Below are 115,343 nucleotides of genomic sequence, written 5' to 3'. Positions count from 1 at the left end.
ACACAAAGGGAGTAAAGCGATCGTCCGAGCAGCTCATGCGATCTGTGACAAACTGGGGTTAAAAGTGGTGGCTGAAGGCGTCGAGACAGAACAACAAAAAGCGTTCCTCATCGACTGTGGTTACCGCTACCTTCAAGGGTTCTTGTTCAGTAGGCCTATTCCCTCAAATGAAGTCGAAAGTCGATTTTTATCCGCTTGATAAATAGACAACTAAAGATTTATTTATCAATACGTTAGATCTTTGGTTGCTTAGTGAACAGCATGGTGCTGTCTTTGTTAACGCTTACGCAAGCTTACATTGCACCAACCAAGAAAGGAAACAAGATAACCTATTGTTTATTATAAACTTAAATAACATCACCCGTTAATATAGTAGTACGCACTTATACCTACTAACTGTAATGATATCAGTATTTCGTTTACCCTACGCCAACACTTGCATAAGGCTCTAAAGCTACCAATATGAGAACACAACGCGGCTTTACTATTTTGGAACTGATCACTTGTTTAGTTATTCTAGGACTGGTTTCTGCTACCGCGATGGTGAAGTTCTTAGATGTTCAAGGAAACGCACGAGCAAGTAAAATACACGACGTGGCAGGCAACCTTCGTACTGGTATAGACATGATCTACGCTAAATCAGCAATCGCGGGCGTTGAGGGTGAATGTAACTACGTGGAAAAAACTGAAATCGAAACCTACTACGTGTGCCATGGTTATCCAATCGCTTATGTCGATTCGTTAAGGCGCTTGCTTAGCATTGACCCAACGGAGCTATACGTAAACAACAAAGAAGTCGAGGATGGCAGCAATGCAGAAAGGGTCGCCGTTATCTCTTTTGATACGGAAAGTTACACCTATTCACCTATAGGGGACTTTTGTCAGGTGCTGTATCAACCAGAAAAAGAACCACAAATCGTCGTGCTTGATGGCGCATGTTAATCACCATTCACAGCTTTCCGCCTAGCCATAAAACTTGGCCTTAATCGCCATCTTTGGGTGAGTATTGTTCGCTTTATGTCAGTTCTTGTTTAGCTCATTCTTGACTCTGTCACGACTCATATTTGAGTCTCGTTCTTTTGTAAACTTTTTCCATCTTAACCAAATGAGAAAGAGAATCATGAAAAAGAACACCTTCGTTTTACCAGCCATCGTAATTTCAACGGTATGTATGTCATTGTCTGCATTCGCAAATAGCCGTGACAACTCTATCGAAGCTGGTGTGACCTTCATCGGAAATCAAGAACTGGCAAGCTTCGGCTATAGTAAAGAGTTGTCGAACAACATCGTTGTCGGTGGCGGTTTCTCATTAGGAACGGAAGCGGTAGATTTAGATGAGCCAAACTCACAAGATGCATGGGGCTTATACTCCAACATTGGCTACAAATTTGAAATCGCTGAGTTCGATATTATCCCAAAGATCGGTATTAACTATCTGAATGCAGATGTGAGATTTGACAACTCTTCATTTAACGACATCAATATCGACAATGTCTATGGCTCGGTTAACTGGCGCATGATAGGCTTAACGGTGGATTACGGTAAGATCAATGATTCTGCAATGGTGCCAACGGGTACAGGCCCTAACTCTAGCACAACACCATTTGAAGAAGACGTAGTACGCGTTACCGCAAGCTTCAATTTCTAGCCTTTAGCTTTCTACCTCTCACCAATAGAAAGCAATCGAGAGCTCCTATTAGTCACCTAATTAGGAGCTTTATTTTTAACCTTATACGGAAATCTACGTCTTTTCCCCTAGGGGGATTTATGATGGTGTTTGTTAAATAATCAAAAGCCAATTTCACTTCTAATTATAACTGACTAAAAAGTAACACTAATTGAGTCAAGTCGTTAATATATCTACGTTTAATTAGAGATCTAAGCATTTTACCAACCTAACTCATATCAAATCACAATATTCATCAACAAAATAGAGTTCAAATGCTAACCACAAATAGGTTAACTATGGAATAAAAATCACAATTAAAACAACGTATCGCTTTAGATTTAATCCTTCCAGGTAAAATAAATCAATTAGATTCTTATCCGAACAGATTAATTAGCAAACCCAACTTACAAACCTTTTTAAAATCCCACTATTGATGATTTAATTAATTTAAATTCATATTCAATAATAAAAAGTAGTATCTATATTAAATGATATTAATGTCACCTAAGTTCTTGTAATTAAATTTTATCCTGAAAAATTCTGATAAATCTGCCTCATCAATAGCCACCACAAATACTACGACCATCTACATTAGCAACTGCTTGATTTATGATTAAAACCGCTAGTATAGAAGCTTATAATTGGATAAATACCAAAACAAATGGATAAATCCCCCTTCTCTCTTGTAAAAAATCGCCTTTCATTTATAAATTCAAGTTTTGGGTGAACATCTCGATAACCTTTCATTACAGCCCAGATTCTGCGATTAGTATCAATATCTTGAGAGGAAATGGTGACATTTTAGTTATGTTATTTTGAAAGGACTCTTGGGTTGAATGACAATCTCAGCCACCACATATCAATTACACGAATATAATAACTATCGCTTAGGAGTTGAGCTATGCACTGTTCTTTCAATATAAATAACAATAATGAGAGCTTGCAACTTATTTATAATGAAGAAAAAATATACATCAAAAGAAACAGTAATAAAATATCAGAGGAAAGTCTAAATAGTAAAGAGAGTTTTGTATTTAAATATCTTGTTGAGCACTCTTCAATATCGAACCCTCAATCAGCACGAGACGTTGAAGAATCGTTTAAATTACATTTTGATGAAGAGTTTAGTTTGTACGCATTAAAAAACATTATCGCTTCGATAAGAAAGAAGTATCGAAGTTTATGTAAAAAAGCAAAGATTGATAATAATAACGAACTGATCACCAACTTATATAAGGTCGGCTACTTTATTGATTTAGATAAAAGTCCGGCAGATCGCATCAAACCTAAGCACAACATCAACCAATTCAAGCCCAGCCATATCGATGTGCTAAAGCTGATGTACCGCTCTTACCACAAAGAACTGATACGCTCTTTCATACTCATGCTGACTGTTTCTTCGTTTATCTTATTCGTTATCTACTTTTCCCAAATCTTTTACACAACGAAAATTGCCGATGAATACAGCCTCAACACTAAGCAGGTCGCAGAAGAAGTGATGAGTGATGGTTGTTACAGCGACGTTGCTGTCTACGCGCTAAGGCACTCTCTAAACTTTGACTCCGTCATCATGACAACACCAGATGGCTCATGTTACATATCCAAGAGCCGCTCCAAGTTCATAGAGCCAAACCAAGTTGATGAGTTCTACGACAGCCTAGATTTTGCTTACTCACGTTTTACGTTGCCTGAAAACGGCGTTTACCTTACCGCTCGCATTTCCAAGAACTCAATAGAAGCTCGCTATAGAAACTCATTATTGCCGCTGTTCATAGATTCAGTCTCGATACAAAAAAACGGCTATTACATTCTGAATCTCGGAGAGCAAAGCCAGCCCATTTACCAACACTCACTGCCAAGCGGTGCGACTATCACTTTTTATAGTCACAATATAATCGCATTCTGGATCGGGCTAACTTTACTGTTAACTCTAATATTTTATCGTTCTTACCTGTTGGGCTTTGTCGTTTATCTGTTTCGCTGGAAGAACACCTCCTTTGAAGAAGAGCCTATCATCAACACGGAAGACAACAGCGTCTTGTACTATGAACTGTTGTCCAGAGTACGCAATGTCGGTGTGTTAGATTTCATCAATGCCATGAGACGCACTAACCTATTGACCTTCCATACCATTTTGCTGATTGAGACGGTTAAAAACGCTAAATCAAACAATAGCCATGAGATCTATGGCGTCAACGTATGCCCGAGCGCGTTAGTGGGTACTAACTTTGCTAAAATTCAGTACCATTTAGCGGCAATGGAAGCGAACGAATTTGTTGTCGAGATCACCGAATACTCGAACATCGGGTATGGGTGTGAGGTGATTGATAACATCAAAGAAATTAAAAAGTTGGGGATTACTATCGCGCTGGATGACTTCGGTACCGGAAACAATAATATCGAAATTATTAGCGTTATTTCTCCGACGTACCTGAAGTTAGATCGCTGCTTTGTCAAAGACATTGAATCAGGAGAACATCATCAAGGAGTGTTGCTCAACATATCCGAAATTGGACGCTTATCTAACATCACTATGATTTACGAAGGTGTCGAAACTCGCCGACAGCAATACATCTTGTGTCAACTCGGCTACAACCTGCAACAAGGCTACTTGTACAGCAGACCTCAAAGCACCACGACTTGATCACCCTCTAGACATTTAACTACCTGTGAGCTCATTTATCCTGAATGACATTAGGCACGAAAAGACAATCATGCCAGAGCTCACAGGGGAAATATTGCCTACCCTAAAATCAAACAGGCAACAGCTTATCGAAGTAATCATCATGTGAACAGCCAAAATTAAATCACTTAAAATTCAGCATCTTATCTATATTTCACACCTCTACCTTCAAGCACTTCTAGTCCGTCGATAATAATTATTTCCAATAAAAACCTTGCCAATCTGGATAAAAAGGTTAGTGTTATACACATATATATCACCATGCAGTTTTAATTATGACCGAATGGAAAGACGACCAACCGATCTTTAGGCAGCTAGCTGCAAAGATCAGTGACCAAATTCTTCAAGGTGTTTGGTTAGAACAACAAGCATTGCCCTCAGTGCGTGCTGTTGCCGCCGATCTTAAAATCAACCACCTTACTGTCATGAAAAGCTATCAGTTACTGGTTGATGAAGACCTAGTCGAGAAAAAACGCGGCCAAGGTATGTATGTCGCAGAAGGGGCTCTTCAAAAATTGAAAGAGTCCGCACATCAATCATTCATCAACACACAGATCCCAGCCATCGCTGAGACGCTAGGCATCATTGATATGAGTGTCGAAGAACTCGTGAAACAGCTAGAACAACATATAAAGGACAAGTCATGAGTACTTTACTTTCAGTGAAAAACGTAACCAAAACCTATTCAAATCAAGTGGGTGTCGAGAACATCAGCTTTGAGTTAAAGCCGGGGCAAGTGCTTGGGCTGCTAGGTCACAATGGCGCAGGTAAATCGACCTTGATCAAATCACTGCTTGGTGGGCACAACTATCAAGGTGAGATTGAAGTAAATGGCTACCACCCTATCCACCAGCACGCTGAACTCATGCTGCACTTATCGTACATTTCAGATGTGAACGTATTGCCTGAGTGGATGACAGTAAAGCAACTGCTTCGATACACACAAGGCGTTCACCCAAGCTTCAACAAGCAAAAAGCAGAACAGACGTTAAGTAGCACCAACATTAAGCTATCTTCAACGATCAAACAGCTTTCTAAAGGGATGAAGGTACAGCTTCACCTTGCAATCATTATCGCGACCGACACTCAAGTGTTGATCTTAGATGAGCCAACGCTAGGTCTAGATCTGCTCTACCGCGATACTTTTTATCGCCACCTCCTAGAGTGGTTCCACGATGGCGAACGCGCGATGATCATTGCTAGCCACGAGGTTTCAGAGATTGAACACCTATTAACGGATGTACTGATTTTAAAGCAAGGCCATTGTGTACTGCAAAAGAGCATGGAAGACATCGAGAACGACTATTTCATTATCGATGTCGCAAACAACCACTCAAACGAAATCCAGAAACTCAATCCACTGACCTCACAGCCTGGGCTAGGAACCACTAAGTGGTTATTGGAAGGCCAATATAAAGCGCAAGTTGAATCATTGGGTAACATCTACAACGTTGGTCTCGCAGACCTATTCCTTGCAACACAGACGGAGAAGGCATAATGCACCCAACTTTTTATATGCTAGAAAAAGAACTGATCGAGCACAAAATTAACACTCGATTACCTCTATTTATCGCGTTATGTGGTTTCTTGCTGTTCGTTAGTTTGTTTTTCAATGGCGCAGCGCAGCATGAGTTTTTCTTCCAAATGGGAGTGAATGGTGACGTGAGCGACATCCACAGAGAGTTCGCACAAGACCTCAACTCAGTGATCTACTTTGGTGCTGGCCTTATTTCACTCATACTTTCGACGCTTTACATCCCTAAAACACTGCGTAAAGAGCGCCAAGAAGGCAGTTCGATGTTTTGGAGAAGTATGCCAGTATCCAATGCCATGACTCACGGCGTGAAGCTAGGCTTCGGTCTAGTGGTTATTCCGGCTATCTGCGCGCTATTAGTTCTATTCGCTGACTTCCTGTTTTGGGTACTGAACGTTTCAAGCGAACAACAATTGGCATTGATAGTAGAGCAGCAATCACTGTTTTATGTGCTGAGCAATTGGTTGGTGTTCTTTGGACGAATGATGTTAATTGCATTAGTTCTACTGCCATTAGCAACGGTTACTCTGGCGATTTCACAACTGGTGAACTCTCCATTGCTTGTCATTTTCATCTCAAGCTATGCGATTAAGTTTCTGTCTGTCGCCGTATTTGGATTTTATGGCATCAATGACTTCTTCTCTCTCATCGCTTCACTGCCGATGAATCTGCTCACAGCAAGCAATCCATTCAACGTGATTGCAGAAGCGCCATTTCTGTCTTTGGGTATTTATGTACTGATTGGTGTTGGCGGCTATCTGTTGAGCCTAAAGCTAAATAGAACGGACGATGTGAGCTTGAAGACGCTGTTCCAGCGATAGAGTCACTTATTCTGAGCCCTCAACGGATAACCAAATTAGATATCAAAATCTAAATCAAAGCTTCTGAGAGATCGGGAGCTTTTTTATTGGCTGCTGTTTTATTGTTAGGTGCTTTGAATTCTAACAACGGTTTTCGTGATAGAGGCAAAGATACGGATTGGTGGTTGGTTTTGGTTTTGCTTCAGAGAGCTGAGTACTGAGTGAGGTAAGGATAATCTAGGAGGTATTAATGAGCTGACATTGAATTGCATTATTGTTAATGCCTGCCAGCTCTTTGGGGGATGATTTCTTTAGTCGCCGACCAGATGAAGGTCCTTGAGAGCGCTATTGAAATCGGTTTGCTGCGTTTTACATTTGATTAAGCTGTTCAGCTTTTTTAAAGCTTTACGATTTAAAGCTTATTTCTTTGAAGCTTCTTTCGCTGTGTCTTTCCAGTATTGGATACGAACGCGATGAAGCTGTGCTCTTCTCATTTTTTTCATAAGGGATATTTCCTTTTCTTTAACTGCTCTTCATGAGCTATTTTTATTGCCAACTATTCGAATCTAACGGTGTTTGACGGCCAGATCAATGATACAAATCACAAAATATATAGAGTTTTGAGTACCATTTACATCAAAGTATGACCTAGTTATCAACTATGGCTCAATTCAATCTATTAAGCCGTTGTTCGAAATTTAGATTAGTTATCTCAGATGACAAATTCATTTCAGTATCAATACAGTTCAATGATACGTATTTAATAGACCGGACTAACACGGATTTAGTTCCCAATAATTTGCCTTTCCTGCCCCTGCCATTAACTGGCCTTTCTCGCGTAATACTTACCTCCTTCAAACCAAAGTTACACCGTAACTATAATTCCTTTTTAATTGACTATTTTTTATTCACATAAGCCTATACGACACAAACTCAAAATGGGATTATGTTTGTAACGGAAGAGCTTTTAATAGAAAAAGACAGTAATGGATAAAATCAAATGGACGTGATCATGAGTAAAGTTATTCTACAAGGGCATATTCTTGTGCCAGACAACGACCTAGAAGCCGTCACACAAGCACTGGTTGTTCATAAGGAACTCACACTCTCAGAACCCGGTTGTATCGTGTTTCGAGTCAGTCAAAGCTCACTTCAACCTAATCGTTTTGAAGTTTATGAAGAATTCACTAGCCGTGAGGCGTTTGAAGCGCACCAACAGCGAGTAAAAACTTCTGAGTGGGGTGACATTTCGAAGAACGCAACACGTCACTACCAAGTCACCGATGTTCTGACACCTAATGATTGACCCGCTAGCCAACCGTATCATCACATTGATCAAACAAGATCCCTTGCGAATACAGGTTTTAGACTGCGTCTCTAAGCTGGGTTTACCACAATGCTATATCGCCGCAGGCTTTGTGCGAAATCTCGTTTGGGACTACCTACATGGTTATGCCTCCCCGACTCCACTCAATGATATTGATGTGATCTACTTTGATCCCATTGATACCTCTTACGAATCGGCTATTCGATACGAGGTTGAGCTTCAAGAGTGGTTACCTGAACTCAACTGGCAAGTTCGCAATCAAGCCAGCATGCACACCAGAAATGGGGATGGGCCTTACCAAGGTTCATTGGATGCGATGCGTTACTGGCCAGAGAAAGAAACCGCGGTCGCCTTAAAGCAAAGCCCAACAGGAGAAATCGAGTGTATTTCCGCTTTTGGTTTAGAGAGTTTGTTTGATTTAAAGATCACACCGACCCCCAATCGCAACAAAGACGTGTTTGACCAACGAGTTCAGTCTAAGAACTGGTTAACTCATTGGCCCAAATTAACGATTGGTCACAGTTAACGATTAGCCACAGTGAGTTAAGGAGCGGCTACAGTCAACGATCGGCCAGATTCAAAATGAAAACCATTGACTAAAAGCCCAATCAGATCGAACATGCCCCACTTCTCAAATCAAACGCGCACTTCACGAACTGCTGCGCTCTCTCGTCATACTGAGTAACGACCATGAACCAACAATATATGCTGCAAGCTCTTGAAGCTTCGCGCCAAGCCCTACCCGATTGCCAACCAAACCCGCCTGTGGGTTGTGTTTTGGTGAAGAACGATAAGGTGGTGTCTGTTGGATATACGCAAAAGGTCGGTGGAAACCATGCTGAGGTTGAAGCACTGAATGGCTATGACGGCGAAACGGACGGAGAAATGGAAGGCATTACCGCTTACGTAACTTTAGAGCCATGTTCATTTGTTGGCAGAACACCCGCTTGTGCCAATACATTGGTTAAAGCAGGTGTAAAACACGTAGTAGTGGCGATGCTAGACCCAGACGCTCGCAATAATGGTCGTGGTGTGGCGATACTTGAATCGCACGGCGTGAAAGTGGATGTAGGGCTATGCCAAGCACAAGTGAGCGCTTTTCTAACCCCGTATCTTGGTAAATCCTAGGTCTTGAATAACCAGCGCTAATTCAATTTGACTCGGTAAAGCGGATTGACTGGCTTATCGACAAAATACGACCAAATATGATCGTAGACGGCATGTTGGTTGGGGAACGGCGCAAGTGCTTTCGCTTCCTCTAAATCGCACCAGCGGTACTCTGTATGTTCGTCATTCAGTTCAATCGTTTGGTTGGGCGGGCATAGCACCGCAAACACTGGGATTAGCTGAATCACATTAACGTGAGCCTCGTAAAACTGCTCCAGAAACTGCGCGTTATACAAAGCTTTCACTTTAATTTGGGTCTCTTCTTCAAACTCGCGCACGATAGCCTGCCAACCTGTTTCACCCGCTTCAATCGAGCCTGCGACATGGCACCAAAACTCGCCTTTCACACGTTTCATTAATAGCATTTTCGTTTGTCCGTCGATCTCAGAAATTGCGACACCGGATACAATCGAAGTATTGAGTGGAATCATAACGTTACCTTAGATTGAGCAAGAGGGCGGCAAGGCTACCACCCTTCGTTTGTGAAGTTGTCTTCTTTGATTAAAAACGAGAGGCCACTCATCAATTTATAAACATCAAGCGCAACTCTTGAGGTTTGTATATCTAATAACAACCTTTGTACCCAGTCATTGAGCGATTCTTATTTGAGGCGTATTTCGATAAAGAGTAGAATCGCCGCCTTGTACTGTGTTTCTTCACTTTTGTTTTTAGCGCATCAGTTTTTAGACTCTCACACAGTAGACTCACAACCATTTATCACCACGATATAAGTATTAATACGACTATGCACTCATCAAAACCAACGCACGACTCAGAAAACAGCCATACTCCTGAGCATTGCTTCACTCGTTTTCAACAGCCGATCGAGTCATATTCGTTGCCTGAGCGTTTCACATTCCCGTTCTATTATGAACCGCATCCACTGTGTGAAATCGCCTCTCATCAGCTTCAACAATATCTAGAAACGCAAACCGATTGGCAACATGACTTCGGCTTAGATTCTGACGCAGGTCGCGGCAAAATGTTTGGTGTGTTACTGGTGAAAAGCCCTGAAGGTGAGCTTGGTTACTTCTCTGCTTTCTCTGGAAAAATCGCCGACCAAAACCTACTGCCTCACTTTGTGCCACCCGTATTCGACATGTTGAGCAGCGACAGCTTTTTCCATCAAGACACGGCCGACATGATGGCTGTGAATGCGAAATTTAAAGCGCTGCAAGCAAACGCTGATTACCTTGAACTGTGCGAGCAACTGGCACAACAAAAAGCACAAGCTGAACAAGAGATTGAAGCTCAGCGTTTATTAATTATAGAAGGCCGAAAAACACGCAAAGAACAGCGTGAACAAGGTAAAGAAAACCTTGATGAGCAAGCCTTCGAACAGCTAAATAACGAGTTAAACAAGGCCAGTGTTGCCGACAAAAATCAGCAAAAATATCTCAAGCTCAACTGGGAACAGAGCCTAAACGAGTTACAAATCAAAGTTGATGTGTTCACTAATCAATTAGCTGAACTCAAAGAGCAAAGAGCACACATCTCTCATCAGCTTCAACACAAGTTGTTTTCACAATACGCTTTCCAAAATGCAGAAGGAAACGTTGAAGACCTTAACCAGATCTTTGAAAACACGCCAAACAAGATACCACCAGCAGGTTCTGGCGAGTGTGCCGCACCCAAGCTTTTGCAATACGCGTATTTAAACGGTTACACACCATTGGCACTGGCTGAATTTTGGTGGGGTCGTTCACCGAAATCGGAAATCCGTAAACACAAAAAATACTACGCCTCTTGCCAAAGTAAGTGTGTTCCGATTTTAGGCCATATGATGAAAGGCTTAGAAGTCGATCCCAACCCATTGCTAGAGAACCCAGCAGAAGGCAAAGAGCTGGATATCTTATTCCAAGACGATCACATCGTTGTGGTACACAAACCAGCAGGTTTTTTATCCGTACCGGGTAAAACCATCAAAGATTCGGCCTACACTCGTGTTCAAGAAATGCATCCCGATGTTGAAGGGCCATTTGTTATCCACCGCTTGGATATGGCGACCTCTGGCATTCTAATCTTCGCTCTCACACGACGTGCGAACAAGAGCTTGCAGAAGCAGTTCATTACTCGTGAAGTCGAGAAGCGTTACGTGGCAATGATTGAAGGCGTTCTAGCAGAAGATGAAGGCTATGTTCGACTGCCACTACGTGGAGATTTATACGATCGTCCTCGTCAGATTGTCTGCTTCGAACACGGCAAGCCTGCTGAAACTAAGTGGGAAGTGATTGAGCGAAACCAAGACACCACAAAGGTTTATCTGCACCCGAAAACGGGACGCACACACCAATTACGTGTTCACTGTTCACATGAAGAAGGGCTTAACATGCCTATCGTTGGTGACGGCTTATACGGCAACAAAGCCGACCGACTACACCTACACGCAGAAAGGCTAGCACTGCACCACCCAGTCACCAAAGAATGGATGGAGTTCCAGTTCGATGCCGAATTCTAAGCGTTAAGCCTATTTTCGGCGTTAAGACTATTTTTTGCGTTAAGCCTAGGAGATAAACCAGAGTCACAAACCATTTGTGACTCTGACTCCCTCTTTCTCCTACCCCTTTCGGATAATTCTCCAAGCTTATTGCACTACATCAAGGTTCACTTTCTTGTGACGAGTAGCATTCGCCTCTTCTTCTTTCCTTGAGGCCTTTGATATGTCATCAGCTGCTTTGAATATACAACCCAACACAACGACTTCTTCCGTGATCGCTTCGCAAGCACTAAGCTTGAAACCACTCACAGAGAAAAAGCCAGACTTAAAGTCGGCAATGCTCAATCTAATTGAAGAAGTGAAAAACGAACTCCCTCTTTACGAGTCGGAGACGTTTATCTGTGGACCGAAAGGAAACTGCTCTGGTTGCTCTAAGAAATTATTGGAGATGGTCGACAGTGAATTGATGTACTGGGAACACAGTATTTCAATCGGCCAAGGCCCTAACTTCGAAGAATTACGCCGTTTTGGTAAGCTATGCAGTAGCGTTAGACGTGGCTTAGAACGCAACGGCTTGGTAGAAAAACGCCCAAAGAAAAGATAACCAGCTAGCTCACAGCTACTACAAGCTTTCGATGAGCATTACAAACTATCTATCCGCACTACAATCTATCGATCATCATTGCAATCTAACCTAGTCACTAACAGGTTGAACTCGTTCACTATAAGAGTGATAATATTTTGTAATACAATAAGTACCAAGACAAACCATTAGAGATTTTCCGCCAAGTTCTTGAGCGAATCCATCCTTCATGTCTAGCGTGTCTTAAACCTTCTGAAAACCAACATCACATCCATTAAAAACCCTTTATTGGATAGCGGGGAATACTTTGAAGAAACCACAACCAATACTGGGTAAGACCGGTATGCTATTTTTCCTCGTCATCATCAGTGCGTTTCCTCCATTGACCATCGACTTGTATTTGCCAGCCCTTCCACAAATGGTCGAGGTGTTCAATACCGACCAATCGATGGTCAACCTAACCCTGAGCAGCTACTTCGTGACCTATGCGGTTGGCCTGTTGTTCTGGGGACCACTCAGCGAAAAGTTCGGGCGTAAGCCGATTCTACTCATTGGCATCGCGAGCTATATGGTGGCGAGCGTCTTATGTGCTATGACCAATAGCATCGAGCAGTTGATTGGTGCTCGTATATTCCAAGCCTTTGCGGGCAGTGCCATCACCGTTATCGCAACCGCCATTGTGAAAGACCTTTATGACGGCCGAGAACGTGAAAAGATCATGGCAACTATCATGTCGTTGGTGATCATCGCACCGATGGTTGCGCCTGTATTTGGTGCTTTCCTGCTGAAAATAGCGTCTTGGCGAATGATGTTCGTCACTCTCGCTATTTTTGGTGCATTCGCATCAGTACTGGCGCTTTGCTACCGAGAGACGCTTGAAAGCAAATACCAAGGCTCTATTTTCCGGTCATGGGGAAGACTGGCCGTGGTCATGAAAAACCGCTCATTCATAAAGCTGCTGGTTATTTTTTCTATCACACCAATGGCGCTAATGGGCTTTCTTGCCGCAGGTTCTTATATCTACATCAATGACTTTGGATTGACCGAACAGCAATTCAGTTACGCTTTCGCGTTCAATGCATTATGTGCCTCATTTGGGCCAACGCTTTATATGAAGTTGTCCTACCGAGTGTCGGTTCAAAAAGTGATTTCAGCGTGTTTTGCTCTACTGGCGATTGCCGGAATCTTTACGCTGACAGTCGGTGGTTTGTCACCTTGGTTCTTTATGTTTATCGCAGCACCAGCGACGCTGATGGTTATCATCATGCGAGTACCTGGCACCAACTTAATGTTGAATCAGCAAGATCAAGACACAGGTTCTGCCGTCGCATTGATTCAGTTCTTTAGCATGATTTGTGGTTCACTTGGTATGGTTTTGGTTTCAATCCGCCCAGATTCGCTAATTGACAACCTAGGCTTTATCCAATTATCGGTGGGAATCCTAGGCGGCTTGATGTGGCTGATGGTCAGAAACAAAGAGTATGTGACTAAGAAATTGAATTAGGCACATCCAAAATAGCTAAGTTTGTACTCAAACACGATTTAGGGCGTCCTCGATCGTGTTTGAGGTCTCGCCACCACTGGCTTTAGCGCATATTGGCTCCAATCACCTAAATTGGAGTTAAACTATGAAATGGACACATTTACTGTTCACATCCCTACTTTTCCTTAGTACTTCTGCCATCGCTTCCGATGTCGGATTCACTCAAGTCACCTTAACTGACGATCCTAATCGTCCGCTAAACACTGCCATTTGGTACCCCACACAAGATGCATCAGACACAACCTTGATTGGCGATAATCCTGCCTTCATCGGTACGCAAGTCATCAAAGATGGAGAGATTCAATCCGGCACTTTTCCAGTAGTACTGCTATCACACGGCTACCGAGGAAACTGGCGAAACCAAAATTGGTTGGCGACCGAACTTGCGAGTCGTGGCTACATCGTAGCGGCCACTGACCACCCGGGAACCACTTCTTTCGACCAATCTCCAGAGCAAGCAGCTAAATGGTGGGAGAGACCACAAGATATGTCACGCATTCTGGACTACTTGTTATCCGAAACACCGTGGAAGCAATTTGCTAACGCTGAAAAGGTTACCGCAATCGGACACTCTCTAGGTGGCTGGACTGTAATGCAATTAGCGGGCGCGAGATTGGATAGAGCAACGTTTGAATCAGAATGTAAGACATATAACAATCCGAGAACTTGTGGGCTTTCTGAAGAGTTAGGGCTATCCAAAGTCCAAGCTAAAGAACCAAACAATAAAGATCTTTCAGATCCAAGAATTCAACGTGTGGTCAGCCTTGATTTAGGGCTTGCTCGCAGCTTCTCAGTCGGCAGCTTAAATGACGTTACAGTGCCAACCTTAATATTGGCGGCTGGGATTGATATTGGGGAGCTACCTCAGGCATTAGAGTCTGGCTACATTGCTGAGCACATACCTCTTAATTTAAGACGCTATAAGGTCTATGAAAGCGCTACCCATTTCAGCTTCATTCAAAGCTGCAAATCTGGGGCAGTACCGATGCTTGAAGAAGAAGTGCCAGGCGATGGCATTATTTGCAAAGATGGCGTTGGTACATCACGCGACCAGCTGCATCAATTGTTCTTAAACGACATCATTAGCTTTCTGAATTGATAAACGGAAAGCAAACACACTTAATCTAACACTTTTGGCGAGCTCCGAAATTCACTCGGAGTTTGCCCAGTTATCCTTGAAAACTCGCGATTGAAATTGGACTTGGTCTGAAAGCCTGAACTAAGGAAGATATCAGTTATCGCTTCATCACTTTGCATCAGGAGAGTCTTAGCGTGCTCAATTCGATAGGCGTTAATCACCTTTGAAATATTCTGGTGGTGAGTTTGATTAACCGCAGAGGATATTTTTCGAGCTGGGATACCTAGCTTTCTCGCCACTCGATTCAGGGACAAGTCAGGATCTTTGAACACCTGATGATCCTTCATTAACGCATCAAACTTAGCGACGATCTGCATGACTTCTTCATCCACTTTTAAGCTTGTCGACGATGCCGAAGATACATCAATTGCTTCAGGATAATGGTTTGACGTTGTCAGTTCACTCTGCTGTAGGTTTTGTTCCTGAATTGGTGCCGTGCTAGTACTCACAACGACTACAGCCCCAACAATTAAGGGAATAAGAACTAGGTAACCAATAGACAGAATTAAGTCGGTGTGTTGTGCGTTAAGCAGCAAAATATCATACGAGATAATACCGTCCACGAGAGCTGAAAACAGCAAAGCAAAACCAGCAACACGTTCAGCAAGCAAAACATTCGATACATCACTCAGCCTGACGTGCTCTGGGAAGTTAAACGATGATTTCAACAACAAGCAGCCATAGCCGAGGTACAACGAGATCAACAATAGATCAATCGTTCCATCCCAAATATACGAATAAGAAAAGGAGCCAACCAGAACAACCACTGGACCTAAGCAATGCAAGAGAGACAAAGGTTTACTTCGATGAGCTCCCGCAAAGCAGATCCATGCAGCCACCGGTACACTTGCCCCTAGAACCGGTTGTAAGAAACGGAACAGTGCAATATCAAACGTCCAACGTAACCCAACAACAGTAATCATCAACGCACACAACATAATAAACCAAAACGGTTTTTGGCTTGTTTGTGGGTAACGATATCGAAGCAAAACAGCCGTGATAAATAACAACAGCGCAGCAACAAATGGCAAGGGAATGGCAAGCATCAAAATTCCATTTATGTTCGAGAAAAGATTATTTCAATATCACGTCACCTATTCCGTAAGTAAACCATTGAATCAATGCGAGTGATAAGTATTGAATATCAATCTATGGTAAATCATTCCTCAGAGAGAAATCTAGAACGAAATCTTGATGGTGTTAAGCCAATGATTTTCATGAAGACCTTACGAAAGCTATTTACGTCCTCATAGCCAACTAGGTAGCTGATCTGCTCAACCGGTTTATGAGAGCTTTCCAATAACTCGCAGGCACTTTGAATACGTACGTGTTGGATATAGTTAATCGGCGTAAAACTGGTCGCCTTGGTAAATTGACGAATAAAGGTTCTTCGAGTCATAAACGCTTCTTCAGCCAATTGATCAAGAGACAACGAAAGGTGATGGTTCTTTTGAATAAAACGCTGCACCGACACAATTTTGTCATTGCCGTGAGCATAGTTCGGCACAAAGCTCTGATAGTAACGTTGCTCTCTCAACCCCGTATCAAGCACCAAATATTTACCTAGATTACGAGTGTTGGTCGGTGTCGTGTATTTGGTCAGGATAAACAAAGCGAGATCCATCCACGACATCAAACCACCAGCGGTCATCACATCCGCATCATCAATCAAGATTTTATCGATATCGACTGCGACCTGTGGGTAAAGCTCCGTAAACTTCTTTTGCGCTTGCCAGTGAGTGGTCACGGTTCGCCCTTCTAACAAACCTGTTTTTGCCAAAATGAACACGCCCGCACAAGCTGAGCAAAGTATCGCCCCCCTTTGGTGAGACTCAATCAGGTACTCAAGCAAGGTGTCACTCGGCTCTAGATAGTAACAACCATCTAAATTTGGTGGGAGTATGATGATATCGGCGTTCGATACGCTAACACTGTCATGCGCTTGGATCTGAACGTTGAATTGAGTCTTCTCAGCAGAAGGTTCAAGAGAATTTGCCATCTGCAGAAACTCTTTCACGCCAAACACGGCACTTTGCAGAGAGCCTGGGTAGTCGATGATTTCGACCATTACTGATTTTGTCACTATTGCCATAGAGTCTGTCATTTTTGACGTGCGATAAAAACTACAGAGTATTCATAATATCCCTACACCGCAATACACCAAATACACCAAATACACCAAATACACCAAATACAAAGGTATAGAATATGAAGAACACTGCACTACTACTTATCGACTTTCAAAATGACTATTTCCCTTCATACGAAGGTGCAAAATGGGCGCTGTCTAAAACAGAGAAAGCAGCCGAAAAAGGTGCACAGTTATTATCCGCTTTCAGAGACAAGCAATTTCCTGTGGTTCATGTACGTCATGAGTTTCCGACGAATGATGCTCCTTTCTTCTTGCCAGAATCAGACGGTGCTCAAATCCACAGCAGTGTGACTCCGCTAGAAGGCGAACCTGTTATCGTAAAGCATCAAATCAATAGCTTTAGAGACACCGAACTAAACAAGGTGCTAAAAGAGCAAGGCGTTGAAAAGCTGATCATCGTTGGCGCAATGAGCCACATGTGTATCGATGCTGTAACTCGTGCAGCAACCGACTTAGGCTATGAATGCCACGTAGCGCATGACGCTTGCACAACCTTAGACATGGAGTTCAATGGTGTTACCGTGCCCGCAGCCCATGTACATGCCGCTTTCATGGCTGCACTGAGCTTTGGTTACTGCAATGTCGCAACGGCCAGTGAGCTTGAAAGTCTTCTTTAACAAGGAAGCCTAAATTTTCAGTCTGTTCATTACAAACACAAAAAAGGCTCCAATTAAGGAGCCTTCTTATCAAAGCCAGTTACGACTGAGTTTGGTCAATGACAACTAAGCGTTAGCCACTTGGCGTGCCGGGTGTTTGATAAACACAGCGACTACAGCCACGATTGCAAGTGCAAAACAGTAGTAAGAGTTAGACACGATTTCTAGAGGCGATAGGTTAAACACAGAGCCCAATAGCAATACCTGAGCACCGTAAGGCAACACGCCTTGAATCACACAAGAGAAGATATCCAACAAGCTTGCTGAGCGACGCGGAGACACATTGTTCTCTTCCGCCAATTGGCGAGCCACACTACCAGATACAATAATCGCTACCGTGTTGTTTGCAGTACATAGGTTCACCATAGATACCAAGCCAGCAATACCTAGCTCACTCGCACGGCCATTCGCTTGCTTAGAGTGTGAAGAGCCAAACGCACGAATCACACCACTTACCAAGTTAGTCAGAAACGCCAATCCACCTTGACGACGCATTAGCTCACTCAAACCACCAATCAGCATCGACAGTAAGAAAATTTCCTGCATGTTGCCGAAGCCTGCATAGATATCTTGAGCGTAATCAGTCATACCGTAGTTCTCAACAGAACCTAGGCTCACGCCACCCGCCAGTAAGATACCAATCGTGAGCACAACGAACACATTCATGCCCGATACTGCAAGAATCAAAATAGTGATGTACGGCAGTACTTTGAGCCACTCAATTGGGCCTGTTTCAGGAACCTGAGTTGCCGTGCTGTTGAAAGCAAAGATAACGATCGCGATAAGAGCAGCAGGCAGTGCAATACGGATGTTCTCTTTAAACTTATCTCTCATTTCACAGCCTTGTGAGCGTGTCGCGGCAATCGTGGTATCAGAGATAATAGAAAGGTTGTCACCAAACATCGCGCCACTTAAAACAACACCAGCCGTCAGTGGGATGCTCATGCCTGCTGAATCTGCAATGCCTAACGCAACAGGTGCAACCGCAGCGATGGTACCCATCGACGTACCCATTGCGGTCGCAATGAAAGCTGAAATTAGGAAGATACCCGGCAGGATCATGCTTGTCGGAATCGCAGATAGACCAAGATTTACCGTCGCGTCAACGCCGCCAGACGCTTTAGCCACAGCCGCAAAAGCACCCGCCAATAGGTAGATCATACACATTGCGATAATGTCTTTGTGACCGACTCCACCCAAGAATTGCTCGATAGCGCGGTTCAACTTATCTTTGCTTAGCAACAACGCCAACATCACAGCAGGCAAAGCTGCAATTGGAGCTGGAAGCTGATAGAAAGCAAAATCGACGCCTTGCAGTGACAAGTACGTACCTACGCCAATAAACAGCGCTAGGAACACGATCAGAGGGATAAGCGCAACTGCAGAAGGGGCAATTACCGCATTAGAATTTTTCGAATTGGACATGGAACATCAACGCAATAGAACAGGAAGGTGAGCAGACTAATGTCACACTTAGAGCTTGTCAACGTCTAGACGTCTAAACGCCCAATTTAATGCAAAGTAATAAGCACGCCATTGAACATCACATAATAGAAAAGGCTACTTACTAACCAAGTAAGCAGCCTTTAGATAACAGATCATGTGGGTAACAGATCAAGTAGATAACAAGCTTTATAACTTTTGCTTGAACGTCACTTGGTATTCACCAATGCCTTCGTAGTGGAAGGTTGTTGGTTTATCGAATCCCATCTCTACGACACCGCAGTAAGAACCCGTGATGATTGCTTCACCTGCTTGGAAATCTACGCCACGACGAGTCATGTAGTTAATCAGCCAGTAGATTGGGCTTGGCGGTAATGTATTTGGGTGCTTACCTGCGAATGCTTGAACTTGTTCGCCTTGCGTCACTTCAATGTTGATCTCAGCAGAAGTGAACGCTTTTTCACGGTCAATCTCTGGGCCAATGAACAGACCTTGGTTTACTAGGCCATCGGCAAGCTTTTCGTAGAACTCGGCACCACTGTCATCAGCAAAGCGAGATTGCATTAACTCAAGAGCCATATGACAAGAACCAATAGCGTCATTGATTTGCTCTTCGCTGTAACCTTCTTGGTTTGCTGGTAGGCTCTTAGCAAGCGTAAATGCTATTTCAGGCTCAACGCGTACTACGTCGTTGTCAGCAAACAGTTCGCAAACCTCGCCTTGTTGAACACTACCCGAGAAAATAGGCGCAACAATGAACTTGTCTTCAGCTAAAGGAAGCAAACACTTCCAACCACCGACCTTGTCGCTCTTGAGATCGATCATTGATGATTGGATCTTTAGCGCATCTTCCAAGTTATTCGGACGATACTGTTCGTCCAATCTTGGTGCTTTGGTTCCCGCAACGCGGCGACTTAGCAGCTCTTCAGCTGCTTGCCTAAATACATTTGTCATATAATACCACCTTTATTTTTATGACCAGTATAATATCGGATTTCTTGAAGCTTGAATAGACAATTAAACAACGAAGCAACATCGCAAATTCAGCCATTAATTTCCGCATATTCTAGACGCAAACAACTGAAACTATGTTGATTTAAGCCAGTAAATTCATTACTGGTGTTTCGGTGTGTTACTGATAATTAGGCTTTACTGCCCTTTTAACGTCTTCTTCAGATTTTGCATGAAGTTTCTGAAGTGAGGCATGAAGTCAACAAACAGAGGGTGCTTTCTATCTTGCATCATCATAGGGCCAAGTAAACGAATACTCACCCCTAGTCGCGCTGCTGATTGTTCGTCTAAGCCGCTGTCTTGTTTGATCTTCTCAACAATCGCGAACATGTTTTCTCTGTCTTCAATTTCAAACTGCATGGTTTGCAGTTCACGATCTTCTTTGATGTTCACTTCTTCGATAGTGATGCGGTAGTTGTTATGTTTGCCTGTGAATACTGTCATGTGGATCTCCTACAATACTTAAAAAGTGTGTTGGCTAGCTCTTCATGAATCGTTCGAGCTTAGGTTTAACCGTCATCGACATTACGACCATAATCGTAAGGCCAATAGGAAGCGCAGCAATAAGTCCATTAAACCATCCACTGGTAAACGCCGATGTATCCGAAAATCCAATGTTATTTGCCGCTGTTACAAATGCCATGATGGACTCCATGATAAAAGCCATAATCAATCCCACGATTAGGTTGCGAACTTTCTCGCCATAATTGGGTAATACCTTGGCGACCAACTTAGTCACCAAAGTCATCATCACCATGCCAATTGGCATCATAATCACGACAACTAGGGCTAACGAAGAGAGCCAGTTGCCGATGAATGCCTCACCGAATCCGACATTCATGTAAGTCATCACAGCCGTTAAGCTGCCGCCAACGGTTAGCATTAAGCTCATCATGACCAAAACTTTGTATAAAACGGGTGTGCCTTTTTGCTCAGGAAGAGTTGGCGTTAGTGTTGCTTGAATCGTCATATCTATTTCCTGTCTTGAATTTACGAACAATTAAGTTGATAATGTCAACTATAAATATAGTAGTTGATTTTGTCAACTACTTTCCTGAGGATCGTTTATGTCTGATAACACATCGCTAGAGTCTATCTTTCGCTTAGTGCACTCTTTGAAACGTCAAATGAGCGAGCAGATTGAGAGCTTGGACTCTGAGATCGCACCAATGAACATTCGCGTCATGAAGATCATTACCAAGAAGTCTCCATGTACGGCTATCGATATCGCACACTTCCTAAATCGCGATAAAGCACAGGTCACTCGATTGATTAACGCTTTGATCAGTCAGGAACTTGTGAAGAAATCTCCGAACCCAGAAGACAAGCGCAGCCAGTTATTGGTTCTGACCGATAAGGGTCAAGAGATCATGAGTAAGGTTTCGAATATTGATCGAGAGATGCTGCAGAGAATGACCAAAGGCATGGCCGACGATGAGTTAGAACAGTTCCGAAAAATCGCGAACAAAATGGCTAAGAATCTCGAAAGTTGCTCTAAGTAGAAGAAGCCACTCGTGTCAAAAAGCAAAAACGCCACCGAATCGTAAGACGGTGGCGTTTTGTGTATAAGCTGGGTTTGTGCAGCTTAACGGTTTAGCTATGTCTATCTGGATACAAGCTCTAATTCGATGCTAGTTTCCACCATGCTTGAACAGGTACTGGTTCTGAAATCACCAAACGCTCACCCATCACAGGGCTCACCATCTGCACATCTCGCTCTTTGCTTATCGCGAGAGCTTGTTCCATTGGGTCTTGCCAGTCGTGCATAGAAAGATCGAACGTACTGTTGTGAATTGGCATCATCACCTTACCTTGCAGGTCGATGTGTGCTTGAACGCTCTGTTCTGGGAACATATGAATATCCGCCCAAAGTGAATTGTATGCGCCCGTTTCGACCATGGTTAAATCAAACGGCCCGTAGCGCTCACCAATCTCTTTGAAGCCATTGAAGTAACCAGAGTCACCACTAAAGAATACTTTCTTATCTGAAGCCTTGATAACCCAACTCCCCCACAGTGTTTGGTCACGATCAAGTAAGCCACGACCAGAGAAGTGCTGTGTCGGCGTCAAAGTAAACTCGATATCGGCGGCTGTTGCTGATTCCCACCAGTTCAACTCAATAATCTTCGCTTTATCCACGCCCCACTTTTCCAGTAATGCGCCAACTCTGAGTGGCACCAAAAACGTACCTACTTTATCGGCTAATACCTTTACGGCACCTTTATCTAAATGGTCATAATGATCGTGGCTGATCACCACCACATCAATATCAGGCAATTCTTGCAGTGAGATTGGTGTTGGGTGGAAGCGCTTTGGCCCCATCCATTGCACTGGCGATGCGCGATCACTGAACACAGGATCGGTCATCACTAGCTTGCCATCCAGTTTCATCATCACACTGGAGTGACCTAAGCGGTAAGCAACGTCGTCTTGTTCTTCGATCAGTTGCTCGGCAGTCATAGGAATTAGAGGCAATGCAGAACGTGGCACCGGCTCATTCCTTTCCGCTGTCACATAAGCTTTCAGGATTGAAAAAATATCAGACATACCCGATTTGTATTCCAGCTCACTGTTAACAAACTTCTTCGGAAGCTTATCTAGATTATCGTTTGATTGTGAACCTGTGCTTACGATAGCGACCACGGCAAGTACTCCTAAAATCGGTAATAGATATTTTTTCATTGGTATCTCTTTAATCATTGGGTCTATCCCAACTCAAAAACTACACTGATTAGTTTACATATCAAAACCAAAAAGTAAACCAATGAGTGTAAGTTTTAATTTGCGAGACGAAAATGTATAGAACTCGGCTTCGAAAGTACTAATAAGAATGATCTTCCATACTTGTACAAATATCGTTCAACTCTCACTTCTACAATTCGTTTATTGACCAAAGAGTCAGGTTTTATTTAACATTATATTTACAAATAAACATTAGCCGTTTATAGAAGGGACTCTAAATTGCAATTTACTATACGAACTAAGGCAATATTGGCGACGATCATCGCAGCTCTCGCCATTATCAGCGTGATGGGGATTTATTCATTTCAATCGAGCCGAGCCATTTTAATTGATAGAACCTTTGAAAGAGAGCTACCTGCTTCGCTTGGCGAGGTGAGTAATGAAATCAACCTTAAGTTAGAAACCCCTATTCTTGCATCAAAGATGATGACGCTGTCTCCTTTGATGAAGCAAGCCTCACTCTCAGAGAAAAACCTCCGCGCCTATCTTGAGTCGGTCAAAAACGAATTCAATGCCATCAGTGCCTATTACGTATCAAACGAAGCAAGTACTTACTACACACACAATGGTGTTCTGAAAACTATCTCAGCTAACGAACAAAGTGACCAATGGTTCTACCGTTTCATCCAGTCAGATAAAGCGTTTGAGCTCTCTTTAGATATTGATGCCGGCACTGGAATCCCAGCGCTATTTGTCAACTATGCGGTTACTCGAAACGGCGAACGTATCGGTGTAACTGGCATCGGCTTGACCTTGGAAAGTATTACCCAATTGATCAGCAACTACAGCGTGGGTAAAAGCGGTATTGTTTTTCTGGTCGATAAACAAGGGATCATCAAGGTTCACCCTGACAAAAACCTAATTGGTCAGTCACTGAACTCTGTCGGGATTGAAAGTAGCCTGCTACTCGGTAGTCAGCAAACCATTGTTCATGAGGGTGTTGTTGACGGGCAGCCTCAAATTCTAGGCTCCAAAGCGATGCCGGGTATTGGTTGGACTCTGATTACTCAGATCCCCAAGCAAGAAGTATTGAGTGAATTAAACGGCTTCAGTCAAACCATTATCTTTATGGCTTTACTCATCGCTGCAATCTACACGCCAATCGCAGCGTGGGCGACCAACAAACTGTTGCTGCCTTTCGTTGAAGTTGCAGAACTATTGCAGCAGATAGGAAAAGGCGGTGGCGATCTAACACTTCGCTTGGATGACTCCCGTCATGATGAAATAGGCCAGATTGCGAAAGGATACAACCAATTTGTTCAATACCTTAGCGACCTGCTTAAAGACGTGTCGAATACGGGTCAGCAAATATCAGAATCCATTCAGAGCGTGGATCGAATGGCTCAATCGATGGAACAAGACATCAAACAACAAACTAGCCAAATAGAACAAGTCGCCACAGCCATTCACGAGATGGGAGCCAGCTCTGACGAAATCGCCCAAAATGCTAACGGTGCTGCCGATAGTGCGAGCAGAGCTTCAGGTGCGATAAGCATCGGTCAAAAATCGGTTACTGTCACCTCAGAAAGTATCGAACACATGAACCAACAACTCGACGACACCACGGCCATCGTTAATCAACTCGCTCAAGATGCTAACTCTATCGACACTGTACTGGATGTAATCAGCGGTGTTTCTGAACAAACGAACTTATTAGCATTGAATGCGGCAATCGAAGCCGCTCGGGCAGGAGAACAGGGCCGAGGGTTTGCGGTGGTTGCAGATGAAGTAAGAACACTCGCCTCACGAAGCCAAGCATCAACTGAAGAGATACGCGGCATCATCGAGCAACTTCAACAACGCACGCAACAAGCCGTGGCAGCGATAGAAACGAGCACAACATTAGGAACTAACTGCCGAATAGAGGCTTCCAATTCAGAGCAACAGCTATCGAGCATTTCTCATAGCATCGATGAGATGAATGCTATGAACATGCAGATCGCCTCTGCGACAGGGCAACAATCTAATGTGATCAACGAGATATCACCGCACATCTCCGGTATTTCTGAAATAGCCAGAGAGAGCGATAACATGATTGAGAAAACGGCTCAGGAGTGTCAGCACTTACGCACCAAAGCGATGCATTTAACGAATCTGGTTTCTCAGTTCAAATGTTGATCTCAAAATTTAAGTCGTCCTAGAAAAACTAGTAACCTGAATTTTTCAGCAAGACTTAAAGCTAATCAGCAGACCATACATTTTTGAAATCTGGCCACCCCCAGTTGGTGATGGCCACATTTTTCAAAATGCCTTGGAAACGCACGGTTTGTAGATGATGGAACATAGGCACTAACCAATAATCAGAAATCAACGTCGATGCAACGGGCTCCAACTCTGCCAAGTAATTCGGCAGTTCAACCGAGGCTTTATGATGATCTAAGCGCTGTTTGAGCCAATCACTGTTCATCTCACCTAGTGCCGAGTGCAAAACAGGGTCATTCATCAACCACGAGAACAGCGAAGATGGCGCATTGTCGTCTAGGTTCAAGTTACACAGCACCAAGTCTTCTTTTAAATCGCCACTTTGAGAGAGCTGCGCCAGTTCGCGAAAGCTATAAGTATTCACCTCCACTTCCACGCCATATCGCTTGAGTATGTCTGACACACAGATAGCACATCGATGCAACGCATAATAGTCGTAAACTGCAATACTCATCTTTTTCGGCAGTTGCGTCTCTTTCGCAGGCGTTCGATACAACTCCTGCCAACTTGGCAGTATGTTTTGAGCTAAAGAGACACTAAACAAACCCTTGTTACGTTCCAACTGAGACAAAATCGCTTGTGGGTTGGTCAGTTCTGAAAGGTATTTTCGCTGCTCATTATTTAGTGGGCTAGCCGCTAAGTTCTGATTGAATAGGATAAACAGACACCCATCCTCGACTCGGCTACGAAGGCCATCAGTTTCAGCCGACACCAGCTTCGCGTCGCTTTTTCCGAGTTGATGAAAACAAGACGAATCTTCATAAGGTGACACCTGCATTTGGCTGTCATCAAAGCGAGCACTGCCCGTCATCGACTCTTCGAATTGCCAAATCGTCACTTCATCCGTCAGGGAACGACACCCGTAATAATGTTCGAACGCGGCAAGTTTTATACGTTCGTTATTAGTCTCAACCACTTTAAATGGACCGGTTCCAATCACGGCATGAGACACCGAATTTAAGGGCGATGGCTCACGAGTCACTTGCGCAGCAGGTTGAATCGAATACTTAACGCCAGCCAATAAGCCCGCAAAGCCGGTGTCTGCTTTGGTCAATTGGAAGCTGATCCTTAACGGCTGTTCACTGTAAACCGAAGCAACATGGGCTAACTCTGTCTGATAGAAAGGTAGCGGTTGTAAGGCGGTAAATAACGACACGAGTTGCTTGGCGTCGACGGGTTGACCATCGTGGAAGGTTAAGCCAGGGCGCAAATAGAAAGTCCAAACTAATTTTTCAGCATCATATTCCCAATGGTGCGCCAGTTCAGACTTCAACTTGCCCTTGCCATTACAAGTGACTAAGCAACTGAACACTTGCCTGATCAAAAATCGTTCGCTACTGCGGTGAATATGATGCGGAAATAGGTCTTCAAACTTACGTTTATAGGTTAATTGAACGTGCAGCAGCCCTTCACGCATCGTCGCGCCAGAGGTTTCTTGGAGGAGAGAGCCAAATATCGCGCGGTCGTTGTCTAGAATTGAGAGTGCTTTTTCGTATTTGCCCTGCTCTATCAGTTTACTAGCAACATGTTGAGTCAATTCTTGATTGCTAAAACGTAAAGTCAGATTAGAACGTTGATTCCTGCCGACTTTTGGTTCCCACACCAACCATTCAGCCTGATGCATCTTGCCTAACAAAGTTCGTGCATGGCGCAAGCTGGTGAACAGCTTGTCTGCCACCTCAGTTAAGGTAACCGAATGTGAGAGGTTAGGCTCAAACGAATCTAGCCTTGTGTAGTAACGCATCATGTTTAGATCAGACAAATAATGAACCTTTTTAGAAAAAAACCTTCCTGATTAAGCCCATTATAAAACACATCGGCCAAAAAGTAGCGCTAAAAGACAAAAACAGGAACAACTTAGTAAAAAACCATCTGTTTATTACTTCCTATTAAATGACCATAATTAATGGGTCAACAAGGAACTTTGAGTTCCCACCAAAGCCTAATACAAGAGAAGTAATCATCATGAGAAAATACTATCTTAATAAGCTTAAAAGCACCTGTAGCAAGCTCGAAAGAGAAGCACTACGAACACTTATAGAGCTATGTAACTGGCGTTATTAGTACACTTTTAAGCACCGAGTTAACGCGAGTTGAGTACAACCTAATATGCTCCTACCCCCAATATGAGTTAGGTCTCAACTCGCTTTTCCATTCAAAACGCCCTCTAAACCCTGCTGTACCAATCACTCACGCATACGATAAATTTCTGTTATCGACTCGACAAATTTAATTCGTTTTCTTAGTTAAACGAAAAGCCTTAAGGTTCGCCCCGAAGCAAGCAAGGAGCCTCAGAAAAACTGAAAGCTCAGCTAACAACTAATTTATTTGCAGTTACCAATCAGGTATTAACTAAGGAAACGCCATGCGTATCGCAATTCTTTCTCGCAACGAAAATCTATACTCTACTTCTCGCTTAAAAGCGGCAGGAGAAGCTCGTGGTCACCAGGTCGATGTTATCGACACGCTGCACTGTGATATAGATATCGCGAGTAACAATCCGAAGATTCGCTACATGGGTGAAGAGCTACCTCAATACGATGCTGTTATTCCACGTATTGGCGCTTCCATTACCTTTTACGGCACTGCGGTTGTTCGCCAATTCGAAATGATGGGCACTTTTTGTATCAATGAGTCAGTAGCAATCAGTCGTTCTCGCGATAAACTGCGCTCACTACAATTGTTGTCTCGTAAAGGTATTGGCTTACCAAAAACAGGTTTCGCTAGCCGCCCAGACAAAATTCAAGACTTGATCAAAAACGTAGGTGGTGCGCCACTGGTTATCAAGCTTCTTGAAGGTACTCAAGGTATCGGCGTGGTTCTAGCAGAAACAAACAAAGCAGCAGAAAGCGTTATCGAAGCATTCATGGGCCTAAAAGCGAACATCTTGGTTCAAGAGTTCATTGAAGAAGCTAATGGCGCAGACATCCGTTGTTTTGTTGTGGGTAACAAGGTTATTGCAGCAATGAAACGCCAAGCTGGTGAGGGTGAATTCCGCTCTAACCTGCACCGTGGCGGTACAGCTCAACTGGTTAAACTAACCAAAGAAGAGCGCGCTACAGCGATCAATGCAGCTAAAATCATGGGTTTAAACCTATGTGGTGTCGATATTCTACAATCTAAGAATGGCCCTGTTGTAATGGAAGTGAACTCTTCTCCAGGCCTAGAAGGTATCGAGAAAGCGACAGGTAAAGATGTAGCAGACATGATTTTCGGATTCATCGAAAAAAATGCAAAACCAAACGCTAACCGTACTCGTGGCAAAGGCTGATTAAACGCCGTTTACTCATGATTGGAAAAAACATGAACAATAAAATGATCATAGGGAATACAGAAGCACTTTGCTTACCAGAGTTAGGGATAACTGGACTACATACGCGTGTTGATACAGGGGCTCAAACCTCTTCTCTACACGTAGACAATCTACTATGTGTAAAAACAGATGGTGAAAACTTCGTAGAGTTCGATCTTCACCCAGACGTTTACCACCTAGAAGAAACAGTGCGCTGCAAGGCCAAGCTGAAAACAAGTAAAAGAATCAAATCATCGAATGGTGAAGTTGAACACCGTTGTGTGATTGAAACCATGCTAAAAATTGGTGGTCAGGAATGGCCTATCGATATCACACTAAGCAACCGTCAGGATATGACTTATATGATGCTGCTTGGTCGTCAAGGCATGAGCGACAAAGTGATTGTTGACCCAGCGGGCGAATTTCTAATTTCTCACTAATTGAACTGCTCCACAGCTCAAATAGTGAGTCAACAACGCGTATTAATAAAGGCCAGTCTTTGAGACTGGCCTTAATTATTTATGGCGATTCTTTTTATCGTTAAACCCAAACCGCCAAACAGATTTAACCAAACCTTTGAGTTTAATTTTAGTTACTCGCCAATGTGTCACAGGCCTTCTTGGCGCACTCATCAACAGATGTTCAAACGCTTGCTCACTCAAATTCACTTGCCCCCCATGCGCCACCAGCAAAGTGTCGAGCTGCATGTTATAAATACGGGATACCGACTCTCGGTACTTATTGGGATGAAAAATTGGAAAAGGCGGAATCAGCTTCTTTTTGACCTCAACCATTAAGTCCGCCACATAGGCGACACTGTGTGATGGACAATAGACAGAAAGATCTCTGTCGGTATGGCCTGGCGTTTCCAGAACCAACCAATCATCAAAGCCAGGAATGCTATCACCATCCGACAGCTTATAGTCCGGCTTTAACTTCCTTGAATACCATAGATTTGCTTTAGGCTTCCCTAATCGGTTCGCCATCCAGCGTGCCAATGCCAGATCGGTCAAATGCATCAATATGCCATCGATGCCGTGATACCAATCCTTATCTCGGTTTGCTGCAACCAAATTACAATTCGTCAGCTTTCTGAGCTTGTGCGCTGCCCCTGCGTGATCGGGATGCATGTGCGTAACCACAACCGTATGTAAATCAGAAAAATCACGCATCAGCTCGGTTTCGATGAAACCCTTCAAATGCGGGATGTCAGCTCGACATGCGCCATCAAGTAACAGTAATTTGTCTGGGTACTCCACCAAGTACATATCTTGGATGTAACCTTTAATGGTATGCAGCTGCAAACCCACCCCTTGTGATAAACCAACTGGTCAGACCTATACAATAGCAAACTCACCATCAATTGTGATCATTTTGTTAAAAGCAACAATCTAAAACCAGATAGACAGCTCGAATCAAGATTTCCATTGGTATCCACTCAATTACTCAATTACTCAATTACTCAAAACCAATGTTACTCAAATCCAATTCAACTCAGAAGAATGGGAAAAAATTCCAAAGATGAACATCAATTTCATCCGATATTTTTCAGCATTATTGAATGCTCACATTACCGAAAACCTTGCTCAACAAGCCTTACGCTTTAAGCGCTCAGCACCATTTATCGTGACGACAAAACATGTGATTTGTTGACCTGAGTTATTCGGACTATATATGCGCCTCTAATTTATTGTCTGAGTGCTATACATGAACCAATTAATCGATGCTCTTTCTACCCAAGGTTACTTTGTTTGGGATGACTTCTTAACTCACGAAGAAGTAGTGGCATTGAGGGATTGCATTCCAGAGAACTGGAAAAAGGCTAGGATCGGCCGTAACGATGATGTAGCACGAGAAGCTACGATTCGTAGTGACAAAATTCAGTGGGTGCGCCGTGATATGGGCGAACCAGCATCTCTGTTTCTAGACAAAATGGAACAAATTCGTTTAGAAGCAAACCAAGCGTTCTTTTTAGGTCTGTTCGAATACGAAGCGCACTTTGCGAAATACGAAGAAGGCGACTTCTACCAGAAGCACTTAGACTGCTTCAAAGGCAACGAAAACCGCCGCCTAACCACCGTGTTCTACATGAATGACGAATGGTCTGAGGAAGATGCAGGGGAGCTCGTGGTTTACGATCTAAAAGACAACCACATCGCGACCATTCCGCCAAAGGGTGGGCGACTGTTGGTATTCTTGTCTGAACAGTTCCCACACGAGGTACTGCCGACAAACACAGAGCGATTCAGTATCGCGGGTTGGTTCCGTATTAATGGCGTGAAAGACAACCAACTGGACATCGCACACTAAGCCAGTCCAATCTCTATATTATCCAGAACCTATGTCATCGAAAGCCTCTCCATCGAGAGGCTTTTTCGTAGATGAGAATCACTAGAGGTGACAAGTCTAATCGACCGCTTTCATTAGCAGGGTCACAACACGGCTATTTGGCTTCACGATTGCTCTGGCGTAATAGAGAAAACTGATATTTAATAAATGTTTACGATGCGTCTTAAAGAAGGATTAATTATGTCGTCTATCATCGTAGGTCATCGTGGTGTGGCGGGTACTCACCCAGAAAACACCAAAGTAAGCATTGAGCAAGCCGCTAACCTTGGCTTGAAGTGGGTCGAAGTCGATATTCAAGTGACTCTCGACGACCAACTTGTCGTTTGTCACGATCACACACTAGAACGTTGTAGTGATGGTAAAGGCCGTGTTGATGAACACACCTTGGCAGAGCTGCGCCTGTTAGATTTTGGTAGCTGGAAATCAGAACAGTTCACTGGCGAAAAAATACTGACTCTCACTGAGTTGTTGAGCTTGGTTGAAGCCCATGACCTGAGTGTTAATCTGGAAATTAAAGTCGATAGCAAACACCAAGCGCCTCATGTCGTCGATCTTCTGCACTCTGAACTGATCCGCTCAACGCTGGATACCGACAGGATCTTACTTTCAAGCTTCAGTCACCAAGTCGTTGCTGAAATGGCTCACCATTTACCGAGATACCGAGTTGGCGTGATCACAGAGCAACTGACCCAAGCCGATCTAATGCTTATCAATGAGGTAAAAGCGTTCAGTTGTCACATGAACTATGAACATGTCGATCAGAACGATCTCGACACGTTAAAAGAAGCGAATATTCAAACATGGTGCTACACCGTCAATGATCCGTCTCACTTCGAATTCCTCTCAAAAGTAGACGCTGTATTCACTGATTTTCCGAATCAATTTAGCTCTATAAATTGACCGAGCGAATACCGAAAAAGCACGCCTCAAGAGACATTAAAATTAACCCCAATAAACCTGAAAATTAGGTAGCAAACACAAGTGAGTAGGAGTACATTCCGCTACTCACTTGGTTTCATTAGCTCGCTCTATTCAGACAGCTTCATTGGTTACTTAATTTATGGATCTCATTTTTAGTCCAACTTACCCAATTTTGGGTGCAATCTTCATTTTCGCCGCTATTGTTCGTGGCTTCTCAGGTTTCGGTTTCACCTTAGTGGCATTGCCATTAAGCGCGCTATTCGTCCCTGTTATCGAACTGGTTCCTGTTTTCATGTTGATCGACCTACTCGGCAATATTCAATTGCTACCTAAGGTTCGAAAGCACGTTAACTGGCGCTGGGTTTCAAAGGTGTTTATTCCTTGTTTGGCCTTCACTCCAGTCGGCTTACTCTTACTCAAATCGGTTAGCCAAGACACGATCATCTTGATCATCAGCGCTTTTATCTTTGCGTCTGCACTTATGATCTACAAAGGCTTTCAATACCGAAGTGAACCTAGATTTGCGCCTTATATTCTCGGCAGCCTTGCTGGAGTAATGAATGGCGCGGCTTCAATGTCTGGGCCTCCAGTTGGCACACATGCATTAGCAAGCCCAGTCGAACCTCACATTGCCAGAGCCGGTCTTATCGCGTTCTTTGTATTGGCTGATTCCAGTGCGTTTGTCTCGGCATCGATAGCAGGATTAGTCGACCGTGATGTGGTTTGGCTTACGATTGTACTTTTGCCAAGCAGCATGTTTGGTGGCTATGTCGGGTCTAAATTGTTCGAGAGATTTGGCGGAGAGAAATTCAAGCCAGTCACTATTGCCCTGCTGATGGTGATAGCCATATTCAGTGCAGGGCGAGTACTCGTCTAAATTGGGTAAGTGAACACCTAAACTCGGTAAGTGCAACATAATCTGGGTAAGTGAAAATCTAAACTGAACGAGTAAAAAATCTGGGGGCTACCATTCGATATGGATAGGAGTGCCCATTTTAACTAGTTCAATAAACGCATCCATATCTTGATTGGTTAAAGCAATACAACCATCCGTCCAATCAAAACTTTGAATAAAACTTGGCGAACGGCGCTCACCATTTTTGATGCCGTGGATTTTGATATTTCCTCCCGGACTCAGATCGTGTTTTTCCGCCCACTCTCTGTCGGCGGATTGTGGGTAATTGATGTGTACTGAACGATAAAAATCAGACTCTTCCATAATATAATCGAGCTTGTATTGCCCTTCTGGGGTTCGATTATCCCCTTCAAATCGCTTATGCCCTTTGGGCTGCTTACCCAAGGCTATCCGAAACTCTTGTACGACCTCATCGTCTTTAAACAAGTACATTCGACGCTTTGATTTATCGACCTTAACCAAAGTGACTACTTGAAGTAGCGGGTCTATCTCTGAAGCAATATTAGGTACGTTGTAAAACTGTTGAGATGAGCTTTGAGGTGGGCGCTTCGATGAACCTTGAGAAAGCTGAGCAACCTTATTCTTATTGTCGTTAGAATTGTCGTCAGAGCCACTTTCAAGAACGTCATCCACAACAATCACATTGTTTGAGTTCGCGCTCGTAGGAGACGTTGAGAGAGCTTGAGCGTGAGAAGGTGCTGACTCAAACACGATGGTTTCTATCGCCGTTGCATCAGAAACTATTTTATCTACTACAAGCTTCTGCGCTTGTGACTTCTGTGTTGCGAGCGGCTTTACATATTGCGGCGTATCAGTAGCAAAGGAAGTCGCTGAATAAACCAGAGAACTAGCAAAGAGTAAGTACAGTGATAAAGGTAAAAACAACCGCACTCCTAAATCCCCTCTAAGCTCATAGACATGGTTCGCGACTGAGTTTCCATTCCCAACGATTCATAGAAACTCTGAGCTTGCTGGTTAAACTCCATCACTTCCAAACGAAGCTCTATCGCTCCTCTGGCCTGCGACCATTGGTTGAATGACTTCATCAACGCCTTGCCGACACCTTGGCTTTGAATCTGATCGTTGACCACAATCGTATTCACACGCGCGACTTTATGCGGCTGAATAAAGCTCACCCCTTTGTTCTGCGTCACTTTGCCGGCAAGAAAGCCAACGACCTGTTCGTCTTGAACCGCAACAAAGAAAGAACCGAGCGGGTCTATCATCAACCCTAACCAATACTCTTCGCTGTCGCCAAGGCTTCGTGACGGTGGTGCAAACACCATAGGTGCACCAAGATGATGTTGACGGTTTATCTGCTCAGAAAGCGCTAAAATAGAGCGGATGTCAGTTACCTTTGCGGTACGGATTTGCATATCATCACCTTGTTTGAATTCCATAATACCTTAGCAAAAATGACTTACTTGTGCACCGTTGTCCTAGCCAACTCAGGTATGTTTTTGACGGCAAAAATGGATATTAGGCTGTATTTAAACGGGAATTGTTCCGCAAATCTAAGGCACATTGGCGACCTTTGAATGCTACTATCTCTGCAGAATCAATACACTAACGACTGGATACCTATATGATTAAGTTTGCTGTAATTGGAACCAATTGGATTACACAAAAGTTTGTTCAAGCTGCCCATGAAACTCAATCGATGCAACTTGCTGCGGTTTATTCACGAAACTTAGATAGCGCGGCACAGTTCGCCCAAGAATTTGACGTTGAAACGACTTATGACTCACTCGATGCATTAGCAGGTGACAGTACAATAACAGCGGTTTACATCGCATCTCCAAACTCAATGCACTGTGAGCAATCGATCTTGATGATGAAGCACGGCAAGCATGTGATTTGTGAAAAGCCTGTCGCGTCAAATATTGATGAAGCCACTCGAATGTTTGAAGTCGCAGAACAAAACGGCGTGGTGTTATTTGAAGCGTACAAATCCCAGTTTCTACCGAACTTTAAGCAAATCCAACTTGGGTTAGAAAAGATTGGTAAAGTACATAAAGCACACATCAACTACTGCCAGTATTCATCACGCTACCAAAAGTACCTCAACGGTGAAAATCCAAATACGTTCAACCCTGCCTTCTCTAACGGCTCAATGGTAGACATTGGTTTTTATTGTGTCGCCGCTTCCGTGGCACTGTTTGGCAAGCCTCAAGCAGCTCACGCTTCTGCTAAATTGCTTGATTCTGGCGTGGATGCTCATGGCTGTGCGATCTTCCAGTACCCTGAGTTCGATGCCACTCTCGCGCACTCTAAGGTCAGTGATTCCTATGCGCCTAGTGAGATCCAAGGTGAACAAGGGGCGATCATTATCGATCACATCGCTGAATGTACGGATGTTAAGATCCGCTATCGTGATGGCTCGATAGAAAACCTCACGCAACATCAAAGTGAGAACTCAATGAGTTATGAAGCGCAAGCCTTTGCCGATTGTATTCATGGCGATCAAGCAACCAAGGCTCAAACAACACAGCGCGCTTTAACCGTTTGCAAGCTAATTACAGAGATGCGTCAGCAAGTTGGTGTCGTTTACCCTGCAGACAAATAGGCACCACAAATACGCTAATGGTCTGATAACTAAGAAATAGTCATTTATACATAACCAAATTTAATCTTTACGACAAACAACTGGATTAGTTGATTAGAGAGTCATCTGTTTAAATCCGCGTTCGATATCTATCGTACTTATTTAATTTATTGAAGGTGTGTAAAGTGTTTTCAGTTGATGATCGCGTTGTAGCAACAAAAGGTGTTGAACTTGGTGAAATGGTAGTGACTGGCCTAAGCGCTGGTGGCGGCTACGTTCACGTTACAACTGTAGAAGGCGCAATGACGCTTACTTACCCAGTGCAAGATCTTAAAAAAGCATAGTTTAACCACTTTGCTCTTTTAGTAGACCATCTGCTAAAGGTAACAGAATACAGGCTTTGGCTGATCTCACTCTTCTGCATTAGAGGGGATTGCCAGAGCCTTTTTTGTACCTGCTATTTCCCAACAACCTTCCCATTAGTTTACTCATTGCAGTAAAGCCGAATCCAACAGACAATAGAATTAATAAAATAGTATTAATACCAAGTGCTTATTGTCGGTTGATGCTCACTATTTTGAATCTTAGGATTTATTGATACTTAACGTTATCGACGCTTAATGTTCGCAATACTTTCTGATACATTAGCATTAACTTATATTTATAATGACCTGAACTAAGGGAAGCTATGAAGCTTTACATTTACGACCACTGCCCCTTCTGTGCAAGAGTGGCCTACATTGCTCAATCTCTAGGCTTGAACATCGAGCTTGTTTCTGTGGATTATGATGACGCCCAAACCCTTATCGATTTGATCGGTAAAAAGATGGTGCCCGTCTTACAGAAAGACGACGGTTCTATCATGGCGGAAAGCTTGGATATCATTGCTTACTTCATGGACTTGAAATCAAGTGATGAACAACGTGTGCCATCAGAACAAGTTACTCTGTTCCAAAGCCGCGCATTCCCGCTAAGCCAACGCATTGGTCTGCCGCGTTGGTGGAAACTGGACCTTGCTGAATACCAATCAGAAGCCAGTAAAGCAGCATGGCGCGCAGCCAAAGAAACCGAAGAACTCAACTTCGACAAACTGATTGAGCAAACGCCGCAGTTCGTTGAACAGATTAATCCGCTATTGAAAGATGCCGATCTTCTACTGAACCTAGAAAATGGTGAGTCGGCACTGCCGCTTATTGACCAAGCGGTGTACTTCTCGATGTTGCGCGGTTTCTGTGTTGAACCAAGCATCACATGGCCACCAGCGCTTGAACGTTGGTTAGAGAAGCAAAGTGAAACGCTAAAGCTGTCTTTACTTCGTTAGAAAGCCACCTCAATTTCGCTAAAACGCTTTTCCTAAAAGAAGCTAGGAGCTGTGACCAGCTTTTAGCTTCTATTTCGTTCTATTTTCTATCTTAATCAATTCCAACAATACCATTCACAATTCATTCATACTGACACCCGTACGATATATGTATTCCTGTATTGTTAGAGCCTTGTATGAGCACATTAAAAACCACACTACTAATCCTATTCGTATCACTATCTATCTGGTTCATATTGCCTGTTGAGCTCGAACTAGCACGAAAAGTCCCTGCATTTTTTGCCGCAATCTCAATGTTAAGTATGGCGATGGCAATGCTCATTAGCTGTCGAACTAAATGGCTAGACCGCCTGATTGGTGGGATAGATAAGGCTTATGTTTGGCACAAGTGGCTAGGCATTTCAGGTGTACTTGGTGCTAGCTTCCACTGGTTATTGGTTCCTGGCCCCGCAGGTAATGGTATAGATCCAACCTTTGCTGATTTTGGAGAAGAAGTGGGACAGTGGGCGATGTATGGCCTCATTTTATTAGGAGCTATTAGCATGGTCCGTCAGATCCCATACCGAATTTGGTATTACACCCACATGCTAATGGGGCCGATTTTTATCATCTCGGTTTATCATACTTTCTTCTCAGACGTGCCGTTTAGCCTGACCAGCGTAACTGGTATCACTCTGCTAATGGTTTCCGCTATCGGCATTGTAAGTTGGGTCTACAAGATCATCTTTAAGAAGCGATATTTCTGCGCTTACACGGTTAGCGATATTAAACCGATAGACAACGCTGTTGAGATTACCCTCGAAGCTGAATCCAAAACAATTGATTACCAAGTAGGACAATTTGCTTACCTCGACTTTAATTTGGATAAAGTATCCCACTTCCATCCTTTTACTATTACGTCTCATCCCAGTGAGCAACAATTGAGCTTTATTATTAGAAACTTAGGCAAGCATACTCAGGCGCTACAAACGCAACTAGTCGTAGGCCAAAAGGTAACCGTTGATGGTGGTTATGGACAACTCATACGTAAAAAGAAGGCAAGTCAGCCACAAGTATGGTTAGCCGGAGGTATAGGCATCACACCTTTTATTTCTTGGATAAAGGCAACGGCTACTCCGGAGCAAGAGATTCACCTATTTTTTGTTGGCCGAGGAAAGTTTTACCGCCTAATGGTTCAAAAGGTGACGGAGATAATTGGAACTAAGAACATTCAATTACACATACAAGATAGTGAACAAGATCGCCTGTCTGCTGATGGTATTAGTGAGAAACTATCTTTGCCACTGTCGATGTATCAAGTGTTCGGTTGTGGGCCGACTCCAATGCTCAGCTCATTAAAAAAGCAACTGGTAAGTAAAGGATTAAAGCCTAGTCATTGGCACAATGAAAACTTTGTTATGAGATGATAAGACGCCAAGCAACAAGGATCGTTGTTGGTCACAAGTGGTAAACCAACAACGAGTACTTCTCGGCAGTTAGAATCAAAGCAAGCGGCGTCGCAACCCTGTACGTTCCAAGATTCGTGTCGAAATCTCTTCAACAGACAGTGACGAGGTATTGATGTATGGAATGGCTTCACGTCTGAACAAACCTTCTACCGTTTGCAGCTCATACAAACATTGAGAGTCACTTGCGTACTCACTGCCTGCTAATCGATTTTCACGGATCTCGGTCAGCCTTTCCGCATCAATCGTCAAACCAAACAGCTTATGACGATATATCTCAAATTCCGGTAGCAACCTTAAGCGAGCAATATCATCATGGATAAACGGATAGTTTGCGACGCGCAAACCAAACTGCATTGCCATGTACAAGCTCGTTGGCGTTTTACCGCTGCGAGAGACTCCCAACAAGATAATGTCTGCCTCTTCCAAGCCTTTTAAAGTAATGCCGTCGTCGTGCGCTAACGTGTATTCGATAGCAGCAATACGGTCGAAGTATTTGTCCGAGTCTTTATTGACGCTACGAGAACGCTGCAGCTTCGGCTTAGGCGCCATTTTCGTATCATCTTGCACTTTCTGCACGATACTCTCTAACACGTCATAACAATGCGCAGGCGCATCTAACAGCTTGAGTTTTATCTCCGGAATCACAATCGAGAAAAAGACCAAAGGTTCATGGCCTGTTGCTCGATATGAAATCTCGATCTCTTTCAATAAATCAGAAAGTTTGTCTTCACTTTCGACAAACGGGAAGGTTTTTTCATTAGCTTCGAATGGGAATTGACCTAGAACAACATGCCCTAAAGTCTCACATGTTATGGCCGTTCCATCAGAAACATAGAATACATCACGACTTTGGATATCAATTTGCATTTTTTATTTAATGTTTAAAATTATTTTGAGTAGGATGGGAACCATAATATATATAACGAAACCCTGCTGACTATTACGTCCCCCACAGCTTTAGAAAATAATTTACATTTTTTTAAACTGATACGTAATCGTTTGCCTTTAAATCCCTACAATGCTTGCTATGTTTCTGGAGAAATAAATGCAAAATAACACCCTATGGTTCAATGGCCTTTCCATGGAAGATGTCGACAAAGTCGGCGGTAAGAATGCTTCACTTGGCGAGATGGTTTCTAACCTAGCTAACGCTGGCGTATCAGTACCTAATGGTTTTGCTACCACATCTTATGCGTTTAATAACTTTCTTGACTACAAAGGTCTTGATGAGCGTATTCACCAACTCCTTGATGAACTTGATGTTGAAGACGTTGACGCACTGCGTAAGACAGGTGCAACGATTCGACAATGGGTTCTAGACGCACCCTTCCCAGAATCACTAGAGCAAGATATCCGTGATAACTACCGCGAACTGATTGAAGGCAACGAAGAATTGTCTGTTGCGGTTCGCTCATCGGCAACAGCTGAAGACCTTCCAGATGCTTCTTTTGCAGGCCAACAAGAAACCTTCCTTAACGTGAAAGGTATCGATGCGGTTATCGAAGCAACGAAACACGTGTTCGCTTCACTGTTTAACGATCGCGCTATCTCTTACCGAGTACACCAAGGCTTTGATCACCGTGGCATTTCACTGTCTGCGGGCATCCAGCGCATGGTTCGATCAGACAAAGCTTCTTCAGGTGTAATGTTCACTCTTGATACTGAATCAGGCTTCGACCAAGTGGTATTCATCACCTCTTCTTGGGGCCTAGGTGAAATGGTCGTGCAAGGCGCGGTGAACCCAGATGAGTTCTACGTTCATAAGCCAATGCTAGAAGCAGGCCACTACCCAGTTGTTAAAAAGACGTTTGGTTCTAAGTTGATCAAGATGATCTACTCAACCAACCAAGAGATCGGCAAGCAAGTTGATATCATCGACACAGATACTCAAGAGCGTAACGAGTTCTCATTGAACGATGAAGAGATCAAAGAATTAGCAAAACAAGCGATGATCATCGAGAAGCACTACCAACGTCCGATGGATATTGAGTGGGCAAAAGATGGCATCGACGGCAAGCTTTACATCGTTCAAGCTCGTCCTGAAACAGTATGTTCTCAAAGCGACCAAAACGTTATCGAGCGTTACGAGCTAAACAACAAGGCAGATGTCTTAGTTGAAGGCCGTGCTATCGGTCAACGTATCGGTTCAGGCCCTGTTCGCTTGGTTGATTCTCTAGACCAAATGTCACTGGTTCAAGAAGGCGACGTGCTGGTAACTGACATGACAGACCCGGACTGGGAACCTGTGATGAAGAAAGCCTCTGCGATTGTGACTAACCGTGGTGGCCGTACTTGTCACGCAGCAATCATTGCTCGTGAGCTAGGCATTCCTGCCATTGTTGGTTGTGGTACTGCAACAAGCAGCCTGAATGACGGCGACACCGTAACAGTGTCATGTTCAGAAGGCGAAACAGGCTACGTTTACAATGGCGAACTCGACTTTGAGATCAAACGTTCTGAGGTTGATGAGCTACCAATGCTGCCAACCAAAGTAATGATGAACGTGGGTAACCCAGATCGTGCCTTCGACTTCGCTCAAATCCCGAACGAAGGTGTTGGCCTTGCTCGTCTTGAATTCATCATCAACAAGATGATCGGTATTCACCCTAAAGCTCTGTTGAACTTCGATGAGCAAACGGATGAGATCAAAGCAGAAATCAACCAGCGCATTCGTGGCTACAAAGATCCTATCGATTTCTACGTAAGCAAGCTAACGGAAGGCATCGCGACTATCGCGTCTGCATTCTGGCCTAAGCGTGTGATCGTACGTATGTCTGACTTCAAGTCGAACGAGTACAGCAACCTTGTTGGCGGTAAAACGTTTGAACCACATGAAGAGAACCCAATGCTGGGCTTCCGTGGCGCATCTCGTTACATCTCTCCAGTATTTGAAGACTGTTTCGAGCTTGAAACTCAAGCGCTAAAACGTGTTCGTAACGAGATGGGACTGAAGAACGTTGAAATCATGATCCCATTCGTGCGCACTCCAAGTGAAGCGGCATCGGTTATCGACATTCTGGCTAAGTTTAACCTACGTCGCGGTGACCAAGGTCTGAAAGTCATCATGATGTGTGAGCTTCCATCGAATGCGATTTTGGCTGAGGAATTCTTGAAGTACTTCGATGGCTTCTCTATCGGTTCAAACGACATGACACAGCTGACACTTGGCCTAGACCGAGATTCAGGTGACGTTGCTCACTTATTCGATGAGCGTAACCCAGCGGTGAAAGCGATGCTGAAAATGGCCATCGATGCAGCAGCTAAAGCGGGTAAGTACGTGGGTATTTGTGGTCAAGGCCCATCTGACCATGACGACCTAGCGGAGTGGTTAATGGAGCAAGGCATCAGCTCTGTTTCACTAAACCCAGATACGGTTATCGACACGTGGTTGAAGCTTGGTAACGTTGCGAACAAGTAACGCTTAGCGCCCAAAAGTCGATTTAACAAAAAAGTAAATACTACAAAGCCAGTCACTGCGACTGGCTTTTTATTTACTGCATTTTAGGACGAGACATCGAACACTTTAGAAGTAGTATCTAACGCCTACCCAAGCTTCGGTCTGCCACTCACTTGGTATAGACAAACCGTTCACATCGATATCGCCTTTGGTGATGTCGTAACGAGTATTCAACCACCAAGTACGCGCACTGTTCATTGGTACATTCAAAGATGTTTTCAATGAGAAGTTTTGCATGTTGATATCGCTACCAGATAAATCTTGCCACTCAGGAACCAAAGAAACATAAGCGCCAGAATTACCTAAGTGTTTTGCCGTGATAAGCCCAAGTGAATATCCCGTTAAGTCGTCTTTAGACGAGCTGACACCTGATATTTCCATGCTTCCTGTCATCAGCCCAGCTCTTGGAAAGACTAGGAATCCTGCTGTGTAAGCCGGATTGATGGCAACAACACCACCGACCGAGAGCAAATCATTTTTAATGTTGGTGCGAGTATTAATATAATCTAGCGACACGCCAATTTTTGGAGTCACCTCTAGCCCCGGCTCAAAAACATGAAAATACTGGAGTCGGGAGTTACTGTAATCCGAACCAAATTTATTTGGGTCACGTTGTGTCACATCATTATCATCAACAAAGGTCGCCTCTGCGAGCAACGCAAACTGCTGACCATTGTCCATCCCACCAGAAACCTGTCCCTGAAATTGAATATCGGAGCTACCGCTGAACATCAGTGCGGATTGTGTGTACACCTTGGTTACGTCTGCAGGATCGATAACACGTTCTGATTCGGCATGCACAGGGATCGACAAACCCAAGCTCAATGGAATAATAAGGGCAAACTTTTTCATTGTATCTCTCGAAAGTAGTTTGCTTCTTCCTTGAAGCAAGAAAGTCCTTCTGTCTCAAACGGGCTGTTATTTATCAGCAAGTAATTTTGCAGCTGAACGCATCAACGCAGGGCCTTTGTTTTCACCAAAACCAGAGTGGTAAGGGTTGTTTGAGAACATCACGCCAACAAAATCACGCTCTGGGTCGATGTAAATGAATTGACCAAGGTTGCCACTTTTCGACATTGCACCGTCATTGAAGATGAAGTCGAATTGATATGCGTTGTAATCCGCTTTTTCATTGTATGCATGCAATGAACTGCTCTCCTTGCTCGTGCCGACAAAGGCTTTTGGATCGCCGCCATTGCGAATACGATCAATCACGGCTTGAGAGATAACAGGTTCATCAGCTACCGCTTTCCAGCTTGGCGTAAACAGAGTACCCCAGCGGGCCATGTCTTCGACTGTTGTAGACACCAAACCAACGGCGATCGCCATGCCATCAGGCGTTAAGTTAAATTCCATCGATTGGCGAGCGTGTACTTTCGACCAAACACGATCTTCAAACACTTGAGTCCATGTTTTGTTTTCGATGTTCTCAACCATTTTGGTTAGTACCATAGTGTTGATAGAGGCATAACGGAAATGGTCGCCCGCTTTCTCGCCATCTAGCTTCTGAGCGCCTTTAGCCACATTCATCCATGTTTCCATTTCACCGGTTTTGGCTCTTGGCGAGTTAAATGATGCAGCAAAGAAACGTACAACGTCAGAGTCTGGGTTCAGGATCGATTTAAGCGTCTCTTCGTTATCTAACGCCGTAGACATATTGAGCACCTGATGCACAGTAATGCCTTCCCAGTTGGTTCCTTTGAGTTCTGGAACATAGTGAGTAATGCCTTTCTCTGGGTCGACTTTGCCCTCTTCGACCAGCATTGCCACAACTGTACCGACGGTAGTTTTGGCCGTTGAAGCCCATACATGACTGTCTGTCGGGCTCATGCCTGGATACGCTTCGTAAACAATCTCGCCTTTATGAATCAGCATAAAGCCTTGAGTTCTAAATTGTTCATCAGCAAGGTACGCTGCCATTGTCATTTCACCCTTGCTTTCCGTCTCAACCTTCAACTTCGTAAGGCGTGGATCAAGGTTTTTAACCAGTGGCTTGTAGTCCTCATTCGGTGCAGCAAAAGCCGTTGGCATAAACTCACTCATATGCAGGTTGTAGTAAACGCTGTGGTCACCACCCATTTGCCAATGGAAGTTATTGAAGTTTTCTCGCGCTGAAGCAACAAACGAGGGAGTAAAAGATTGTTGAGCATCTTTCACGGTCAGTGTTACCTGAGCGCCTTCTACTTGAAGTGCAGCCTCTACTGGGTTTTCTGCAAAAGCCATCGATGAAATGGTAAGTGATGAAATCGTGAGTGATGAAATAATTAGAGCAAGGGGTTTAAGTTTCATGTTCTTCTCCTCATTTGGGTTGGAAGAAGTATATGAAGTTGCGCTACACTTAATTAGGTCATTTGGTGACATTTAAAGGCAGACTCATAGAACTATGAAAGCATCATCGAACACCACCAACATACTGCTCAGCTCTACCAGTAACATTGCACCGTATATTCAATATTGCCAAACACGTTCTTTAGACTGGCGTTCGGTGGCCATCGAATGTGGGTTGCCAATTGAGCTGACACACTCTAACCAGTGGCTTCCTACTCAGGATTTGGTTCGCTTTATTCATAGCTTGGAGCGTAAATTTGGTTATTCAATTGGGATTGAGGTTGGACGAAAAGCATCTCTAGAACAACTGTCGCCAGAGCTAAGTCGAAAGATCGACCAATGCACATCACTTGAGCAAGCAATCCGTTGTTTAACTGTTGAGATATCAACCTTGAGCAATCACGTCACCATGTGGACAGAAAAACGCGATGGAATGTGGTGGCTATGTCATCGCAGCTGCTATCACCCATCGACATCGGGTTTTGAGCAATCTGAGTGGTTTCGCACACTGACCGTAATTAGCTTGTGTCGTAAATTCATAGAAAGCACATGGCAACCATCACACGCTAAGCTAATCTCGGCAAACAACCGTGAGCGTAAGTTACCCAAACACTTCTTCAATTCTGATATTCAGTTTGAGCAACAATATGGCGCGATCGCCATTCCCTTGCCGGGTGACTATCGCGCAATCTCCGAACAAGACACAACCCAAGATTGGCATCAAGCTGTTGAGGTACTCATAAGCACTTACTCGACCTTGCCTTGGTTCAATATTGAATGGTTCGCTACCATGCTCGGCATGACAAAGCGAACGCTGCAACGAAATCTGAAGAGTAACGGGATCCTCTTTAAGCAGGCCAAAGAACAAGTTAGGAAGAGTAAAGCCAAGCAGTTACTCGATGAGACCGATCTTTCAGTGCAAGAGATCAGCTGGCAAGTGGGTTACAGTGATTTGAGTAACTTTAACCGCGCCTTTAAGGGTTGGACTGGCACTACAGCGCCAAGTTATCGAAATACGAGCAAAGAAACAAAAAGGTAGTTATCAAAATAAAAAGTCCGGTCAAATAACCGGACTTAATCGAAGATGTTGATATCAGTTCACTACTCTAATAAAGCTCTCGCGTTATCACCCTGCTCGTAAATATAGAGGCTGACACGAGACAGTATGGTTATCTCTTCTAAGCTGACTTGGAGCGAGTTTTGCCCTCTTCCTAGATTAGCTCTCAAGCGATCGACTAGCTGTTGAACTGCCTGCAAATCATCTCTCGCTTTAGGAACACGAGTATTCATAAAGGTGAACCACTTTTCACTCATGTTACGGCTTATCTTGGCAAGTACTTCGGTATTGGTAATGGTAAATGCCTTATCAAGATTGCCTCCGTCTCGGAGGATGTCATAAATGATGTGACCGTTCTTTTTCGCCACCATCATGTTCTTGGTATTGAGCTGCAATTCACCAATATGTCCATTAGCCATTTTTAAGAAGAACTTAATGTCTTTGTAGCCAGCGTCTGTTGCGCCACAGTTGAATTTGGCGTTGTCGCCTTGGCTGGTGCCATAGCGATCTTTCATCGCAGATTGATGGTGTTTCAGCTCGACAAACTCTTTAGTCAAAATGATCATCGCTTTGGCCACGATCATATCGTCCATACTCTCAAACACGATGGTCATGCGGGCTGCATCTTTAAGGTCGCCAATATCATAATGACGTTTTCGATTGGTGATTTTATCCAACGCACCATGAAAATCTTTTACGCCCAAATAAGCACCGGGAGGCTGTTTGAGCGTTCCGTTACACACTGAAGCGACTTGCACAGCGAACTCTCTAAGCGCCTCTTGAGCCTCGACCGTCTCCATAAACATCATGAACAGCTGCTTTTTCTTTAGCGTGGCATTCGCGACCTGATTTCGAGAACCAAAATCTAGATTGCTATTCGCCAACTTCTGACTTGATGATTCATCCAGATAGTTATGAATCTTTTCTTTCTGAGTCATGATGTCGAGAATGACCTGATCTTGCTGCTTGTTAGCGGCATTCATGTAATCGAAATTTTCGACCTTTTGTTTCAATGCTTGCAACTTCTGTTGGTAATCTTTGACGTTAACCAAACGAAAGCCCTGAGACATGATGCCTTGTTGGTTTATCTTAGCGAGTACCTTCGCCTTGTTCTTTCTAACCTGTTCTTGGCTGATCTGAATTTCTTCTGTCGTCGGCATATTTAGGTTCCCTCTCCAATATGCAGTTAAAACGGTGCTTGCTGACTCGCAATTCCTTTCCCTTTGACGATATTAGTTTATGGATTTGATAATTACATTAGCCAACAACGATAACCCTATAAAATAAATAAGGTTTGAGAGGTACTTCCATAAAGCCACAGGACAGAGTGCAACAACTACTCTGAACTCAAAGTTAGGGAATATGCCGAGATCTGTTAACAGTTATTGGTATCGGGCTGACCTTACGTTATCCTTTACGCAATTCTTCATTGAGAGGTTTGTCACTAATACAAACCTAACTTCAAGACCGATAAGAGCGTTATGAATTCTACTACCGCAACTCCCTCGCCTTCTCTTGGCCGACAACTCTATACAATGACATGGCCAATGCTGTTTGGGGTGCTTTCCCTAATGAGCTTCCAGCTTGTAGACAGTGCTTTTATTGGCCAACTGGGCGTGCTGCCGCTCGCTGTTCAAGGTTTCACGCTTCCAATACAGATGATCATCATTGGTATTCAGGTCGGGTTAGGTATCGCGACAACCGCGGTAATCGCTAGAGCCATTGGCGCGAATGAAACGCGCTACGCCAAGCAACTAGGTGGATTAGTGATTGCGATGGGCAGCGTGAGTGTTGCGCTTTTCTCCGTCATCATCTACCTATTGCGTGGGCCAATTTTACAGTTGTTGGATGCGCCACCGACGGTATTGCCAATCATTGATTCTTATTGGATCTATTGGCTAGTCAGCTCTTGGACAGGTGCGCTGCTCTACTTCTTCTACAGTGTGTGTCGTGCCAATGGTAATACCATGCTACCCGGTTCAATGATGATCGCGACCAGTATCATCAACTTGATATTGGACCCGATTTTCATCTTTACGCTCGACATGGGTATCAATGGAGCCGCCATTGCGACCATCTTAGCGTTCGGTGCGGGTATATTTTTCGTTGCTCCTAAGGTGACTAAGAAGCATTGGATGACGTTCGACTGGCACGATCTCGACATTGGTAAGAGTGTTCGCTCCATTGGTAACATTATGGGGCCTGCGATGATCAGTCAGCTGCTGCCACCTGTTTCATCCATGTTCGCCACTAAGCTGCTTGCTGGCTATGGCACTGCTGCCGTTGCAGCTTGGGCGCTGGGTTCACGTTTTGAATTCTTCTCGATTGTCGCTGTACTGGCATTAACGATGTCGATGCCTCCAATGATTGGTCGCATGTTGGGAGAGAACAACCTCGAAAACATACGTAAGCTCGTTAAGATTGCGGTGATGTTCGTATTGGGTTTCCAGTTGGTGATTGCACTGGTGACTTGGTTATTCTCTGGCGGACTAGCAAACCTAATGACCAGTGAAAGCGAAGTCTCAACGATTTTAAACTATCACCTACTGATCGTGCCTATCAGCTTAGGGCCACTGGGAATCTGTATGCTAATGGTTTCTGTCTCTAACGCATTGGGCAAATCTTACACCGCCTTGACGATTTCAGCGCTGCGCCTGTTCGCCTTCTTCTTGCCTTGCTTGTGGGTAGGTTCGCAGCTTGCAGGTATTGAAGGCATATTCTGGGGCGCAATGGTAGGTAATGTGCTTGCCGGAACCTGTGCATGGTTTATGTACCAACGCGCACTGGGGCAAGTTGAGGCTAAGCTTGCCAATTAACTAGCGAGAAAGTTATTAAATACAAAAAAGCAGCCACTTGGGCTGCTTTTTTCATAAGTCGGGTTCTCAGTAACACTCTAGACCATCAAATATTCAACCCATCAATGGTCAATTTCACTCCAGAGATAAAGAGAAACAGGTAGCACAATCGATACACCCATATTTGATTTACACGGTGTAATAACCACACTCCGAGCTCAACGCCAACAGGAGCGAGAGGCATCAGAATCAAGGCTGTCATCACATTCATCGTGTCAAACTCACCTAAGGCAGCGTAAGGAACCAGTTTGGCTAAATTGACTAAACCAAACAATACGGCCATCGTCGCTACCAAAACAACTTTGTCTAGTTTCAATGGCAACATATAAATGCTGGCTGGCCCGCCACCCGCGTGAATCGCAGTGCTAGAAAATCCACTTAACGTACTCCAAAACCACGCACTTATTTTTCCACCAGCTTTTTGTTCTTCCATACCTAATAACAAATACTGACCGCAAAATAGTAGGGAGAGAATACCAATGAGTAACTTCAGGCCTGATTCTGGTGTGATACTCAAAAACAACCCTGCTAATACAACTCCAACAACCGCCCCCGGAAGCATGTTTTTAATTACGGAGTAATCAGCATTGCGATAATGATGTTTCACCGCAAACACATCCATTACACACAATATTGGTAGTAAGATAGCAGCAGCTTGAGTAGGTGCGATGGTCATAGCCATAAGAGGTACCGCGATAATACCTAATGCACCACCTAAGCCCCCTTTTCCAATTCCATAGATCAAAACAGCAGGGATTGCAGTAACATAAAACCAAGGTTCAGTCACAATAAGCATAAGCGGTACCATTTGTTTGCAAAGGTTTTTTTAGCAACGCCATTTCTTACCATCAACCAAACCCTTTTTGATTCAAAAAGAGTCGACTGCGTTTAATATCGATTAAAGTACCATCAGAATTTCTAGGATCACGCTCTTGCTCAATGGTAATCCAGTCTGAATAACCGATTTGATTTAAAGCCAACTGTACTTCAGCATAATTGATAACGCCTTCACCGATCGGACACATTACACCTTGTGCACAAGCCTTCCAAAAACCAACCTTTGCTTTAATGACACCAGAAAAAATTGCATGGTTGATATCTTTAAAATGAACATATTCTAAGCGAGATGCGTATGCGATTAAGCTGCCCGCTGGATCCATTCCAGCGTAATACAGATGACCCGTATCCAAACAGAGCCCGACCTCTTCACTCGTCAAATCTGCCAACATTCGATCAATCTCATCGCGATATTCTATATAGCCTCCCGCATGGGGATGAACGACAGGACGAATTCCATAGTGTTTCGCGATGACAGCAATATCACGAATCGTTTGCATCATTGTGTCCCAAAGCTGGTTATCTAATCTTGGAGCTTCATCACTCAATCCAGCGCATGCACTTCGCGCATCATTAACACAATCGATCACAACCAATTTTTTGCTGCCGATACGCTGAAGCATCGAACATAAATCATGTGTTCGGCTCAATATATCTTCTTTATGTTCTAAGGAGGAAAGTGGCTCAAAAAGTGTCCCTGCACAAATCACCAAACCATTCTCTTTGGTCGCCGTGTTAACAAACTCTCCTTCTAGAGGCATGTAGCCAAACGGGCCTAGCTCTATACCTTGATATCCAGCAGCTTTGCTTTCCAAGATTACGGTATTCCATGATGGATTGTGGATGTTAGTGGCAGATTCCACGCCCCAACAACAAGGTGCGCATGCAATTAAGCTATTCATGACTATTCTCCATTCAATTCGGCGTTAATACGCAGCAATAACGCTCAAGTAATATACGCCAATTACTTGCAGCTTCATCTTGCATTTATGCAAACCGCGTTTCTACCAATGGCTATAACACCTCTTTATCAGTGCCTTTAGAATGAATTCATCAACAGAAAATAACTGCACGCTGCGTTTTGTGTATTTACGAACTCACAGCGCCTCATTGAACTGTTAATTCAGCTTTACCTTGATACAGGATATTACGATGGAACCTATCTACATTGTTGCAGCGAAACGCACACCAATCGGCAGCTTCAACGGCGCACTATCTTCAGTTTCTGCGCCCACGCTCGGCGCTGCAGCGATTAAAGGTGCAATCAGTCAATGTCATATCGACCCGACTCTTATTGATGAAGTTATAGTCGGTAATGTGCTCAGTGCTGGTATTGGCATGGGACCGGGGCGCCAAGCCGCTATTCAGGCAGGGGTTCCAGAAACGGTCCCGGCATACACACTCAATATGATCTGTGGAAGTGGAATGAAAACGGTCATGGATGCGGCAAGTCATATCAAAGCGGGAGATGCTGAGATAGTAGTTGCCTGTGGAATGGAGAGCATGTCTCAAGCCCCATTTGTACAAACGCATAAAGTTAGAAGTGGCGTTCGCATGGGAAATATTTCGTTAGAAGACAGCATCATTACCGATGGTTTAACCGATGCGTTTAATCAATATCACATGGGAATCACCGCAGAAAACATTGCAGAATCACTGTCTATTTCGCGTGAAGAACAAGATGCGTTTGCACTCAAAAGTCAGTTAAGCGCGGCAAGTGCACTGGAGACCCACGGCTTTAGAAGTGAAATAGAACCAATAGAAGTATCGTTACGTCGCAAGCAATATACCGTCGAATTTGATGAGTACCCAAAAGCCGATAGCACATCAGAAAGCCTTGCCCGTTTACGTCCAGCTTTTAAAAAAGATGGCACTGTTACCGCTGGAAATGCCTCGGGTATTAACGATGGTGCAGCCGCGATCATCTTGGCATCAAAATCAGCTGTGGAACGGTATCAACTAAAACCAATGGCTGAAATCATTAGTTACGCTCAAGCTGGTTTGTCTCCGGAAATTATGGGGTTAGGACCTGTTCCAGCTATCGCGAATGCACTAGAAAAATCTGACCTCTCACTGCAAGACATCGAGTATTTTGAGCTTAATGAAGCCTTTGCAGCTCAAGCTATCGGCGTAACAAAGCAGCTCGCTGAACAACACAATGTTGAGCAACGTTGGATCTTAGATCGCACAAACCATAATGGTGGTGCTATTGCTTTAGGTCATCCACTTGGAGCATCCGGTATCCGTATTCTTGTTAGCTTGACGTATCAACTAGAGCGAAAACAGCAAGACTATGGCTTAGCATCTTTATGTATTGGTGGAGGCATGGGTACTGCCGTGATCATCAAACGTTGTTCGTAACCAAGTACTAAACGACAAAGTAGAAAACGACCAAGTAAACAACGACTAACATGACTGCGTAAAAATTATCATCAGCAGTCATACCAAAAATTAAGTTAGACAAGGCGATAAGCCAACTCTGTATAAGGGCAAATTATGAGAAAGAAAATCACAGCCAACGAGATTGCAGAAAAATTGCATGATGGGATGACCATCATGATTGGCGGTTTTATGGCAAATGGTGCCCCTGAGGGCCTTATCGACCTACTGCTTGAACACAACATCAAAAACATCACACTAATTTCGACCGATACAGGAACTCAAGTCACAGGTTCCGGTCGACTGATTGCCGCAAAACTCGTAAAAAAACTCTACGCCTCGCACATTGGTACCAACCCAGAAACGGGAAACCAGATGAATAATCAAGAGCTAGATGTTGAACTGGTTCCACAAGGCACATTAGCCGAGCGTATTCGTGCAGGAGGGGCTGGACTTGGTGGCATTCTTACCCCAACAGGCCTTGGCACTTTGGTGGCAGAGGGTAAACAAGTGATTACCATTGATGAGAAAGACTATTTGTTAGAAAAACCTCTTCGCGCTGACCTTGCTTTTATACGCGGTTCAGTTGTCGATACCAAAGGGAATGTGTTTTACAAAAAAACCACTCAAAACTTCAATCCATTAATGGCGACCGCTGCCGACCTCGTGATTGTTGAAGCTGAAACAATTGTTCCACTTGGAGACATCGAACCAGAGTCGGTTCATACCCCTGGTCTATTTGTAGATTACGTCTATCAAAAGGAAGCGAAATAATGACGGATATTATCTGTAAACCTCAACCTACTTATGGCAATACGCCTTTGGCGAGCAAGATTACCGATAAGGCAGTTATACGTCGAAATATTGCTTGGAGAGTAGCTCAAGAACTGCATGATGGCGACGTCGTGAATTTGGGGATCGGCATGCCCTCTTTGGTTGCAAATGAAATTGACTCAGAAGTCGAGCTCATACTGCAATCTGAAAATGGGTTACTCGGTATTGATGCGATTGCTGACGACAGTAATACGGACGCCGATTTAGTCAATGCCGGCGGACAACCGATTACCGCAACCAAAGGCGCAAGCTATTTTAACAGCGCCGATTCCTTCACCATTATTCGCGGTGGTCATGTCGACGTAACGGTTCTCGGAGCACTGCAAGTCGATGAGCAAGGTAATCTTGCTAACTGGATTATCCCTGGGAAAATGGTTCCAGGTATGGGAGGCGCTATGGATCTAGTCATAGGCGCGAAAAAAGTCATCGTCTCAATGGAGCATACAGCGAAAGGTAAACACAAGCTTCTTAAAACCTGCTCTCTGCCATTAACCGCACTGAATCAAGTCGACATGGTCATCACAGAGATGGGGGTGATATCCATTCATGACTCCCAAATGATATTAACGGAGATAGCTCCAGGCTACACACCAGAAGAAGTGCAACAAGCAACAGAAGCAACCTTGATAATCCCGACACCTCTCAACATTATGCCACTTCCAAAGCATTAAGTTTTCTAAATAGTAAATCGTGTTACTGCGTTTTTATTTGTTATGGCTGCTCCACGTCATATTCGCCCATGCTGTAACAGCATGGGCTTTTTTATTGTGTTAACGGCTGCACCAAGGTTGCCGATTAAAAAGCACCGACCCTTTCGATTAATTAAACGCATCATCTAATGCAGGAACCGCGTATCTTCCTCTTTTAGTACAAAAAAGCAGTAACCTAAATGGCTACTGCTTGTTGTAAAACTACCTAAAACAATAGCTCCGATTACATCGTCGGAAAGTTAAAGCTGCTAGTATGCTCTTCCAATCGCACGCTGGCAGGCCAGCGACTCGTGACAGTTTTCATTCTTGTATAAAAACGAACCCCATCATTACCGTGCATATTTAAAGGCCCAAATATCGAACGCTTCCACCCACCAAAACTGTGAAATGCCATTGGTACAGGAAGAGGAACATTGATACCTACCATCCCAGCCAATACATCTTCTTGAAACTGACGCGCAGCCTCTCCATCTCGAGTAAAAATAGCCGTACCATTGCCATACTCGTGTCGATTAATGAGGTCTAAACCCGTTGCGTAATTAGGCACTCGCACAATCACCAACACTGGACCAAAGATTTCCTCTTTATAAATTGTCATCTCAGGAGAAACATGGTCAAACAAAGTCGGCCCTACAAAATACCCATCTTTGTGGCCTTCAACTTCAAACGAGCGTCCATCAACCAGAAGTGCAGCACCTTGCAACTCTCCCTCTGAAATATAGTCACAGATTTTTTGTTTATGAGCCGCTGAAATAACAGGGCCCATATCGTTTTCTTGTCCTTCCACGATCCCAGGGCCAACTCGCATGGACTGTATCTGCGTTTGTAATTTATCGGTTAAACGGTCGGCTGTTTCATCCCCGACAGCAACCACTACAGATAGTGCCATACAGCGTTCACCCGCAGCACCGTAAGCGGCTCCCATGATTGCTTGAGACGTCATATCTAGCTCGGCATCAGGCATCACTAAGCAGTGATTTTTTGCACCACCTAATGCTTGGCAACGCTTACCATGAGCAGAAGCCGTCGTATAGATGTACTCGGCAATCGGTGTAGAACCAACAAAGCTTACCGCTTGTACACGTTCATCGGTAAGCAATACATCCACCGCTTGTTTATCGCCATTCACCACATTGAAGACACCATTTGGTAACCCTGCTTCTTTAAGTAACAACGCCAGTTCGAGCGCCAGTGAAGGATCTTTTTCAGAAGGTTTCAAGACAAATGTATTACCCGTAGCCAGTGCTACAGGGAACATCCACATAGGAACCATTGCAGGAAAATTAAATGGAGTGATGCCAACGCATACGCCCAATGGTTGCATTAATGAATGACTATCTATGCCAGTACCAACATTCGAAGAGTGCTCCCCCTTTTGTAGGTGTGGGATACCACAAGCAAACTCAACCACTTCTAGCCCTCGAGCTAACTCCCCTATTGCATCTGAATAGACTTTCCCGTGCTCACTGGAGATCAGGCGCGCTAAACGGTCAAGATTAGCCTCCACTAAGGCTTTAAATGCAAATAGCACACGGGCTCGTTTCAATGGTGATGTTTTGGCCCAGCCCAGATGGGCCTGTTGAGCAGATTCGATCGCTTGTGCAGTTTGTTCTTTATTACTTAAAGCAACTTGCTTTGTTTGTTGGCCTGTTGCGGGGTCGAAAGTCGGAGCGACACGTTCCGTTTGATATTCGCTTATTTCACCATTGATAAAATTAAATACAGTTTTCATAACTGAGTCCTTTAGTTGGAAATGAATGAAGGTGCGGCTTCTGATTTAAGACGAGATTGTGAAGATGACTGACAAGATGTAGATAAATTGCGTTGCTGCCACGATCTAACCAAGATCGAATAGTTTGACTTGATTTGGCTAATTAGCTCCTCATCATTAATATCATTCGCAAGCCACAAACTTGATGGCAATCCAAATATTGTTCGCCCAACCGCAAAACCTTTTACCAGCGGACAATTTGCTGCAGCATTAAAGCCGGCTTGTACCTCATTTAATGGCGCATCAAGCCCAAGAATCAAAATACCTCGACAATGTGGGTCATTGTCTTGTATCAACAACTCCACTTGTTTCCAGGACAATTCAGAAAGCGGCGGTAATTTCCACCAGTCAGGTTTAACACCAATGGAATAGAATTGATTCATCAGCGTGAGATACTGCTTATCACCCAACGTCATTCCCTTAGGTAAAATAACCTCTAGCAGCAATTCGTGACCCGATTGGCAACACGCGTCATAGACTTCTTTAACTGTCTTTTCTTGTGATAGACGCAAGGCAATGCCATCGTCTGGGTGGCAAAATACTAAACACTTCACCACATGTTCTAATGGCCAAGTACGCAACTGGCTGCCGATGTCGCCATGCTCTAATTGCAAAGGTCTGGATCCTGGTTTTTCGATCGGTCGACCAATCCAAGTACCTGTCCCGGTAGCAGCATTAAGGACATGCTGACCAAAAGTACCATCACAGAGCAGACCAAACTTTCCAGCCAGACTCTCTTTTTGGCTGACATCTAACGACGCCTTATAAATTAACTGTTTCAATATGGAAATACGGTTAAAATCAGCGCCTGCATCTTTGGCCATTTGTTCAAACTGACTACGGTGATCGAATGCCAAAACACATAACTCATCCCACTGAGTTTGACGCGTCGTAACTCGGTGTAAATGGTTTAATTGACTGTCTTGATCTGGTCGTAATACATCTTGGGCACGATTTAAATAGTTATCTAACTCTTCTTTAGTAGGCATAGCTGGCGCACAACCATGGCGTGATACCACTAATGCACCACACGCGTTGGCATAAGCGCAAGCCTTCTCCCAACCTTCATCATTGAGGTAGCCTCGTAGCAGGCCAGACATAAAGGCATCACCCGCACCAAGTACGTTAAGAACATCCACTTTAACGCCTTCAACAGTTATGCCCTCGTCCAGCGAATCAGGCACATCACCAGAAAAAACAGAACTACCCAACGCACCTCGCTTACACACGAGTTCAGCCTGGCACACAGATCGAACCGACTTTAGAGCGACAACTGTATTTGTGGAGCCGCCCGCAATATGAAACTCCTCTTCGGTACCAACAATAAGATCGAAAAGGGGTAACACTTTCTGAAGTTGATGCGTCACTTCAGCAGAATCGATATAGCGAGTTTCGCCATCGCCAAGGCTAGTTAATCCCCAAAGGACGGGGCGATAATCGATATCTAATGCCGTCTTCACACCATGCTTACGAGCGTATTTTAAGGCGAGTAATACCACATCTCGGGTCTGCGGGTTTGAAAGGTGAGTACCTGTAATCGCTAAGCATCGTGCAGAAGCTATGTAAGATTCTGAAATATCGTCTACGCTGAGTGCCATGTCTGCACAATTATCACGGTAGAAAATTAATGGAAACGTCTCTTCATCTTTGATGCCTAACAATACTAAAGCCGTTAAACGATCACGATCGGTAATAAGATGGCGAGTATCAACCCCCACAGATTGCAGCTCCTCACGAACAAACCGCCCCATATGCTCATCACCAACTCGAGCAAGCATTGAGGATTTTAATCCAAGCCTTGCTGTCCCGTAAGCAACATTGCCTGATGATCCCCCTAGATACTTAGAGAACGACCCCATAGATTCTAATCGCGAGCCAATTTGTTGCCCATATAGGTCAACCGCCACTCTCCCCAGACAAATCAAATCCAGTTTTTTTTCTTCTAATTGCATATCCCATCCCTTGTAGACAAATTGGTTCGCTAATTAATTCAGCTTTCATCGCATACAGAGAGAAAACTCTGTCGCCTCTGCAAACTAAAACTCAGCTAAGAGAAATAAATCCCACTTATAGACTGCACCTGCCCTTTATATGAAATAAAAATTCCAAAATCAAACAAAAACGAAACATACAATTCATTAAAGTGATCCAGTTTACATTTAATGTTGAAACTAGACTTTAACCTCAGAAATCAAGGAAATTTCAGAAAATTTTTTTCATCAAATTTTTCATATCAACAATTTTAAAGCCTATATTTTTTTAACAATTAAAATCAATAACTTAGCGACTTTAAGAATGAGCATTTAATTTTTAACGCGATTAAAATCAATTAGTTAAACAAACCCCAATACAACATGAAACTTAACAACCACAAGATCTATGTAACAATTATAACAATTGCGCAGTATATCTAATAGCTAAACAAAAATTCTAAATATATAGTTACCCACAATAAATATGAAAAATATTTTTCATTAAAGAAGTAAGCTTAAAACGCCTATTTAAAGGTATGGAACTTGCCAAATTTCTAAGAAAAATTGAAACGTTCTTAGAGGTTCAATCACAAAATATCTTGTGATTGGCAGAAGCAGTGATAACAACAAGGAGACATAACATGTCATCGATAACCAACACATTTTCAAAATTCATACGCCGTTTTGCTCATAAAACCACTCTCTTCCAAAGCTCAACAGCAAGACGAGTAAAAACAGGATTCATTGCAATAGGCTTACTTAGTCTCGTTGCCTGTGGTGGTGAAGAGACAAAAAGTGATGTCGTCACAATAGGTGTCGCAATTCCCAACTTTGACGATACATTCCTTGTAAATATGAAAGATTCCATGACTGCATATGCTGAAAAACAAGACAACGTTGAACTCATTTTTGTCGATGCCAAAGAAGACACAGTCAAACAGCTTGGACAGGTTCAAAACTTCATTATCCAACAAGTCGACGGCATCATTTTAGTTCCAGTTAATACTGACGCGACCCAGCCAATGACGGACAAAATTCTAGACGCTGGGATTGAACTCGTTTACCTCAACCGTCGTCCTTCATACTTACCAGAAGGTGTGGCGTATGTCGGTTCTGAAGAGCTGCAATTTGGCAAAGAACAAGCTAAGTACGTCGCAGATAAAAGCGAAGGCGGCAACATTGGTATTTTGATGGGCATGATGACAATTGAAGCTGCAATTCTCCGTACTGAAGGCGTCGAAGATTACTTCCAAGACAAGTCTGATTTCAACATCATCCGCAAGCAAACCGCATTATGGCAACGCTCGCAGGCAATGGTAGTAATGGAGAACTGGATCAATTCAGGAGACAAACTCGACGTAATTATTGCCAACAATGATGATATGGCGCTAGGTGCAATTCAAGCTCTGCGTGCTGCAGGAAAACTAGATGACACGATTGTTGTAGGCGTTGATGCAACTCCTGATGGGTTAATGGCAATTGAAAATGGGGCGCTTGATGCCACTGTATTCCAAGATGGGGGTGGCCAAGCACGTGGCGCAATTGATGCGGCAATCAGTGGCATCACGAATCAACCTCGCGAGAAAATCACTTGGATCCCTGCAGAGCTTGTAACCAAAGACAACCTAGAAGAATTCAAAGCTAAGCAAGGCTAACGCCCTCTTCACTCATATGTTCTATGTACCAATCCACTAACAAGGTTGAGTACATAGAACATTTCAATCGGAGCAGTAAATATGAGTCAAGCCTTACTAGAAATGCGTGGAATCTCAAAGTCATTCCCTGGAGTGAAAGCCCTTGATAATGTGCAACTCACATTAAAAGAGGGTCGTGTCATGGCCTTAATGGGTGAAAATGGCGCAGGAAAGTCCACTCTAATGAAAGTTCTTTTTGGTATTTATCAAAGAGATGACGGCACTATTCGTTATCAAGGTCAGCCTGTGAACTTCAGTGGTGCTAAAGATGCCCTTGAAGCCGGAATATCGATGATCCATCAAGAATTGTCCCCAATACTTCACCGAAGTATTGCAGAAAACATTTGGCTAGGTAGAGAGCCGACCAAAGGACCATTCAACCTTATCGATCACGGTAAAATGTATAGCGACACCACCAAACTATTAGAAAAACTGGACCTGCAACTCGACCCTCGAACGCCCATGAGTGAGCTTACGGTAGCCACAATGCAGATGATCGAGATTTCGAAAGCCATCTCTTACCACTCTAAGGTCATCATCATGGATGAACCGACTTCAGCCCTTACCGGTAAAGAAGTAGACCACCTATTTGAGATCATTGAACTACTGAAATCTCAGGGTGTGGCCGTGGTATATATCAGCCACAAAATGGATGAGATCTTTCGTATCTGTGACGACATTACTATCTTTCGAGATGGTAACTTTATCGGCGAAAGAGAAGCGTCTTCCACTAATAACGATGAACTCGTTCACATGATGGTAGGACGTAACCTAGGCGATGTTTATCCTCCGATCACCGCCAAACCTGGAAAAGTCAGATTAGACGTCCGAAACCTCACTGTTGAGGGGCAATTCAGTGACATCAGCTTCAAACTGCATGAAGGTGAAATTCTTGGTATTGCAGGTCTTGTTGGCTCTGGTCGCACCGAATTGATTGAAACTCTGTTTGGTGTAAGACAAAAAGATGTTGGTGAAATTTGGATCAACGGCGATCAAGTAGAAATAAAAACGCCAACCGATGCCATCAATCACAAAATGGCCTTTCTAACAGAAGACCGACGCCACTCAGGGCTTTACTTGATGTTGGATATTTTCGCTAACACCTCCATCGCCCATCTTGATGCTTATCGCAATAAAGTCGTTAGCCTGCTTGATGTAAGAAAAATGCAAAAAGACTGCTCAACGCAATGTTCGACTCTCAAAGTAAAAACGCCAGGTATGTCTGAAGCCATTGATAATTTAAGTGGTGGCAACCAACAAAAAGTATTACTCGCGCGTTGGATGTTAACGAAACCAGACATTCTCTTTCTCGATGAACCAACTCGAGGCATTGATGTGGGTGCCAAATCTGAGATCTACAAATTGATGCGTCTTCTCACCGGTATGGGCAAAAGCCTTGTCATGATTTCATCTGAGTTACCTGAAGTGATTGGAATGAGTGACCGCATTCTCGTCATGCACGATGGGCAATTCAAAGGTGAACTCGACGGTCACGAAGCCTCACAGCAACAAGTCATGTCATTAGCATTCAACTAGAAACAATAAGCTAGTCCAACATATCAAGGAAAGTAGTTATGATAGCTAAACTTCTTCAAGCCACTTCGGAACAGCCGGAAACTGGCAAAAAAACACGTTTTTTATCCAAATACGCAATCTATGTCGTCTTTGTCGCTATGTGTATTGTCATGAGCATTTTGTCTCCGGTATTCCTTACCGTTGCCAATTTACTTAATGTAATGACTCAGATGGCCAGTATTGGTCTACTCGCCTTAGGTGTAACGATCATCATCATCACTCGCGGAATCGATCTGTCTTCCGGTTCAGTGCTTGCGGTAGCTGCCGTAGTCTCTGCCAGCACAGCTCAAACCCTCGATTGGGGGATGAGAATGTACCCCAACCTACCTGAGCTGCCTGTTATTGTTCCGATTTTGGTTGCATTAGGAGTTGGTGCACTCTGTGGGCTGATTAACGGCGCACTCATCGCCTATACAGGAATCCCTCCGTTCATTGCTACACTGGGCATGATGATCATCGCTCGCGGGGCTGCATTACTCTATTCCGACGGTCGCCCTATCAGTAGCCTAATCGATTCATACCAATGGATAGGACAAGGAAACATTGCGGGGATCCCCGTGCCCGTGGTGATATTCCTCGTTATGGCATTGTTCACCTATGTGCTACTCAACTACACCAGATTTGGCAAATATGCTTACGCTATCGGCGGCAACGAAACAGCGGCTTACGTATCGGGGATCAACGTCACCAAGTACAAAATTCTCGTCTACGTTTACGCTGGCCTACTAGCTGGTATTGCCGCGCTTATCTTGACGGCTCGAATCAACTCAGGTCAACCTGGCTTAGGTAACATGTATGAGCTTGATGCTATCGCTGCTGCCACTGTTGGTGGGGTATCGCACGCCGGCGGAATAGGAACAATCCAAGGCACGATCGTAGGTACCATGATTATGGGCGTCCTACAAAACGGACTCGACCTACTCAATGTATCAGCCTATTGGCAGCAAGTAGTAAAAGGCTTAGTGATTGTTGTTGCCGTCATTTTTGATATGAAACGCCAGAAGAAAAGTAAGTAGTCATAAGATAATTTACGGTCATCATGCTTAAGAACGCATATTTGATAAATAGAAGCACTTAGAAATAATGTAAGCCGTCGACAGATAGCTCACAAAAAGTTGAATGTAGGGTCCTCAAGTGAGGTTTTCCATGCCACGTAAGTTCATCACTCTCGTGGCATTTTTTTGTTTATAGCACGACTGTCGTATCGTTTTCGTCAGTATCATAGCAAATGAAATAAATGTTCCATTTAGACCCACTCAACTTCACATCACCTATTTACTCTGTAATATAGGAAACATTCGCTCCTCTTTCTCCATTAAATTTAGGATGTTGTGTTATGCATGTTGCAACGAATTTCAACGAACTAGAAAACCAAATTCGTTTAAAACACAGTACGTTAAGCAAAAGGCTACAACAAGTCGCACATTACGTACTCGAAAACTCAAACAGCATTGCCTTTGATACCGTTGCCGTGATTGCTAAAGCAGCCGATGTTCCACCTTCGACACTCATTCGCTTTGCAAATGCCTTTGGATTTAAGGGTTTCAACGAAGTAAAACAAATATTTCGACAAAATCTTGTAGAAGAAACCACCAGCTACACTCAACGCACGCGTCTAGTTAAGGCGCTTAACAATAAAAACTTGCGAGAAGAACCTGAAGACATTTTGTACGAATTTGCTCAAGCCAACTCACAAGCAATGATGCAGTTAGCGAAGTTGACCTCTCCAGAGAAGCTAAAGCAAGCAGTCGATGTTCTGGACCGTGCCGATAACATTTATCTGATTGGCCTTAGACGCTCATTTAGTGTGGCGTCATACCTCACGTATGCACTACGTCACATCGAATGTAGAGCATTCCTCATCGATGGTTTAGGCGGGATGTTTGAAGAGCAGGTCAGTATGGTTGGGCCGAACGACGTGGTTGTCTCAATTAGCTTTAACCCATATGCAGAAGAAACGATCAAGTTGTGTGAAATAGCGTCCAAAGCAGGTGCCAAGCAAATAGTGATTACCGACAACCAGGTCAGCCCACTGTCCGTATTCAGCGACGTCTTCTTTACCGTTAAAGAGGCCAGCGTCGATGCATTTCGATCACAGTCGGCTTCATTGTGCCTGGCGCAATCCTTGGCAGTATCACTTGCGTTTAAAAAAGGCAGAACACTCGATTAATTCCAAGTTCTGCCTTGATAAACTAGCAAGAAGCTAGCAAACGGATAAAGCAACAAACCTATTGACTAAAGTTTGACCGCCGCCCCCGTTTTCATGGACTCCAGAGCGGCCTCAGCAAGCACGAGAGCAAACTCACCATCTTTACCGCTGCAAAGCGGTGATGCTTCACCCGCTAGAATCTCAACAAAGTGATCCCATTCATTGATGTATGCTTGTTCGTAACGCTCTAAAAAGAAATGTTGCGGTTTCGCGCTCACACAACCACTATCCCCCCAGTGCTGCACGAGGTCCTCTTTTATATTACCCGCTTGCAGTAGGCCTTTTTCGCCATGCAGCTCAATTCGCTGATCATAGCCATAGCCAGAACGACGACTGTTTGAAATAGTGGCAATCGCGCCGGATGGAAAGTTCATGACAATTACAGCAGTATCAATATCTCCGGCTTCACCAATGGCTTGGTCAACCATACAACTACCGTGTGCCGTAATTGAAATTGGATCCTCTCCAAGAATAAAGCGCGCCATATCAAGATCGTGGATGCTCATGTCGCGAAACATACCACCAGAAGCTTTAGCGTAATGTGCCGGTGGTGGCGAAGGATCACGAGACGTTATCAGCAACGATTCTGCCTTACCGATCACACCAGCTCCTAGCTGAGTTTTTAGTTTGCGAAACTGAGGGTCAAAACGGCGATTGAAGCCAACAAGCATTGGCACCGGATATTGTTCAATCACGCCCAGGCAATCACGAACACGGCTCAATGCTAAATCGATAGGTTTTTCACATAAAATCGTCTTACCATTCTTTGCAGCTAACTCAATGAAATCAGCGTGAGTATCGGTTGCAGAACCAATACATACCCCATAAACATTAGGATCTGCCATAGCCTCTTCAATTGTTTGAATCTTTGCGTTGTACTGCCTTGCAAGTTGACTCGCTCCCTCCACATATGGATCGACAATAGAATATAAGGTTGTTCTCGGATGATTATTAATATTAACCGCGTGAACATTGCCAATGCGTCCCGCACCAAATAAAGCGATGTTAAACATATTTTCCCTCATGACGTAGAGTTACTGCCTAAATGAATAAACAGCGGTAGCTAAATACAGTCACGTATTCGTGACCCTCTTATTTCCAATTTAGATTCCATTTATTGTTACCTGAATTAGTCACTCCCGAACACGAAAATTACTAACCAAAGCAACAAAATGAAAAAATATTATCATTAAATTTACATGACTATAAACCGCAAATCTACGTATTAAAGACCAAAAAGTAGCCAAACTTAAATTAACCCAGTTAACATCACAGATAGAACACGTAACAATGGAAAATATTTATCACAAGAGAAACAATAGTGTTGACGCGATCATCTACGCCAACAACACAAGCTTTTAGGCAACTGACAAAGGATTACTTTATGCGCTATGCACTACACGGGATGTGTTCACTACACAATAATATTGTCAGCGATATACGTTTGGCCAAAGAAACAGGCTATGACGGGTTAGAAATTCATACAGAAAAATTGTGGCGATACATCAATGCTGGTTTAACAAGCCAAGCCCTAAAAACAAGGTTGAATGACGCCAACATTACGCCTTCTGCGATCGATATTATCGGTAGTGTGGAGAGTACGACCAAAGAAGCCCAAAACCAGTTGTTTAAAGACACAGAGATTCTGTGTCAGTTTGCCAAAGACATTGGTGCACCAACCATTCAATTAAACGCTTTTGAGGCGCTGACGGGCCTATCAGTTGAAGATAACATTCGCATTACTGCTCAAAACATCCGCAATATAACCGATATTGGAAAAGAGCATGGAATCCGCTTCCAATACGAAGGTGCTGCATGGACCCCCATTGCTACCTTAGAGCAATATTATCAATTACACGATGCCGTCAACCGAGATAACTTTGGTTTTGTGCTCGATACTTGGCACTTCTGGGCATGTCGCGGAGCAACACCAGAAGACATGGCAAAGATCGATAAATCGCTCATCTACAATGTTCACCTTTCCGATGGACACCGTCCTGAAGTTGGTGCGCCTTGGGTCGATGAAAAAGAACTTAGAGACTGCTTACTAGGCCAAGGAGACATTCCATTACAAGAGTGGACGTCAGCTATTCAAAGTACGGGGTATGATGGGTTCTATTCAGGAGAGTTTCTCAATGATCAACTTTGGGAAAGTGATCATTACGAGACCGCCACCAGCATGCTTTCAGGAATGAAGCGTTTGTTTTCATAACCAGAACACTCCAACAACCCTGAGCCAAAAAAAAGCTACCAATACGGTAGCTTTTTCTATGCTCGGCAGTTACTTACTTTAGGTTTTTCGCAAGCATTAAAAAAGCCGATAACTATCGGCTTTTTAGTGTTATTTAGAACATTCTGAATGTATACGCTACTTAATCTCACGACACATCAAACTCACGGCTAATGTTTGAGCTAGGTACATCGAAGAACTCAACGAGCGAAAACCCATAACTTCCCCTTCTTCCACTTCAAAACACACGTCCATCTTACTGCCATGCGCCATCATCTGGTTATCTGCGATCGCGATGATAGGAACACCTCGGTCATGAGCACACTCTATGACATTACTGGTTTCCATTGCATAAGGGGCAAAAGTCACAGTAAGCAATACGTCTTTATCGTTCATATTACGGATCATAGGGGTCAGCATCCCTCCATGGTCATCAAGTAAGACAACATTGTTATCTGACTTCATGAGAGCATACCAAAGGTAAAAGGCAACCGGATAAGCTCGGCGCATCCCTTGTATATATATCGTTTCGGCTTGATCCATCAAGCTCACGGCTCTTTCAAGCTTCTGTGGTGAAACTGATACTTGTAATTTTTCTATCGCTTCAACGTTAGCGACACCGTAATCATTAAAAATAGCAGTTGGCGATTCTGGTTGATATGTTTCTTGGTCTCTTGCTTTGCGCACTCGGTCTTTATAATCCCGAGGTCTATTTAGATATTGGTCTCTAAACAGAGCCTGCATTTGGCTAAACCCACTAAAGCCCATCGCATTTGAAAATCGACTTAATGTCGACAATGGTACATTAGCTTGTTCCGCAATGGTCGCCATAGTCTCAACGGCAACTAGCATAGGCTGGGCTAACACATAGTCCGCGACTTGCTGTAAGCGTTGACTCAAGTTGTCATAGCGTTTGACGATTAACTCTTTCAGAGAGTCTAAATCACTAGGCACATGTACAATCTCGTTAGTTTCAACTTCCATACCTAACTTCTTTCCCGTTAAATATTGGTTTATAAATCAATAATACCCCAAGCTTTAACACTTGGGGTATTAATTCTAAGATAAAAGTTCGAAGTTTCGAATAGCTTCATCTTTTACGTACGGCATTGCTTTTTGCATGAAGTAAATTCTATCAAACTTCTCTGGTTCATCATTCATATAGCCACGTAGGTTGTTACCTAAGGCCTGACGTAAGCAGGTGCCAATATTGAACTTAGAGACACGACTTTGCTTGAGTCTCGCCATATCCTCGTCTCGAATGCCACTGGCTCCATGTATCACCAATGGTATCGTCACTTCGGCAGCAATACGGTCAAGTAAGCCAAAATCAATCGTGCATGTTGGTTCGGTTAGACGGTGGACATTCCCGACAGAAATCGCAACACAATCAGCACCACTTTCGCGAGCAAATCTTGCTGCATCAGCTGGGCTGGTATCAATCGTTTTAATATGGTCACGACCTTCATCGTACGGCACAGAGCCAATCTCACCTTCGACTGAAGCACCCAATGCATGAGCGACATCAGCGACTTTACGAGTTCGAGCTATGTTCTCTTCTAGACTAAGCTGAGAACCATCGAACATTACCGAACTAAAGCCCGCTTTTAATGCTCGATATACAATGTCTTCTTCATAGGTGTGATCGAGGTGCAGACAAACTGGCACTGTACTTTTAGTCGCTAGACCTAAAAACATCGCCGCGGCCGTTTCGACCCCATAAAAATCAACGACATCTTTGTTACACGCTAAGATAACCGCTTTGTTCACTTCTTCCGCAGCCTCTACAACGGCGCGAGCATCTTCAAAGCCAAAGACATTAAAACAGGGAACTGAATAATTTGACGCCGCAGCATCAGGTAATAAATCGTTTAAATTAACCAACATAACGTTTCCCTCTTTTACTTAAACTTGGCGATCATATCCTTGATGCCAGGAATGGTTTCAACCTGATACTCATGATGAGGGTCAAAGTGCTGAATCAAAGACTTAGACGTTTTCCCTACAATGATAGTGAAGTAATACATTTCATAGCCCGGCGCAGCAACACTTGGGTGGTAACCTTTATCAATCGCAATTACTGAACCAGTGCGAACGTGATAAACAGGGCCAAAATCGTCTTCATGCTCGTATAAAAACTGGGCGCCGAAACCAAAGTCAGGATTGAAACGGAATTGATACACCTCTTCGTACAATGTCTCTTTGCTGCCATCTTCTTTGATGCGGTCTTCATCATGTTTATGCGGAGGAAAACCAGACCAACCGCCCGCACCAACCGTAAATAGCTCGCTGACAAGTAAACGACCACGTTTGTCTGCGTTACTTTGCCCAAGCACATGTTTGATTTTACGATGTGTTTTTGTATCATCTGAGCCGTATTGAACCATTTCAACTTCATCAGCACGAACGCAGAACGGTTCTAATGATGCATCAAATTTACCACCAGCAATCATTACATCTGCGCTTTCACTTACACAATCAATGGTCGCTGTATAGCCAAGCGGTACATAAACAGATTCTGGTTCACCGTCCCATACCGTGCGACGCTGACCTATATTGTCAAAGACTTGAGGCTCATCGACACCGTTACTCACTGTGATACAACACGTTCCACCAGCAAGTACAACTACAGACTCATACCCTTCAACAGTGTGAGTATGTTGCTCACTTTGGCTCAAGTGAACCTGGTTGAAATAACAAAGTGGTGTAACTTCATCGTTAACATCAACGATTGGCTGGTTTTGATTATTAAATGGGGGTATATGCTTACCCATAATCCTTTCTCCTCGTTCGTCGAGTCGTCGTTGCAACTCAACATAGTTCTTATTATTTAATTCAAAACGAATAAAAATGTCGGACCGAGATGGTTCGTAATCCAAAGCGTATTAATGACTGAACGTATTAATGACTGAGCAAATTACCGATCCGACTGACTCATTCCTTGATTTGCAAAGAAGGTTCAAGTCAAAAGCGTTACGCTCGACTCTCAATGAAATCGAGTAGTTCTTCTTTCGTTGGCATTGCTTCAGTACAGCTTTCACCACTCACATTGATTGCCGCTGCAGCGGATCCATGACGAACACCATCCTCTAGTTCACCATCATTGATAAGCGTCCAGATAAGACCGCCAGCAAACGAATCGCCAGAACCAAATGGCTTGTTCACTCTGACTCGGAAAATACCTTGTTCAAACTTATAGCCATCTTTGCAATACACTTTAGAACCAAGCTCTCCAGCCTTAATCACAACCACTTGAGTGTTTTCACGTAGAAATCGTTCTGCCGTTTGGTCATCATCTTGATTGCCAGGTGCCAGAACCGTCTCCATCATGTCGAACTCTTCACGATTGCCGATAACAATGTCAGATAGCCCCGCAGCGATTCCGTAATAAATGGACGCATCGACATCTGTGCGCCAAGAATATGGACGGTAATCCACATCAAGAATCACGATAGTGCCCGCTCTACGAGCATGTTCCATTGCAATGAGCGTAGCTTCACGGCTTGGGCTCTCTGAAAGTGCAGTACCCGTTACAACCAAAGTCTTGGAACTCGCGATGTAATCTGCGCTCACCTGTTCTGGTTTTATGGTTAAGTCTGATGCGTTGTTTCTATAAATCAGAACGGTACAGTCGCTTGGCTTCATCTCGGTAAATGCAACAGAAGTTCGAGAACCTGTGTCATCAGTCATCATTCCGTCAAGGTTGATACCCTGCTCTTGCATGTAACCTTTTACGTAGTCACCGAACGCGTCATTTGCCACGCAACCAATAAAGCCGGTTCTACCACCCAAACGACTAACTGCTACTGCGATATTTGCGGCAGAACCGCCAACGAATTTGTTAAAGCCCGAAATATCAGCCATGTCCGTATTGAATTCGCGAGCATAGAGATCAACGCCAGCTCGGCCTAATACGATGGCATCCAGCTTGCGATCTTTTGGAAGTGCAATCTTTGTCATAGTCAGTTCCTATCTGCTGTATTCAACCCAAGCAGCGTTTTGGTCCGCAGACTCCACGCACTTCTCACATAAACGAACACCTTCGATGCCCGCATCAATACCAGGGAACCAAATATCAGATAACGCTTGCTGGTCGTCACGGTCTGCCGCGTCAAACGCAAGCGCGAAACGATGATAAAGGTTTGCCCAAGACTCGAAGTAGCCTTCCGCATGACCACCACCCACGCGATTCACAGCAACGCCAGGCGCATCTTGGTGCAAGTAGCCCATACCACGCTCAAGAATACGCGATGGCTCACCTTGCACTTCTAAGCGCAGTTGGTTTGGTTGCTCATCCCACCATTCAATTGATGCTTTAGAGCCTACGATTCTGATTTTTTGTTGGTGCATAGAGCCAGCATTCACCGCAGAAGCCCAAAGTGTGCCTACTGCGCCACCTTTGAATTCCATCATTACGTGTGCATTATCTTCTAACGGTGTACGTGACTTAATAAAGCTCTGACGCATACACGCTAAACGATCGACTTCAAGGCCAGTCATCACTTCACATAAGTAAAATGCGTGCGTACCGATATCACCCAGCACATACGTTGGACCTGAAACTTCAGGGCTCACGCGCCATTTCAAGCCTGGATCGTTAAGTTCGTACTCTTCGTTATGAAAACCATGAGCAAACTGCATATTGATAACGCGGATGTCACCTAAGTCACCACGCTTTACCATTTCACGAGCTTGCTGAACCATAGGGAAACCGCTGTAGCCATACATCACGCCAATCACTCGATTGTTTTGCTCAGCGATAACTTTTAACTCTTCCGCTTCTTCTGATGTAAATGTGATAGGTTTTTCACAAACAACATGCAGGTTTGCTTCGAGTGCCGCCTTACAGATTTCATAGTGTGTAGAATTTGGCGTCGCAATAGACACGGCTTGAATACCATCTTCACGCTGTGCTTCTGCTGCAAACATCTCTTTGTAGTTCGCATAACAACGATCAGGGTCTAATCCCAAGTTGGCTCCAAAATCTCTGCAGCGCTCAGCATCTAAATCAAAAGCGCCAGCAACAAGCTTAAAAAGCCCATCTCGTTGTGCTGCGTTACGGTGTGAGTAACCAATCTGACTACCACGTCCACCACCGATCATTGCCCAGCGTAGAGGTTGTTCAAAACGACGTTCTTCATTAAACATAATCTTGCTCCGTTACCTGATACATCAACTGATTGAGTGATGTATCAGTGGTTAAAGTTATTGTGATTTTAATTTTGAATATTCTTGATTAAACACCGCGACGCTGAGCCGCACGGCCCTCTTCCCAATCAGCGACTTTTTTGGCGGTCTCTTCGTTACGTGTAACCTCAGGAAGTCCTACTTCCCACCAGCAATCACATTTCGACCATGCCGCCGGAGATACTGGGTCAATGTCCACCACGATAACGTAGGTACGGTCAGCTTCTTTCGCTCTTGCGAATGCAGCATCAAAGTCGGTAATTGAGGTCAATTTCTCGCTGATTGCACCTTGTGCTTCTGCATGTTTTGCAAAATCAACACGGGCTAACTCTCCGTCAGGGCGACGACAATCTTCTAGGAGGTTATTAAATGATTCGTTACCTGTATTATTCTGAAGCTTGTTGATAACAGCGAAGCCGCCATTGTCACAAACGACAACGATCATTTTGTGTCCAGTCAAAACAGACGAGTAGATATCTGAATTTTGAATGAGGTACGAACCATCACCAACAAGAACCACAACATCACTGTCTGGGTTGGCAATTTTCGCCCCCCAGCCACCCGCGATCTCATAACCCATGCACGAATAGCCAAAGTCGATATCAAATTTACCAATTTGGTAATTTTGCCAGTTCATAGACAGTTCAGCAGGCAATCCGCCGGCGGCAGTCAAGACTGTATCTCCCTCTTCCATACTACGGTTCAGCTTGCCAATCACTTCAGCATAAGAAGAAGTACCTTCAAGCAATTCACCGGCTTGTGGGTGAGTACGACGTTGGACTAACGCCTTCCACTCATCAGCTTCTACTTTCGCTTTTGAAGACCACTCATCACCTGATCGCCAGTCAGCCAAAAGACCAGATAGTTTCGTCATACTGGTTTTCGCATCACCAATAACTGGATGAGAGCGGTGCTTAATCGCATCAAATTTGGCCACGTTAATACTAATTAGCTGCATTTCTGGATTTTTAAATACGCTCCAAGATCCCGTAGTGAAATCTTGTAAACGTGTACCAATCGCAAGTACGACATCAGCTTCATTAGCCATATGGTTAGCAGAGTTAGAGCCCGTAACGCCGATAGGCCCAGCGTTGAGTGGATTGTCTTGCAGCATGGTTGCTCGACCAGCAATAGTTTCTACAACAGGGATGTTGTGCTTAGCTGCGAACGCGGCTAGTTCATCAGTTGCAAGCGAGTAATGCACGCCACCACCTGAAATAATCAAAGGCTTCTTCGCTTTAATTAAGATCTCTTTCGCTTCCTCTAGTACGACCATTTCCGGCTCAGGGCGACGGATACGATGACATTTCTCTTCAAAAAATATCTCAGGGAAGTCGTAAGCAATGCCTTGAACATCTTGCGGTAATCCAAGAAAAACTGGCCCGCATGTCGCAGGGTCAAGCATAGTATCTAGAGCTTGTGGAAGCGTATGCATCAATTGAGCAGGCGACAACACGCGATCCCAGTAACGAGTCAATGGTTTGAATGCGTCGTTAGAGGTCACCGATGGATCTTCAAAATTTTCTGGCTGTTGCAATACAGGATCTGGAAGACGGCTTACATAAGCATCGCCAGAGATAAGTAATAGTGGCAGACGGTTAGTATGTGCAATACCGGCTGCAGTGACCATATTGGTGGCACCAGGACCAATTGAGCTGGTCGCAATACCTATACGTTGACGCTTATTCGCTTTTGCATAAGCGATTGCAGCCGTAGCCATTGATTGCTCGTTTTGACCACGCCACGTTGGGATTTTTTCTTCGATGTTTTTCAGCTGTTGGCCAAAACATGTCACATTGCCGTGACCAAAAATGGCGAAAGCGGCACCAAATAATTGCTCTTCTTTCCCATCGACTACAATTTTCTGCGCTGCAAGATATTTAGCTAAGGCTTCAGCAACGGTTAGGCGTACAGTTTTCATCTTCTTCCTCGATCTTTCTTATACGTAATTGGCGCGTTACCTTGCCAATTACGTATTGTCCATGTGTCGACTCTAGCTTATTGTTGGGATTGCCCTTCAATAAGCCATTTTTAATTACAAGCCGTATTTGTTTGCGTAACCCGTAATGTTCTCGTAAGCCGTTTTTGCAAACGTAAGCGGATGTGCTTTCGCTGGATCTTGTTCCGCTTCTACCAATAGCCAACCTTCGTAATTACGCGCTTTAAGTGCGGCAAACACATCGTCGTAATTCACATCACCCGTACCTGGAACCGTGAATACTCCATCAAGCACGGCGTTTAAGAATGATTTGTCAGCATCACGAGCTGCGTTCATCACTTCAATACGAAGGTCTTTAAAATGCATATGACCGATACGGTGGCCCCAACGTTCAATAACATTCACAGGGTTACCACCCCCATAAGTGATGTGGCCCGTATCTAGTGTCAGATAAACTGAATCACCGGTCGCTTCCATCAAACGATTGATATCTTCTTCCGTTTCAACAATCGTTCCCACGTGATGATGGAAAGAAAGCTTGATGTCATGCTTGTTCAACAGGTAATCAGCAACAGTTGTTAATTTTTCAGCGTAAGTTTTCCACTCTTCTTCAGTCAAAATCACACGAGATGACAACGGCTTGCTGATGTCGCCATGCACAGTATTACTGACCTCACCATAAACCATCGCCTTACAACCAGCGGCTTTAAGCAACAAAATATGACCTTGCATTTCCGCAATTTCTTCTTCTGCAGTTAATGTCATCAAATTGCCGCTGAACCAACCAGATGCCAATACTAGGTTGTGATTTTTCAACAATGGAATAAGAGTTTCTGGATCTCTCGGGTATTTAGTGCCTAGCTCGGTACCAGTAAAGCCAGACTCAGACATTTCACTCAAACACGTCTCCAACGGGATCTCACCACCCAGTTCTGGCATGTCATCATTTGTCCAAGTTAAAGGGCTAATTCCGTATTGAACTTTGCTCATGGTCGTACTCCAAAATTTTTATATTTAATTGTACTTAGGCCAGTAAAATTTCAATTAGATCGGTTCATTGCATCTGATCGATATTTTGGCCAAACAGGTTTGCTTCACTGAGATTCAATATAATCCAAACCAAACCAAATGAAAAATATTTTTCATTTTGACCGATTTGTTTTTTATTTTTTAAATAATATGAAAAAAGCGAGTGTTTACGGGGGGTTCAAGAAAAGAATGGCACAGATCACAATTAATTTAAATCATTTAAAAACAACAACTTAATAAAAATAAGCCATTTGAAAAATATTTTCCACACCTTGATCAGGTTAACATTATTGACCAAAGAGACACTAATTTAATAGCCGTAGTCATTCTGAGCTATTATGATTCTCAACGTCGCTAAAATGAAAAATATTTATCAAATCTATTTATTATTATTACTAAATTCATTGGCGAGTTATTAATTCGATACTCTAACCCTACATTCATTGGGTATCGAATCATCGCCCAGCACGACCTTATTTGATGGTTAAGAGAGTGTTTGGACAATACAAAGGAGTATGTAATGTCACCTAATAATGGGACACAGTCTCACAAACATAATATCGCTTACATAGTTAGAATTTGTTGTATCGCAGCACTTGGGGGAATCTTACTCGGTTATGATACCGCGGTAATATCAGGGGCAATTGGCCCAATAAGAGAGCATTTTGGTTTAACGCCCGCTCAAACAGGCTGGGCAGTATCCAGTGTAGTCTTGGGAAGTATTATCGGTGCTGTTTCTGCAGGAACCGTTGCCCTAAAATATGGTCGTCGAAGTGCACTATTCCTATCTGCTGTGTTGTTTATCATATCCGCCATCGGTTCCGCTATCGCACCTACATTTACCATCTATGTGTTACTCAGAATCGTCGGTGGTGTGGCAGTTGGTATCGCTTGTGTAGTTTCCCCAATGTACATGTCAGAGGTTGCCCCAAAAGATTTTCGCGGTCGAGCAGTCAGTATGTTTCAACAATCCGCTGTTATAGGTCAAACTGGTGTGTTCTACGTTAACTACCTAATAGCGAAAGGGATGTCTGAAGCCTGGTTGGTTGATGTTGGATGGCGTTGGATGCTCGCTTCTGAAGTATTGCCAGCGACACTGTTCGGTTGCCTATTAATCATGATTCCTGAATCCCCACGCTGGTTAGTACTCAAGGGGCAAATAGGTAAAGCAAAAGAGACACTCTCGCGAATTTCCAACCCAGAACATGCAGACAGAGTGATCCTAGAGATACAAAAATCTTTAGTTCCAGTGAACGCATCTAAAAACAGCAAAATCAGCTTACGTTCCCCTCTTCTTTTTTCAATCCTTGTCATTGGTACATTTGTCGCGGCGGCACAGCAACTTACTGGTATCAACGTCATCATGTATTACACCCCAGAAATCTTAAAACCTATAGCTGGTGGTACTGAAAACGCGTTGTTCCAAACGACATTTGTAGGAGTGGTATTCATTCTTGGTAACGGGTTAGGTATGTACTTAATCGACAAAGTTGGTCGCCTGCCGCTCATGAAATACGGAACTCTGGGCTGTGCACTTGGGATGACTATTGTTGGATATGTGCTCTATACCGGAACGGAAGGTTATGCAGCATTGTTTGCGCTGTGTTTGTATGTTGTCGCTTACGCTACATCTTGGGGTTGTGCATGTTGGACGATGATCTCAGAAATCTTCCCTAACAGCATTCGTTCAAGAGCAATGGCTATCGCTGTGGGTGCACAATGGTTTACTGGATTTATTGTGACTCAAAGCTTCCCTATGCTTAACGAAAATCCATATCTAAAAGAAAACTTCAACGGCGCTTTCGCTTTTTGGGTGTTCGCCGCGTTGTCCCTCATCTGTATGGTTGTCGTTGTTAAGTATGTCCCTGAGACCAAAGGGGTTGCCCTCGAAGACATGGAAAAAGTCATGGCTAAAAAACTCGGGAAACAAGCTCCAAACAGAAAAACGGAAGCTGCTGCCTAATTCAAATTGAAGACAGGTCCTTATCTAAGGATAGCCTGTCTTTTCATTCACAATTTCAGGAGCCTTTGATGTTAGATAAAATGGCATTTTTTATTTACGTTGTACGCACAGGATCAATTTCTGCCGCAGCGCGCAAGCTCAACATTTCAGTATCAGCAGGTAGCCGTTGGCTTCAAGAACTTGAGCAAAGATTTGGAATGCCATTATATCGACGCAATAATCGTTTGTTAAAACCTACACCAGCAGGCCAAACTTTATTTGATCAGTTTTCGGTACTCGTCGATCAATCTGAAACTGTCATGCGCACCATGCAAGATTACCAAAAACACGATAAAGGCCATATTGATGTAATCTGCACACCAGTTTACGCCAACCATTTTTTAATGAACCACATCAGCGAGTACTTACTCACCAACCCCGAGATCACGTTTAACCTCAACATTACCCCTTGGGCACTTGATCATGCTGCCGACAGTGATATTACGATCAGCGCGAACGCATCCTATCAAGGCTATCGAGAAAAAGACTTACACCTAGTACGTCGTGAGATAATGCAAAGCCCCTTTGTCGTCGTCGCTTCTCCGGGCTATCTTGCTAGAAACAATACTCCACAACGCCCTTCTGAACTAAAAGCTCATTTATGCCTGTTTGCAACGACGCTCACCGGAAGTAATGATTGGGTGTTTACTCAGGATAATGAATGCCAGATTATTAAAATCCCTAAATCGCTGGAAGTTAATGATAGTGACCTATTACTGCAAGCCGCACTGAACGGAACTGGTATCGCTTATCTACCGCAATTTTTGGTAGAAAAGCATATCAATGACAAAACACTAGTGCCTATTTTTGAATACTATGACACCAGTATTTGGAGCCTAAATATGTACTACCAACCAGCCACAACCGCATCCGCCGTTGCTATTCATTTTAAAGATTTCTTATTGGCGAAACATTGATCATCAAAGAACTGATTACTTGAACCAATCGAAATTCTTACTTTCCATCTTATACAGAAAAAGCAGCCACTTAGGCCGCTTTTTCTGTATACGATGCTTAACGAGCATTGGATTTAAGCTTGCTCAAAGTGACTCAGAAATTCGCCACAATCTTTCTGAAACAATGGCAATGCTTCAGCCAGCTTTTCATCACCCCAATGCCACCATTCAAGGCTTTCCAGTCTCTCACCATAGCTAGGGTCATCAAATCGAGGTCGTAATACCTTGGCGGGGTTACCAACCGCAATAGAGTATGGCGGCACGTCTTTAGTCACCACACTCCCCGCACCGACTATCGAACCATTACCAATCGTGATACCCGGCAGCACAATCACTCCGTGACCAATCCACACATCGTGTCCAACCTGAACTTTGTCTTCTTCGCGCCACGAGAACACCTCATCATCCAATGACGTAGGATCTTCACCTAGCTGATACTTTCCAGGGCGATAAGTAAAGTGATGCAGCGTTGGCCGCCACCACGGATGATTACTCGGATTCAAGCGCACAGCCGCTGCAATTGATGTGAATTTACCTATTTCGGTAAACATCAGATTACAGTCGTTTTGGATATAACTGTAATCTCCAAGCAACACGTTATTTAACACGCAACGGTCTGCGATTTCAGTCCAACGCCCAAGTTCAACATTGTGTAACTTACTGCTTTCAGCAACACTAGGTTCGCTGTTTAAGGTAGGGGAAAGAGGTTGGCTCATAGGGTTATCTCCTCGCCATCGTTGAGAATTCGTAAACGTTGTGAAAAAGCGTGCGGGTGTTGTGTTGCCCAGCCGAGCATATGGTGACTGACATGAATCAAACCAAGGTTCTTCGGACGACAGGTTTCGTCGATGTCTAATATGTGGTGGAAATCGTTATGGTTTGAGTTCGATCGAACTTGAGGGTCTTCAATTGGCGGGTAGTTACAATCGGTAATCAACCAATCTACAGGAAACTTTTTCAACCAACGCTCGGTTTGCTTCGACAGCCCTACTGTATCGGTTAAATACGCTAATCGCTTTCCATCAAATTCAAAGCAATAACCAAGGCAAAGTTTAGAGTGAATGAGCGGCAATGGCGTTACGGTTATTCCCTGCCAATCAAACGACTTAAACGCTTGAGCAGGCGCTGAAAAATCCAAGATGCCCGGATGTTTATAGAGATCATCACAACCCAGCGGATCATCAGGAGAAATTACCGAGATCTTATCGCCAGCCCCCCATCGGAGATCAAACAAACTCTGAACATGATCCATGTGGTAATGAGTCAGTAAGATCTGGTCAATCGATCCTGCAGGAAACAGGCGCATCAGGTCAGGCGCATTAGCATCCAACAGCAGAAACTTGCCATTATGTTCAAGGAACGCTGATGACTTTTCTCGTCTTAAACTGGGGTTTTCAAGGGCAGAAACACACACCGAACAATCACACCCGTAAACTGGCACCATCGCGCTGTTGGCTGTGCCTAACATGGTCAACTTCATGCAACACCGCCTGCTGGTTCTGCGAGTATTTCAGCTTGCTCTTTTAACCGAGCAAACTGCGCAATGCTCTGTTCAAGCGTGCCACTGTTATCAATACACAGCGTGTTATTTAAAGCCGATGAGCCTGATGCTGAATCCACACAATAGTCCGCCGCACGTTGCAATCTAAGGGCAATCTCAGCTTCATTTTCACGACCGCGGGCTCTTAAGCGTGCTTCTAACACCTCAGGCTTAACGCTCACTACGACAGGCACTAACCGATCGCCAAACAAGTCTCTGGCTGCATCTAAATACGCACGCGATCCATTGACCACAACACTCAAACCCGCATCCATCCATTGGTGAACTTCTTGACCGATGCCGTAGCTCATACCGTGTGCCTGCCAACTCATCGCAAACATATTGCGCGAATAGCGAATAAAGAATTCATCATCACTAAGCTCGACATGGTTTTCGCCACCAGCATCGGCTGCACGTGTGATGTAACGATGGGCAACCACCAAATCTTTAACGAACTGCTCTCGTAACGCCGAGATAATCGAATCTTTACCAGCACCAGAAGGGCCAATTACGTAATAAAGCTGACCCGGTTTGTCAGCTTTTGGGGCAGCGCTCACCACCCCATTCACATCAAATGAGTAACCTTTAGACATGGATTAGAATACCTTCTTGCCTTCGCGCCATACACGGGACACCAGCTGATGACCGTCAACACGATGCGCGAGCACCAAATCCGCACGTTTACCTTCTGCAATCACACCACGGTCATGTAAGCCAAGTGCTTGTGCTGGGTTCAGCGTCGCCAATTGCACCGCTTGCGCTACATCGAGGTTGTTGCGTTCATCGTTGAACAGCGTAAACACCGCATCTAACAAGCTCACTGGATAATAATCCGAAGATAAGATATCCAACACGCCCAAAGACGCTAATTCATGCGCAGCAACGTTGCCGGAGTGCGAACCGCCACGAATCACGTTTGGTGCCCCCATCATCACCTTTAAGCCTAATTCGTGAGAGCGCTTCGCTGCTTCAACCGTGGTTGGGAACTCTGCGATGACCATGCCCAACTCTTTAGATTCGGTCACATGGGCGCTGGTTGCATCATCGTGACTTGCGGTTGGAATGTTCAAGTCACGGCACTGACGAGTAATCTCATCGCGATTCTGTTTCGACCAACGTTCTGACTGAGCCACTTGGTCTTTTTCATACACCGCCATTTCAGCATCCGTCATGTTGTACTTACCCTGATAGTAGGTACGATACTTATCTAGGTTCACAAACTGACGCTGACCTGGAGCGTGATCCATTACGGAGACTAACTGCACTTCTGGCATGTTCACGTAACGCTCAAACAAACCAACGGTAGTTGAGTGCGGTACTTCACAGCGCAAGTGGATGCGGTGCTCGGCTCGGGTTAGACCACGTTTCTGGCTCTCGGCCACGGTATTAATAAACTGATCGAGGTTCTCTTGGCGATTACCATCTCGGTAATCCCCTAGTGCAACTGCATCAAGCACCGTGGTGATGCCAGAGCCTATCAGCTGAGTGTCGTGTGCGCTCATTGCAGAAAGCGGTGGCCAATTTACCTTGGGTCTTGGCGTGAAATACTTCTCAAGGTTATCGGTATGCAGCTCAATTAAACCCGGCATCAAGAAGCCATTTTCACCATCAAAGGCACCCGGAAGTTGACTGGTCGAGTCAGACATATTGGCAATCAGGCCGTCTCGCAGTTCAACCGAACCGCGCACCACTTCATTTTCAAGCACTAGATTTACGTTGGTAATAATCATTTGCGTCAGCTCCCTTTACGCACACGCTGTAGTGAGTTGTTTTGGCGAAATGTCTTGTTGCAGCTTCACGTCATACAGACGATCAGCGACCAAGTCTCGTGTTGCTTCATCATGGAAGATACCGATGATTGCAGCGCCGCCCGCTTTTGCTTCTTCAATCAAACTTACGACCACCGCACTGTTGGTCGCATCGAGCGAAGCGGTAGGTTCATCAAGCAGTAAGATTGGGTAATCAACAATAAAACCACGCGCGATGTTCACACGTTGCTGTTCACCACCAGAAAAAGTTGCTGGTGCTAAGAGCCATAAATGCTCTGGCACGTTTAATCGAGTCAGCAGTAACTTGGCTCTCTCTTCAGCTTCTTGCGCGCAGCCACCCATTTCCAACATAGGCTGCATCACCACTTCCAGCGCACTAATACGTGGAATCACACGCAAGAACTGGCTTACCCAACCTATGGTGTGTTTACGCACGTTGATGATTTCTCGTGGCGTAGCCTTCGCAAGATCTAGCTTGCTCCCTTGATGCACAATATTAATCGAGCCAGAATCCACCAAGTAGTTGGCATACAGCGCACGTAATAGCGTTGATTTACCTGAGCCAGAGTGACCGTGCAGAACCACACACTCGCCACTGTCTACCGAGAAGTTCGCGCCTGTTAACACCGGCAGTTCAACGCCATTTTGGTTGTGCAGCACAAAGGTTTTGCTGACGTTGTTTACGGTTAGTTTGGTATTCATGTCATCGTCCTTAATTCTGCAATACAGAAGAAACCAGCAGTTGTGTGTATGGGTGTTGAGGATCATCAAGCACTTGATCGGTAAGGCCGCTTTCGACCACTTCACTGCGGCGCATCACCATGAGTCGATGTGCAAGCAAGCGAGCCACAGCAAGATCGTGAGTGACGATCACCACAGCTAGTTCAAGCTCTGTGACTAAGCGACGAAGAAGATCAAGCAACTTGGCTTGAACAGACACATCCAAACCGCCTGTAGGCTCATCCATGAAGATCAACTTAGGGTGAGTAACGAGGTTGCGTGCGATCTGCAATCTTTGTTGCATACCACCAGAAAAAGTCGTCGGCATGTCGTCCATTCGATCCGTTGGGATCTCGACATCACCTAGCCATTTCGCTGACTTTTCACGAATTTCGCCATAATTACGCTCACCCACAGCCATCAAGCGTTCACCAATGTTGCCGCCCGCTGACACTCTGCCACGCAGACCATCCATTGGGTGTTGATGCACAACGCCCCACTCCGTGCGCAATAGGTGACGACGCTGACTTTCCGCCATTTGGTACAAGTCTTCCAGTTGTGAGATTTGCTTATCCGCATCACCACGCAAGTAAATCACTTCACCGCTGTCTGGTGTTTGACGGCCAGAAAGCGACTTCAATAAGGTGCTTTTACCCGAGCCCGACTCACCCACAATGCCCAACACTTCTCCAGGGAAAAGGTCGAAAGATACGTTCTGAAAGCCCTTACCCGGCGCATAAAGCTTGGTGAGATTAGAGACAGACAACAGAGGCTGCTCTGACTGGTTCCATTCGTGTTTCATGTTCGTCACAGCGTTCATGCGTTGTTCTCCTCTTTGAGGCCTATCTCGTTATGAACGAACTGATTGCCATCAAGTTGTTGACTGCGATCTTGTTGCTCACGGCAGTAATCCGTATCTGAACAAACAAACATATGTGAGCCTTGGTCATCCATAACGACCTCATCAAGGAAGGTATCCGTTGAACCACAAATCGCACACGGCTCGTCCCACTTCTGAATCTCAAACGGGTGATCTTCAAAATCTAGGCTCTGAACCTTGGTGTAAGGAGGAACGGCATAGATACGCTTTTCACGCCCTGCGCCAAACAGTTGTAATGCGGCCATGTTGTCCATTTTTGGGTTATCGAACTTAGGGATTGGCGATGGATCCATGATGTAACGATCATTCACTCGCACTGGGTAAGCGTAAGCCGTTGATATGTCACCAGAACGAGCGATGTCTTCATACAATTTGACGTGCATGATTCCGTACTCTTGCAGCGCATGCATTTTTCGAGTTTCGGTTTCACGAGGCTCAATGAAGCGCAGTGGTTCTGGGATTGGTACTTGATACACCAAGATCTGGTCTTCTTGAAGATCGACTTCTGGGATACGGTGTCGGGTCTGAATGATGCTCGCTTCCGTGGTTTTCTCAGTCGTATTTGCACTAGCTATAGATTTGAAGAACTCACGAATCGACACCGCATTGGTAGTGTCATCAGCACCTTGGTCGATCACTTTTAGCGTGTCGGGTTGGCCGATAATTGCAGCAGTGATCTGCACACCACCGGTTCCCCATCCATAAGGCATGGGCATTTCACGGCCACCAAACGGTACTTGGTAACCCGGAATCGACACCGCTTTAAGCAAGGCACGGCGAATCATTCGCTTAGTTTGCTCGTCAAGGTAGCCATAGTTGTAACCCGTTGCACCTACTAGGCTGTGAGATGCAGCCTCCTCAGAGTTGAATGTCAGTGAAGCGTTTCCTATCGGCGCATTAAGTGTTGCTGTGTTCATGACTGACCTCCTTGTACGTCATTACCTTGTTCGTCATTACCTGGCTGAGCAATCAATTCATCGTGCTCTTTATGCATTTTTCTAAGCAGCTCTAATTCTGCTTGGAAATCGACGTAGTGAGGAAGTTTGAGGTGAGACACAAAGCCAGCGGCTTCGACATTGTCTGAGTGAGAAAGCACAAACTCCTCATCTTGAGCTGGACCGTCCACGGGCTCATCGTATTCTGCGCCTTGCAAAGAACGATCGACCAACGCCATCGACATCGCTTTACGCTCAGTCGCACCAAACGTTAAGCCGTAACCACGTGTCAGTTTGGCTTTCTGCTGTTTGTTGCCAACAAAGCCATTGATCATCTGACACTCTGTCAGTTCAATTTCACCGATGTCGATGCTAAAACCTAACTCTTCAGGCTCAATCGACAACGTCGAAAAGCCAGTACGAATCTCTCCTGCGAACGGGTGGTTACGCCCATAGCCACGTTGGGTCGAATAACTCAGTGCCAATAAGAAACCTTCATCGCCGCGCACCAAGTTCTGCAAACGTGCACTGCGGTCACATGGGTAGTTCACCGGATTCATAGTGATGTCTTCTGGTACTTGTTGGTCATCTTCTTCCGTCAACATCATGTCGAGGTTTTCAAGAATGCCCAATACCTGTGGGCAAGGTTCAGAGTCAGCCACATCTTGAGTTGGGATGTGCGGTGTTTCACCTTCGGCAAGCAGACTGAAATCTAACAAGCGATGCGTGTAATCGTAGGTTGGACCTAAGATCTGGCCTCCTGGCAGATCTTTGTAAGTTGCCGAAATACGACGCTCTATTCGCATTGAATTGGTATCAACGGGCTGAGCAGTGATCAGGCGAGGTAACGTGGTGCGATAAGCGCGTAACAAGAAAATCGCTTCAACTAAATCACCCGCCGCTTGTTTTATTGCCAATGCCGCAAGTTGTTTGTCATAAATGCCGCCTTCCGTCATCACTCGGTCTACCGACCCCGACAGCTGCTCTTGAATCTGCTCAACACTCAATTCTGGTAAATCAGGATTACCGCGACGCTTCTTCGCTTGCAGTTGATGCGCCAGACTAATGGCCTTTTCTCCACCCTTTACAGCAACGTACATGTTGTCGCCTCCACTTTGGTTGTACGAGGCAGACACAACACTTGCTGGTTCGCCACAAAGATAAAGTCGACACCTAATGGGAATTTCATCAATGAGTGACGCTCTTTGAGGTAAGCGACAAAGCCCGCCGGTAACCCACTAAAGAACGCAGCTTGTTCACTTTGAATACCAGGGCCACTCAATGACAGTTGAGTACCTGACGTTAAGCTATCCACCTCAATCACAATCGTTGTTGAGGTGTCTGGATATTCTTCGTTGCCGAGATTGAATGTCAGTTCAGACCAATCAATAGCCAGTAAATCTTGCGCTGATATAACTGCAAAAGCGGCTTGTTGAGCTTGTTCTACAATCGGTGCGCCAACGTGAAACTTGATGTTTTCAGTCACTGCGTGATCGGCCTTTAATGTCTCAGATAGCCAAATTGGCGTCGCGTTGTCGGCCATTGAAAGCAGCGTTTGAGCGGCTGCACTCATCATTGAACCAAAGCCTTCACAACGGTTTAGTCTTACGACGGTGCCGGGTTCAGACATCGCCTTGAGCAGCAATCGAAAGCACTGCTGGCTGTCATGAACTGCATCTTGAAATGCAGGAGAAATCATACTCATTGAATTCGTTCTAACCTGTTTAATTCGTTAATCTTATTCTTGAATGACACGGGACTTTTCGGTTTGCCTTCGAAGCTGTTCTTCTCTATAAAGCAAGCTTCACCACGAACCTAGTCTTCTCCGCGAATCTAATCTTCACCACGGACCATGGTAAAAAAGTCCACTTTGCTTGAAGCCACTTCTTGGCGGCGTTGGCTGTCTCGTTCATGCTTCATCGCAGCCAAAGGCTCAATAAGTCGCGTGTTGATCACCTCGGCTTGTTGTTCGTTTTGCATCAGGGCGTCGACTATTGCTGCTAGCTCTGCATGAGGCTTGCTTCGCCCCTGTAGGTAGCAGTAACCAAGTTCTCCGCTTGTTAGCTTGATTACTGCGCGAGTAATCGTGACATCCCCCATGTTGAACTGGCGGCCTGTTGAGCCCATACGCGCACGCACTTGAGCTAATCCAATCTCTGGTTGGCGAACCATGGCGTATTCCGCGTTCAGCCCTAGTGCTTCCCAGCGCGTTTTCAATTCTGAGAACTGGCTCTGCGCGAGTACTGACATCCACTTTTGTCGCTCTTTCAAAGCTGTCATTTAGTGCTCCATTACTATTTCGGTTGCGTCGGCACGAGTATTGGAACTTGAGAATTCCGCTATTACTTGAGTGCCTTTAATTACGTTGGTGGTTTTAATTTTGAGTAGCGGTGTACTGGTACTGATTTGCAATAAACGACACTCTTCATTGGTTGGAATTTTCGCGCCCACCCGAGTCTCTTTTCGCTCTAAATCAGTATCCAAACCACGCTGAATAAATTGGTGTAAAGAACCGTTGGTGAAGTTCTTGAGAATCGGCCACCACTCCAGATTCGGCAGGTAGTGGTCGATAATAGTTCTCGGTGTATCTCCTGTTTTTCGCAGGGTACGGATGTGGATGACCTTGTTTCCCTCTTCCATTTTCAAGTAGCCCGCAATCTTGGGGGATACGTTGATAAGACGAGATTGAAGTACCTCACACCTTGGCATCGCACCTTGCTCAATAAAGTTCTTGGTAAAATGCGCTCCGGAGTGAAGTCGATAGTCACTTGGCTGACGAATTACCATGTTGCCTTTCCCTTGATGACGTTGAATCAAGCCCGTTGACACCAGTTCATCGACCGCGCGACGAAGCGTGTGACGATTCACGGCAAAGCGCTCAGCCAACTTGGATTCCGGTGGTAAGTAGTCACCCGGAACAAAGCGATCTTTCACTTCCTTTTCAAGCTCTGAGGCAATATCTAAGTAAACAGGCATAAGAGTTTCCTTTTCTAAAGTTCAATCACTTATCTAGATAAGTTCAGACAAATAGACATCTAAGATGCCTAGATAAACTTCTTACGGATGATTTGAGAAACGAAATCGATAACGCTCACCGTCACGATAACAATCGACATGATTGCTGCGGTTTGTTGTAGCTGGAAACCTGAGATGGATTGCCAAAGCAACACACCAATACCGCCCGCACCAACCATACCCACAACCGTTGCCGAACGAATATTCGACTCTAAGCGGTACAGTGAATAGGAAATCCAAAGCGGCATCACCTGTGGAATCACGCCGTAAAGAATCACTTCGATAGGGTTTGCGCCTGTCGCTTTCACGCCTTCCATCGGGCCGGGTTCAATCGCTTCAATGGCTTCAGCAAATAGCTTGGCAAGCACGCCTGTCGTGTGAATGAACAGCGCCATCACACCAGCAAACGGCCCTAATCCGACAACCACCACAAACAGCATCGCAAACACCATTTCATTGATAGCGCGCAGACAGTCCATCAATCGACGGATTGGAAATGTCACCCAGCTCGGCATCAGGTTCTCAGCACTCAGAATGCCAAATGGAATCGCTAATAGAATCGATAGCACGGTTCCCCAAATGCCCACTTGAATTGTCACTAGCATTTCGCTGAGGTACACGTTGCTTTCACTGAAATCCGCGGGGAAGAAATCTTTGCCTAGCTGAACCATGTTCTCTGGGTTTTCAAAGAACATCATTGGTGCCATCTCTGCGCCTTGCCACGCCCAGCTAAGGACCAGTAGTGCTATCACAGCGATCACGCCGTTTCTAATCGACAGCTTCGATGAAGGCTCGTAACTTTGAGTTGTTGCAGTCATTGTTCTCTACTCTTTTTTGCGCCGCCCAAAGCGGCGCAGGGAATGGGATTAGCCTTTCAGCGCATCAATTTCTGTTTGCAGCTGGTCGATTTCTGCTTGGTATTGCGCCATGCGTTTGGTTCTGTCTTTCTCGCTTAGGTTGCTGTTGTTTTCAGCGTCAACCAGCTTTTTGAACGCTTCCATTTGGCGAATAGGCAGTAGTTGGTTGTTATCAGTAGCAGCAAAGCCAGACCAAGCCAGTTGATGTAGGTTTTCAAGCTGTTCAGGCTCTTCGCCGTAACTGACGAAGAAATCACGCGCCTTATGCTTCAAGTCTTCATCTAAATCTTTACGATAGGTAATCACGTCTGATGGGATAAGTTCTGACTTCCAAACTACTTTCAGCTTGCTAAACAACTCAGGGTTTTGCTCTTCGATGCGGATAAGGCTCATGGTGTGATTGGTTGCGACGTCCACTTGGTTGTTCGCGACAGCCATCACGTTGGCACCATGGCTTGCGCTTACGTTGCGGTGAAAGTCATTGGCGGAAATACCATTGCTAGCGAACGCTTCGAAATTTGGTACAAGGAAACCCGAAGTCGAATTAGGATCGCCATTACCTAATTTGAGTGTTTCGCGCTGCTCGATCACATCTTCAAGCGTGTTGATGTTGTCGTTTTTGGCATTCACAATGAGTAAGCTGTAATAACCCTGTAAGCCCTCTTCATCTATGTATCGAGCGAAGACTTCTGCGTCAGCACGATCAACAGCTTCCATCGCAGCCTTATTTCCGTAGTAAGCAAAATCGACCTTGCCAAAACGCTGAGCTTGAATGATGCCAGCGTAATCTGGTGCGAAATAAGCCTTCACTGGCATGCCTAACGCTTTACCTAGGTCATCCAGAAGAGGCCCCCAACGGCTACGCAAGTTTTGTTGTGCATCGGTCGCGATAATGCCGAAGTTGATCGAATCTTTTGCAACAGCGTGACCAGCGGTGAGTGTCGTCATCAACACGGTTGCTAAGGTGACAGCCTTCTTAATCCCTGATTTCATTGAATGAAACATCTTGATTTCCCTGATATTTAAAAAGACGCAGCGAGCACGTCGTTAGGTTGAATATGTGGCGTGTTTGTCGATTTTTTAGAACGGTATAGGTCTTCGAGTTGAGGCTGAGTCAGTTCCGCGCTCTTACCTTCGTAGAACACTTGGCCGTCTTTTAGCGCGATGATGTTTTCGCAATACTTAAGGGCGTGGTCGACTTGGTGAAGCGTGACGATGACAGGAATGCCTTCCTTCTCATTGATGTCCGTAAGCAGCTCCATCACGATGCGTGCTGATTCAGGATCAAGCGAAGCGATAGGCTCATCGGCAAAAATGATTTTGGCTTTCTGCATCAGTGCGCGTGCGATAGCGACACGTTGTTGTTGACCGCCAGATAGATTGCCAACCCGCTGACCAGCGAAATCTTCCATGCCAACTCGACGCAGAGCTTCAAGCGCTTCTTGTTGTTGCTCAACCGTAAACATCCCCGTCAGAGTGCGCCACTTCGGAGTAGAACTCAGTGCGCCAATCAATACATTGGTCATCACGGATAAGCGGTTAACGAGATTGAATTGTTGAAAGATGTAACCCGCTTGCGAACGGATATTGCGGACATTGCTGTCTGCCTTACCGTTCGCCTGCACCGTTTGACCAAGCACGTTGATTTGAGAGTCCGCACTTTTATCTCCAATGATCAGGCCACTTAAATGACGAAGCAGCGTAGATTTACCTGAACCGGATGGGCCTAGTAGCGCCGTCATCTTACGACTAGTAATCGTCAAATTGATGCCATTCAGTGCCTTGTTCGAACCGAATGTTTTGTTGACCTTCTTAACTTCAATGATGTTATTCATCGTCAATGTCCCTGTTTGATTTAAGGCCACTTTGACGTCTGATTATTAAAGTTACGTGTCGGTTTATTTACAGAAATGAAATATTTCAAACGGTCAGCCGACTTATCTAGACAAGCTTAACCGGCTGTTTTAAATACCAAAATCAGGATAGATTTGATGGGGAATATCAACTTATATACGGACGTAATTCACAGTAATTTGACAATAAAAAGCTCAATTAAAATGGCAACTCCTCAGTGTTCTCTGCTCAATAGATACACACCTCCAATAGCTGCTAAATTCACATACAAAAAAGCACCCCATAAAGGAGTGCTCAAAGTGTTTAAGTGTTAATTTCAAAGCGATGTGAATACCGCCTAGCACAATCTATGTCTGCGATAAACACGATTGAGAGCGAGCTAGATGTAACCTTGATACGATAACTATCGAGATAAAGCCAATGGTACTCGCAAAGTCTGCGACCAAGATGATCATAGTGATCACTCGTTTGGCTTTAGTTCGCAAGTTATGGATCAAAAAGGCAAAGCAAGGTTCATAAAGACAACCTGCTATTGCGATTCCCTTCAATCCCCAAAGCACATAAAACCAAACCAGTTGTTCAACCAAACTGACTAGAAACAACAGCACACCTGCAATGTCAGCCCCAGCATAATTCAGAACGACTCCAGTCGTGTATTTTGCTCCCAATGCAGAAACATCGCCGGAAAAACGTAATAGAGACAACACCAGAGCAATGTCTGACCGAGGGCTAAACCCCAAACCGCTTTGTTCATAAATCCTCACTTCTAGAAAATTCGAATAATTTAAATACAGTTATAGTAAGGGACCACCTCATATAGCCACCCTATCGTTTAAAAATGACAAATTTAAGACGTTAAGGTGAAGAGTCGACGAAGTTCGTTTGCAACTGAATTTAGAACTTATCCTAGATCATTAAAGTATTCGAAAACGTAACCTGTGGTTTTAAATATGTAAACTTTGATGGAGTTTAAGAAATTAAACCATATCGAAGATGGTTTGGTGATCTTGTTCAAATTACGCTCTTAATTTAAGTTAAATTTTCGTCATTTGTTGATGTTTTGAACGTTTTTTACGGTTTACAGAAGTTTACTGCATCTTATTCAAATACCACCAAAGGAGTAGATTTCAGTCATTGAGTTCAAAAATGTAAACCGAAATCATGAATGTAAAACAAGTTCGATTCACCGATGAAGACAGAGAATGTTTAAGCAATTACTTCCGTTTAGCGGACACAATTGCTGACTTGATTGGCCCTTACTGTGAGGTGGTCATTCACTCCTTTGAGAGCTTAGAAAACTCTGTCGTGAAGATCGTCAATGGTCATCACACAGGTCGTGAAATCGGCTCTCCTATCACAGACTTAGGTTTACGTATGTGGAGTAAATTCGAGAAAACCGGCGAAGTTTCTCCAAAGAGTTATTTTACCAATGCAGCAGACGGCTCCCTACTTAAATCAACAACCTGTGTACTAGCCGGACCACAGCAAAAGCCGATTGGCATGTTGTGTATCAACATGAACTTATCCTTCCCATTCCCAGAAATCGTTAAGACATTGATGCCAACGTGCAATGTGTCTCAAACACTAGTCAGTGAGACTTTCAGCAAAAGTGCCAACGACGTGATTCAACAAGCACTGACCGCTGCAATAAAAGAAGTGGAACAAGACGAAACGATTTCCTGCAAAAGTCGTAACAAAGCCATCATTCGTTGTTTGTTTGATAACGGCGTATTTGAGCTAAAAGAGACGACGACACAAGTATCAGAACAACTTGGGATCAGCCGTCAGGCGGTTTACAAGTTTATCCGCGAATTTAAATCAGAATAAAACCAATAATTTAGGAGTTACATCGTGAAACAGATCATTGCCACTGAACAAGCACCTGCAGCTATCGGCCCTTACTCACAAGGTACGTCTTACGGCGACATGGTTTATACATCAGGCCAATTACCTCTCGTACCAGAAACCATGCAGTTTGTTGAGGGCGACATCAAAGAGCAGGCACGTCAGTCTCTAGAAAACTTAAAAGCTGTATTAGAAGCGAGTAATGCGGGACTGGACACTGTGCTTAAGACAACCTGCTTCCTATCAGACATGGAGAACTTCGTAGCCTTTAACGAAGTGTACACAGAAGTGTTTGGTACAGAGAACACACCTGCTCGCTCTTGTGTTGAAGCAGCAAGATTACCAAAAGACGCGTTGGTTGAAGTTGAAGCCATCGCATACAAAAAATAACCGACTTAGTTATTAATGGGTATCATAGGAGATTCTCATGAGCGTTTCATTTATTGGATTAAGCATACTGTTCTTTGGGTTCTACGCACTGCTGTCGAACTTCAAAAAGCAAAAGAAAAGTTTTAACTTCCGCGTACTGAGTGCGCTTGCTGCTGGCTTACTGTTCGGTGGCGCTATTCAACTTGTTTTCGGTGTCGGTAACGTTGCGACATCTGGCTTTGCTGAACTGATTTCAGTGTTCGGTAAAGGCTACATCAAACTTCTACAAATGATCGTTATCCCGCTCGTATTCGTGGCGATGATCTCTTCGATCATGAACGTTGAAGGCGGCGGCGCGTTATCTCGTATCGCACCAAAAATCATCGGTATTCTACTTTTCACTTGTGCAATCTCAGCAGCCGTTGGTATCGCAAGTATTTACCTATTTGGTATCGATGCGAACGCACTAGTAAGTACAATCGGCACAAACAGTGCTATTGAAGCTCGTGGTGATTCACTGGTAGCAACACAAGATGCAATGGCGAGCAGTGGTCTGTCTGGTATGGCTCTGTCTATCATTCCAACCAACATCTTCGACATGCTAACGGGCTCAGAGCGTACTTCTACACTATCAACTGTACTGTTCGGTATGTTCCTAGGCTACTGTATCCTTCAAGTTAAGAATCGTAAGCCTGAGAAAGTGCAAAACTTCGTTGATTTCATCAACTCTGCAAAAGAAGTGGTGCTTTCAATGGTTCGTGAAATCCTGAAGCTAACGCCTTACGGTGTATTCGCTCTAATGACCACGTTCATGATGACGAATGACCTATTCGCACTGACTGAAATGGGCCGCTTCCTTCTAGCAAGCTACGTAGCAATTGGCGTGATGTTCGGCATCCACTTCGTGATGGTGTCAATGTTCGGTCTATCCCCTGCTAAGTTCATGAAGAAAATCTGGCCAGTATTAGTATTTGGCTTCGGTTCTCGTTCGAGCATGGCGGCTATCCCACTAAACGTTGAAACACAAACTCAACGCCTAGGTGTCGACGAAGAAACAGCAAACATGTCAGCGACATTCGGTACCAGTATCGGTCAGAACGGTTGTGCGGGCATCTACCCTGCAATGCTAGCAATCATGGCGGCACAAGTGATGGGCATGCCAGTTGACCTAGGCTTCATCATACAACTGATAGCTGTTATCGCGATTGCTTCATTCGGTATCGCAGGTGTTGGTGGCGGTGCAACGTTCGCAGCGGTAGCTGTACTGACTATCATGGGTCTAGACATCACAGTAGTCGCGATTTTAGTGTCTATCGAAGCGCTAATTGACATGGCTCGTACAGCGCTGAACATCTCAGGCTCTATGTTGTCTGGTGTTCTTACAGCGAAGAAGAATGGCTCATTGAATACTGAACAGTACGACGCTGACGTTACAGCGACAGTATCAAAAGAAGCAGCAGTATAATTCTCAAACTTAATTAAGAGCACTCCACATGAGTGCTCTTCTGTTTTTCCTGAGTTCAGGTTATTTAGGTAGTAAATATGAAAGTTGTTGTTATAGGCGGTAGCGCCGCTGGTATGAGTTTCGCAGCAAAGTACAAACGTAATCAACCATCAGACGAAGTCATCGTTTTAGATAAGCGTAGCTACATCTCTTTTGGTGCATGTGGTCTACCCTACTTTGCAGGCGGCATGTTTGATGACACCGAACGGATGATCTCCCGAACACCAGGTCAAGCCATAAAATCAGGCTTAGATGTACGTGTAGAAACAGAAATGGTGTCATTCGACCGCACTGAAAAGCAAATTACGGTACGTCACCAAAATGAAGAAAGCGTCATTGATTACGATATGTTGGTCATTGCAACAGGTGCGCGACCAATCGTTCCACCATTCGGTGAATTCAATCCAGAACACGTATACACACTAACAAGCATGGAAGACGGCTTGGCGGTTAAAGAAGCGCTAAAAGATGTTAACAAGCAGCGTGTGTGTGTTATTGGGGCTGGTTTTATCGGCCTGGAAGTATTCGATGCGGCGCACGGCTTAGACAAACACGTGACGATCATCGAACGTGAACAACACATCATGAGCCGTCAGTTCAGCCCAGAAATCATTGAAGTAGTCGAAGGTGCGATTCGTGAATCAGGTGCAGAGCTAAAAAAGGGTGCAGCGTGTCTGCAATTCGCGATGCGGAGCAAGGCGGTTACATCGTAGAAACCGATAACGGCAATATAGAAGCGGATGTCGTTATCTTATCACTCGGTTTCAAATCAAACACGGAAGCATTCGAATTACCAAAAGCTCAAAATGGCGCGTTGTTGGTGAATGAATATGGTGCCACTGAAGACGCTTACATCCATGCTGTAGGTGACTGTGCCGTTGTCCATCATATGGCACTAGGCAAACCTGTTTATGTTCCTCTAGCAACCACAGCCAATAAGCAAGCGCGTATGATGGCAGACAAGCTAGCAGGTAAAGATACCTACATGTCGGGTTTCTTGGGGTCGTCTTGTTTGAAAGTACTCGATTACGAATTGGCGTGTACTGGCTTATCTGAACTTCTTGCTAAAGAACATAGCTTAGAGGTGAAAGTATCAACCATTTCAGATAAGAACCAAACCGATTACTACCCAGGTCAAGAAGACATCAAAGTTAAATTGGTTTATCACCCAGAGACAAACGTTCTACTTGGTGGTGAGATTGTAGGTAAGAAAGGAGCCGTTGGTCGCATTAACGCGCTCGCTGTCGCTATCACCGCGAAGATGACCACTCAACAGCTTGGTTACATGGATTTCTGTTATGCCCCGCCATTCGCAAGAACTTGGGATGCATTGAACGTTGCTGGTAACGTCGCTAAATAAACAGCACACAAGTTCCCAAGGATATTCAGTTCGACACCAAAGCAGAGCATAAACGCTCTGCTTTTTTAATGCCTTAACTCTACACGCTCAATAGAAGAATAAGATAACGACTTATCTAATGTATTTAGGTTTTCTTTTTCCAAATTCAAGACAAAAAAAAGCCCGCTGATTTCTCAGCGGGCTTTTCAATGGTGGTGGAGGGATAGGGATTTGAACCCTAGAACCGCTATTAACGGTTGCCGGTTTTCAAGACCGGTGCTTTCGACCACTCAGCCATCCCTCCAACAAATTGTCATCAATAGATTAGTACACTAATGATGTTGTTAATTGCTAATGCAAGTAACGATATTTAAAGCCTGGCGATGTCCTACTCTCACATGGGGAAACCCCACACTACCATCGGCGCTATTGTGTTTCACTTCTGAGTTCGGCATGGAATCAGGTGGGTCCACAATGCTATGGTCGCCAAGCAAATTTTAAAATTCGGAAAACTGGATTTAAAAGTATCTCTTCAAACTCATTCAAGGTCTGGTCTTTCTTTGAGTCCACAAAACCCCTTGGGTGTTGTATGGTTAAGCCTCACGGGCAATTAGTACAGGTTAGCTCAATGCCTCGCAGCACTTACACACCCTGCCTATCAACGTCGTAGTCTACGACAACCCTTTAGGACGCTTATAGCGCCAGGGAAAACTCATCTCAAGGCTCGCTTCCCGCTTAGATGCTTTCAGCGGTTATCGATTCCGAACTTAGCTACCGGGCAATGCCATTGGCATGACAACCCGAACACCAGAGGTTCGTCCACTCCGGTCCTCTCGTACTAGGAGCAGCCCCTTTCAATTTTCCAACGCCCACGGCAGATAGGGACCGAACTGTCTCACGACGTTCTAAACCCAGCTCGCGTACCACTTTAAATGGCGAACAGCCATACCCTTGGGACCGACTTCAGCCCCAGGATGTGATGAGCCGACATCGAGGTGCCAAACACCGCCGTCGATATGAACTCTTGGGCGGTATCAGCCTGTTATCCCCGGAGTACCTTTTATCCGTTGAGCGATGGCCCTTCCATTCAGAACCACCGGATCACTATGACCTGCTTTCGCACCTGCTCGAATTGTCATTCTCGCAGTCAAGCGGGCTTATGCCATTGCACTAACCACACGATGTCCAACCGTGTTTAGCCCACCTTCGTGCTCCTCCGTTACTCTTTGGGAGGAGACCGCCCCAGTCAAACTACCCACCAGGCACTGTCCGTAATCCCGATTCAGGGACCAACGTTAGAACATCAAAACTACAAGGGTGGTATTTCAAGGACGACTCCACCACATCTAGCGACGCGGTTTCATAGTCTCCCACCTATCCTACACATGTAGGTTCAATGTTCAGTGCCAAGCTGTAGTAAAGGTTCACGGGGTCTTTCCGTCTAGCCGCGGGTACACTGCATCTTCACAGCGATTTCAATTTCACTGAGTCTCGGGTGGAGACAGCGTGGCCATCATTACGCCATTCGTGCAGGTCGGAACTTACCCGACAAGGAATTTCGCTACCTTAGGACCGTTATAGTTACGGCCGCCGTTTACCGGGGCTTCGATCAAGAGCTTCGACCGAAGTCTAACCCCATCAATTAACCTTCCGGCACCGGGCAGGCGTCACACCGTATACGTCATCTTACGATTTTGCACAGTGCTGTGTTTTTAATAAACAGTTGCAGCCACCTGGTATCTGCGACTCTCGTCTGCTCCATCCGCAAGGGACTTCACTGATAAGAGCGTACCTTCTCCCGAAGTTACGGTACCATTTTGCCTAGTTCCTTCACCCGAGTTCTCTCAAGCGCCTTGGTATTCTCTACCCGACCACCTGTGTCGGTTTGGGGTACGATTCCTTACAATCTGAAGCTTAGAGGCTTTTCCTGGAAGCATGGCATCAATGACTTCACTACCGTAGTAGCTCGACATCGTATCTCAGCGTTAAGAAAGTCCGGATTTACCTAAACTTTCCGCCTACATACTTGAACCTGGACAACCGTCGCCAGGCCCACCTAGCCTTCTCCGTCCCCCCATCGCAATTGTAAGAAGTACGGGAATATTAACCCGTTTCCCATCGACTACGCCTTTCGGCCTCGCCTTAGGAGTCGACTTACCCTGCCCCGATTAACGTTGGACAGGAACCCTTGGTCTTCCGGCGAGGGAGTTTTTCACTCCCTTTATCGTTACTCATGTCAGCATTCGCACTTCTGATACCTCCAGCATGCCTTACAGCACACCTTCAACGGCTTACAGAACGCTCCCCTACCCCACATACCCTAAGGTACGTAGCCGCAGCTTCGGTGTATAGCTTAGCCCCGTTACATCTTCCGCGCAGGCCGACTCGACCAGTGAGCTATTACGCTTTCTTTAAATGATGGCTGCTTCTAAGCCAACATCCTGGCTGTCTGAGCCTTCCCACATCGTTTCCCACTTAGCTATACTTTGGGACCTTAGCTGGCGGTCTGGGTTGTTTCCCTCTCCACGACGGACGTTAGCACCCGCCGTGTGTCTCCCGGATAGTACTTACTGGTATTCGGAGTTTGCAAAGGGTTGGTAAGTCGGGATGACCCCCTAGCCTTAACAGTGCTCTACCCCCAGTAGTATTCGTCCGAGGCGCTACCTAAATAGCTTTCGGGGAGAACCAGCTATCTCCAGGTTTGATTGGCCTTTCACCCCTAGCCACAAGTCATCCGCTAATTTTTCAACATTAGTCGGTTCGGTCCTCCAGTTGATGTTACTCAACCTTCAACCTGCCCATGGCTAGATCACCTGGTTTCGGGTCTAATCCTAGCAACTGTACGCCCAGTTAAGACTCGGTTTCCCTACGGCTCCCCTAAACGGTTAACCTTGCTACTAAAATTAAGTCGCTGACCCATTATACAAAAGGTACGCAGTCACACCACGAAGGTGCTCCTACTGCTTGTACGTACACGGTTTCAGGTTCTATTTCACTCCCCTCACAGGGGTTCTTTTCGCCTTTCCCTCACGGTACTGGTTCACTATCGGTCAGTCAGTAGTATTTAGCCTTGGAGGATGGTCCCCCCATATTCAGACAGGATATCACGTGTCCCGCCCTACTCGATTTCACTGATTATGATGTGTCGGTTACGGGGCTATCACCCTTTATTGCGAGACTTTCCAGACTCTTCACCTGCATCATTAAAAGCTTAAGGGCTAATCCAATTTCGCTCGCCGCTACTTTCGGAATCTCGGTTGATTTCTCTTCCTCGGGGTACTTAGATGTTTCAGTTCCCCCGGTTTGCCTCCTGTTGCTATGTATTCACAACAGGATACGTGCTTATGCACGTGGGTTTCCCCATTCAGAAATCCCAGACTCAAAAGGTTATTACTACCTAATCTGGGCTTATCGCAAGTTATTACGTCTTTCATCGCCTCTGACTGCCAAGGCATCCACCGTGTACGCTTAGTCACTTAACCATACAACCCGAAAGGGTCTTAATGTATGGCAACTAACCAAGGTTTTTGGTTGTCATCAAGAAGGGTTAATTCTTGATAACTGTTTGCCGGACTCAATTTACTTTTTGTTTCCACTTTTTAACAAAAAGTAGAATCAAAAAATGAACAATCATTTCTGATCATTCGAATACAAGACACTTGAATGTGTTTGTTGTGTTTATACCGTTCTTATTAAATAAGAGCAGATAAACATTGAGAACTTTTAAATTTGATTGAATTACTCGTAAGTAATCAAATCAGTCAGCTTTCCAAATTGTTAAAGAGCAAGAGTTTTTAAAGTGTTAAACTTTCAAAACCATTTTTAAATACACTCAGCTTTCATTACTAAGAAAAGTGTGCTTAAAGATGGTGGGCGATACCGGGCTCGAACCAGTGACCCCCTGCTTGTAAGGCAGGTGCTCTCCCAACTGAGCTAATCGCCCATAAAAGTTTTAATTCCTTATGGAAGGAATGGTGGAGCTATGCGGGATCGAACCGCAGACCTCCTGCGTGCAAGGCAGGCGCTCTCCCAGCTGAGCTATAGCCCCATATTTTTATTTCCTTGGGAGGAAATGGTGGGCGATACCGGGCTCGAACCAGTGACCCCCTGCTTGTAAGACAGGTGCTCTCCCAACTGAGCTAATCGCCCCAAATTTTATTTCCTTGGGAGGAAATGGTGGGTCGTGCAGGATTCGAACCTGCGACCAATTGATTAAAAGTCAACTGCTCTACCAACTGAGCTAACGACCCAATGGTATCCCGTAGGGGAGTCGAACCCCTGTTACCGCCGTGAAAGGGCGGTGTCCTAGGCCTCTAGACGAACGGGACACTGCTAATTTATCTCCACTTTAAAGGTAGAAACAAACTTCGAAGAACCTTGGGAGTTCTTCTTCTCTTTGCTTTTCTAAACCTAATCAATCTGTGTGGACACTCATCGTGGTATCTTCGTATAAGGAGGTGATCCAGCCCCAGGTTCCCCTAGGGCTACCTTGTTACGACTTCACCCCAGTCATGAACCACAAAGTGGTGAGCGTCCTCCCCGAAAGGTTAAACTACCCACTTCTTTTGCAGCCCACTCCCATGGTGTGACGGGCGGTGTGTACAAGGCCCGGGAACGTATTCACCGTGACATTCTGATTCACGATTACTAGCGATTCCGACTTCATGGAGTCGAGTTGCAGACTCCAATCCGGACTACGACGCACTTTTTGGGATTCGCTCACTATCGCTAGCTTGCTGCCCTCTGTATGCGCCATTGTAGCACGTGTGTAGCCCTACTCGTAAGGGCCATGATGACTTGACGTCGTCCCCACCTTCCTCCGGTTTATCACCGGCAGTCTCCCTGGAGTTCCCGACATTACTCGCTGGCAAACAAGGATAAGGGTTGCGCTCGTTGCGGGACTTAACCCAACATTTCACAACACGAGCTGACGACAGCCATGCAGCACCTGTCTCAGAGTTCCCGAAGGCACACCTGCGTCTCCGCTGGCTTCTCTGGATGTCAAGAGTAGGTAAGGTTCTTCGCGTTGCATCGAATTAAACCACATGCTCCACCGCTTGTGCGGGCCCCCGTCAATTCATTTGAGTTTTAATCTTGCGACCGTACTCCCCAGGCGGTCTACTTAACGCGTTAGCTCCGAAAGCCACGGCTCAAGGCCACAACCTCCAAGTAGACATCGTTTACGGCGTGGACTACCAGGGTATCTAATCCTGTTTGCTCCCCACGCTTTCGCATCTGAGTGTCAGTGTCTCTCCAGGGGGCCGCCTTCGCCACTGGTATTCCTTCAGATCTCTACGCATTTCACCGCTACACCTGAAATTCTACCCCCCTCTACAGCACTCTAGTTCACCAGTTTCAAATGCAGTTCCGAGGTTGAGCCCCGGGCTTTCACATCTGACTTAATGAACCACCTGCATGCGCTTTACGCCCAGTAATTCCGATTAACGCTCGCACCCTCCGTATTACCGCGGCTGCTGGCACGGAGTTAGCCGGTGCTTCTTCTGTTGCTAACGTCAAGATGCGCAGCTATTAACTACACACCCTTCCTCACAACTGAAAGTACTTTACAACCCGAAGGCCTTCTTCATACACGCGGCATGGCTGCATCAGGCTTTCGCCCATTGTGCAATATTCCCCACTGCTGCCTCCCGTAGGAGTCTGGACCGTGTCTCAGTTCCAGTGTGGCTGATCATCCTCTCAGACCAGCTAGGGATCGTCGCCTTGGTGAGCCATTACCTCACCAACTAGCTAATCCCACCTAGGCATATCTTGACGCGAGAGGTCCGAAGATCCCCCTCTTTGGCCCGTAGGCATTATGCGGTATTAGCCATCGTTTCCAATGGTTATCCCCCACATCAAGGCAATTTCCTAGGCATTACTCACCCGTCCGCCGCTCGACGCCCAACAAATCCTCCGAAGAGTCAATGTTGTCGTTTCCGCTCGACTTGCATGTGTTAGGCCTGCCGCCAGCGTTCAATCTGAGCCATGATCAAACTCTTCAATTTAAGATTTTGTCGGCTCAATGAATACTGACTTCAAAACTACAAAAAGTAATTCTAAAGCTATTATCTTTCCAACAGAAAGATAATGAATTGACTGTGCCAAATATCTTCTTTCTACAAGAGAAAGTAGTTATTCGTATTGGTCACTCAGTTCATTGAAACCAAAGTTGATTCCGAGGAATCTGTTTTACTTCTCTTAATAAAAAGGGAAGATAAAACGTTTTGATATTCATCAACGAGTGCCCACACAGATTGATAGGTTTAAATTGTTAAAGAGCTTTGCTTGCCGAAACTTTCTTTTTACAAAGAAACCTTTGAAAGCGGACGTGAATTCTAGCGATTTAATTTTAAGTGTCAAACACTTTTTAAAATTAATTCCTTTCGAACTTTCCGTCTTACTGATTACCGCTGAAGCCTTGTAGCGTCTGCCGTGTCAGTGAGGCGGCATTATAGAGATCATCGAAAACATGGCAACCCCTTTTTTGATAAAAATTCAAAAAAATTGCTTAAGCGTCTACTTTTACGTCAAAACCCGCTTTCACAGGCCAAAGCTCATACAATCAAGAGCATATAACTTAGAATTTCTCGACTAGATCTTTCGAAAATACCTCTATATCCAGTTCTATACTCCACTTTTCACTCAGATCCACTATGTTATCTAGCGATTTCTGAACCGTTTTTATCGTCAATGTATTGTTATCTAGGTCATATACCTGTTTTTGCGTAGTGTAATAGAAGTAAAGGATAGTTAATGCTTCTCGATCACCTTGCTCAGCTTTTGGTTGAATACGCTTAAGCTTACGATAGATTTGATTGTGAATTTGTTTCAGGTTCCACACATAAAGCGCTTCTTTAAAGTAATCATGACCTTTCACACGGCTCGCAATAAACGCATTCAAGGCGACTGATAAAATCACCCCGAGTACATTCAAATGGAAATTACCCGTCGTTTCCCCAGTAACAGAGCCAGCTGAACCAAAAAGTTCAATCAGAATGCTACCGAATACAATGGCAAACAATGCGAGTGACCCAACCAATGAAACCAACAGTAGGTTCATCTTCTTTCTATATTCTTCTTTATTTATCTTCTGTAACTTCATCGACTACTTCCTTATGTAAGTCACCTAATAATTTGCGCATACTATCTATGTAAACCTTGGTTAGCTTCAACCTTTACCATCTTGTAATGTGGTCACTCTCTATTTAATACGTAGAGTTCTTCTGATCAGTACTATACATAACTCCATTTGACTTCATTAATAGAAAAGAGTTACATACCGCCATAATTTTGGTTATTCATCAATTCATGTTGATAAAGTCTGTTTCGCTTTATCACATACTGACAAGGTACATTCCATGCGTTCATTTGTATTACGCGCTCGCGCAGCCCCTACAGAGAGCAAACTTATCTTAGAAGGTGTTGGGCAAGACGCTCATACTGAGATTCTGGCTCATACTCTGATGAACACGATCTTCGTTGCTCAATCTCACCGTGAGAATGTCACCGTGCACCTTGTGTTAGAAAGTACTAAAGACTTTTCACGTACCATTACATTCGATTCAAACGAGATCACTAACATTGGTGGCTTCCATGAGTCTGCATTGTTATCTGCGGTAGTAAGAGCGGTTGATGCATCTCAAGGTATGACAAAAGAACAGACACGTCAGGTTGAACCGGGCATCAGTGTTCGTACTATTAGTTTTGAAAAGTTGGTTAAAGAACTGGCTGAAGACCACCAGCTGTACATGATGGATAAGAAAGGCGACTTTATCCGTGACGCTGTGATTGCGGAAAACCCATGTTTCCTTCTCACTGACCATATCCCTATGCCGAAGAAAAGCTACAACAGCTTGAAGCGTTTAGGGACAGAGAAAATCAGCTTAGGTCCAAACATGTTGTTTGCTTCTCAGTGTGTTGTGTTGATCAACAATGAGCTTGATTTAAGAGATTTCTGATTCTCTGACACCGACTTATTAGGTGACATCCCTTAAAACCCAGCCTTCCGTTGGGTTTTTTATTGCTTTACCCTCCGCATGCCAGCCCTTTCGTTACTTCTTCTTTACTACATAGTGACCTGTAATCATTTCGCTATTTTCAGCTTTGTTGCATTAAACCTCGGAGCAATGCCTCTCTCTAACTCATTCAATCTTATAAATTTCTCATATCACTTCTATACTGATTCCAATCTTAATTAATCGTGTTAAAGGCAAAGGATGAGCGTATTAACCGTATTCTTCTGTGGTACAGGCTCAAACTCAGAAGACAACAACCACAAAAACTATGTTTCTGGCGAATTGATCTCGACGCTAGCGAAGAATGCAACGGGCAGAGACATGATTGACTACATTCAAGTGGATGGGGTTGGTAGTGGGAATCAGAATGAATGGTTGAAGCAAGGTAAGGACGACACCTATTCTGGAGTTAAGGGAACATTGCTAGGCAAAGGCATCGACAGCAATATGCGTCATGTACTGAATATCTTGCGCGGAAGCCAACAAGATAAGAATGACTACATGAAGCGAGCCAAAGGACTGCTTAGTGAATCGCGTCCAGCAAAATCAGCTTGGCCTTTTGCGACTAACCAAAAATATCAAGATTGGTTGAAAGATTCACAAGCACTCGCTGCAGATTTAAAACAAGGAATCGCCGCTCGCCAGCAAAACATCGCGATTGAACGCCAAACTAAACCGATTAGCCAAGTTAACATCGTCGGTTGGAGCCGAGGTGGTGTCAGTTGCTTTGAACTGGCGAACCGAATGCTCAAAGACCCCAAGCTAAGCCATATTCCAGTCAACATTTTTGCATGTGACCCCGTTCCTGGTGGGATGAACGCATTCAAGGATTACAAATTACTGGGCAAAAACGTCAAACAGATCGTATGTGTTTTTGCTGAAGACGAACGCTCATTAGCTTTCAAAGCGAGAATGCCACGCTTGTCCCCTTCCACTAAATATTACACTACCTACATGCCAGGCCGACACGGCACTTTGGTGGGTAATGCCAATACCTCAGGCGGAAGTAAAGGTGCAGGTTTACTTACTGGCCCCGGGCTCGTTACCCGTGATTTCATGGAAAAGGTATTAATGGGTTGGGGAACGCAACTTAAGGCGAACTCGACGTTGAACTTTTCTAGGCAGCGCATCATCGAGTTATACGAGCAAATGCGCAGTAATGAAGAGCACTTCAATAAAATGCACGGCATGACTTACACGGCAAAGAACCGACTGTTATGGACAAGTAAAGATCGAATCGGTCAACAGAGGGAGCGTCGTTATGGGATTCCGATGTATCGCTTTCAGTTCCCCGGAATCACTAACAACTACGGCGATGCCATTAATCGTCATCACTGTGATGTGTTAGCCACCAATGCTTTCGCTGCATACGGAACTTCGGCTGCGCTGCCAAACCCAGTCTGATATGCATGGTTTGTTAAACACAAAAAGAGCTCAACTAAGTGAGCTCTTTTTTATTATCTATATCTTGCTATCAATGGAGTTATCTAGGAATCAGACCTGATTAACCAAAGATAAAGCTGTATAGGAAGCCTGCACCCATCGCCATGCTTAGGATAACGAATAGGAATGCGGCAATCATTTGGTTCTTGAAGATTGATTTAAGCAGGATAACTTCTGTCAAACTTGCACCTGCACTACCAATGATCAATGCCATTACCGAACCTAGCGCCATACCTTTTTGTACCAGAGCTGCACTTAATGGGATTACCGCTTCAGCACGAATGTACAGTGGAATACCAATCACCGCTGCTACTGGAATCGCATACCACATACCTTCGCCAGCATACTGTGCAATTAGGTCTGTAGGAATGAAGCCGTAGATAAATGAACCAATCGCAATACCCATCATCAGGTAAGGGAAAACTTGTTTGAAGTCTTTCCAAGTTGAGAACCAAATTCTCATCCAACGGCTAGGCTCTTTCTTCTCTACGATTTCAACCGTTGCGCTTCCATCCGCTGAACAGCATGAAACAGTCACTTGTGGCTCTTCTTTTTTCGAATCACAGCAAGATGTTTCTTTTGCCATTACTGGTGCAGGTTCACCACATGCACTTGTACCACATGAAGACTCTGCCTTCGCTGACGCTGCTTTCTTAGGAGCAGAATCACCACAGCTAGTGCCACAGTTTGAAGCAGAACCTGTCGATTCATACGCTTCAGGTTTTACGTAACGCTCAAAACCAAGCTTCTCAAGTGCATAACCTGCCACTACCGATACTGTCATTGCGACTAAGAAGTAGAACACAGCCACTTGCCAACCAAACGTAATCACGAACAAACCAATGATCACTGGGTTCAATAGTGGGCTACCGAATAGGAACACCATCATTGGTCCAAAACCCGCTCGTGCACGCAGCAACCCTTTAAGGAAAGGAATAGTCGAACATGAACAGAAAGGCGTAATCGCACCTAGTAGCGCTGCAACCACATAACCCTTGCCGTTACGCGAGCTCAGAATCGATTGAATCTTTTCTGGCGTAAGAAACTCTTGCAAAATCCCAACAATGTAGCTGATCGCCAAGAAAAGGATGATTAGCTCTACTGCTAAGAAGGCGAACATATCAAGTGCGTCTTTTAGCATTGTTAACATTTCATTGCTCATAATTAACTCCAAACTGGATTGAAGGCCGGACTCTATGAGAAAAGTAACCAACCCTTAATTTCGAATATTCTCGAATTATAGAAATATCTCGTAACAGATCAAGTTTTATTTCGATAAAAATCGAAATAAATTTCAAAGGGTTTATTTTTCAATGACTTAATAAATTACGGTCTTTACATTTGTATTTAGATCACATTTCGACTAATATCGAAATTAAATCTTGAGGAGTTAATATGAACTTAGAAGTCGTAGCGAAAGCACTTAAAGAGTTAGGACACCCTATTCGCCTAACTATTTATAAGAGTGTCGTTAAAGCTGGCTACCAAGGCATTGCAGTTGGCGGCCTACAAGAAGAGCTAGGTATCCCTGGTTCCACCTTGTCTCACCACATTTCAAGCCTAGCGTCTGCAGGCCTCATCAGCCAAAGACGAGAAGGAAGAACCCTATTCTGTGTAGCAGAGTATGAGTGCCTAGAAGGTGTGATTGATTTCTTACAAGACGAGTGTTGCGTAAATGAACATTGTAACTGATGCACCCTTGAACGGGGCTCCTTTGAATAAGGCATCTTTGAACTTAGAACAGGTTTGGGCTGAGTATCAGCAAGCGTTAAAGTCATTCTTGCATTCTAAGGTCAACAACACCGCCGATGTAGACGACTTGCTGCAAGAGATCTTGATTAAGACTTATCAGAACTTAGATAAGGTACAAGATGCGAGCAGCGTAAAGTCGTGGCTATTCCAATTAGCCAATCACACGATCATCGACTTTTACCGTAAGCACGCTCGACAACAACGTGATAGCCAAATTGATGCTGAAGATCTTTGGTTTACCGATTTAGACCACAATTCAGAGTTCAAGCAGAAGCTTTCATTATGTATTGAACCCTTTATTCAGGCGTTACCAGAACAAAGTTCATCATTACTGCTTGCTGTCGACATCAAAGGCCAAAGCCAGAAAGAGATCGCAGAGGCTCAAAACATCAGCTACTCAACCGTTAAGTCTCGTGTTCAGAAAAGTCGCGGGGATCTTAAGAACTTATTTGAAGAGTGCTGTAACCTGTCACTTGATCAACAAGGCAATGTGATTGACTGCGAGCTCAAACCAGACAACGATTGCAGTAAGTGCTAATAGCCATCCCTAAAATAGAACAAAGCCAGCAATTGATGCTGGCTTGGTTGTTTTCATAATCTGTAAATTACTTTGATTAAGTGAACCTAACTACTCTGCTTCCACTTACTACGCCGCTTCCGCTTTTACGACCGGTTGATAGCGTCCCGGTTTATGGTTCATCGCCAGAATCAAGTTGGTGACTATCGCACCAAGTACAGACAGAAGAACCAGTGACACATCAACGATAAACAGTGAAAGCACAACAATCGTACAATCTAGTGCCATCTGAACCTTGCCCGCACGAATTCCAAAACGTTCTTGTAGGAACAGCGCCAGAATGTTGAAGCCACCTAAACTCATCTTATGACGGAAGATCACCAACATGCCGGTACCAATCAAGCCACCACCAAGTAAAGCTGCATACAATGCATGAATTTCGGCAATTTGAATCACGTGATACAAGTGATCCACGGCGAACGAAACAATCGAAACCGCGATAAACGTATTGATGGTGAAGCGCCACCCCATACGAGCAACCGACAAAATATAGAAAGGTAAGTTAAGTGCGAAGAACACTTGGCCAAAGCTCAAATCTGTCACTTTGGTAATGAAGATCGCTAGACCAGCCGTGCCTCCGGTGAGCAAACCGACTTGATTGAAAAAGATAACGCCAAGTGACACTAGCGCACTACCTAAGATCAGCGCCAGTAAGTTTTCGCGAAGGTTATGATCTTTATCCATGTGAATGACTCTCCCTGAATCTTTTAACATCGCGTTTCAGTAGTTTTGAAACGATTTACGCCCAAATTTACGATGTTTGACAGATAAGTCGAGTGAACGAGCAATGTTGCTTAGTGATTAGTTTGTATATTAGTTTTTACAGTTTTGTGAATTCTTCAATTAAACAGATAGTTAAAAACCTGTAGTTAGGCTTTTATTATTAACTACATACTTCTATCGCGGAATGAGTGAGCTTCGAGTTTTCCTATTTATTGGTCACGTTTCGCCCTGACTCTAGCGATGCTTAAATCTATGCATAAAACGCATAGACTAAATCACAAAAGGTCATTTGATACATACCCTACTCGTCATTATGATGCGCGACTTCTTACAACATTGAGCGCATGTAAACACCTTATGTTTTCACAATCTCTTTTTGCCCAATTGGCCAGAATGACGCTATTCCTCGTCATTAGTTTGGTTATTGTGCATCACAGTCAGCCATTGATTGATCTCTTGGCTCAGCATGCCGTAAGCAGTGGTTGCCACCAGCAGTCAGGGCATGATCATTCTGGGCACGAACATCACCATGAGATGACTGACCAACACATGTCAGCGCAAGACCACTCACATCACCACCATTAATTTAAGAGTATTAGAATGAGCATTTTCCGTTTTCCTTTACTGGTATGGCTTGGGATCGGCACACTTATTATCAGTCTAGGGATCAGACAATCATTCGGCATTTTTATGATGCCAATTTCAGAGCATTTCGGCACCGGCCGTGAGTTTTTCAGCTTCGCCATTGCTCTACAAAACCTGCTGTTCGGTGTGTTCCAACCTTTTGTGGGCATGGCCGCTGACAAATGGGGAGCAAGACGCATCATTATTGCAGGCGCATGTGCTTACGGTTTGGGTTTACTTCTTACCTCTATTTCTACCGAATCAAGCATGCTTTACGTTTCACTAGGCGCATTAGTTGGCCTTGGGTTGAGTGCGACGAGCTATGTGATCGTGTTGGGCGCGGTAGCAAAAGTAGTACCTGCAGAGCACGCGGCGAAGGCATTTGGTTTAACCACAGCAGCAGGTTCATTTGGTATGTTCGCGGTAATTCCGGGCGCGCAATACATGTTGAACGAATTTGATTGGCAAAGTGCGATGCAAGTATTTGGCGTGCTTTGTTGTTTGATGATCTCATTTGCGCTGTTTATGCGAGCACCGAAGTCAGCAACCAATAAACAAGTAGAAGACACCCAGACACTGAAAGAAGCGCTGTCTGAAGCGTTTTCGAACAAAAGTTATTGGTTGATTCACGCGGGCTTCTTCGTGTGTGGTTTCCACGTGATGTTCATTGCGACGCACTTACCAAGTTACTTAGCCGACAAAAACTTACCTGCGAGTAGTGCAGCGATGGCATTGGCTTATGTGGGTATCTTCAATATCTTCGGATCTTACTTCTGGGGTGTGATGGGCGATAAGTTCAGCAAACGTCATGTAATGTCGGCACTGTACTTAGTACGTACTGTGGTTATCGGTGCGTTTGTGACTTTGCCAGTGACTGAGTCAACCGCGGCTATCTTCGGTGCGGCGATTGGTTTCTGTTGGTTGGGTACGGTTCCGCTAACGTCTGGTTTAGTTCGTCAGATCTTCGGTGCTCGTTACCTGTCGACGTTGTACGGCTTGGTATTCTTTACTCACCAAGTGGGTAGCTTCTTAGGCGCTTGGGTTGGTGGTCGTATTTACGATTACTACGGATCTTACGAGCCAATCTGGTGGTCAACAGTGGTACTGGCATTTGCAGCAGCACTGATCCATTTGCCTATCAATGACAAGCCGATTGAGCGACTGAAATTGACAATGGCTTAACGTTTTATGCTGACTCCCCCACTAGCGTAAGCAACAAGTCGTTCCAATAAGCGAGTGAGTATTGAAAGGAAGTAGCCTGATATGCTCACTCGCTTTTTTGTTGGTCGTTATTATCGAAATGATAACGAACGAAACTTGCATAAACCTCACTGAATAATAAGACTATTCTTTTCGTTTTAATTTATAGTATCCACTCGCTCCTTTAAAACTAATTCGCAGGCTTATGGAATACCTAGATCAGACCGCTCTTATCGCGATGGCACTCATTTTTGTCGGCTCGTTTGTACAAACCGCAATCGGCTTTGGCTTGGCTATTGTGGCTGCCCCGTTGTTGTTTTTAGTCTCGCCCGACTATGTACCCGCGCCTATCTGTCTCGTTGGCCTGTTCATTTCTATATTCAATGCGTTTAAACACCGAGCCAATATTTCTATCGGCGGATTAAAAATCGCACTGCTTGGCCGTATTCCAGGTTCGATTGCAGGTGGTGCTTTATTAGTGATGGTTTCAACGAGCGTGCTGTCTCTGTGGTTAGGCTTGTTGGTGGTATTTGCGGTGATTGTCAGCTTACTTCCGTTTAGGTTAGAGCCGACACCAACCAAAATGGGGATCGCGGGATTCTTCTCAGGATTCTTTGGCACCAGTTCCGGTATTGGTGGTCCACCGATGGCACTCCTGCTGCAACACCAAGATGCCAATCAGCTTCGTGGTAACCTTTCTGCGTTTTTCGTGTTTAGTTCTATCATTTCATTACTGGTACAGATCCCAATTGGCTTCTTCACGATGCACCATTTGATCATCACAATCCCGTTGCTTCCTGCGGCTTGGTTGGGTTACAAAGTGGCGTTAATGACCACGCAAAGCATTCCTAAAGAGAAAATACGCATTGGTTCTTTGTTGCTATGTTCTATCAGTGGTTTTACGGCAATCTGGCAGGGTTTAGCTGGCTAGTTATTGGCGATAAAGACGAGAAGAACAAAGACATCTTAGAAAACCAACACAAACACCCAATAGATAAAAGGACGTTCTATGACTTACGACGAATTCAATGCATTCTGCGAGTCACAACCTGCCACCAGCTATGTGATGCAGTGGAATAACTCGCACGTTTGGAAAGTGGGTGGGAAGGTGTTTGCGATTGGTGGCTGGGGGCCGAACGACGAGCCTGCATTTATCTTCAAGGCGTCCGATCAGAATTTCGATTTTCTCAAAGAAGAGCCAGGCTATAAACCTGCGCCCTACTTTGCTTCGCGTGGTATGAAGTGGATTCAACTTTTTGAAAGCACACCAAAAAGGGACGAGGAGCTGAGATACTACCTCACTGAATCACACCGAATTGTGTCTTTAGGGCTAACCAAAAAGAAACAAGCAGAACTCGGGCTCAATCAGTAGCCAGAATTTCTGCTTGTTAAACGCTTACTTCAGATTCAAATGCAGCTTAAGAGCTAGGCTGATATTAAAACTAACACTGTTCTTTGAAACTTAGTTCGATCTTAAGAACTTAGGCAGTAAAGGCTCTATTTTTTGCGTTGGAACCACTGGCACCAATAGATAGATAAGACCAGCAAAGGCGATAGACGCCGCCAAGTCTTCAGGTCGATGCATGCCAAGCCAAACTCGGCTATAAGCAACGCCACCGGCCCAAACCAGCAAACCGCCCACTAAGTAAAAACGTTTCGCTTCTAGGAACAAGCCGCCAAAGAACGCCAGACACACGCCAACGAAAATCATGTGCCCAGATGGGAAAGAATAGTCAGTTTCACCCAACCAGTGACGCGTTCGCCACTCACTCACCTTGTCTTGCACAGATGCAATCGCTGCGTTCTTTTCTACCAATGGCAGTTCGTAAAACAGCTCTGGCATTTCAACCACTTCTTGCGTCACCAAATACTCAGAATAAGGACGGGGGCTTTCTGTAGAATGCTTCAAGAAGGTTTTTGCTGCAAAACTGAGAACCAACAACAAGCCGAGCTGCAGACAAAGGCTGACCAGCTTAGCTTTGGAAAATTTCATCGTGAGTAAAACTAAAGACAAAACAGCTAGCGTTACCAAGAACCCTTGATTACCTGCTGAGTAAGTCACGAACGTCATAAAGGCGCCATAGAAAGGCAAAACCGCACTTCCTAGGTCGAAGTCGGATCCAAAGATCAAAAATGGTACGAGGGAATACAAGCTTAGAACAAGCAGTAGTAAGCCTTTGGATTTGTTAGAGAACAGAGAAGTCATGGCTAAAATCTTTTAGATGAAGTGGTCGGATGCTATCGCAGCTTAGCATCGCCAATATCAATTTTATGTCAAAACGGTCAGTCAGCCGTCATGGTGTAACAATATTCGATTGATGAACCTCTTGAGTATTGATTAGCTGAACAGGCGCGCCAACACCAATAACATTCAACATCCACTTATGTTCATAGAGAAAGCAAAGGCCACTGAAACCAGATGAGACAATAGCATCACCCCACTGAAGACTGCCTGACGCGTTCTGCTGATAAAGTGAACACTTACCGGATTATCAGGCCAGAATCTTAAAAACTTTGCTGTCAGTCCTTTAAATCCACTATTGAAAGGATTACCATCTGGTCTGCTTTCAAAAGCAAAACAGATTATTAATTTTTATTCTCAGGGCGGGGCGAAATTCCCCACCGGCGGTATGTCCTTAGCAAAATCTAAAGATAAGCCCGCGAGCGCTCGATTCGTCGAGGTCAGCAGATCTGGTGAGATGCCAGAGCCGACGGTCATAGTCCGGATGAGAGAGAATGAAAACACACTCGCTTACGTTGGAAAGGCGCGCCCATTTATTGGGTTCATGCCTCCAGCTTAGACGGGTGCATTTCGTTTTGGATAAAACCATAATGAGCTAAAGCCTCTTGTAATGAGTAGGCTTTGTTGTGCTCGGTTGAGATCCCTCATACAGCCCTGATTCTGGTGATATTTTAGGAGTTTAACCATGAATCAGTCTTCACTACTTGCCGAATTTGGCGAACCAATCACTCGCGTTGAAAACGCACTGCAAGCTCTACGCGAAGGTCGTGGCGTACTTTTACTCGATGATGAAGATCGCGAGAACGAAGGCGACATCATCTACTCAGTAGAACACCTGACGAATGCTCAAATGGCGCTTATGATCCGCGAATGTAGCGGCATTGTGTGCCTGTGTCTAACTGACGAGCAAGCGAACCAACTTGAACTTCCACCTATGGTTGTTGATAACAACAGCGCAAACCAAACTGCGTTTACTGTCACTATCGAAGCAAAAGTTGGCGTAACGACAGGTGTTTCTGCCGCTGACCGTGTAACAACGATCAAGACAGCTGCAAACCCAACAGCTAAGCCTACTGACCTTGCTCGCCCTGGCCACGTATTCCCACTACGCGCTCGTAAAGGTGGTGTACTTGCTCGCCGCGGTCACACAGAAGGCACTGTGGATCTGATGCAAATGGCTGGTCTTCAATCAGCAGGCGTACTATGTGAAGTAACCAACCCAGACGGCACAATGGCAAAAGCGCCAGAGATCGTTGCTTTCGGCAAACTTCACAACATGCCAGTACTGACCATTGAAGATATGGTGATGTACCGCACTGAGTTCGACCTTAAGCTTGCTTAACGTTTAATCTTCAATGCTAAACACTTAGCACTGAGGATAACGAAACTCAGAAATGAATATTGAAAGGCTTCATTCTTACTGCTTTTTCTAGTTAAAAGCATAAAGGGTGAGGCCTTTTTCATTTCCGTATTTTGAGACGAGTCAACGATGGATCTCTCTACTTATCAGAACCTTCCCAGTTTAATCACTTAGAAAAGCGTAACCTCTCAAAAAATCCTGCAAAATATGAGAAACATTCACTCGAATGGTGAAGTCATGCACCACCATTGATCATTCATAATTACAGTAAAAACATAACTAATTGAAATATAACATTTATTAATTTTGGCACGGTGTCTGCACTACCACTAAGTAGGTACGCAGATATTAGGAGTTGGATATGTTTGTAGTTATTTCAGTGGGTTTATCGATTGCAGTGCTTGCTGCACTGTTTCACTTTTCAAAAAAGAGACAAACAGCGCTATCACATAGGTTTGAAACCTTGGTTCTGCTCAGAGAGTTATTGTTGTTATCACGCAAACATCGCGCGGCAACGCATTATGCTCTGGCCTATAAATTGTCTAGCGACTCGATTCGTAAAGTGAATAAGATTTACGACAACATACTTGAGGTGTCTGAACTACTTCAATCCCATGTGTCGTTCGATAGCCGTCCTATGTATCGCATCTACCACCTCAAGCTCATCGCCATGCACAGCGACTGGCAAAACCGCAGCTTGGTGCGCAACCAATCAATTCATGGCAAAACGATTCGTCACAGCATGTTCTTAATGGATGAAGTAATGATCATTTGGTTGATTCAGTCTGAACGAGAAGACATGAGCCGTGAGTACCACATGAACTGGCAACAGATCTTAGACTGCATGGATATTCTGACCAAGTTACGAATGTCTATCCCTGGAATAGAAAAGGCAGATATGGAGAAGCCAGAGGAGTATTTGAGATTCAAATTCTACGCCTCTCAAACACACAGAAAGCTCAACCAATTATCGATTATCTGCCCTATCAGTAGTGGGTCACCGGTTTGTACACGAGCGATGCATGCACTTACAGAGATCGCATCAAGCAACGAAGCGACCCAACCGGCAGATAGCATGTACGAGTTAACCAGTGATATCTCTAGCGTCGTGTCCCAAGTCTATGACCAAGTATTATCCGACATTACTAGAAGCTTGTATCAGCCTTTACCAGACACCAATGAAAAGGTGATAAATACACGATTATCCGTACATCATTACATTTAAAGACTTCGTGAGAGGAGAGCGTGCTGGAACTCTGAATTATTGAGTTCAAATCCGATATCACCTTTGATATCGGATTTTTGTATTTATATGTTTATGTCTTGTGTACTTGTGTACTTAAGATATATGACCTCAAACATCCCCAGACTTAATATCGCTAGACCAAGCTTCTGCTGCAAAATCAATGAACTGACGAACAATAGGAAGCTGATAACTGCGAGATAGATACACCGCCCAAAGTACGCTACTCGGTGAAACAAAATCATCCAAAACTCGTTTCAATTTACCATCCGCAATCAATGGATTCGCTAAATCACAAGGTAAGCGAACTATCCCTTTTCCATGCTGCGCGGCGCGAGTTAATACCCCAACATCGTTAGCCTTAATGGTGCCAGACACCTCAACCGAATAGTGCTGGTTATCCTTAACGAAATCCCACTTAGAAACACTCAAATGGCGAAAGCAGTTATGCTGTCGAAGTGCTTCGACCGTTTCAGGTTCTCCGTGCTTGTCTAGGTAGACTTGAGAGGCACACACCACTGAATCAATTTCCATTAGCTTTCGAGCAATCAAGCTATCGTCAGGTTGGTCAGTATAGCGAAGGGCAATATCGATTCTTTCATCTACCAGCTGCGCAAAACGGTCTGAGGCAAACAACTCGACCGTGATATTAGGATGACGCTCAGTAAACTGTTCAACCACATCCAACAACATGTTTTGAGTTAAACCAATCGGCGCTGCAATTCGAATTACCCCTGAAAGATCGTCAGTTTGATTGAGTGAAGTGACTTCTAGCTCTGCAGTTTCATGGAGTATCTTCTCGCAACGTTGCAGCGCAATCTCTCCTGCCGCGGTCAAACTTACCTTACGAGTGGTTCTGTGCAGTAGCCTTTGTTTTAGCCACCCTTCGATCTCTTGAACATGACGTGAAACCTGTAATCGGCTCATGTCCAAATGCTCAGCTGCTTGAGTGAAACTGGCACAATTTGCGACTTCAACAAAGCTACGCATTGCCGTCAACCTATCCATCACGCTCTCCTTGAACTACTTGCTAGCTAATCAAATCTTATTAGATCACCATATAGATACAATCTACATCATTTTACGATATTTATCGCAACCTAGTGAGCTATTAGACTGCAATGGCTGTCGGGAAAACGACTCAATAAATTAGATAATTGGAGAGACATTATGAAAATTGCAGTATTAGGCGCATCAGGTTGGATTGGTAATCACATTGCTCAAGAAGCTCAATCTCGTGGTCACGACGTGGTTGCTGTCGTAAGAGATGCAAGCCGTGTAGAAATGAACAATGTTGAGGTTCGTTCATTTGATTTACAAGATGAAACCGCAAATCTAGCAAGCGCACTATCCGGCGTTGATGCAGTAATCACTTCGATTGGCGGACGTGCTTTGGGTAATCACGACATCGTAAAAAGCACAGCAACTAAGCTGCTTGAGACACTGCCAAGCATTGGTATCGAGCGCCTACTTTGGGTTGGCGGTGCAGGTTCATTAGAAGTGGCGCCAAACGTACCGTTAGTGACCGTTCCGGACTTCCCAGCAGATTACAAAAACGAAGCACTAGCACAGGGTGAAGCTCTTGAAGTGTTCAAGCAATCGAACAGCGAGGTTAACTGGACGTTCATTAGCCCAGCGGCAGAAATTTTCCCGGGCGATAAGCTATCAACCTACCGCACAGGTGGTGATCAACTGCTCACCGACGAAGATGGCAACAGCAAAATATCAGTCAGCGACTACGCTATCGCGATGATTGATGAGCTCGAAGCTGGTAAGTTCCCACGTCAACGTATTGGTGTCGCTTACTAATCAATTCATATGTAAAAACTAAAAAAGCCGCTTGTTCACAACAATGCGGCTTTCTCATCTTTATATTGAGCATTCCTTTAATCCAACGGCAAGTGACCCGTTTTCACTAGGATAACCGTCTCTTCTTCCACATAAGGGAAATGCTCGCTCATATGAGGGCTACGCATCCAAGTATGTTTTGGATACTCGCCATGTTCATCTTTAAAAGTGCCTGACAACACAAAGATCTCTTCACCACCAAAATGACGGTGTGGCTGAAAGCGCTCACCAATGGGCCATTTCACCAAGGCCACATTTTCGTGCTCAAAACCATGCAGCGGCATCACTTGTAAGCCACCGATGCCCGGCAGCCATTCCGTTTCTAGAGTATTGATACGAACTTGAGTTAAGTCTCTCGCATCAAACTGATTAAGCTTCACCAAGATCGTGCAGCCATCTTTGCTTGATGGAGAATGCCCACTGCCCGGGGGATTACGGATATAAGTGCCCGCAGGGAAATCTCCAGTTTCATCTGAGAACACTCCCTCTAATACGAATATCTCTTCGCCTTGCGGATGCGGGTGCTCAGAAAACGAAGATTCAGGATCGTACTTCACAACACTGGTCGTGTGGCCCGATTCTTTCTCTTCTCTTTCGAGCGGCTTACGCCAAACCCCTTTGGCAGGGCTTGCAATCCAATCTAATGACTCGGTTTCAATAACCAGCTTTTTTGAAAAGTCCATGTTGAACATAATGGCGACCTTACTCTTGTTATCGTTTTAATTATTCTTATTATCTTTCTAGCTTTTATTCTACGCGAATACTCATCAAGGAGGCCATCTCGCTGCTATTTTTCCTACGCGACAGCCACCTAAAAGAATCCTAATTAATTGCGGCCAGCGATCACACCGCCATCAACATCCCAGATCGCACCCGTTACCCAATCAGCACTGTCTGACAGTAAGAAAGAGATACTATTTGCGATGTCTTTCGGCGAACCTACTCGACCAATAGGGTGGAACGCATTAAAGCCTTCTAGCGCTTGATCCACTTCTTCCGGTTTAATGAAAGATTCGTAAATCGGCGTTTTAACCACAGCTGGAGACACCGCATTCACACGAATGTTATGTTCAGCCAGTTCCATTGCCATATGCTGTGTTAATGCGTGCAAGCCAGCTTTAGCCATTGAATAGGCAGAAGATGGCGTCGCTTTGATTGCTTGCTTACCCCACATAGAGCCAACGTTAACCACACTGCCACCGCCGTTCTTGATCATCAATTTACTTATCGCTTGAGTAATGAAGAAGGTTGCTTTATTGAGCTGCATGTATTGCTCGTAATCAGATTCTTGATGCTCGATAAACGCTTTAGGGTTGAAGTAGCCCGCCGCATTAACAAGGTAACCAATACCCTCTTCAAGCGACTCTAGATGCGCAATGAGATTAGCCACACTCGCATCATCATAAAGGTTAGCTTGCCAGCCTGAAGCGTGACCTAACGATTGCAGTTCTGACACCGCTTTATCTAACTTAGTTGGGTTATTGCCGACAACCAATACATGGATGTTTTGAGCGACTAACTGCTTAGCTGTTTCAAAGCCCATACCACTTGTGCCACCGATTACGACTGCAATACCATTTTTAGTGAAGTTCATTTTGTTATCTCCTAAGTCATGTGAACGTGGTAATCTTAGGCTTTGAACTAACACTATGAATAGTAAGTACAAATCGGTTAGGTAGGTACTTATTGGTACATCTTTATGAAAAATCAGGAAAACTTTTTTTCAAGAAAATCAGCACCAGAGCGCTCAGCTCGCATGGTAGAAACCATCTATGGCTGTAAATGGTCGCTAACGGTTTACCAATTATTGGCAAATGGCATTAATCGCCCCGGTGAAATGGTGCGCTCAGTCGAAGGGCTATCGACCAAGGTGTTGAATGAATGTTTGAAGCGAAATGTAGAATTCGGGATTTTAGATAAGCAAATGTTCAACGAACTGCCACCAAGAGTTGAGTACCAAGTGACACCGTTCGGTGAGAAGTTCTTGTTGATTCTAGACCAGCTGGAAAACCTACAAAACGAAATCGACGAGATGTAAGTTCGAGCCAGTCCAACTATTGCCAAAAAACAGCAGACAGAAAAAGGAAGGCAACAAGCAGCACTTAGCTCACTGGCATTTGCTCAAAGCGACCTTTTACAAAATCAATGAAGGTTCGAATTCGGCTTGGTTGATAGCGGTCTCGATGGTAGATCGCTGAAAAGTCCACTTTCGGCACCACCCACTCATCAAACACTTGCACTAGTTGTCCGTCATTGAGTTCTTGTAAGCAATAGATGGTGGGAACTCGAATAATCCCGTTGCCCGACTTCGCGCCCTGTACCAACACTCGTCCATTCTTACATTGCAGCCTGCCCGTCACATGCACATCGACTGTTTTCTTGGTATCGTCCAACGCTTGAAAACTCCACTTGCGCACCGATCCCGTTAAGCAGTCATGGTGGATTAGATCTTTAGGATGATTTGGCTTCCCTTTACGAGCGAAATACTCAGAACTCGCGAGTGTTCCCATCTCAATGTCTAAAAGCTTTCTTGCGATAAAGCCCGCGTCTTCTAAGCTTCCCATTCGAAAGGCAATATCAAACGCATCTTCAATCAAATCAACTCGGTTACTACTAAAATCAAGGCTAATACTGATGTCTGGGTAGAGCTGCATAAACTCATTCACCAAATCCGCGATGATCACCTCACCAAGATAACCGCCAACACAGTTTACTTTTATGTCGCCACGTACTTCTTCGACATCATCCACAGCAGCAATCAGAGCTTGGTCTATATTATCTAAGGCTT

General features: G+C 44.5%; 106 protein-coding genes, 6 tRNA genes, 3 rRNA genes, 1 pseudogene and 1 riboswitch (2 of these 117 only partly in view). Of the genes and pseudogenes, 55 read left to right on the top strand and 61 right to left on the bottom strand.

The window, feature by feature from the left end; genetic code table 11:
• From QWZ07_RS07625 to QWZ07_RS07580, 10 genes are all read left to right on the top strand, one after another.
• On the top strand, positions 1–199 hold the 3' portion of the coding sequence (locus QWZ07_RS07625; RefSeq protein WP_192852997.1) for a putative bifunctional diguanylate cyclase/phosphodiesterase. 1,793 nt of this gene lie to the left of the window's left edge; the window shows 199 of its 1,992 coding nt (coding positions 1,794–1,992); the start codon falls outside the window, past its left edge; the stop codon is at positions 197–199.
• Between the two features lie 263 nt (positions 200–462).
• Positions 463–942, top strand: coding sequence for a type II secretion system protein (locus QWZ07_RS07620; RefSeq protein WP_192852996.1), 480 nt, complete (start codon positions 463–465; stop codon positions 940–942).
• 178 nt (positions 943–1,120) lie between these two features.
• Positions 1,121–1,648: a hypothetical protein gene (locus tag QWZ07_RS07615; protein ID WP_192852995.1), complete on the top strand. Its 528-nt coding sequence runs from the start codon at positions 1,121–1,123 to the stop codon at positions 1,646–1,648.
• 922 nt (positions 1,649–2,570) lie between these two features.
• Complete coding sequence (locus QWZ07_RS07610; RefSeq protein ID WP_192852994.1) at positions 2,571–4,313, top strand: EAL domain-containing protein; 1,743 nt, start codon at positions 2,571–2,573, stop codon at positions 4,311–4,313.
• A 314-nt stretch (positions 4,314–4,627) separates the two neighbouring features.
• Positions 4,628–4,999, top strand: coding sequence for a GntR family transcriptional regulator (locus QWZ07_RS07605; protein WP_017111621.1), 372 nt, complete (start codon positions 4,628–4,630; stop codon positions 4,997–4,999).
• A complete protein-coding gene (locus QWZ07_RS07600; RefSeq protein WP_102276368.1) occupies positions 4,996–5,850 on the top strand; it encodes an ABC transporter ATP-binding protein in 855 nt (284 codons plus the stop codon). Before QWZ07_RS07605 ends, QWZ07_RS07600 begins: the two co-directional genes overlap by 4 nt.
• Positions 5,850–6,707 carry a hypothetical protein gene (locus QWZ07_RS07595; protein ID WP_192852993.1) on the top strand — a complete coding sequence of 286 codons (858 nt, stop codon included), beginning with the start codon at positions 5,850–5,852 and terminating at the stop codon, positions 6,705–6,707. The genes QWZ07_RS07600 and QWZ07_RS07595 overlap by 1 nt, the downstream gene beginning before the upstream one ends.
• Before the next feature lie 991 nt (positions 6,708–7,698).
• Positions 7,699–7,992: a putative quinol monooxygenase gene (locus QWZ07_RS07590; protein WP_029223629.1), complete on the top strand. Its 294-nt coding sequence runs from the start codon at positions 7,699–7,701 to the stop codon at positions 7,990–7,992.
• Positions 7,985–8,539 (top strand): nucleotidyltransferase family protein, encoded by a 555-nt coding sequence (locus QWZ07_RS07585; RefSeq protein WP_192852992.1) that lies wholly within the window; start codon positions 7,985–7,987, stop codon positions 8,537–8,539. The genes QWZ07_RS07590 and QWZ07_RS07585 overlap by 8 nt, the downstream gene beginning before the upstream one ends.
• 164 nt (positions 8,540–8,703) lie before the next feature.
• A complete protein-coding gene (locus tag QWZ07_RS07580) occupies positions 8,704–9,141 on the top strand; it encodes a bifunctional diaminohydroxyphosphoribosylaminopyrimidine deaminase/5-amino-6-(5-phosphoribosylamino)uracil reductase RibD (protein WP_192852991.1) in 438 nt (145 codons plus the stop codon).
• Between the two features lie 17 nt (positions 9,142–9,158).
• Here QWZ07_RS07580 and QWZ07_RS07575 read toward each other — a convergent pair whose 3' ends face one another.
• The gene (locus QWZ07_RS07575; RefSeq protein ID WP_192852990.1) at positions 9,159–9,611 is read right to left on the bottom strand and encodes an NUDIX hydrolase; all 453 of its coding nucleotides are present in this window, start codon (positions 9,609–9,611) and stop codon (positions 9,159–9,161) included.
• A 314-nt stretch (positions 9,612–9,925) separates the two neighbouring features.
• Here QWZ07_RS07575 and QWZ07_RS07570 point away from each other — a divergent pair, with 314 nt between their 5' ends.
• The 4 genes from QWZ07_RS07570 to QWZ07_RS07555 all read left to right on the top strand — a co-directional run bounded on the left by QWZ07_RS07570 (position 9,926) and on the right by QWZ07_RS07555 (position 14,842).
• Positions 9,926–11,638 (top strand): RluA family pseudouridine synthase, encoded by a 1,713-nt coding sequence (locus QWZ07_RS07570; RefSeq protein WP_192852989.1) that lies wholly within the window; start codon positions 9,926–9,928, stop codon positions 11,636–11,638.
• Between the two features lie 202 nt (positions 11,639–11,840).
• Positions 11,841–12,221, top strand: a complete 381-nt coding sequence (locus QWZ07_RS07565; protein ID WP_192852988.1) for a hypothetical protein — start codon at positions 11,841–11,843, stop codon at positions 12,219–12,221.
• A gap of 286 nt (positions 12,222–12,507) precedes the next feature.
• Complete coding sequence (locus QWZ07_RS07560; protein WP_435433682.1) at positions 12,508–13,704, top strand: multidrug effflux MFS transporter; 1,197 nt, start codon at positions 12,508–12,510, stop codon at positions 13,702–13,704.
• A 124-nt stretch (positions 13,705–13,828) separates the two neighbouring features.
• On the top strand, positions 13,829–14,842 hold the full coding sequence (locus QWZ07_RS07555; protein WP_102486064.1) for an alpha/beta hydrolase family protein: 1,014 nt from the start codon (positions 13,829–13,831) through the stop codon (positions 14,840–14,842).
• A gap of 20 nt (positions 14,843–14,862) precedes the next feature.
• Here the strand turns inward: QWZ07_RS07555 and QWZ07_RS07550 are convergent, their stop codons facing one another.
• On the bottom strand, positions 14,863–15,930 hold the full coding sequence (locus tag QWZ07_RS07550; RefSeq protein WP_192852987.1) for an AraC family transcriptional regulator: 1,068 nt from the start codon (positions 15,928–15,930) through the stop codon (positions 14,863–14,865).
• A gap of 110 nt (positions 15,931–16,040) precedes the next feature.
• Positions 16,041–16,973, bottom strand: coding sequence for a GlxA family transcriptional regulator (locus QWZ07_RS07545; protein WP_102514377.1), 933 nt, complete (start codon positions 16,971–16,973; stop codon positions 16,041–16,043).
• A 116-nt stretch (positions 16,974–17,089) separates the two neighbouring features.
• Between QWZ07_RS07545 and QWZ07_RS07540 the strand changes: the two genes are divergently transcribed.
• Positions 17,090–17,650: a cysteine hydrolase family protein gene (locus QWZ07_RS07540; protein ID WP_102514378.1), complete on the top strand. Its 561-nt coding sequence runs from the start codon at positions 17,090–17,092 to the stop codon at positions 17,648–17,650.
• A gap of 105 nt (positions 17,651–17,755) precedes the next feature.
• Here the strand turns inward: QWZ07_RS07540 and QWZ07_RS07535 are convergent, their stop codons facing one another.
• The 4 genes from QWZ07_RS07535 to QWZ07_RS07520 all read right to left on the bottom strand — a co-directional run bounded on the left by QWZ07_RS07535 (position 17,756) and on the right by QWZ07_RS07520 (position 21,113).
• Complete coding sequence (locus QWZ07_RS07535; RefSeq protein ID WP_017111608.1) at positions 17,756–19,114, bottom strand: Na+/H+ antiporter NhaC family protein; 1,359 nt, start codon at positions 19,112–19,114, stop codon at positions 17,756–17,758.
• A 207-nt stretch (positions 19,115–19,321) separates the two neighbouring features.
• A complete protein-coding gene (locus QWZ07_RS07530) occupies positions 19,322–20,086 on the bottom strand; it encodes a hydratase (RefSeq protein WP_102514379.1) in 765 nt (254 codons plus the stop codon).
• A gap of 195 nt (positions 20,087–20,281) precedes the next feature.
• Entirely contained in the window at positions 20,282–20,587 is a 306-nt protein-coding gene (locus QWZ07_RS07525) for a DUF3861 domain-containing protein (RefSeq protein ID WP_017091521.1), read from the bottom strand.
• Positions 20,588–20,621: 34 nt separating this feature from the next.
• Positions 20,622–21,113, bottom strand: coding sequence for a DUF2798 domain-containing protein (locus QWZ07_RS07520; RefSeq protein ID WP_192852986.1), 492 nt, complete (start codon positions 21,111–21,113; stop codon positions 20,622–20,624).
• Positions 21,114–21,210: 97 nt separating this feature from the next.
• On the opposite strand from QWZ07_RS07520, the gene QWZ07_RS07515 reads away from it, so the two are divergent.
• On the top strand, positions 21,211–21,645 hold the full coding sequence (locus tag QWZ07_RS07515) for a MarR family winged helix-turn-helix transcriptional regulator (RefSeq protein WP_004729905.1): 435 nt from the start codon (positions 21,211–21,213) through the stop codon (positions 21,643–21,645).
• Positions 21,646–21,763: 118 nt separating this feature from the next.
• Here the strand turns inward: QWZ07_RS07515 and QWZ07_RS07510 are convergent, their stop codons facing one another.
• Positions 21,764–22,825, bottom strand: coding sequence for an MBL fold metallo-hydrolase (locus tag QWZ07_RS07510; protein ID WP_192852985.1), 1,062 nt, complete (start codon positions 22,823–22,825; stop codon positions 21,764–21,766).
• 279 nt (positions 22,826–23,104) lie between these two features.
• On the opposite strand from QWZ07_RS07510, the gene QWZ07_RS07505 reads away from it, so the two are divergent.
• The gene (locus tag QWZ07_RS07505) at positions 23,105–25,003 is read left to right on the top strand and encodes a methyl-accepting chemotaxis protein (protein WP_225998433.1); all 1,899 of its coding nucleotides are present in this window, start codon (positions 23,105–23,107) and stop codon (positions 25,001–25,003) included.
• A 61-nt stretch (positions 25,004–25,064) separates the two neighbouring features.
• On the opposite strand, the gene QWZ07_RS07500 is transcribed toward QWZ07_RS07505, so the two are convergent.
• Positions 25,065–26,849: an SgrR family transcriptional regulator gene (locus tag QWZ07_RS07500; RefSeq protein ID WP_192852984.1), complete on the bottom strand. Its 1,785-nt coding sequence runs from the start codon at positions 26,847–26,849 to the stop codon at positions 25,065–25,067.
• Between the two features lie 603 nt (positions 26,850–27,452).
• Here QWZ07_RS07500 and rimK point away from each other — a divergent pair.
• Entirely contained in the window at positions 27,453–28,358 is a 906-nt protein-coding gene (gene rimK / locus QWZ07_RS07495; RefSeq protein WP_010428457.1) for a 30S ribosomal protein S6--L-glutamate ligase, read from the top strand.
• Between the two features lie 32 nt (positions 28,359–28,390).
• On the top strand, positions 28,391–28,819 hold the full coding sequence (locus tag QWZ07_RS07490) for an ATP-dependent zinc protease family protein (protein ID WP_004733090.1): 429 nt from the start codon (positions 28,391–28,393) through the stop codon (positions 28,817–28,819).
• Positions 28,820–28,894: 75 nt separating this feature from the next.
• Here QWZ07_RS07490 and QWZ07_RS07485 read toward each other — a convergent pair whose 3' ends face one another.
• Positions 28,895–29,683, bottom strand: coding sequence for an MBL fold metallo-hydrolase (locus tag QWZ07_RS07485; protein ID WP_192852983.1), 789 nt, complete (start codon positions 29,681–29,683; stop codon positions 28,895–28,897).
• Positions 29,684–30,086: 403 nt separating this feature from the next.
• Here QWZ07_RS07485 and QWZ07_RS07480 point away from each other — a divergent pair, with 403 nt between their 5' ends.
• The 3 genes from QWZ07_RS07480 to QWZ07_RS07470 all read left to right on the top strand — a co-directional run bounded on the left by QWZ07_RS07480 (position 30,087) and on the right by QWZ07_RS07470 (position 32,526).
• Positions 30,087–30,689, top strand: a complete 603-nt coding sequence (locus QWZ07_RS07480) for a 2OG-Fe(II) oxygenase (protein ID WP_102326794.1) — start codon at positions 30,087–30,089, stop codon at positions 30,687–30,689.
• Between the two features lie 219 nt (positions 30,690–30,908).
• Complete coding sequence (locus QWZ07_RS07475) at positions 30,909–31,628, top strand: glycerophosphodiester phosphodiesterase family protein (RefSeq protein ID WP_192852982.1); 720 nt, start codon at positions 30,909–30,911, stop codon at positions 31,626–31,628.
• A 160-nt stretch (positions 31,629–31,788) separates the two neighbouring features.
• Positions 31,789–32,526, top strand: coding sequence for a sulfite exporter TauE/SafE family protein (locus QWZ07_RS07470; protein WP_102353695.1), 738 nt, complete (start codon positions 31,789–31,791; stop codon positions 32,524–32,526).
• Positions 32,527–32,613: 87 nt separating this feature from the next.
• Here QWZ07_RS07470 and QWZ07_RS07465 read toward each other — a convergent pair whose 3' ends face one another.
• Together QWZ07_RS07465 and QWZ07_RS07460 are read right to left on the bottom strand one after the other, a co-directional pair.
• The gene (locus tag QWZ07_RS07465; protein ID WP_192852981.1) at positions 32,614–33,456 is read right to left on the bottom strand and encodes a L,D-transpeptidase family protein; all 843 of its coding nucleotides are present in this window, start codon (positions 33,454–33,456) and stop codon (positions 32,614–32,616) included.
• Between the two features lie 2 nt (positions 33,457–33,458).
• Positions 33,459–33,941, bottom strand: coding sequence for a GNAT family N-acetyltransferase (locus QWZ07_RS07460; RefSeq protein WP_029223624.1), 483 nt, complete (start codon positions 33,939–33,941; stop codon positions 33,459–33,461).
• Positions 33,942–34,150: 209 nt separating this feature from the next.
• Here QWZ07_RS07460 and QWZ07_RS07455 point away from each other — a divergent pair, with 209 nt between their 5' ends.
• The 4 genes from QWZ07_RS07455 to QWZ07_RS07440 all read left to right on the top strand — a co-directional run bounded on the left by QWZ07_RS07455 (position 34,151) and on the right by QWZ07_RS07440 (position 37,837).
• Positions 34,151–35,131 carry a Gfo/Idh/MocA family protein gene (locus tag QWZ07_RS07455; RefSeq protein WP_192852980.1) on the top strand — a complete coding sequence of 327 codons (981 nt, stop codon included), beginning with the start codon at positions 34,151–34,153 and terminating at the stop codon, positions 35,129–35,131.
• A gap of 164 nt (positions 35,132–35,295) precedes the next feature.
• The gene (locus QWZ07_RS07450) at positions 35,296–35,454 is read left to right on the top strand and encodes a hypothetical protein (protein ID WP_017111595.1); all 159 of its coding nucleotides are present in this window, start codon (positions 35,296–35,298) and stop codon (positions 35,452–35,454) included.
• A gap of 344 nt (positions 35,455–35,798) precedes the next feature.
• On the top strand, positions 35,799–36,431 hold the full coding sequence (grxB, locus tag QWZ07_RS07445) for a glutaredoxin 2 (protein ID WP_192852979.1): 633 nt from the start codon (positions 35,799–35,801) through the stop codon (positions 36,429–36,431).
• 176 nt (positions 36,432–36,607) lie between these two features.
• Positions 36,608–37,837 carry a ferredoxin reductase family protein gene (locus tag QWZ07_RS07440; RefSeq protein WP_192852978.1) on the top strand — a complete coding sequence of 410 codons (1,230 nt, stop codon included), beginning with the start codon at positions 36,608–36,610 and terminating at the stop codon, positions 37,835–37,837.
• A 75-nt stretch (positions 37,838–37,912) separates the two neighbouring features.
• Here QWZ07_RS07440 and ppsR read toward each other — a convergent pair whose 3' ends face one another.
• Entirely contained in the window at positions 37,913–38,746 is an 834-nt protein-coding gene (gene ppsR, locus QWZ07_RS07435; protein ID WP_009846294.1) for a posphoenolpyruvate synthetase regulatory kinase/phosphorylase PpsR, read from the bottom strand.
• Between the two features lie 178 nt (positions 38,747–38,924).
• Between ppsR and ppsA the strand changes: the two genes are divergently transcribed.
• The gene (gene ppsA, locus QWZ07_RS07430; RefSeq protein WP_017101760.1) at positions 38,925–41,297 is read left to right on the top strand and encodes a phosphoenolpyruvate synthase; all 2,373 of its coding nucleotides are present in this window, start codon (positions 38,925–38,927) and stop codon (positions 41,295–41,297) included.
• Between the two features lie 105 nt (positions 41,298–41,402).
• Here ppsA and QWZ07_RS07425 read toward each other — a convergent pair whose 3' ends face one another.
• Positions 41,403–42,188, bottom strand: coding sequence for a hypothetical protein (locus QWZ07_RS07425; protein WP_192852977.1), 786 nt, complete (start codon positions 42,186–42,188; stop codon positions 41,403–41,405).
• 66 nt (positions 42,189–42,254) lie between these two features.
• Positions 42,255–43,625, bottom strand: coding sequence for a serine hydrolase domain-containing protein (locus QWZ07_RS07420; RefSeq protein WP_192852976.1), 1,371 nt, complete (start codon positions 43,623–43,625; stop codon positions 42,255–42,257).
• Positions 43,626–43,719: 94 nt separating this feature from the next.
• Between QWZ07_RS07420 and QWZ07_RS07415 the strand changes: the two genes are divergently transcribed.
• The gene (locus QWZ07_RS07415) at positions 43,720–44,703 is read left to right on the top strand and encodes a helix-turn-helix domain-containing protein (protein ID WP_192852975.1); all 984 of its coding nucleotides are present in this window, start codon (positions 43,720–43,722) and stop codon (positions 44,701–44,703) included.
• 62 nt (positions 44,704–44,765) lie between these two features.
• Here QWZ07_RS07415 and QWZ07_RS07410 read toward each other — a convergent pair whose 3' ends face one another.
• Complete coding sequence (locus QWZ07_RS07410; protein ID WP_065105295.1) at positions 44,766–45,881, bottom strand: hypothetical protein; 1,116 nt, start codon at positions 45,879–45,881, stop codon at positions 44,766–44,768.
• Positions 45,882–46,202: 321 nt separating this feature from the next.
• Here QWZ07_RS07410 and QWZ07_RS07405 point away from each other — a divergent pair, with 321 nt between their 5' ends.
• Positions 46,203–47,537, top strand: a complete 1,335-nt coding sequence (locus QWZ07_RS07405; protein WP_192852974.1) for an MATE family efflux transporter — start codon at positions 46,203–46,205, stop codon at positions 47,535–47,537.
• A gap of 85 nt (positions 47,538–47,622) precedes the next feature.
• Here the strand turns inward: QWZ07_RS07405 and QWZ07_RS07400 are convergent, their stop codons facing one another.
• Both QWZ07_RS07400 and QWZ07_RS07395 read right to left on the bottom strand, forming a co-directional pair.
• Positions 47,623–48,372 (bottom strand): sulfite exporter TauE/SafE family protein, encoded by a 750-nt coding sequence (locus QWZ07_RS07400; protein WP_192852973.1) that lies wholly within the window; start codon positions 48,370–48,372, stop codon positions 47,623–47,625.
• A 52-nt stretch (positions 48,373–48,424) separates the two neighbouring features.
• On the bottom strand, positions 48,425–49,315 hold the full coding sequence (locus QWZ07_RS07395; protein WP_017111588.1) for a TIM barrel protein: 891 nt from the start codon (positions 49,313–49,315) through the stop codon (positions 48,425–48,427).
• A 250-nt stretch (positions 49,316–49,565) separates the two neighbouring features.
• Between QWZ07_RS07395 and QWZ07_RS07390 the strand changes: the two genes are divergently transcribed.
• The 3 genes from QWZ07_RS07390 (at position 49,566) to QWZ07_RS07380 (ending at position 52,297) form a co-directional block, all read left to right on the top strand.
• Positions 49,566–50,774, top strand: a complete 1,209-nt coding sequence (locus tag QWZ07_RS07390; RefSeq protein ID WP_017111587.1) for an acetyl-CoA C-acetyltransferase — start codon at positions 49,566–49,568, stop codon at positions 50,772–50,774.
• 135 nt (positions 50,775–50,909) lie between these two features.
• Positions 50,910–51,566, top strand: coding sequence for a CoA transferase subunit A (locus tag QWZ07_RS07385; protein ID WP_192852972.1), 657 nt, complete (start codon positions 50,910–50,912; stop codon positions 51,564–51,566).
• Positions 51,566–52,297, top strand: a complete 732-nt coding sequence (locus QWZ07_RS07380) for a 3-oxoacid CoA-transferase subunit B (RefSeq protein ID WP_192852971.1) — start codon at positions 51,566–51,568, stop codon at positions 52,295–52,297. The genes QWZ07_RS07385 and QWZ07_RS07380 overlap by 1 nt, the downstream gene beginning before the upstream one ends.
• Before the next feature lie 262 nt (positions 52,298–52,559).
• Here the strand turns inward: QWZ07_RS07380 and QWZ07_RS07375 are convergent, their stop codons facing one another.
• Both QWZ07_RS07375 and QWZ07_RS07370 read right to left on the bottom strand, forming a co-directional pair.
• Positions 52,560–54,068 (bottom strand): CoA-acylating methylmalonate-semialdehyde dehydrogenase, encoded by a 1,509-nt coding sequence (locus QWZ07_RS07375; RefSeq protein WP_192852970.1) that lies wholly within the window; start codon positions 54,066–54,068, stop codon positions 52,560–52,562.
• Between the two features lie 11 nt (positions 54,069–54,079).
• Entirely contained in the window at positions 54,080–56,059 is a 1,980-nt protein-coding gene (locus QWZ07_RS07370) for a bifunctional 5-dehydro-2-deoxygluconokinase/5-dehydro-2-deoxyphosphogluconate aldolase (RefSeq protein WP_192852969.1), read from the bottom strand.
• 662 nt (positions 56,060–56,721) lie between these two features.
• Here QWZ07_RS07370 and QWZ07_RS07365 point away from each other — a divergent pair.
• The 4 genes from QWZ07_RS07365 (at position 56,722) to QWZ07_RS07350 (ending at position 61,519) form a co-directional block, all read left to right on the top strand.
• On the top strand, positions 56,722–57,735 hold the full coding sequence (locus tag QWZ07_RS07365; protein WP_192852968.1) for a sugar ABC transporter substrate-binding protein: 1,014 nt from the start codon (positions 56,722–56,724) through the stop codon (positions 57,733–57,735).
• 81 nt (positions 57,736–57,816) lie between these two features.
• Positions 57,817–59,310 carry a sugar ABC transporter ATP-binding protein gene (locus tag QWZ07_RS07360; RefSeq protein ID WP_017111581.1) on the top strand — a complete coding sequence of 498 codons (1,494 nt, stop codon included), beginning with the start codon at positions 57,817–57,819 and terminating at the stop codon, positions 59,308–59,310.
• Between the two features lie 38 nt (positions 59,311–59,348).
• The gene (locus QWZ07_RS07355) at positions 59,349–60,365 is read left to right on the top strand and encodes an ABC transporter permease (RefSeq protein ID WP_017111580.1); all 1,017 of its coding nucleotides are present in this window, start codon (positions 59,349–59,351) and stop codon (positions 60,363–60,365) included.
• Between the two features lie 320 nt (positions 60,366–60,685).
• Positions 60,686–61,519, top strand: a complete 834-nt coding sequence (locus tag QWZ07_RS07350; RefSeq protein ID WP_192852967.1) for a MurR/RpiR family transcriptional regulator — start codon at positions 60,686–60,688, stop codon at positions 61,517–61,519.
• 65 nt (positions 61,520–61,584) lie between these two features.
• On the opposite strand, the gene iolG is transcribed toward QWZ07_RS07350, so the two are convergent.
• Complete coding sequence (iolG, locus tag QWZ07_RS07345; protein ID WP_192852966.1) at positions 61,585–62,571, bottom strand: inositol 2-dehydrogenase; 987 nt, start codon at positions 62,569–62,571, stop codon at positions 61,585–61,587.
• Positions 62,572–62,942: 371 nt separating this feature from the next.
• Between iolG and QWZ07_RS07340 the strand changes: the two genes are divergently transcribed.
• On the top strand, positions 62,943–63,770 hold the full coding sequence (locus tag QWZ07_RS07340; protein WP_192852965.1) for a sugar phosphate isomerase/epimerase family protein: 828 nt from the start codon (positions 62,943–62,945) through the stop codon (positions 63,768–63,770).
• A 156-nt stretch (positions 63,771–63,926) separates the two neighbouring features.
• Here QWZ07_RS07340 and QWZ07_RS07335 read toward each other — a convergent pair whose 3' ends face one another.
• The 7 genes from QWZ07_RS07335 to iolE all read right to left on the bottom strand — a co-directional run bounded on the left by QWZ07_RS07335 (position 63,927) and on the right by iolE (position 71,904).
• Complete coding sequence (locus QWZ07_RS07335) at positions 63,927–64,772, bottom strand: MurR/RpiR family transcriptional regulator (RefSeq protein ID WP_017111576.1); 846 nt, start codon at positions 64,770–64,772, stop codon at positions 63,927–63,929.
• 75 nt (positions 64,773–64,847) lie between these two features.
• Entirely contained in the window at positions 64,848–65,675 is an 828-nt protein-coding gene (locus tag QWZ07_RS07330; protein WP_017111575.1) for a class II fructose-bisphosphate aldolase, read from the bottom strand.
• Between the two features lie 14 nt (positions 65,676–65,689).
• Positions 65,690–66,562, bottom strand: coding sequence for a 5-deoxy-glucuronate isomerase (locus QWZ07_RS07325; RefSeq protein WP_192852964.1), 873 nt, complete (start codon positions 66,560–66,562; stop codon positions 65,690–65,692).
• A gap of 199 nt (positions 66,563–66,761) precedes the next feature.
• The gene (gene iolC, locus QWZ07_RS07320) at positions 66,762–67,748 is read right to left on the bottom strand and encodes a 5-dehydro-2-deoxygluconokinase (protein WP_102282115.1); all 987 of its coding nucleotides are present in this window, start codon (positions 67,746–67,748) and stop codon (positions 66,762–66,764) included.
• Positions 67,749–67,757: 9 nt separating this feature from the next.
• A complete protein-coding gene (locus tag QWZ07_RS07315; RefSeq protein WP_192852963.1) occupies positions 67,758–68,936 on the bottom strand; it encodes a Gfo/Idh/MocA family protein in 1,179 nt (392 codons plus the stop codon).
• 88 nt (positions 68,937–69,024) lie between these two features.
• The gene (iolD, locus tag QWZ07_RS07310; RefSeq protein ID WP_102486033.1) at positions 69,025–70,896 is read right to left on the bottom strand and encodes a 3D-(3,5/4)-trihydroxycyclohexane-1,2-dione acylhydrolase (decyclizing); all 1,872 of its coding nucleotides are present in this window, start codon (positions 70,894–70,896) and stop codon (positions 69,025–69,027) included.
• A gap of 114 nt (positions 70,897–71,010) precedes the next feature.
• The gene (gene iolE / locus QWZ07_RS07305) at positions 71,011–71,904 is read right to left on the bottom strand and encodes a myo-inosose-2 dehydratase (protein ID WP_017111570.1); all 894 of its coding nucleotides are present in this window, start codon (positions 71,902–71,904) and stop codon (positions 71,011–71,013) included.
• A 559-nt stretch (positions 71,905–72,463) separates the two neighbouring features.
• Here iolE and QWZ07_RS07300 point away from each other — a divergent pair.
• Both QWZ07_RS07300 and QWZ07_RS07295 read left to right on the top strand, forming a co-directional pair.
• Positions 72,464–73,906 carry a sugar porter family MFS transporter gene (locus QWZ07_RS07300; protein WP_102282118.1) on the top strand — a complete coding sequence of 481 codons (1,443 nt, stop codon included), beginning with the start codon at positions 72,464–72,466 and terminating at the stop codon, positions 73,904–73,906.
• A gap of 68 nt (positions 73,907–73,974) precedes the next feature.
• Positions 73,975–74,862, top strand: coding sequence for a LysR family transcriptional regulator (locus tag QWZ07_RS07295; protein ID WP_192852962.1), 888 nt, complete (start codon positions 73,975–73,977; stop codon positions 74,860–74,862).
• Between the two features lie 113 nt (positions 74,863–74,975).
• Here the strand turns inward: QWZ07_RS07295 and QWZ07_RS07290 are convergent, their stop codons facing one another.
• The 15 genes from QWZ07_RS07290 to QWZ07_RS07220 form a co-directional block, all read right to left on the bottom strand.
• Positions 74,976–75,617 (bottom strand): DapH/DapD/GlmU-related protein, encoded by a 642-nt coding sequence (locus QWZ07_RS07290; RefSeq protein ID WP_192852961.1) that lies wholly within the window; start codon positions 75,615–75,617, stop codon positions 74,976–74,978.
• Entirely contained in the window at positions 75,614–76,381 is a 768-nt protein-coding gene (gene phnP, locus QWZ07_RS07285; protein WP_192852960.1) for a phosphonate metabolism protein PhnP, read from the bottom strand. The genes QWZ07_RS07290 and phnP overlap by 4 nt, the downstream gene beginning before the upstream one ends.
• The gene (gene phnN / locus QWZ07_RS07280) at positions 76,378–77,034 is read right to left on the bottom strand and encodes a ribose 1,5-bisphosphokinase (protein ID WP_192852959.1); all 657 of its coding nucleotides are present in this window, start codon (positions 77,032–77,034) and stop codon (positions 76,378–76,380) included. The genes phnP and phnN overlap by 4 nt, the downstream gene beginning before the upstream one ends.
• Before the next feature lie 3 nt (positions 77,035–77,037).
• Positions 77,038–78,171, bottom strand: coding sequence for an alpha-D-ribose 1-methylphosphonate 5-triphosphate diphosphatase (gene phnM / locus QWZ07_RS07275; protein WP_192852958.1), 1,134 nt, complete (start codon positions 78,169–78,171; stop codon positions 77,038–77,040).
• Positions 78,172–78,186: 15 nt separating this feature from the next.
• Complete coding sequence (phnL, locus tag QWZ07_RS07270) at positions 78,187–78,912, bottom strand: phosphonate C-P lyase system protein PhnL (protein WP_192852957.1); 726 nt, start codon at positions 78,910–78,912, stop codon at positions 78,187–78,189.
• A gap of 10 nt (positions 78,913–78,922) precedes the next feature.
• On the bottom strand, positions 78,923–79,750 hold the full coding sequence (phnK, locus tag QWZ07_RS07265; protein ID WP_017066704.1) for a phosphonate C-P lyase system protein PhnK: 828 nt from the start codon (positions 79,748–79,750) through the stop codon (positions 78,923–78,925).
• A complete protein-coding gene (locus QWZ07_RS07260; protein ID WP_192852956.1) occupies positions 79,747–80,727 on the bottom strand; it encodes an alpha-D-ribose 1-methylphosphonate 5-phosphate C-P-lyase PhnJ in 981 nt (326 codons plus the stop codon). The genes phnK and QWZ07_RS07260 overlap by 4 nt, the downstream gene beginning before the upstream one ends.
• A complete protein-coding gene (locus tag QWZ07_RS07255) occupies positions 80,724–81,845 on the bottom strand; it encodes a carbon-phosphorus lyase complex subunit (protein ID WP_192852955.1) in 1,122 nt (373 codons plus the stop codon). Before QWZ07_RS07255 ends, QWZ07_RS07260 begins: the two co-directional genes overlap by 4 nt.
• Entirely contained in the window at positions 81,830–82,450 is a 621-nt protein-coding gene (phnH, locus tag QWZ07_RS07250) for a phosphonate C-P lyase system protein PhnH (protein ID WP_192852954.1), read from the bottom strand. The genes QWZ07_RS07255 and phnH overlap by 16 nt, the downstream gene beginning before the upstream one ends.
• Positions 82,451–82,578: 128 nt before the next feature.
• Positions 82,579–83,025, bottom strand: coding sequence for a phosphonate C-P lyase system protein PhnG (gene phnG / locus QWZ07_RS07245; protein ID WP_192852953.1), 447 nt, complete (start codon positions 83,023–83,025; stop codon positions 82,579–82,581).
• Positions 83,026–83,721 (bottom strand): phosphonate metabolism transcriptional regulator PhnF, encoded by a 696-nt coding sequence (phnF, locus tag QWZ07_RS07240; RefSeq protein WP_192852952.1) that lies wholly within the window; start codon positions 83,719–83,721, stop codon positions 83,026–83,028. It abuts the gene before it with no gap.
• 68 nt (positions 83,722–83,789) lie between these two features.
• Positions 83,790–84,578 (bottom strand): phosphonate ABC transporter, permease protein PhnE, encoded by a 789-nt coding sequence (gene phnE / locus QWZ07_RS07235; RefSeq protein ID WP_192852951.1) that lies wholly within the window; start codon positions 84,576–84,578, stop codon positions 83,790–83,792.
• A gap of 48 nt (positions 84,579–84,626) precedes the next feature.
• Entirely contained in the window at positions 84,627–85,622 is a 996-nt protein-coding gene (phnD, locus tag QWZ07_RS07230; protein ID WP_192852950.1) for a phosphonate ABC transporter substrate-binding protein, read from the bottom strand.
• A 17-nt stretch (positions 85,623–85,639) separates the two neighbouring features.
• Positions 85,640–86,452, bottom strand: a complete 813-nt coding sequence (gene phnC, locus QWZ07_RS07225) for a phosphonate ABC transporter ATP-binding protein (RefSeq protein WP_192852949.1) — start codon at positions 86,450–86,452, stop codon at positions 85,640–85,642.
• A gap of 366 nt (positions 86,453–86,818) precedes the next feature.
• Complete coding sequence (locus QWZ07_RS07220; RefSeq protein WP_225998431.1) at positions 86,819–87,211, bottom strand: hypothetical protein; 393 nt, start codon at positions 87,209–87,211, stop codon at positions 86,819–86,821.
• 421 nt (positions 87,212–87,632) lie between these two features.
• Between QWZ07_RS07220 and QWZ07_RS07215 the strand changes: the two genes are divergently transcribed.
• The 5 genes and pseudogenes from QWZ07_RS07215 (at position 87,633) to QWZ07_RS26380 (ending at position 91,549) form a co-directional block, all read left to right on the top strand.
• Positions 87,633–88,298 carry a helix-turn-helix transcriptional regulator gene (locus QWZ07_RS07215; RefSeq protein ID WP_192852948.1) on the top strand — a complete coding sequence of 222 codons (666 nt, stop codon included), beginning with the start codon at positions 87,633–87,635 and terminating at the stop codon, positions 88,296–88,298.
• A 24-nt stretch (positions 88,299–88,322) separates the two neighbouring features.
• A complete protein-coding gene (locus tag QWZ07_RS07210) occupies positions 88,323–88,706 on the top strand; it encodes a RidA family protein (RefSeq protein WP_192852947.1) in 384 nt (127 codons plus the stop codon).
• Between the two features lie 37 nt (positions 88,707–88,743).
• Entirely contained in the window at positions 88,744–90,150 is a 1,407-nt protein-coding gene (locus QWZ07_RS07205; RefSeq protein WP_192852946.1) for a cation:dicarboxylate symporter family transporter, read from the top strand.
• A 77-nt stretch (positions 90,151–90,227) separates the two neighbouring features.
• Positions 90,228–91,075: pseudogene (locus QWZ07_RS26385) on the top strand (FAD-dependent oxidoreductase); the annotation flags it as partial.
• A 3-nt stretch (positions 91,076–91,078) separates the two neighbouring features.
• The gene (locus tag QWZ07_RS26380) at positions 91,079–91,549 is read left to right on the top strand and encodes an oxidoreductase dimerization domain-containing protein (protein ID WP_353959758.1); all 471 of its coding nucleotides are present in this window, start codon (positions 91,079–91,081) and stop codon (positions 91,547–91,549) included.
• A gap of 192 nt (positions 91,550–91,741) precedes the next feature.
• On the opposite strand, the gene QWZ07_RS07195 is transcribed toward QWZ07_RS26380, so the two are convergent.
• The 10 genes from QWZ07_RS07195 to QWZ07_RS07150 form a co-directional block, all read right to left on the bottom strand.
• Positions 91,742–91,832, bottom strand: a tRNA-Ser gene (locus tag QWZ07_RS07195).
• Positions 91,833–91,903: 71 nt separating this feature from the next.
• A 5S ribosomal RNA gene (rrf, locus tag QWZ07_RS07190) occupies positions 91,904–92,019 on the bottom strand.
• Positions 92,020–92,117: 98 nt separating this feature from the next.
• Positions 92,118–95,010, bottom strand: a 23S ribosomal RNA gene (locus QWZ07_RS07185).
• A 385-nt stretch (positions 95,011–95,395) separates the two neighbouring features.
• A tRNA-Val gene (locus QWZ07_RS07180) sits at positions 95,396–95,471 on the bottom strand.
• Between the two features lie 29 nt (positions 95,472–95,500).
• Positions 95,501–95,576 (bottom strand) — tRNA-Ala (locus QWZ07_RS07175).
• Between the two features lie 25 nt (positions 95,577–95,601).
• Positions 95,602–95,677 (bottom strand) — tRNA-Val (locus QWZ07_RS07170).
• Positions 95,678–95,702: 25 nt separating this feature from the next.
• A tRNA-Lys gene (locus tag QWZ07_RS07165) sits at positions 95,703–95,778 on the bottom strand.
• A gap of 2 nt (positions 95,779–95,780) precedes the next feature.
• A tRNA-Glu gene (locus QWZ07_RS07160) sits at positions 95,781–95,856 on the bottom strand.
• Between the two features lie 122 nt (positions 95,857–95,978).
• Positions 95,979–97,533 (bottom strand): 16S ribosomal RNA (locus QWZ07_RS07155).
• The 16S, 23S and 5S rRNA genes sit together here with 6 tRNA genes alongside, the layout of an rRNA operon.
• A 572-nt stretch (positions 97,534–98,105) precedes the next feature.
• Complete coding sequence (locus QWZ07_RS07150) at positions 98,106–98,630, bottom strand: DUF3087 family protein (RefSeq protein ID WP_192854137.1); 525 nt, start codon at positions 98,628–98,630, stop codon at positions 98,106–98,108.
• Positions 98,631–98,886: 256 nt separating this feature from the next.
• Between QWZ07_RS07150 and trmY the strand changes: the two genes are divergently transcribed.
• A complete protein-coding gene (gene trmY, locus QWZ07_RS07145) occupies positions 98,887–99,486 on the top strand; it encodes a tRNA (pseudouridine(54)-N(1))-methyltransferase TrmY (RefSeq protein WP_192854136.1) in 600 nt (199 codons plus the stop codon).
• A 258-nt stretch (positions 99,487–99,744) separates the two neighbouring features.
• The gene (locus QWZ07_RS07140; RefSeq protein WP_192854135.1) at positions 99,745–100,947 is read left to right on the top strand and encodes a hypothetical protein; all 1,203 of its coding nucleotides are present in this window, start codon (positions 99,745–99,747) and stop codon (positions 100,945–100,947) included.
• Positions 100,948–101,047: 100 nt separating this feature from the next.
• On the opposite strand, the gene QWZ07_RS07135 is transcribed toward QWZ07_RS07140, so the two are convergent.
• Complete coding sequence (locus tag QWZ07_RS07135) at positions 101,048–102,148, bottom strand: permease (protein WP_192854134.1); 1,101 nt, start codon at positions 102,146–102,148, stop codon at positions 101,048–101,050.
• 233 nt (positions 102,149–102,381) lie between these two features.
• Here QWZ07_RS07135 and QWZ07_RS07130 point away from each other — a divergent pair, with 233 nt between their 5' ends.
• A complete protein-coding gene (locus tag QWZ07_RS07130; protein ID WP_192854133.1) occupies positions 102,382–102,678 on the top strand; it encodes an ArsR/SmtB family transcription factor in 297 nt (98 codons plus the stop codon).
• Positions 102,662–103,276 carry an RNA polymerase sigma factor SigZ gene (sigZ, locus tag QWZ07_RS07125; protein WP_192854132.1) on the top strand — a complete coding sequence of 205 codons (615 nt, stop codon included), beginning with the start codon at positions 102,662–102,664 and terminating at the stop codon, positions 103,274–103,276. Before QWZ07_RS07130 ends, sigZ begins: the two co-directional genes overlap by 17 nt.
• Before the next feature lie 108 nt (positions 103,277–103,384).
• Here sigZ and QWZ07_RS07120 read toward each other — a convergent pair whose 3' ends face one another.
• Both QWZ07_RS07120 and QWZ07_RS26475 read right to left on the bottom strand, forming a co-directional pair.
• On the bottom strand, positions 103,385–103,999 hold the full coding sequence (locus QWZ07_RS07120) for a DUF6198 family protein (protein ID WP_017065874.1): 615 nt from the start codon (positions 103,997–103,999) through the stop codon (positions 103,385–103,387).
• Positions 104,000–104,459: 460 nt separating this feature from the next.
• Positions 104,460–104,609, bottom strand: a complete 150-nt coding sequence (locus tag QWZ07_RS26475) for a hypothetical protein (protein WP_017061698.1) — start codon at positions 104,607–104,609, stop codon at positions 104,460–104,462.
• Between the two features lie 29 nt (positions 104,610–104,638).
• Here QWZ07_RS26475 and QWZ07_RS07110 point away from each other — a divergent pair, with 29 nt between their 5' ends.
• The 3 genes from QWZ07_RS07110 (at position 104,639) to QWZ07_RS07100 (ending at position 107,234) form a co-directional block, all read left to right on the top strand.
• Entirely contained in the window at positions 104,639–105,844 is a 1,206-nt protein-coding gene (locus QWZ07_RS07110) for an MFS transporter (RefSeq protein WP_192854131.1), read from the top strand.
• Between the two features lie 223 nt (positions 105,845–106,067).
• Entirely contained in the window at positions 106,068–106,793 is a 726-nt protein-coding gene (locus QWZ07_RS07105) for a sulfite exporter TauE/SafE family protein (RefSeq protein ID WP_017103545.1), read from the top strand.
• A gap of 78 nt (positions 106,794–106,871) precedes the next feature.
• Positions 106,872–107,234 carry an MmcQ/YjbR family DNA-binding protein gene (locus QWZ07_RS07100; RefSeq protein ID WP_017107332.1) on the top strand — a complete coding sequence of 121 codons (363 nt, stop codon included), beginning with the start codon at positions 106,872–106,874 and terminating at the stop codon, positions 107,232–107,234.
• Between the two features lie 90 nt (positions 107,235–107,324).
• On the opposite strand, the gene QWZ07_RS07095 is transcribed toward QWZ07_RS07100, so the two are convergent.
• Positions 107,325–108,068, bottom strand: coding sequence for a phosphatase PAP2 family protein (locus QWZ07_RS07095; protein WP_099166983.1), 744 nt, complete (start codon positions 108,066–108,068; stop codon positions 107,325–107,327).
• Between the two features lie 385 nt (positions 108,069–108,453).
• Positions 108,454–108,604, top strand: a riboswitch (FMN riboswitch).
• Between the two features lie 185 nt (positions 108,605–108,789).
• On the opposite strand from QWZ07_RS07095, the gene ribB reads away from it, so the two are divergent.
• Entirely contained in the window at positions 108,790–109,446 is a 657-nt protein-coding gene (ribB, locus tag QWZ07_RS07090; protein ID WP_017054827.1) for a 3,4-dihydroxy-2-butanone-4-phosphate synthase, read from the top strand.
• A gap of 379 nt (positions 109,447–109,825) precedes the next feature.
• Positions 109,826–110,689: a hypothetical protein gene (locus QWZ07_RS07085; protein WP_102353717.1), complete on the top strand. Its 864-nt coding sequence runs from the start codon at positions 109,826–109,828 to the stop codon at positions 110,687–110,689.
• A 129-nt stretch (positions 110,690–110,818) separates the two neighbouring features.
• Here the strand turns inward: QWZ07_RS07085 and QWZ07_RS07080 are convergent, their stop codons facing one another.
• The gene (locus QWZ07_RS07080; RefSeq protein ID WP_192854130.1) at positions 110,819–111,715 is read right to left on the bottom strand and encodes a LysR family transcriptional regulator; all 897 of its coding nucleotides are present in this window, start codon (positions 111,713–111,715) and stop codon (positions 110,819–110,821) included.
• A gap of 162 nt (positions 111,716–111,877) precedes the next feature.
• Between QWZ07_RS07080 and QWZ07_RS07075 the strand changes: the two genes are divergently transcribed.
• The gene (locus tag QWZ07_RS07075) at positions 111,878–112,516 is read left to right on the top strand and encodes an NAD(P)-dependent oxidoreductase (protein ID WP_192854129.1); all 639 of its coding nucleotides are present in this window, start codon (positions 111,878–111,880) and stop codon (positions 112,514–112,516) included.
• Between the two features lie 77 nt (positions 112,517–112,593).
• Here QWZ07_RS07075 and QWZ07_RS07070 read toward each other — a convergent pair whose 3' ends face one another.
• Both QWZ07_RS07070 and QWZ07_RS07065 read right to left on the bottom strand, forming a co-directional pair.
• Positions 112,594–113,247: a cupin domain-containing protein gene (locus tag QWZ07_RS07070; protein ID WP_192854128.1), complete on the bottom strand. Its 654-nt coding sequence runs from the start codon at positions 113,245–113,247 to the stop codon at positions 112,594–112,596.
• 134 nt (positions 113,248–113,381) lie between these two features.
• Positions 113,382–114,149: an SDR family NAD(P)-dependent oxidoreductase gene (locus QWZ07_RS07065; RefSeq protein ID WP_192854127.1), complete on the bottom strand. Its 768-nt coding sequence runs from the start codon at positions 114,147–114,149 to the stop codon at positions 113,382–113,384.
• A 105-nt stretch (positions 114,150–114,254) separates the two neighbouring features.
• Here QWZ07_RS07065 and QWZ07_RS07060 point away from each other — a divergent pair, with 105 nt between their 5' ends.
• Complete coding sequence (locus QWZ07_RS07060; RefSeq protein ID WP_004733017.1) at positions 114,255–114,593, top strand: winged helix-turn-helix transcriptional regulator; 339 nt, start codon at positions 114,255–114,257, stop codon at positions 114,591–114,593.
• A 64-nt stretch (positions 114,594–114,657) separates the two neighbouring features.
• Here the strand turns inward: QWZ07_RS07060 and QWZ07_RS07055 are convergent, their stop codons facing one another.
• Positions 114,658–115,343: the 3' portion of a LysR family transcriptional regulator gene (locus tag QWZ07_RS07055; RefSeq protein WP_192854126.1), read on the bottom strand. The gene runs 220 nt beyond the window's last position; only the last 686 of its 906 coding nucleotides appear in the window; its start codon lies off the right edge, out of view; it ends in the stop codon at positions 114,658–114,660.

This window comes from Vibrio lentus (assembly GCF_030409755.1).
GTDB classification, from domain to species: Bacteria; Pseudomonadota; Gammaproteobacteria; order Enterobacterales; family Vibrionaceae; genus Vibrio; species Vibrio lentus.
This window is presented reverse-complemented; position numbering and strand designations above follow the sequence as displayed.

Coding starts and splice junctions, on each gene's coding strand:
- QWZ07_RS07620 (WP_192852996.1), top strand. CDS start 463: ATGAGAACACAACGCGGCTTTACTATTTTGGAACTGATCACTTGTTTA.
- QWZ07_RS07615 (WP_192852995.1), top strand. CDS start 1,121: ATGAAAAAGAACACCTTCGTTTTACCAGCCATCGTAATTTCAACGGTA.
- QWZ07_RS07610 (WP_192852994.1), top strand. CDS start 2,571: ATGCACTGTTCTTTCAATATAAATAACAATAATGAGAGCTTGCAACTT.
- QWZ07_RS07605 (WP_017111621.1), top strand. CDS start 4,628: ATGACCGAATGGAAAGACGACCAACCGATCTTTAGGCAGCTAGCTGCA.
- QWZ07_RS07600 (WP_102276368.1), top strand. CDS start 4,996: ATGAGTACTTTACTTTCAGTGAAAAACGTAACCAAAACCTATTCAAAT.
- QWZ07_RS07595 (WP_192852993.1), top strand. CDS start 5,850: ATGCACCCAACTTTTTATATGCTAGAAAAAGAACTGATCGAGCACAAA.
- QWZ07_RS07590 (WP_029223629.1), top strand. CDS start 7,699: ATGAGTAAAGTTATTCTACAAGGGCATATTCTTGTGCCAGACAACGAC.
- QWZ07_RS07585 (WP_192852992.1), top strand. CDS start 7,985: ATGATTGACCCGCTAGCCAACCGTATCATCACATTGATCAAACAAGAT.
- QWZ07_RS07580 (WP_192852991.1), top strand. CDS start 8,704: ATGAACCAACAATATATGCTGCAAGCTCTTGAAGCTTCGCGCCAAGCC.
- QWZ07_RS07575 (WP_192852990.1), bottom strand. CDS start 9,611: ATGATTCCACTCAATACTTCGATTGTATCCGGTGTCGCAATTTCTGAG.
- QWZ07_RS07570 (WP_192852989.1), top strand. CDS start 9,926: ATGCACTCATCAAAACCAACGCACGACTCAGAAAACAGCCATACTCCT.
- QWZ07_RS07565 (WP_192852988.1), top strand. CDS start 11,841: ATGTCATCAGCTGCTTTGAATATACAACCCAACACAACGACTTCTTCC.
- QWZ07_RS07555 (WP_102486064.1), top strand. CDS start 13,829: ATGAAATGGACACATTTACTGTTCACATCCCTACTTTTCCTTAGTACT.
- QWZ07_RS07545 (WP_102514377.1), bottom strand. CDS start 16,973: ATGGCAATAGTGACAAAATCAGTAATGGTCGAAATCATCGACTACCCA.
- QWZ07_RS07540 (WP_102514378.1), top strand. CDS start 17,090: ATGAAGAACACTGCACTACTACTTATCGACTTTCAAAATGACTATTTC.
- QWZ07_RS07535 (WP_017111608.1), bottom strand. CDS start 19,114: ATGTCCAATTCGAAAAATTCTAATGCGGTAATTGCCCCTTCTGCAGTT.
- QWZ07_RS07530 (WP_102514379.1), bottom strand. CDS start 20,086: ATGACAAATGTATTTAGGCAAGCAGCTGAAGAGCTGCTAAGTCGCCGC.
- QWZ07_RS07525 (WP_017091521.1), bottom strand. CDS start 20,587: ATGACAGTATTCACAGGCAAACATAACAACTACCGCATCACTATCGAA.
- QWZ07_RS07520 (WP_192852986.1), bottom strand. CDS start 21,113: ATGACGATTCAAGCAACACTAACGCCAACTCTTCCTGAGCAAAAAGGC.
- QWZ07_RS07515 (WP_004729905.1), top strand. CDS start 21,211: ATGTCTGATAACACATCGCTAGAGTCTATCTTTCGCTTAGTGCACTCT.
- QWZ07_RS07510 (WP_192852985.1), bottom strand. CDS start 22,825: ATGAAAAAATATCTATTACCGATTTTAGGAGTACTTGCCGTGGTCGCT.
- rimK (WP_010428457.1), top strand. CDS start 27,453: ATGCGTATCGCAATTCTTTCTCGCAACGAAAATCTATACTCTACTTCT.
- QWZ07_RS07490 (WP_004733090.1), top strand. CDS start 28,391: ATGAACAATAAAATGATCATAGGGAATACAGAAGCACTTTGCTTACCA.
- QWZ07_RS07480 (WP_102326794.1), top strand. CDS start 30,087: ATGAACCAATTAATCGATGCTCTTTCTACCCAAGGTTACTTTGTTTGG.
- QWZ07_RS07475 (WP_192852982.1), top strand. CDS start 30,909: ATGTCGTCTATCATCGTAGGTCATCGTGGTGTGGCGGGTACTCACCCA.
- QWZ07_RS07470 (WP_102353695.1), top strand. CDS start 31,789: ATGGATCTCATTTTTAGTCCAACTTACCCAATTTTGGGTGCAATCTTC.
- QWZ07_RS07460 (WP_029223624.1), bottom strand. CDS start 33,941: ATGCAAATCCGTACCGCAAAGGTAACTGACATCCGCTCTATTTTAGCG.
- QWZ07_RS07455 (WP_192852980.1), top strand. CDS start 34,151: ATGATTAAGTTTGCTGTAATTGGAACCAATTGGATTACACAAAAGTTT.
- grxB (WP_192852979.1), top strand. CDS start 35,799: ATGAAGCTTTACATTTACGACCACTGCCCCTTCTGTGCAAGAGTGGCC.
- QWZ07_RS07440 (WP_192852978.1), top strand. CDS start 36,608: ATGAGCACATTAAAAACCACACTACTAATCCTATTCGTATCACTATCT.
- ppsR (WP_009846294.1), bottom strand. CDS start 38,746: ATGCAAATTGATATCCAAAGTCGTGATGTATTCTATGTTTCTGATGGA.
- ppsA (WP_017101760.1), top strand. CDS start 38,925: ATGCAAAATAACACCCTATGGTTCAATGGCCTTTCCATGGAAGATGTC.
- QWZ07_RS07425 (WP_192852977.1), bottom strand. CDS start 42,188: ATGAAAAAGTTTGCCCTTATTATTCCATTGAGCTTGGGTTTGTCGATC.
- QWZ07_RS07420 (WP_192852976.1), bottom strand. CDS start 43,625: ATGAAACTTAAACCCCTTGCTCTAATTATTTCATCACTCACGATTTCA.
- QWZ07_RS07415 (WP_192852975.1), top strand. CDS start 43,720: ATGAAAGCATCATCGAACACCACCAACATACTGCTCAGCTCTACCAGT.
- QWZ07_RS07410 (WP_065105295.1), bottom strand. CDS start 45,881: ATGCCGACGACAGAAGAAATTCAGATCAGCCAAGAACAGGTTAGAAAG.
- QWZ07_RS07405 (WP_192852974.1), top strand. CDS start 46,203: ATGAATTCTACTACCGCAACTCCCTCGCCTTCTCTTGGCCGACAACTC.
- QWZ07_RS07400 (WP_192852973.1), bottom strand. CDS start 48,372: ATGCTTATTGTGACTGAACCTTGGTTTTATGTTACTGCAATCCCTGCT.
- QWZ07_RS07395 (WP_017111588.1), bottom strand. CDS start 49,315: ATGAATAGCTTAATTGCATGCGCACCTTGTTGTTGGGGCGTGGAATCT.
- QWZ07_RS07390 (WP_017111587.1), top strand. CDS start 49,566: ATGGAACCTATCTACATTGTTGCAGCGAAACGCACACCAATCGGCAGC.
- QWZ07_RS07385 (WP_192852972.1), top strand. CDS start 50,910: ATGAGAAAGAAAATCACAGCCAACGAGATTGCAGAAAAATTGCATGAT.
- QWZ07_RS07380 (WP_192852971.1), top strand. CDS start 51,566: ATGACGGATATTATCTGTAAACCTCAACCTACTTATGGCAATACGCCT.
- QWZ07_RS07375 (WP_192852970.1), bottom strand. CDS start 54,068: ATGAAAACTGTATTTAATTTTATCAATGGTGAAATAAGCGAATATCAA.
- QWZ07_RS07370 (WP_192852969.1), bottom strand. CDS start 56,059: ATGCAATTAGAAGAAAAAAAACTGGATTTGATTTGTCTGGGGAGAGTG.
- QWZ07_RS07365 (WP_192852968.1), top strand. CDS start 56,722: ATGTCATCGATAACCAACACATTTTCAAAATTCATACGCCGTTTTGCT.
- QWZ07_RS07360 (WP_017111581.1), top strand. CDS start 57,817: ATGAGTCAAGCCTTACTAGAAATGCGTGGAATCTCAAAGTCATTCCCT.
- QWZ07_RS07355 (WP_017111580.1), top strand. CDS start 59,349: ATGATAGCTAAACTTCTTCAAGCCACTTCGGAACAGCCGGAAACTGGC.
- QWZ07_RS07350 (WP_192852967.1), top strand. CDS start 60,686: ATGCATGTTGCAACGAATTTCAACGAACTAGAAAACCAAATTCGTTTA.
- iolG (WP_192852966.1), bottom strand. CDS start 62,571: ATGTTTAACATCGCTTTATTTGGTGCGGGACGCATTGGCAATGTTCAC.
- QWZ07_RS07340 (WP_192852965.1), top strand. CDS start 62,943: ATGCGCTATGCACTACACGGGATGTGTTCACTACACAATAATATTGTC.
- QWZ07_RS07335 (WP_017111576.1), bottom strand. CDS start 64,772: ATGGAAGTTGAAACTAACGAGATTGTACATGTGCCTAGTGATTTAGAC.
- QWZ07_RS07330 (WP_017111575.1), bottom strand. CDS start 65,675: ATGTTGGTTAATTTAAACGATTTATTACCTGATGCTGCGGCGTCAAAT.
- QWZ07_RS07325 (WP_192852964.1), bottom strand. CDS start 66,562: ATGGGTAAGCATATACCCCCATTTAATAATCAAAACCAGCCAATCGTT.
- iolC (WP_102282115.1), bottom strand. CDS start 67,748: ATGACAAAGATTGCACTTCCAAAAGATCGCAAGCTGGATGCCATCGTA.
- QWZ07_RS07315 (WP_192852963.1), bottom strand. CDS start 68,936: ATGTTTAATGAAGAACGTCGTTTTGAACAACCTCTACGCTGGGCAATG.
- iolD (WP_102486033.1), bottom strand. CDS start 70,896: ATGAAAACTGTACGCCTAACCGTTGCTGAAGCCTTAGCTAAATATCTT.
- iolE (WP_017111570.1), bottom strand. CDS start 71,904: ATGAGCAAAGTTCAATACGGAATTAGCCCTTTAACTTGGACAAATGAT.
- QWZ07_RS07300 (WP_102282118.1), top strand. CDS start 72,464: ATGTCACCTAATAATGGGACACAGTCTCACAAACATAATATCGCTTAC.
- QWZ07_RS07295 (WP_192852962.1), top strand. CDS start 73,975: ATGTTAGATAAAATGGCATTTTTTATTTACGTTGTACGCACAGGATCA.
- QWZ07_RS07290 (WP_192852961.1), bottom strand. CDS start 75,617: ATGAGCCAACCTCTTTCCCCTACCTTAAACAGCGAACCTAGTGTTGCT.
- phnP (WP_192852960.1), bottom strand. CDS start 76,381: ATGAAGTTGACCATGTTAGGCACAGCCAACAGCGCGATGGTGCCAGTT.
- phnN (WP_192852959.1), bottom strand. CDS start 77,034: ATGTCTAAAGGTTACTCATTTGATGTGAATGGGGTGGTGAGCGCTGCC.
- phnM (WP_192852958.1), bottom strand. CDS start 78,171: ATGATTATTACCAACGTAAATCTAGTGCTTGAAAATGAAGTGGTGCGC.
- phnL (WP_192852957.1), bottom strand. CDS start 78,912: ATGAATACCAAACTAACCGTAAACAACGTCAGCAAAACCTTTGTGCTG.
- phnK (WP_017066704.1), bottom strand. CDS start 79,750: ATGAACGCTGTGACGAACATGAAACACGAATGGAACCAGTCAGAGCAG.
- QWZ07_RS07260 (WP_192852956.1), bottom strand. CDS start 80,727: ATGAACACAGCAACACTTAATGCGCCGATAGGAAACGCTTCACTGACA.
- QWZ07_RS07255 (WP_192852955.1), bottom strand. CDS start 81,845: ATGTACGTTGCTGTAAAGGGTGGAGAAAAGGCCATTAGTCTGGCGCAT.
- phnH (WP_192852954.1), bottom strand. CDS start 82,450: ATGAGTATGATTTCTCCTGCATTTCAAGATGCAGTTCATGACAGCCAG.
- phnG (WP_192852953.1), bottom strand. CDS start 83,025: ATGACAGCTTTGAAAGAGCGACAAAAGTGGATGTCAGTACTCGCGCAG.
- phnF (WP_192852952.1), bottom strand. CDS start 83,721: ATGCCTGTTTACTTAGATATTGCCTCAGAGCTTGAAAAGGAAGTGAAA.
- phnE (WP_192852951.1), bottom strand. CDS start 84,578: ATGACTGCAACAACTCAAAGTTACGAGCCTTCATCGAAGCTGTCGATT.
- phnD (WP_192852950.1), bottom strand. CDS start 85,622: ATGTTTCATTCAATGAAATCAGGGATTAAGAAGGCTGTCACCTTAGCA.
- phnC (WP_192852949.1), bottom strand. CDS start 86,452: ATGAATAACATCATTGAAGTTAAGAAGGTCAACAAAACATTCGGTTCG.
- QWZ07_RS07215 (WP_192852948.1), top strand. CDS start 87,633: ATGAATGTAAAACAAGTTCGATTCACCGATGAAGACAGAGAATGTTTA.
- QWZ07_RS07205 (WP_192852946.1), top strand. CDS start 88,744: ATGAGCGTTTCATTTATTGGATTAAGCATACTGTTCTTTGGGTTCTAC.
- QWZ07_RS26380 (WP_353959758.1), top strand. CDS start 91,079: ATGGCACTAGGCAAACCTGTTTATGTTCCTCTAGCAACCACAGCCAAT.
- QWZ07_RS07150 (WP_192854137.1), bottom strand. CDS start 98,630: ATGAAGTTACAGAAGATAAATAAAGAAGAATATAGAAAGAAGATGAAC.
- trmY (WP_192854136.1), top strand. CDS start 98,887: ATGCGTTCATTTGTATTACGCGCTCGCGCAGCCCCTACAGAGAGCAAA.
- QWZ07_RS07140 (WP_192854135.1), top strand. CDS start 99,745: ATGAGCGTATTAACCGTATTCTTCTGTGGTACAGGCTCAAACTCAGAA.
- QWZ07_RS07135 (WP_192854134.1), bottom strand. CDS start 102,148: ATGAGCAATGAAATGTTAACAATGCTAAAAGACGCACTTGATATGTTC.
- QWZ07_RS07130 (WP_192854133.1), top strand. CDS start 102,382: ATGAACTTAGAAGTCGTAGCGAAAGCACTTAAAGAGTTAGGACACCCT.
- sigZ (WP_192854132.1), top strand. CDS start 102,662: ATGAACATTGTAACTGATGCACCCTTGAACGGGGCTCCTTTGAATAAG.
- QWZ07_RS07120 (WP_017065874.1), bottom strand. CDS start 103,999: ATGGATAAAGATCATAACCTTCGCGAAAACTTACTGGCGCTGATCTTA.
- QWZ07_RS07110 (WP_192854131.1), top strand. CDS start 104,639: ATGAGCATTTTCCGTTTTCCTTTACTGGTATGGCTTGGGATCGGCACA.
- QWZ07_RS07105 (WP_017103545.1), top strand. CDS start 106,068: ATGGAATACCTAGATCAGACCGCTCTTATCGCGATGGCACTCATTTTT.
- QWZ07_RS07100 (WP_017107332.1), top strand. CDS start 106,872: ATGACTTACGACGAATTCAATGCATTCTGCGAGTCACAACCTGCCACC.
- QWZ07_RS07095 (WP_099166983.1), bottom strand. CDS start 108,068: ATGACTTCTCTGTTCTCTAACAAATCCAAAGGCTTACTACTGCTTGTT.
- ribB (WP_017054827.1), top strand. CDS start 108,790: ATGAATCAGTCTTCACTACTTGCCGAATTTGGCGAACCAATCACTCGC.
- QWZ07_RS07085 (WP_102353717.1), top strand. CDS start 109,826: ATGTTTGTAGTTATTTCAGTGGGTTTATCGATTGCAGTGCTTGCTGCA.
- QWZ07_RS07080 (WP_192854130.1), bottom strand. CDS start 111,715: ATGGATAGGTTGACGGCAATGCGTAGCTTTGTTGAAGTCGCAAATTGT.
- QWZ07_RS07075 (WP_192854129.1), top strand. CDS start 111,878: ATGAAAATTGCAGTATTAGGCGCATCAGGTTGGATTGGTAATCACATT.
- QWZ07_RS07070 (WP_192854128.1), bottom strand. CDS start 113,247: ATGTTCAACATGGACTTTTCAAAAAAGCTGGTTATTGAAACCGAGTCA.
- QWZ07_RS07065 (WP_192854127.1), bottom strand. CDS start 114,149: ATGAACTTCACTAAAAATGGTATTGCAGTCGTAATCGGTGGCACAAGT.
- QWZ07_RS07060 (WP_004733017.1), top strand. CDS start 114,255: ATGAAAAATCAGGAAAACTTTTTTTCAAGAAAATCAGCACCAGAGCGC.